The following is a 115,343-nucleotide window of genomic DNA, read 5'->3' on the forward strand; positions in this document are numbered from 1 at the left end:
TCCAAATGTGGAAGAGCTGGCAGAAAAGATTGTGGCTGCTGGCGGTAAAAAGCGCATGAAGGCTCCACGTTATTACTACCCAGGTGAGAAGCCATACCGCATGATCTACATGGAAGACCCATTCGGTAACATCCTTGAAATCTACTCTCACAGCTATGAGCTGCATTACTCAGCGGGTGCTTACAAGTAAGCCATTCAACTCTTTAGGTGTATGAGTGATTAAATGACGATTTACACTTATTGCAAATTTAGCAGTGCATTCGCTTTTTAATTACTGTTATTATCAGCGGGAAATAGTCGGGGAGCCTTAGGGCTGAGATCGCATTACGAGACCCGTAGAACCTGATTCAGTTAGCACTGACGTAGGGAACTATTCGCACCGAGGTTTGAATATGCAGGCTTTGGTGTACTCGCTTTCTATGATTCGATCTTGTACTGATCACTTCATATTTGGCAGAGAGTTCCTGTACGTCTTGTAATAGGAGCCATCATGCCACATTCACAAGACACCCCACCGATTGTATTAACCATTGCAGGCTCAGACAGCGGCGGCGGTGCTGGTATTCAGGCCGACATTAAAGCGATGTCGGCAACGGGCAGTTACGCCTGCTCAGTTATCACTGCTATCACCTCACAAAATACGCTTGGCGTAACTGCGATTCACCCAATTCCTCTTGAGCATATTGAAAGTCAGCTTGACGCTGTGTTTACGGATCTCGATGTTGTTGCCGTTAAAGTAGGAATGTTAGCTGATGCGCGAATCATTAAGGTCGTTGCAGACAAAATCAGGCAGTATCAACCTGCATATTTGGTGGTCGATCCTGTGATGGTTGCAACTAGCGGTGATCTTCTGCTGGAGCAGTCGGCGATTAGCACATTAAAAGAGCAGTTGATCCCGATGGCGGATCTGATCACCCCTAATCTTCCTGAAGGAGCGGCTTTGATCGATAGTGCGGTGCCGGAAAATGAAGATCAGATGGGCAATATGATCGAAGGATTACGTGCTTTGGGTGCCAAAGCGGTATTGCTGAAAGGAGGGCATCTAGAAAAAGATGACAACAGCAATGATTTGCTGATCTTAGCGCAAACGAGTGAGCTTCTGAGTGCCAAACGACTTCCAACGCGAAACACTCATGGAACAGGCTGTACTCTATCGTCGGCGATTGCGTCTTATCTTGCGCAAGGCAATAGACTACATAAAGCCGTGTATTTGGGTAAGCAATACATCTCGCAGGCCATCGCTCATGCTGATGAACTCAACGTTGGCAAGGGACATGGACCCGTTCATCACTTTTTCTGTGGGCATGTCAATGTTCGTTAACGGCAGAGTCGATGTTTAGTAAGGGGATTCGAAACAATGAACTATCAGGATCTTATTGAAGCTTGTCAGCCGGACTGGCAGGCATACACGCAGCACGATTTTGTTCAGCAACTGGCGCACGGCACTCTTGATCAACACTGTTTTCTTCATTACTTGAAGCAGGATTTCTTATTCCTTAAACAGTATGTACGTGCTCATGCTTTAGCCATCTATAAAGCTCGTACATTGGAAGATATGCGCTTTGCATTACCGAGTGTTCAAGTCTTGTTAGAAACTGAAATAGATCATCATGTGACGTACTGTGGTCAGTGGGGGCTGACAGAATCAGATCTGGAACACGAACCAGAAGATGTTGCGACTATCGCCTATACGCGTTATGTGCTTGATACGGGCATGATGGGGGATTTGGTCGCACTGTATGCCGCTCTCGCGCCATGTTCAATAGGCTATGCAGTGATTGGAAGTGCTTTGTTAGACAATAAGGAGACCGTTTTGGAAGGAAATCCTTATGCGAGTTGGATTGAGTTGTATGGTGGTGAGTCGTTTCAAAATGGAGTCGCGCAGAGCGCTTTGCATTTTAATCAGCTCTTAAAAGATATCAATCCGCATAGCCAACGAGGTCAGAGCCTGATTCAGGTGTTCAGAACAGCGACCAGAATGGAGGTGGCGTTTTGGCAACAAGGTCTAGATGCCATCTAGCGTAAATAAAGGCTCGGATGATTGGTTCACGAACTAATAAACTGAATTTTTACTCTAAAAAATAATTAGGTCACTACTCTCTTAGTTGCTATTTTTAACTGAATGAATATTAAAGGCATTATTGCTGTTAACAATAAGTTGGAGAGGATCTATGAAGGACAATATTGTTGCTAATTTTTCGCAGGTGGATGTTATGAAGGCGAAGAAAGGGACATCTGCAGCAGCAACTCATGGTGCTTGTCATAACTTCAGTATCGAGTGGCTGAGTTTTATGTTCGAGAAAAAAGGCAATGCGGATCAGCGTATGAAGCGGTTATCTGTGCGTGATGGGGCTGGTAACCCAGTATTACAAAAAACGTTTGCCAGTCGTTGGTCTGAAGGTGGATCTTCTTACCAAGTAGCCGATAGGATGATGATTTCACTACGCGGTTTGAAAGAAACGGCGCTTTTATACGACTATTCATACTTTAACATCAAAAATATTGTGAAAGCCGTGACCAAACCTCAACACGCAGGTTTTATCTACTCCTTCTGGTTTCCTGGAACCGTTGTTGGAGCTGATGGTGCGCACACTATTGCCTTTTATCGTTCCTTGTCACCAAAGCAAGGCAGCCTAAAAACAGACAATGATACGGTGTACATTTTTGAGCCGAACTTTGGCGAGTTTGAAGTACCTAGCAAAGATTTTGAGAGTTGGTTGACCAAACTGGCGAACTTCTATGCTCCTTTCCAATATCATATGGTAAAGACTGTGGCAACAGCGTAACTTGTATTCGTTCATTTCTTAATAAAGGCGCGGTGAGGTGTAGCTGGTTACCATTTTTCACTACTGCATGCATCCAATCTCTAAGAATCTACTTAGAGTCGCCGAGAGAAGTTAAGCAAGCGAGGAGCCAGTTTTATGAAAAACTGGCTCTTTTTATTGTATTGGTTTGGACTCAAATTGCTAACGCTAAACCTTGATATACGAATTCAACTGATCAGTCTTAATTTTTGGCTGAGAAATGCAGTATGTATCTATGTACAGTTCGGATAATCAGTTAGTTTTGAGGTACACAAAAAATGGATGAGTAAAAGGTAATATTTATACCCGCATCAATCTGTAAACTTATAATTGGCTATATTTGGATGTCCCTAATTCAGTGTCTGTACCAACATTTTGAAACTCAGAACAACACATAAAATACCAACGATCTTTTTGAGTATATTACTTGGAAAATAGTCAGCACATCGCACGCCAAGGCTAGTAGCTAAGTAACTACTGATGGAGAAGCAAACCATTGCAGGAAGGTATATATATCCTAAAATTAAGTTGCTCAAATCTGTATTTTCCCAGCCATTTAGCATGTACCCGAAACTGCCAGACAGTGCGATTGGGAAGCCTATTGCCGCAGATGTACCAATAGCACGTCTTACCTCAAAATTTTGCTGGACAAGATAAGGGATTATTAGACCGGCACCGCTTATAGAGACCAGTGCAGAAATAAAACCAATCACTGAGCCGACAGTGATATTACCGATGCCTCCATGTGGACTTTTATTGTTTTTATGATCTTTGCTTCGAAACATTTTATAAGCAACATACAACATAAATACGCTGAAAAAACCTGCTAAGTGTACGCTTTGTAGATTCGATGCCATTAAGGTCGCGCAAAATGTGCCGATCAGAACTCCGCCCAACATTTTGATTACCATGCTCAAGTCAACGTTCTTTTTTTTGTGGTGAGCACGCATACTACCCAATGTTGTAATGATCATCGAAGCCATCGATGTCCCAAGTGCTAGGTGGATTAGTTCAGAATCTGCTACACCTTGTATGGAAAACAGGAACGCAAAAATAGGTACTGCCATACCACCTCCACCAACTCCAACGAGTCCGGCAAGAAAGCCAACCCCTAATCCAGCTGTGATGTAATAAAAGATAAAGATAGATTCGTTCATCATAGATCCGCCTTCGATAAAACTGGTCGATGCGAAAAGGTTACTCGAACTCTATCATGTCATGATAACGTTATAAGGACAGAAAATAATGAATAATGGACGAAGTTGAACATCTCTAAAGAAATACCAAACTGTGATTACAGTGAATGGCAAAATGGAGCTGCGTTAATTGCTAAGGAATGGCAGCATGAACGGAGTGATTTCAATCAGTTGGAGCAACGGCCGCATAATTGGCACAAGCATTATCGTGGTCAGTTGTTGTGTATAGATGAAGGACTAATACAGGTTAAAACCGATGAAGGAACTTGGATCTTACCGCCTCATCGCGCGGGTTGGATACCTCCAAACGCTATGCATAGCGTGTATTTTTGTGGTTCTTTGAAAGGTCGCTCATTACTGTTTACGCCAGAAGTCTGTGGCCAGTTTCCAATTAGGCCTTGCGTGATCGAAATGAGTGACGTCTTAAAAGTTTTGTCGATTAGGGTATCGACATGGAGCAAAACAGAGGATCTATCATCAAAGTGTACGCGCATTCTTTCGGTGATTTCTGACGAAGTTGGCAATAGCCCCCACGAATCACTTTATTTTCCATTGCCCAAAGATCCAAGGCTACAAAAGATCACTCAAGCGATTCTAATTGATCCAAACAGCAAACACTCTATTGAGTATTGGGCAAGCATAGGAGCGGCTTCATCTCGAACACTAAGACGCTTGATTCGAAGTGAGTTAAACATGAGCTTTAGTGAATGGCGGCAGCAGATATTACTAATTCATTCGCTAGAAATGATGGCACGAGGAGTATCGGTAGGAGAAGTTGCCTATGCTTTAGGTTATTCAACGCCCAGTAACTTTATCGCTATGTTTCGCAGGGTTTATGGTGAGTCACCTACGCGTTACTTTTCGAATCGCAGTATTTAGTTACGAATATTTTATTTGGGTTAGTTTTGTCCAGACTGAGTTTAGATCAATCTAATCAAATTGACTTTGTTACATCGGCTCAAGAATACCTGGGAGTTTTAGCAGCTCTTTCTGTTTGGTGAAGATAAACTCGATAAACATCGATAGCTTTTTTGATTTCGTTCTCGACTCATGGAATACAAGGTAGAAGCTGATCCAATTAGGCCACAGTGCTTTACACACGGGCACAATTTCACCTTTTCTTACTGCTGAATGGGCATCAAAATACGGAACATATATCATACCTAAACCTGCTTTTGCGGCTCGCACTACCTGCTGCGGAGATTCTAGTAACAAGCCAGAGTTCGGAAAAATTGTGAGCGGTTTGTTATCTTGCTGAACGAGCCATGGCAAACCTTTTCCTTTAACTCCAATATTTACTACTTCATGTCCCTGTAGCCACTCCAAATCTTGGATACCATCTTGTTTTTTTAACCAGTTAGGTGATGCATATATACCGTATTGCAATTCAAACAAGCGTCTTTGTTTCAGATCGGAATCTAATAAGGGCCCCTGACGAAATGCAATATCAATTCTATCTTCGTAGAAATCAAGGTTTTCATTACTGCCAACCAGTTCGATGTTGAGTGTTGGATAGATCGATTTAAACTCGATGGCCCAGTCGCTTAGAGGCCAATCAACAAATTGTAATGGGGCGGTGATACGTAACGTACCAGATACCTGTGATTGAGTGTCTTGCCAATCTTTTAATGATTGATAACTTATTTCGAGCTGTTTGGTTAGAGCTAAATATTCTATTCCTGATTGGGTTAATTGCATATTTCGAGTATTTCTAACCAATAACGTAGTCCCTAACTGGCTTTCTAGATTAGCAATACGTCGACTTACGGTGCTGGTGGGTACTTTTAGTTCGATAGCAGCTTTCGAAAAAGAGCCAGTTTTAGCCACAGTTAAAAACCATAAGCTAGCTTCAAGATCCATTGTTATCCCATTTTTGGTAAGCAGGTAATCATTTTATCCTACTAATAATCTTAATCAATGGCGCTTATGATGAATGCTTCATTTATAAGGAGTATATTATGTTCAAGACCATTGCTGTGATCGGCGCTACTGGAATGCTTGGTTCACCTGTAGTGAAAGCATTTGCTAATGATGGTTATACTGTTCGCGTCATTTCAAGAAACCAGTCTAAAGCTCGTGGGTTATTTCAAGGCTCGCAGTTTGAGTTTGTCGAAGCAGACTTATTTGATGACGAGAGTCTAGCTGCTGCGTTGAAGTATGTAGAAGCTGTTCATATCAATCTTAGTGGTTGCAGCCCAGAGTCTTATCTCCAGAATCATGTTGAGGGAACAAAGCAGATCCTCCGAGCCGTTGATCAATCGTCAATACAATTGATAACTATGATTTCAACTGCGACAGCGTATGAACAGAACAGCTTCAGAGTTGATACACAAGCAAAGCTAGAAGCAGAAAGCTTATTAAAAAACAGCGGTATCCCATATATGGCATATCTGCCAAGTTGGTTTTTTGAGACCCTAAACTTATTAGTTGATCAAGAGACAGTGACTACCATGTGCGAGTCAACGAAGCCCATCCGATGGATTAGCGCTGAGGACTACGCCCAAGCTGTTGTGCAGAGTTATAAACTACCTAGGCTATACAATAAGCGATTAACCTTACTTGGGCCGGAATATTTCACAATATCAGAAGCAGCTGATCTCTATGCAAAAACAAAAAACCTATCTCGGCATCACATGACAGAGAGCCAAGCTTGGGCGTATGCCAAAGAATTGGGTGATGACACTTTATTGGATGCTGTCGATTTGCTGTCGTACACTGAGAATGTCGGAGAAGAACCAGACCCCATCACTTTAGAGCACCCATTTAAGGCCTCAACCAAACTATCCGATTGGTTAAAAGTAAACTAATGATAATTGGGTATGACAGCTCCTGTGTATTGGGAGCTGTTATCGCTTGTTATCGAAGCGGTGAACAATAGCAGAGAAGTGTTTTTTATATTTAAAATATTGAAATATATAAAATTTAAGTAAGTGATGCTATAACTGGAAAGTTATACGATATAGTTGAACTGTCAGATTGTACTCAGCTCTGTTGACCCCAATTCACTGCGAGTTACAGAAAGGCCTGTAGTCAAAATCATGCAGCAACTAGTGGAAGCACTCTCGCCAAGATAAGGTGATTTAATCACTGCCATATCTGTTTTTTTGAGTTGAATTTACGGGTGAAATGGCTTTTGTGAATGTGTGTGTTTTTGGTTATTTTCTATAAAAATGATTTACTGTGACTCTTTGAGCAAGCCGGTTCGATCTTTCATCAAATTGACATGGAGTTGATAAATTTTCCACCTTGAGTCGACTAATATTTTGCATCTGACAGATTCGGTGCAGGATATCACGGTGAAGAATTTTCTTATCGAAAAACAGTATGGTACGGGCCTTTTAGTCGCCTTTCTTTTGCTCATTGCGCCTATGAGTTTATTGACCAGCCATATTGATTTACTGAGTACCGTATCGGACCCACTGGGGCTAACCTTTACCCTCTTGACTGACTCTGCAGGCTCGAAAGGCGCCATTATCACTCTGTTTGTTTTGGTCGCTATTTCTTGGCGGTTGCTCCCGAACCGTATCGAGTGGTTGAGTAAAATGGCTCAGCTTGGATTAATTCTCTTAATCGGGTTTGTGTGCAAAACCGGCCTTAAACAAATGACAGAAAGTCCACGACCTTATACTGAACTTCTGACTCATCAACTGCTGATTCCACAACCATCCCACTTCTATAATTTAAGCGCAGTGCAACAGCAAGATGTGATAAACGACATTTCTCACAGTGTGAGTTCGTGGCGTACACGTCATTGGCAGGGGGAGAAAGACTATTCATTCCCATCGGGTCACACCATCTTTGCTGCCATTTGCCTTGCTTTCTTTGGGCAGTTATTTATCCACAATCGACGCTACGCGCTGGCTACGGCATTAGGCGTATGGGCAGTTGGTATGGCGTACAGCCGATTGTGGTTAGGTATGCATCGACCTGTTGATCTTATGGGGTCGGTGCTATTTGTCCTGATGTTGTATATGTTGGCTCCAAAATTCGATCGGATCACTGAAAAGCTGTTCTCTCGCTGGTCCCATTTAACGACCTGATTCAATCACTCATTGATACTGCCTTAGTCCTGCACGTCATGCTCTGACCTGCGGGGCTTCTTTTACTTGTGCGATGATATATTGTACGCATCCCTAATTTTCGTATGCTTTTTTGTAATTAAAGTAGCAAAACAGACCACATAACTGATAAAACTCGCTATTATTTGTCTTGTTTATGTAATTATCACTTTCGATATTGAATTTAACGTGTCGTTACTGTTTGGGCAGAGGTTTGCATGCAGATAAAACTATTAAAACGTCTGATTAAAGACAAAATGTTCGGTAAAACCACTAATACGGCATTAGGTGTTCAGGTTGCACAGATGGCAGATGCTCGTATGGGGGCGATGTACATGTTAGCTAACACTGAAATCACTAAAGTGGCGAAGATTTCGAACGCGCACTTTTTTGAGGCCTTTGTAGTTGGTACTGAGCCCTTTGCTGATTTTAAAGGTGCAGCAATGGGTCTGCTTAATAAAACCGATGCGATGACCAAGCTGAAAAACAGCAAAATAGCTAAGAAAGCCTCTAAGGCGGCGGAGAAAGTTGGTGAAGTTACATCGGCGATAAAAACGAAGCTGATACAGCTGTTTTCTGATTTTTTTCGTTCTTTGCTTGATAAAGTGAAGAACATTTATGGCGACTTGTTGCACGGTGTCGAGTGGTTAGCTGAAGTTGGCACTTGGCTGACTAGTGAATTTGCCGGGACCTTCTCAAATATTATTCCTGGATGGGGCTATGTGCAAAGTGCTTCAGGGCTCTATTCTGCAGCGAAAAAGTCGGTATTAAAATCCAAAGATCTGATTTCACAAATCTATCGTGGTCGTGGTGTCGACTTACTGGGTGGACACCCAAGCATTATCTCGAACGCTCTGGCTCGCCATTCTGCGAAAGGCGCACTGGGTGGCATTAAAGATTTTACTATGGGTGTGGTAGGCATTGGCTTGCAAGCCGCTGGTGATGCGGCAGCAGGGGTTGGCTCATTGATCAGCTTAATCACCAGTATTCTTGAGCGTATTATCAAACTGGTGGACTTCTTTGTTCAACGTAGCCTTCTCGCGAAAGTTGTTAAACGTGCTAAGAAGGAGTGGAACAATCGTACCGCTAAAGGCAGCTTAGTGAATGACCATAAAATGTTCTCTGAATGGTTCCAAAGTGCGGTGATCACTACGCCAATTATCGCGGCTCTGGTGATGGGTAGTGGCTTTGTCGGCCACCCCTATAAGTTTGTCCAGCTTTTGACTCCTAAACTGGAAGTGATATCGCAAGGGGATTTTGATAAGGCGGTGGTCTATATAGACAAACTGAAGTCCCTATCGAGTAAATATGTTCAGGAATACGTTGATAGTTATAAGATTGATTTCACCAGTAAAGATGGTGTGGTCAATGCGCGCTTGAATGAATTGAAGAAAGGTAAAGGCTTGCTTGATGGACACGAGTTTGTAGTGCAGTCTGCGACGCCAGTACCTACTACACCTTAGCTATAACCGATAAAAAACGGGTCATTGATCCGTTTTGCGCGATTTGGATGGGAAAAGTAGCGAGCATCGCCATTGTGGTCGGCCAAATCCGCTAAAAATATCTCGATTGAGGCATTACTCGAGATGATTGGATGAGCAAATACATCAGGAAAAGTGCGCCAGAACATAGCACTTTTCCTGACTAATGAGTTTTATAAATCGCGCATTAAAATCTCATATTCCTCATTGGCTTCTGAGATCAGGTGATGTAATTCAGTGGCATCTTTATCATCCAGATCCAATTGCCATTGGTTCTGTGCTTCCTTTCCTTTAATACGTGTCTTACCGTTAAGTTTCTCAAAACTAATATCACAGAGTTCCGTTTGGTGATGCTCATTTTTTTCTATAATATCAACATCTAACAACCCTACTGGATTGACTTCAATATGAGCATGGAAGTGGTTTTGATCTGGCAATTCGTAATCCCTGAATGTTGAAATCATGCTGTGCTCCTTGTGGTTAGCCAACGCGTTTTACAATTGTAGGACACAGAGTTTGAACAATAGGTGAAATAATCATGAAGCTTGATCTTGGTTAAACGCTTGTTCAAAAATCCGTCACGGATTTCAGTCTTTTTTCGATCGCTTCTATGGCTCGAATGACCGATGTGGGTGGGGATTTAGAATAAGGGTGAAGAGCGTAGACATTATTAGGTATTAGCTGCTTTTGTTTAAAGCAGGGTTGCACGTCCGGATATTGACTGAGCATAAAATCAGGAAGCAAACCAACCCCCATATTTTGCTGAATCAGGCTAGCCACCTGACTGACCGTGTTGACCTTATGATGGGTAATATATTTAAGCTCAGCAGAACGGACGTCTTGGGTATCGTAAAAACGGTGTGTGATGGTTTTGGGCTGCCAGTGGTTAGCGATGTACTTGGCAGTTTCAGGCGTTTGGCCACTATTTACGGATTGGCATAGTACGTCGCGAAATTGACCAATGCGCTTTTGTTTTACATTACTGTCCGGCGACTCGCCAACTCGAATGGCTAAATCAATGTCGTGTTGCATTAAATCCAACTGCTTGTCTTCTGCGACTAAGTTTAGCGATACATCGGGAAAAGGAGCAAAAGCATCACTCAATGCAGGGACGACAATACTCTCCATTAACGCAATGGGCGCGGTGATAGATAGCTTGCCGCTGGGCTCTTTTTGTAATTGACGAATGTCATCCCACGCTGTCGACATAACGTCGTTGATTGTGATGCAATGTTGATAGAACCTTTCGCCCGTAGGAGTGAGTGACTGCTTACGAGTGGTGCGCTTTAACAGATCGGTCGCGAGCTCACTCTCCAGCTGTTTAAGGTGAGTACTCAGGACTGATTTCGACAACTCCAATTTGTCAGCAGCCTTCGAAATAGAACCCGCTTCGACAATCGCTTTGAAGATCATCATTTGTTTGTGCTTGTTCATTATTGTTCTCTTTATCCAAACAGTGGTTTCTAATTTATCTGTTTTTCTTGGTTAATCCTAGACCTAAACTTCTCCCCATCAGACAAGAAGGAGAAACACAATGAGTCAATCAGTATTAGAAGCGTGTCAGGCAGGTATCGAAGCGTGGAAAGCAGCATTTAACCGTCAGGATGCAAAAGGGTGTGCAGAGCAATATGCCGAAGGCACAACCATGATCGCCAAGCCATTTGGTACGTTTGAAGGTCGCGAGCAAATTCAGGTGTTTTGGCAAAACATCATTGACCAAGGCTTTAGCGATGTATCTTACACAGATACGACATGGGAAACAGTCGATGACAATAACTATATCTTGTCGTCAAAGTGGACGATGAACAAAGCATTTGGTGTGGTACATAAAGAAGTGTGGACATTGCAGGAAGATGGTAAAGCTCGCTTGACTTACGATGAATTCGAAGTGCTGGGCGAGCGATAATCTAACAGGGGGATACGCTTAGCGTTTCCCCTTTTCTTCTTAATTAATGTCTGAAGTGAAAGTAGGCGCTCAGGCTTTATGTAGCTCTCCTTGATTTGAAAACACGTTAGGTTCTGCTGCAACAATCGTTTCGATCTCTTTGACTAGCCATTTCAACGCTTGGTTATGCTGATGTCTTCGGTGCCAAGCAATGGAAATGGTGGGGGAAGGAACGGAGATTGGAATCGGCTTTTGAATCAGTCGTCCTGTCTGTATTGCTTTGCTGGCCACAGTGAAAGGCATAACGCTTATGAGGTTGGACTCTTCCAGTAAGTCCATAGCTGATGAAAAGCTATTGACGGTCATGGCGACGCGTCGCTGTCGTCCTTTGAGTGACAAGCAGCTGTCTACCGCGCCGCTTGGGTCACCGGAGAGTGAGACCAATAAATGATCAGCGCCGCAAAACGTATCCAGAGAGAGTGTTTCATCAGCCAGTAGGTGATCGGGGCGCATTACGCAGGTGAAGTGATTGTCATATAAGTGGCGAACTGAAATTTGCTCATGCGCTGTTGGGTAGTAATCCAGCACCAGATCCACCTCAGCTTCCAGTAATAGCTTTTGTCCATCCCCCTTAAATGGAACTGCATACAGATCAATCGCTTGCGCTCTGTCTTCAATAATCGTACGTAACCGTGGCCAGAAAAGACAGCTGATACCATCGGTTAACGCGACCCTAAGCTGAGTTGAAGAAGTCATCGGATCGAACTTAGGGGGAGAGATGGTATGACTTATCTTACTGAGAGGGTCGGCGACATCTCGCCATAGCTTCCTTGCATAAGGGGTAGGGGTGACTCCTCGTCCATGTTTGACAAACAGAGGATCTTTCCATGCATAACGCATTCGTGATACCGCTTTAGACACTGAAGGCTGGGTCATCGCTAATTGCTCTGCTGCAATAGTGATAGACTGCTCGCGCATGATTGCATCAAAAATAACAATCAGATTTAAATCAATTTTGGCCATACAATTCATTCCTAATTGGAATAACTTTTATATCAACTATCAATTAGAAGAAATAGATTATTCGTTGAATACTGAAGCTGTACTCATCACAGATAAGGAAAAAAGTTATGAAAGCAGCATTCATCAAACAATATGGAGACGCGGTAAAACTCAACATTGGTCAGTTGGATCAACCAGAAATTTCAGCGAATCAGGTATTGATAAAAGTCGCGGCTTCTGGAGTCAACCCTGTGGATTTTCATATACGTAACGGCATGATGGCAGACACTGGTGCTCACACCCTTCCACTGATTCTAGGTTGGGATTGTTCTGGGGTTGTTGCGCAGGTTGGGGCAGAGGTTGATGGCTTGGAGCTGGGCGATAAAGTGCTGTCATTTACGCCTATTGCTGAGCAGGGGACTAATGCGGAATACGTCGCTGTGAACGCGGATTTGGTCGTACTAAAGCCTGAGCGGATGAGCTTCATCCAAGCCGCGGCTTTACCATTGGCTTCTGTGACGGCATGGCAAGGTTTGCATACCCATGCTGGCATTAAGCAAGGACAAACGGTTCTCATTCATAATGCTTCAGGAGGTGTCGGATCATTCGCTGTACAAATCGCAAAAGCAGCAGGCGCCCATGTTGTGGCGACAGCCTCCGACATTAAATTGGAATATGTAAAGTCCCTAGGGGCAGATGAAGTGTATAGCGAAGCACAAACGGATTGGCACTCTTCGATGAGATACGATATCGCTTTTGTTGCTAAGGGGGGTATGGATTTGCTTCATCGAACGGTGCCTTGTGTGAAGGCGGGTGGCCGAATTGTTTCAACGTTTGATGAACTCTCTGAAAGTGATGCTGGTACCAATGGTGCAACGTTCACAAGAATGTGGGTTGAAAACAACGCTGATGATCTTAATAAGGTACTTGCTCTGTTCAATGAGCATCAATTAACTATCCCGATAGATACGGTTTATCCACTTGAGGACATTCAGCTTGCTCATAAACGCTCTGAGCAATACAAAGCTGTAGGAAAGATTGTTCTGACGGTGGACTCTAAGCTGAAATATTGACTCGAACGTAAGAAAGCCGACGGTCTCAGTCGGCTTTCCAATCATCGTTTATCTTATTGTTTAACTTCGAGGGGGCGTCCCTTCTCCGTTAGAAACGACGACGTCGATCTGCACATCGGCATTCATCGCGATGTCTGAAACGCCAATGACGGTTCTTGCTGGTAGCTCTCTTTCAAAAAACGACGAGTAAATGTCGTCTATAAGGTGCAGATCTTTGATGTGACGTAACTGAATATTTACTTTTACAATATCATCCATCACATGATCAATACTTTCAATAATGGCTTTAATGTTGGTCAAGCATTGCTGTGTTTGTTCCTCAATACCACCCGCAACCAACTGGTTTGTTGTAGGATTGACAGGCAACTGAGCCGCAATGTGGTTGTAGTGAGAAAACGCCACTGTGTGAGTGTGTAGTGCATTGAAAGGAGCGCCGTCAGTATTGTGTGCTCGAATGACAATACCATGTCTGTCTTCAACTTCTTGCGGTGGGGTGCCGTCTCCATGGGAAACCACCACATCCATCTGAACCATAGCCCCCATTGGTAAAGAAGTTGCAGAAACAATGGTTCTGGCTGGCATATAAGCCACACTACGGGCAATCGCTGAGTCAGGGAAGAAGGTTGTGTAAACGTCATCGATGGCGTCGAGATCGGCCAAGTTGGTCAGATAGACTCGAACATTGACGATATCATCAAACGGCACATCGATGTTTTCCATTACGGCTTTTAGGTTCTTCAAACATTGCTGTGCCTGCGGCTTTACTCCTCCAGACACTAAGCTGCCTGTTGTTGGATCGACAGGTAACTGGGCAGACAAGTTATTGTAATGAGAAAAGGCCACGGTATGAGTCGAATAAGGGTTCAGTGGGGCGACTTCGGTGTTTCTTGATAACTTAACAAGGTCGCATGGGGCTTGCGGAGCGGTACCTTCTCCGTTTGAAATGAGGGCGTCCATCTGAATAAGGGCATCACTCAAGGGCAAGTCTGAAACAGCCAGTGCCGTACGAGCTGGCAGTGATTGCTTAAAGTAACTGGCGTAAACTTCATTGACAACGTCTAGGTCGTCCATGCTTTTGAGGAATATGTTGACTTTGACCACATCTTCCATACTGTGATCGATACTTTCAACGATGGCTTTAATGTTTTCAAGACACTGCTTCGCCTGCTCTTTGATGCTACCTGTAACAACGTCCCCGGTTTCTGGAATGATGGGTAATTGGGCCGATAAGTTGTTGTAGTGGGAAAAGGCCACGGTTTGTGAAGAATGTGCATTGATGGGTGCACGCTCGGTGTTTTTGGAAACTTTAATAATACCGCCAGTCATGTCAATTTTTATCCTTTTAGGTTGTCCATAGATATCTTTGTATCTTTGGCAGGGTTAATGTTGTTGGATGAAAGTGACGAGATAGTAGGTGAATAGTCAGTGGGTAATTGTGATAAAAATCAAAATCCACTTTGTCGACCAGGAAAGTAAAAAATAGGATATTTATTCGCTAATCGATTAATTATCCAGAAATAATTATTCCTGCTGGGAGTGACTCTGGTTTTAACTGAAATGTTTCAACCCCAGTGAATAGCTAATCCGTTTTAAAATTATTTAGGAGTCGATATTTCTCTCTGTTCTGGTAGTGAGCTCACAAGAATCTTGCTTTCGAGCCCCTTTAGCTATTTTGAGGGTGTTGTTTATTCCCAAATAGACGCATAAATACTATTCAAGAGTGCTGAATAAAGCTGTCATGGAATCGCTTGGAGGTTGCGACAATGGAGGGGGGAGGCTCTGTATTTGATGGGGTTCGATAGAAAATCTGAGATAAAAAGATAAACTGGGAGTATATTAACGCTTGGCAGAATAATAAGAAACGACAGAGGTGGGAATGGATTTCAAAAGTCTGATTGGTGTGGTTTTAGTTGTGTTGATTTGGGGGTTAAACTTTTCTGTTATTAAGTTCGGCCTCGAAGAAATCCCACCGATTTTATTTTCTGGACTGCGGTTTCTTGTGGTGGCTATACCTGCGGTATTGTTTATCCCATTCCCTAAAACCTCAATTTGGAATGTACTTGGTGTCGGCGTATTTTTAGGTGTCCTTAAATTTAGCTTTCTATTTGTGGCAATGGAGTCTGATGTTTCTGCGGGGCTTTCCTCGCTATTACTGCAAGCTCAGGTTGTGTTCACCATTTTGCTCAGTGTATTGCTGTGGAAAGAGTCACTAAATCGGTTTCAATTATTCGGTATGATACTCGCTTGTATTGGATTTAGTTTCTTCTTCTACACCGCGGGAGGCAATGCAACGACATTAGGGATAACGCTTATTCTATGTGCTGCTGGATTTTGGTCAGTCTCCAATCTGATCATGAAAAGAATGGGCGATGTGAACTTACTGCATTTCATGGTTTGGGTGAGTTTGATTCCTCCAATTCCGTTGTTCTTAGTTTCTTGGCATTTCGAAACAAACCAACCTGTATCGCTGTTATTAGCAACGACAGAAAAATCTTGGTTGTCTTTGCTGTACGTTAGCTATATCTCAACTTTGGCTGCTTTTGCTTTGTGGGGCTGGCTACTGAAAAACTACCCAACCGCAGTTGTTACACCTTTTGCGTTATTGATACCTGTAGTGGGTATTGTCGGCTCAAGCCTACTTTTGAATGAACAATTGAGTGATTTAGAAATGCTAGGAGGGGCACTGATTTTATGTGGTTTATCAGCTTCAGTGTTAGGTTCTCGGCTTTATACCTTCATATCCCAGCGCATAAAATTAAAGGGAGCGACACAGCGGCTTTAACTCCCCTAGGGCATACCATTTCTATTCTTGTATCAGCCAGTGCCTCTGAGCGCTGGCTTTGAGAAAGGACGTCGATTTACTCTTCAGCGGTGGCTTCGTGAATGGCTTGCTTAGTGTCATCCCATACTTGCGATGAATCCTCTTTGACACCTTGCCATGTGTTAGAACAACCACCAATCAGCAGTACCATCACTGTCGCAATCAATGAAACTCTCATTTTTTATCCCTTAATGAACACATTATTGTATGACTATATCAAAAATGAGCAGAATAAGGGGGAACTCTACATCAGATTTCCTTCCCGAAAACGAAGTGAATGAACGAACTTTGTGCAGGTCGATGAAAGTGTAACCACACAAAAGTAGATTGGCCTTTCTAAGGAGATGGCGAGCGTTGAAAAGTGCATATATTTCGATTATTTTAGAAATATAACTTTTGTGTAGGGGGGAGTAATGAAGCTGGAAGTTGTTGCAAAGGCATTGAAAGAATTGGGCCACCCAACGCGCCTGTCTATCTATAAAAGAGTGGTAAAAGCAGGGTATCAGGGAATTGCTGTTGGCGCTATCCAAGAGGAGTTGGCTATTCCAGGTTCAACGTTATCTCATCATATCTCTAGCTTGGCGTCGGCGAATTTAATTAGTCAGCGTCGTGAAGGTAGAACGCTTTATTGTGTAGCAGAGTATCAGTGCCTTGAAGGTGTGATTGGCTTCTTACAAGATGAGTGCTGTGCTGATGAACGTTGCGAGCCAGGTTTTAATACTTGAGCTCATCTAGCCTATTTATCAGTGCTTTTTAATAGATTTTCTCCATAACTTCTGAAATTATTCTCTACAATAATCAGAGTTACAGGGAGAAATACTTATGATTACAGCGCTTTACGCATCGATATTAGCTGCACTGATGATATGGCTATCGATACAGGTAATCAAGCAGCGTCGCAGTGCTAAGGTTGCTTATGCAGATGGCGGAGTGAGTGCCCTTCAGGTGGCTCGCAGTGCTCAAGGCAATGCGATGGACTATATCCCAATCACTTTGTTTTTAATGGCGATGGTTGAGTTTAACGGTGCTAGCCCTTGGATGATCCACTTGGCTGGGATTGTATTTGTGATTGGCAGGATCATGCACGCTAAGGCGGTATTAGCTGAGAAGCTCAAAGGTCGAATTACTGGTATGAAGCTGACCTTTTTGGTGATGGCCGTGCTTATCATCCTTAACCTCGTTTATTTGCCATTTGGAAAATTATGGTAGTGCCTTTCAAAGTTCCACCAGCATGGTTGTTAGTTCTGGTAGGCCTTATTCTCAACATACTCGCAATAGTTATGTCGAGTGTGGTGTTGGATAGGTTGAGTGCACAGATCGCGGCGCTTGCAGAGCAGAAAGACGACAACCTCTATTCGATTCAACTCGCGTGGAACAGTGTCGAAACTTTGGAGCGTAAACGCGAAGCGATTTTGCTGCACCTCAGTCAGGTTGGCGAAAACAAGATCGATGACGACTTACAAACTGCGCTGCAAGGTCAACTCAGTGCTTGGTTAGGTGGAAGTGTTCCGCCGATCAGCCGCGAAAATCTGAGTCCATTAATGATGCAAATTAATCAGGCTCAAAAGAGCTATCGTAATCAAATAGATGAGTACTATTTGAAAAACCTTGGTCTTTCTGAAGTCATGGCAGAATTAAATGAAAAAATTGCTTGGTACAAAAACATCGGTTTGTTTTTACAAGTCTTTGGCCTGACTTTGATTCTGGCGCGAGACTTGGCCAGAAAACCCTGATTAAACAAAAGCGCCTCCATTATGGCCATCAATCCAGTGATATTTATCATCAAAATTCATAGACGGCTCCTAGGTCAAACAACTTGGGCTTTCACGGGATATTGAGCTAGTAAGGTCTCGGCTCTACATATATTACATTCTTACGGTGAATTTTTGTTTGTGTAGATATTTATAGATTGCAAAAAAGTACGAACGTGCTAAAAATAACAAGAGTGAATAAGTGAGAGCATGATGAGCAAAGGTAAAGTAACCCGAGACAATATCCTGAGTAAGGCATTTGAATTGGCGAGCGAGAACGGGTTGGAAAGCCTTACGATCGGTGAGTTGGCCAAGCAATGCGGTATGTCGAAAAGTGGTTTGTTTGCTCATTTTAACTCCAAAGATAACTTACAGATCGCGGTTTTGGAGCATGCGAATCTGATTTTTACTCAACGGGTGATTGCGCCAGCGAGAGAGCAAAGCAGCGCCCTTCGTCAGGAGCAGAAGGTTCGTACTCTGCTGGATAATTGGCTTGGTTGGAATCATTCATTTCAGGGCAGTTGCATGTTTTTGGATGCATGGAAAGAGACCAATCCAGAAGCGAGCCCAACGCAACAAGCATTGAAAAAAACCATCGCGACTTGGGTCGAGTACTTGAGAATTCAGGTCGCAAAAGGGGTAGAAAATGGTGAGTTTCGCCAAGATCTTGACCCGAAGCAGGCCACGTTTGAGTTGTATGGTTTGTATTTAAGTGCTCACTTGTTCTATTCGATTCACGGAGAGCACGAGAGTTACCAACATTTCTGGCAAGGCGTTGAACGAATGATGACAAGCTGGAAATAAGCATTAGCTGGCTGAGCCATTAGTCCTACCGGAACTAGGTTCAGCCAATAATTTAACTAAAAATAGCACGGTCGTTCGCTTTTTAGTGAGGCGAACCCGAAAAGGATAACGACCATGAGTGAGAAGATTTATTTTAATACCTCGAACAAGTTCAGCGTTAAGAAGAGTTTGGTTAACCTGACGACACGCTTGCATCACACGCTGGCACCGAGTCACGCAAAGCAAACGGCTCGCAAATTGCTGCTGACGCCAGCGAGAACGAAACCAAAGAATGCTCAACCGGAAGGCTTAGTCATAGGCGAAGTTCAATCTAAAGAAGGGCCGCTTAAGACCTATCAACTCGGTCAAGGCCCGGTTTGGGTGCTCACTCATGGTTGGTCTGGTACAGCGAGCCAGTTCTTCCCATTGATGGAGCATATCGCTTCACAGGGCTATACCGCACTGGCGTATGATCATCCCGGGCATGGTGAAAGCGGCGGCTTATATGGGCATATTCCGGCGTTTGTACACGGTTTGGAGGCAATTCTTGATAGCGTTGATGAAGTGGCAGGTTTAGTGGGCCACAGTATGGGAACTGCTTCAGCGATTGAGTGCCATCATCAGAAACTGGCCGACAAGCCATTACTGCTTATCGCTCCGGTGTTGGATTACCTTGATAACCTGTTTGGCAGCGTCGCTCGCTCTGGCTACTCAATGCGTTTGTTTAGTGCGGTAGTCTCTGAAGTGGAGGAGCAATATCGCTACCCGATTCAGTCGATTGACCCATACAACAAACTGAAATTACGCCAGTCGAAAACCATCATAGTGCATGATGAAGGGGATAAATTTACTAAGTTCTCTGTATCGCAGAAGGCGGCACAGGACATGGAAAATGTCACCTTGGTCGCGACTCAGGGACAAGGCCATGGCAGAGTAATGAAATGCCCTCAAGTTATGCAAAGTTTTGATGGGTTGGTTGCATAATAGACAAATTGGTTATAAATAAAACTCCATTTATTTCATTGTGTTAACAGGGTTAACCTCGTTTTTGATATGGTTAACAATTTCGAAATGAAAAATATTTCCTCATGAGCTTATGTGGGACCATTTGCATTGCCATCTGGCCCTCATGAGGAAATATAATAATGAATAGAAATGATAGTGTTCCATTGCCCACAAACACTCGGGAGTGGCTGTTAAACCGCAACAGCCTGATTGTTCTTGCCAATGTCGCCTTATTCGCGACCCTCTACTTTACACTGCCCTTCGAACCTCAGGTCGTTCTTGGTCTGAGCATGTTAACGTTTATCGCCATCCTTTGGCTCACTGAAGCACTGCATGTAACCGTTACCGCTATTTTGGTGCCTGTAATAGCAGTTTTGTTTGGTGTGTTTGATACTCAAACTGCCCTAAATAATTTTGCTAATTCCATCATCTTTCTGTTTCTTGGTGGTTTTGCATTGGCTGCAGCGATGCACCGTCAGGGGTTAGATAAAGTCATTGCTGATAAAGTGCTGATCATCGCTAAAGGCAAGATGAGCGTTGCCGTATTTATGCTGTTTGGTGTGACTGCTGCGCTGTCAATGTGGATCAGTAATACCGCGACCACCGCGATGATGTTGCCGCTAGTGCTCGGTGTCTTGAGCAAAGTGAACTCCGAAAGTGGCCACAAAACTTATGTGTTTGTCCTACTCGGGATCGCTTACAGCGCCAGTATCGGTGGTATCGCGACCATCGTTGGTAGCCCACCAAATGCCATAGCGGCGGCAGAAGTCGGCCTGAGTTTTACAGATTGGATGAGCTTTGGCCTACCGACTGCCATCATCTTGCTGCCTATCGCTGTCGCTGTGTTGTTTATGGTGCTTAAGCCAGACCTGAAAGGTCAGTTTGAACTTAACCATGAACCAGTAAACTGGGACAAAGGCAAAATTGTCACCTTGGGTATTTTTGCCGTAACGGTTTGCCTGTGGATTTTCAGTAAGCCAATCAATGCTTTGATTGGTGGGTATGCTAAGTTCGATACAGTTGTCGCTTTGGGTGCGATTATCGCTGTTAACTTTGCCCGCGTGGTACATTGGAAAGATATCGAGAAGACGGCAGACTGGGGAGTGCTGCTACTGTTTGGTGGTGGTATCTGCCTGAGCAACGTGCTTAAAGCAACCGGTACCAGCGTTTTCTTAGCCAACGGTTTGAGTGAGTTAATTTCACACCTAGGTATCTTCTTCATCGTTGCAGTGATCGCTGTATTTGTAGTCTTCCTGACGGAGTTCGCCAGTAACACCGCTAGTGCGGCGCTGCTTATCCCCGTATTTGCAAGCGTGGCAGAAGCGTTTGGATTATCGCCAGTAGTGCTTTCGGTACTGATCGCAGTGGCGGCATCTTGTGCCTTTATGTTGCCTGTTGCCACCCCGCCTAATGCTATTGTGTTTGGCTCCGGGCATGTTCAGCAAAGTGAAATGATGCGCGTCGGCCTGATCCTCAATATTGCATGTATTGTGGCACTTACCTTGATCGCTATGGCATTCTGGGCGTAATAGAAAAGGGAGCTGTTTAAAGCTCCCTGTTTATCTCTGACTAAGATTTTTGTAATTTAACCTTCTCTCTAAGCCATTACCTCAGTTGAACGGCTCATTCCGTTGCCAATCTACAATGGAACACAATGGTTGCTTATAGCGTGTCGCAGTGTCTGAATTCGCATCAACGATTGATTGTCATCATCAGAAACTGGCCCAAATGCAATGACTATGGAGTGCTTTGGTATTGAATTTTGCTTGGTTGCGAGCCCATTTAAGCTAACCAATACGTTCATATAGCTGGTAGCCTCTTAGGTGGACGAGCAATGTCGTTATCCGACGGTCAATGCTATATAGAGCATCATTCTAATAATGGTGAATAGGATTTAGAGCATATATTGTCTTCTAATTAACTCTTATAAGTATAATTATAATTTAATATCCTCATTAATGTTTGAAGGCTCACATTACATGAAGGTGGGTATGATTTATATTTGTAGTTTATATATATGTAAATATAATTCACCGCCCTGATTAATAAGAATTAAAGATTATGCCTTCAGAAGTTAAATATTTAGTTGATAAGTTCAATTTAAAACCACACCCAGAAGGTGGGTATTTTTCTGAGAATTATCGTTCAGAAGAAATATTAGGCTGCCCACCTGAGAGATTCAGTGGTGAGCATGTTTATAAAACATCTATATATTATCTTTTAGAAAAAGAAAATGTTTCGATGTTCCATCGATTAAAACAGGATGAATTGTGGCACCATTATACTGGTTGTAGTGTTATCCTACATATTCTTGATCCAAATAAAGGCTATCAGAAATTAGATCTGGGTTGTTCTCTTGACCACTCTGATGCTGCTTATCAGGCTTTGGTTCCCAAAAATGTATGGTTTGCTGCTGAGCTAAAAGATAAGTCCAAGTTTTCTTTAGTGGGATGTACAACGTCTCCTGGCTTCGAATTCTCTGACTGGGAGCTAGCGAATAAAGAAGAGCTAATGAATTTTTTTCCTGAGAAAATAGAACTGATATCAAGAATTATGGGGCAAGCATGAGTACATTAAACCATAAAATGGTTTTACCATTATTAATGGTATTTATGGTATTGAATTCAATGCCAATTGATATTTATTTGCCAGCAGTAAAAACAATTTCTGAAGATCTGTCTACTTCTGTAAATAATGTTCAATTAGGGATATTTCTTTACATGATAAGCATGGGGCTTGGGCAGCTAATACTAGGCGCGAAGTCAGACAAATATGGAAGAAAGCCTGTTGCTATATTTTCACTTGTCGTTTATGTAGCTGCATCAGTGTTGGCAAGTGTCTCTACCAGTATTGAAATGTTAATGGTAAGCCGGTTGCTGCAGGGGTTTGGTGCTTGTGGGTGTGCTGTAACCGCACTGGCAGTGGTTAGGGATATTTACGATGAGTCCGAAAGTGCTCGTATATATTCGTTGTTAAATGGAGCGCAAAGCTTAGTACCTGCACTGGCTCCTTTGTTGGGTGGTTTTATTGCTGTTAGTTTTGGCTGGCGATACTGCTTTATTTTACTTTCAGTAATGTCGATTACTACTTTACTATTCTCATGGAGTCGAATGGTAGAGACAAACACCGTATCTGGTAGGGAAGAGTATAATCGAAGTTACGCTAGTATTGTTACTAATAAAAAATTCCTTACTTACGCATTGGCATCAATGTCTTCCATGGCATTCATTGTTCAGTACGTAGTTAAATCTCCAGTATTACTTATTGACAACCTAGGTCTAACACCAACCGTGTTTTCTCTAGTATTTGGCGGAAATGCATTGCTAATTATTTTAGCATCCTATTGTGCGACTAAGGTTATTAGTCGTTATTCACCTAAGGTTACATGTAACTTGGGTTTGACGTTTCTTCTTATCGCTTCAGTGCTATTTTTATTAATAACTAACCCTAAAAATATTTATATTTATTTGGTTATTGTTTCAGTAGGTAGCTTTGGTTTTTCATTTTGTTTAGGAAGTGCTATCGGTTTGGCTCTCTCTCCATTCCCTGATTGTGCAGGAAAAGCTTCAGCAGTACTAGGCTTCATGCAATTTACGCTGACTTCTATTATAGGAATTATCGTTGGTATTTTATTCCCATCTGGAGCTCATTCAATTTCAATTACGGTGGCTTGCTTTGCTATGCTAAGTATTCTAGCAAGCCTATTCTTTAGAAAATCTACATCAAGAGCTACTCAATATAGCTAATAAAATACGACATGAAATATAAAATAAAAAATATTGAACAGGGCATTGAAGGCCAAAATAATATCAATCTAGCTTTTTATGAGATGCCGGGACTTTCTCAAATAGTAGAGGGCTCTTGTACCGAGAAACCGCTTACAGGGGCACGTATTGCTGGGTGTCTTCATATGACTACAGAAACTGCTGTGCTGATTAATGCACTTACTGACTTAGGTGCAGATGTACGTTGGTGTTCGAGCAATCGTTTTTCCACTTGTGATGCAGCAGCTGCCGCTATCGTGGAGAATGGCGTCCCTGTCTTTGCTTGGTACGGCCAGTCAGAGGAAGAGTTTGCTTGGTGTAAAGAACAAGTTTTAAAAGGTGATCCGAACTGGACTCCAAATATGATTTTGGATGATGGTGCAGAACTCACGTCTTATCTTTCAGAGAAACACCCAGAAATGTGGGAGGGGATTCGAGGTATTACAGAAGAAACAACATCCGGCCTTTTTGAGTTGAATAAGCTTGAAAAGATGGGGAAACTGTATTCTCCGGCTATTGTCGTCAATAACTCTATTACTAAATCAAAGTTCGATAATATCTATGGATGTCATGAGTCTCTTGTTGATGCCTTAAAAGCCGCAACAGGAATGCTACTCGCAGGAAAGGTAGCGACGGTTATAGGTTATGGTGATGTTGGTAAAGGTTGTTGCCGAGCACTTCGGGGTAACGGGATGCGCGTTCAGGTTGTAGAAGTAGATCCTATCTCAGCGCTACAAGCTAGTATGGATGGCTTTGAAGTTGTAAATATGGATCATGCCTGTAGTAACTCTCATATATTTGTTACTGCTACTGGTAACAGACATGTTATTGATACTAAACACTTTAAATTGATGAGGGATAGGGCTGTATTATGTAATATGGGCAACTTTAACGATGAAATTGACGTGGAGACACTGAACACTCTCCCTAGAACCGAATTAACTACAACGCTCAGTAGCTACAAGGTTTCCAGAGACAAGTCGATCTTTTTAGTGGGCAACGGGGCTCCAGCAAATTTAGCTTGTGTTGGAGGGCATTCTAGTTTCGTCATGTCAACCTCATTTTCCAATCAACTATTGGCTCAGATAGAACTCTGGTGCAGAGCGGAAGACTATGCACCTGGGGTGCACTCTATTCCGAGGACGCTAGATGAGCAGGTTGCACGTTACCACCTAGAGCACCTTGGAGCCAAGTTAAGTGTTCTTTCTGAAGAGCAAGCTCAGTTTATCGGTGTGTCTACGGATGGTCCCTTCAAGCCAGACTTTTACCGCTATTAGACTTTGGCCACTTCTTGATGAAGTGGCTTTTCCATCCTAAAGCCAAGACTATTAGAGCAGCCTCTCTCAGTTTTAGCTTTTTCGTATTGATTACACTTTTAACCTAACCTCCACCCTCAGCCCACGCTGGTGGTTGAGAGTCGTGTTACTGAACTTAACTTCACCGGACATCTTTTCTATGGCACTGGTGACGAAACTTAGCCCTAGTCCATTGCCTTCCGTTGAGCGGCTGGCTTCTTGTCTGAAGAACTTTTGACCGAGCTTAGTTAAGTTTTGTGCTTCCACGCCGCCGCCCTGATCGGCAATGGTCAATACGTTGCGATCATTGTCGGCATAAGTGTTGATTTCAATCGCTCCTCCTGTTGGGGAGAATTTTGCTGCGTTATCGATCAGGTTACACAACACTTGAAACAGCAGCTCATCGTTGGCCATGACTTGTAAATCATGCCCTAGGTTTAGCGTCAGGTTGAGTTGTTTTTCTTCCATAACCGGTTCATACAGCTCATGAACACTGTTGATGACGGTACTGAGATGATTGGTCTGAAGGTCGAGTGTTTCGCTACCTCGTTCAAGACGGTTGATTCTCAGCAGCGTATTAAAGGTGTGGACCAGTTTTCCGAGTGTGACTTCCAAATCAACCAACTGAGGGTTTTCAGCCGATAGCCTTTGGACTTTGTTGTACACCGCCGTTATCGGAGTGCGTAAATCATGGGCAATGTTATTGGCCTGCTCACGAGTGGTGTTGACCTGCTCCTCAATGCTATCCAACATCAGGTTTATCTGCTGGCTGGTTTCTGCTAATGCCCCACTGAGTTGATTGATTTCAATCCGCTGATTGAGACTGTTGGTCTGCTGAATTTTGTGGCTGGTGGCATTGATGTCGGTAAGGCGCGCTTTGATGTTACGCAGCATCAGCATGGTGATCAGATAACCCACAATCAGGACGGCCCCTATGCTCATCAACAGCAAATTGATCGTGTTAGTAAAGGAGTCGAAGTAGTCCAAATTCAGCGAGATATACATGACCTGCCACTGCGACTGGTTAGGCAGCAGTAGCATGATGGTTGTGTCGTTGTTGATTGGGTGAGCGAGTTCAGGCTGCTCAATTTCAGGGTCGCTTTGCAGTAGTTCGATCATTTTCCTTTCGGCTTCATCATCGTCTAAGCCACTGAAGGTGATACTAAAACGTACATCCGATAATGAGAGCGCGTCGGCGTCTTCATCATCTGGCAGCATACTGAGATCATCGAGGAGAGAGGCTTCACCTTTGGCAACATCCCAACCTTCAGGAATCAATTCTTCACCGAGCGTGCTGCTGAGTTGCTCATTACTGACTTTGGGACCAAGCTGATAATAAAACAGGGGGTTGCTCTCTTGCCGAACCAGTTCTTTGAGCACGATAGACTGCCCTTCGTCATACCATAGGTCTTCGACCATTCTGGCTTCTGATTCCAGTAAAGGGTAGGCACCCACATCCAATACCCAGTTGCTGAGTTCTTTTTTGGCAAACAGAATGATCAGAATTCCGGCCATCACCAGAACGCCATAAAGTGAGAGAAATTTCTTAAACGGATCAGTCAGGAACATCGTTTTTTACCTGAAGAATGTAGCCCGCACCGCGCACGGTGTGGAGAAGAGGAGTGTGGCCACTAAGGTCGATTTTCTTTCTCAGACGACTGATATGAACATCAATGACATTGGTTTGCGGGTCAAAACTGAAGCTCCAGACTTTTTCCAGCAACATGGTTCGGGTGATGACTCGCCCTGCATTGTTCATCAGGTACTGGAGGATCTGAAACTCGCGATTGTTAAAGCTAATTACAGTGTCGCCGCGCTTTGCCTGACGGGACAATAGATCCAACTCCAAATCATCAATCACTAAAATCTGGTTGTCGGTTTTGTCAGAGTTGCTATTCGCTCTTACGGCAAGTAGTTCAACCCTAGCCAGCAGCTCTGAAAAGGCGAACGGCTTGACCAGATAATCGTCACAGCCGTTGCGCAGCCCGTTGACACGTTCTTCGACACTGTCCAAAGCGCTGAGAATTAGAATAGGTGTCTCTTTACCACTGGAACGAATCGCTTTCACCATTTGTAAGCCATCAACTTCTGGCATCATACGGTCGGTGATGATGACGTCGTAGTCAGACTGCATGACACTGATCAGGCCCAGTTTGCCATTCTCGACGACGTCTATCTGATGACCGCTTTGGCTAAAGCTCTGACTCAAAAAGTCAGCCTGCTCCTGATTGTCTTCAACGAGTAATAGTTTCATCTATGGATATACCCACTGCTTTGCCCTGACGATTGCCAGGGCGTTAGATATCATCGACTTAATATACGCTGATGATGAGATAATCTAAAATTATAGTTCTGCCATGTTGTGCATTTCGACATCCTCGTCATACATTTCCATGTCGTCAAAGGACTCTTGGTAAATGGAGGTGACTTTTAGAGTGTTGCCGTCGATCTGCAGCATCGTTGCTTCCTCAGCGTAAGCTTTGTCCATCAGCATCACTTGATAAACGACACCGACCGGCTGATATTCTTTAAACGCTTCGCCAACCTGTCCACGAAAGTTGTTCTCAACAAATGTCAGCACGTCCAAAAGGCTGTATTTGGTTGAGCTGGTGTCGACGACTTGGCTTGCTCCGCCTTGACCGTCGAGTTTGACCAATTGTGGTGGATTGGTTTCTTCGACCTGAGCAACGTATTGATCTTTACCATTTTCATCGACTGCCAAAGCGATGTACTCATATTTGGCTGGGTGTTCACGTTTGATTTGTTGCAGTGCTTCGACCGCGCTGAGGGCTGGACCGCTTTGGCTCTCGCTTGCCATCGCTGGCGTGATAATAGTGAGTGAAAGGCAAATGAAAGCAATGGATGATTTAAACATAGTGTAATCCTCGATCTGGAAGGGATGTTGTGTTGACCCAAATAAGATTAGGTGACGGACCTAAATCCCTTCTGACCTGAACATTACAAATAATTCATCTAACTGTTCATGCGGGCGATGAATGTTTTTTTGGGGTATACAGTGAAAGAAAAGTTGCCTAACTTTTGACCTTGCTCAAAGTCTGTTATGGCGAAAAATAGACGTGTTACCCATACTTAAGAGGTATAACCACGGAGAGCAAGTGATGAAAAACGAACTCGACCCGACCAAAATACTTCACGCGTACGAGACGGTGATGGCAAATGGGACGCCGACTGAATACGGCAAGATGTACGAAGGAGTAGAAGCCTTCTCGGACTACGATGGGTACAGTGTGTATCTGCGTGGTAATGGCGTTGAGCTTAAGATTGGCTTCCACAATACTTATCATTTGGAATACGATCAGGAGCACTTACGGGACACTTTCCTCAAGAAAGTCGCCACACTCGCGAAATAATGTCTTAGTTACAATGAAAGCCCCGAGGAATGGGGCTTTGTCTATTGTTAATCTTCTTCGGCCAAGCTGACCTCTTCAGAATAATCCTCACTAGCATCAGGCTTATTACGACCATTGAGGGTGTGGAAGCGCTTTCGGCCACGTGCTAACTGCACGTACTTCAGCCAGACTCGCTCCAGTTTTGACTTCGCTTTACCTGGGTTTTCTATCACCTTAAGAAAATGCTTTTCTTCCGCATTTTCAGGTTCAAGTATCCCCATTTCCAAACCCTGCATGGTATCCCCATAAAGCGTTAGGATTTCCTCTTCTGCAAGCGTAAAATCTCCAGACTTGGCAAAGCCGCGTGGAAATTTTGTGTTGTCATAAAAACGTTTTTTGCCGTGACGAAATAGAGTGTCAGACATTTTGGTAGCCTCTATAAACCTACTGGGTTGAACTAAAACGAAAAGTAGGCGTAAATTTAACAAAAGAAAAACAAAACCTTTTTATCGTTTCAATTAAACACTTTTATGAACGTTAGGTAACAGTTTGTTTAATGGGAAAATAAGTGAAATCCATTATGGTTAGCCTTTATCGCTCTTAACTGAGGTATTTCGATGGACGTCAAAGTCTTTAAAACATTTTTAGAACTGGCCAATGTACGTCACTTCGGACGTGCGGCCGAGAACCTGTACATCACACAGGCGGCAGTGAGTGCACGCATTAAACAGTTAGAAAACTATTTTGATACCCAGCTGTTTATTCGCGATCGAAACAACATTAAATTAACGTCATCGGGTGAGCGTCTGGTGAGTTATGCAGACGTCATGGTAACGACACTGCAGCAAGCAAAGTTAGAACTATCACTGGAAAATGGAAAAGCATTACAACTGACGATGGGCGGGACGCCAAATATTTGGGATGCCTATTTGCAGAATTGCTTGAGCATTGTGACAGACTCTTTCGGTGGTTACGGCTTTATCGCTGAAGTGATGGGACGAGAAGCTCTCAATCGCAGCTTGCAAGAAAGAACCCTTGATATGGCATTTGCATTTGACCAGATAAAAGCAGATGAGCTGCATTGTAAAAAGGTGGCTGATATCGTTTTGGTATTGGTGTCAACGGAGGAACATACATTACAAAGTGTATTTGAGGATAAATATGCTTATGTTGATTGGGGAACCAAGTTTGCGTCAGAGCATGCTGAGCGACATCCTAAAATTCCTGCGCCTTATCTAAGAACATCAACAGCACGTATTGCAATGGATTTCATCCTTGAAAAGGGAGGAAGTGCTTACTTACCTGTATCGTTAGTTGAGCCGTTTATTATAAGTGGTCAGCTATATAAAGTAGCGGGTGTTGAGGATTGGCACCGACCTATCTACTTAAGTTATCGCAAGGCGAGTTCATCCGTAGAAGCGATCAGACAGGTTGAGGAGTTAGTCAAAGATATCGACCCTATAACAGCCTACTCTTTACAGCAAATGGCTGACTTGCCACTTGATGAATAATAAACAAGGCCTCGGTATACCGAGGCCTTTACCTTTATAGACTCGTTGCAAAGTGAGGATTTACAAATCCATCAAGCTTTCAATCGACTCTTCAACTGATAGGTTGTGATAAGAACGTATGGTTTGGCCATCGGTTGCATCAATCAAAATATTGTTGATGCTGGATGCCCCGTGTTGTTCGATCACGTTGAGGCTTTGCTCGACGCTATCATACGTAAGGGTGAGATTATCTTTTAGCACTATTGTGCATGTGTGCAGGTTCATAGCCAACTTCCTTATTATTTATTTGATCTGCAAATCTAACTCTAGAAGATTTTAAACTGATAGTAAATTCGATTAACTTCCGAAAATGGCTAGTATTAAATTGTGAGCCAATTAGACTCTTGTTAAGGGTTTGAAAGATAGTAGGAATGAGAGTGTGAATGGACTTCCATCAATAACACTGCAAGAGTGTCAAAGTGCTCGTCAGGCAAGGGATGCGCGCTTTGATGGGCGCTTTTATGTTGCAGTCAAAACGACAGGCATTTTCTGTCGCCCTATCTGCCCAGCAAATCTGCCCAAAGAAGAAAATGTCGAGTATTTTGTAGAGAAGGCACAAGCGCTTCAGGCGGGTTATAGACCTTGTTTGCGCTGCCGCCCTGACAGCGCGCCTAGTTCTTGGGCATGGAAAGGGGTAGAGACTACTTTTCTTCGGGCGTTGAAAATGATTGAGCATGGTGAACTGCAAAATCACAGCCTGAGTGAATTGGCGGGGCGGCTTGGTATCAGCGATCGGTACTTGAGGCAGCTTTTCCAAGACCACCTTGGAATGGCGCCTAAGCAATACGCGCTATACCATCAACTGATGTTCGCCAAGCAACTGCTTCACTCCAGCTCTATGTCTGTCACAGATATTGCTTTTGCAAGTGGTTTTAAAAGTGTGCGCCGATTTAATGATGCGTTTAAGCAGGTCATTAAACTAACGCCCACACAAGTGAGAAAAGAGCAAACGGTGATGACCGTGGAAAATAGTTATATTGATTTGGCTTTCAAAGGCCCTTTGGATTGGCAGCATATGTTGGATTTTTACCGTATGAGAGCCATTGAAGGCTTAGAGTGGGTGAGTAATGAAAGCTACCAGAGAAAATTTGATCTCGAAGGTACGAGAGGCTGGTTTTCGATTCGGTATCATAAGCCCGGAGTTATGCGGGTCGAATTTGAGTTATCTGATACCCGTCGCTTGAAGGCGTTAGTTAACCAGTTACGCAGAATGTTTGACTTAGATACGGATATTTTAACCATAGAACAAAAACTGAACTCGATTAGCCCTAACTTGATAATACGGAGTGGAATTCGTATTCCGGGAGTTTGGAGTACTTGGGAAGGTGGAATCAGGGCGATTCTCGGCCAACAGGTATCGATCAAGGCTGCGATTGGGCAGTTGAATTTGCTGGTTCAAACCCTACAGCCTGAAGAGGTGACGCATTTTCCTACTCCACAAGAAGTCGCCTTAGCGGACCTTTCTTTTTTGCGTATGCCGCACAGTCGTAAAGAAACATTAGCGCGCTTTGCACGGTTTATGGTCGAACAACCACAAGCAAACTTAGAACAATGGCTGGATGTCAAAGGGATTGGGCCATGGACAGTCAACTATGCGAGGCTAAGAGGAGAATCAGAGGCCAACTGCTTCCTTGATGGAGACTTAGTTGTGAAAAAAGCCCTGAATCAATTTCCTGAACTGAACGTTGAAAGTGTATCTCCATGGGGGAGTTACGCCACATTCCATTGCTGGAGCCACGCATGAAAAAAAGCTACACCACTTTTAAGACGCCATTAGGACAAATGACTCTTCAGGCGAATGAGCAAGGTTTGTTGGGCGCTTGGTTTGAGACTCAGACCACACAACCTGAAGAGTTAGGCAAAAACGATAAAGATCATCCTATACTTATTAAAGCAATCAAACAGTTACAAGAGTATTTTTCCGGTAGTCGTAAGGAATTTGAGCTACCATTAGCAGCAGAAGGGACTATATTTCAGCAACAGGTGTGGGAAGCATTAACCACAATACCGTTTGGTGAAACATGGAGTTATCAGCAGCTTGCCGATGCGATAGGCAACCCAAAAGCGGTTAGGGCCGTGGGGTTGGCAAACGGTAAGAACCCTATTTCGGTGATTGTGCCTTGCCATAGAGTGATAGGTAAAAGTGGTAAGTTAACGGGCTACGCGGGCGGGCTGGAAAGGAAAGCAGCATTGTTGAAAATAGAGCATTGGGAACCTGAGGAATGCGGTTAAAACAAGGAATAGTCTCCTTGCTAGCAATGTTCATGCTGCAAGGGTGTTTTGAAGAAAAACTTGAACGAATGATTAATCAGCAAACCTATGAGTTTGAAGGAGTATATGAAAATTTATACTCACAAGATTTGCTGTTGTTCAAAGATGCAATGGTCACCATTAGTCGTGTGGGGGCTCCAGAAATTACGAAACCTTTCTCAGTCGAGGATAATTTTCTCACTATTACGATGCGTAATAGCTCAAAGGAAAAGAGAGACGATATCGTTATGCGTATCCATGGGGATAAAGAAGCATTAACGTGCAGTGTATGTGCGAAGTATCAATTGGCGAGTGTCTGGCAGCGCCGGTTAGATTGATCGTTGAGGTGAAACCCCAGAAGGGCAGCATATTTGCTGCCCTTCTTTGGTAAACAGTATCGTTTAAAAGAGTGCTGAGTTGAGCATCAGGTGCAGCGCGATACTTGCAGCATAACCAATACCTATTACGGGAGCCCATTTGAGGTGCCCAAAGAAAGTATATTTACCATGTGCGGCGCCCATCAGAGCGACACCCGCAGCAGAACCAATCGAGAGTAAGCTACCACCGACACCCGCAGTTAGGGTTACCAGTAACCAGTTGCCCATTGACATTTCTGGCTCCATGGTTAAAACAGCGAACATGACGGGAATATTATCGACGATGGCAGACAGGATCCCGACCATTACGTTGGCCCAAATTGGATCCCATTGGCTGTACATGACTTCTGACACTAGGCCTAAATAACCGAGTAAACTTAATCCTCCAACACACATGACGACACCATAGAAGAAAAGTAACGTATCCCACTCTGCATGAGATACTCTTCTGAACACATCAAATGGTACAACAGACCCCAGTCTTTTTAAGGCAAGATCATCTCGGTTTGCAATCGCAAGTGCGGCTTTTTTATGCAGAGAAGCTTTGAGTGTTTTACGTAGGAAGAAGCCAAAGAATTGAAGGTAGGCTAAGCCCATCATCATCCCAATCACTGGTGGGAAGTGCAGTACGGCGTGGAAAGCGACAGCGGTGGCAATAGTTAGAATGAATAATCCCACAATTCGGCGTGCCCCGCGTTTAAGTTCTACGTGCTGGTGGACAACATCCGGTGTGCTGCTCGGCACAAACATCGACATAATAATCGCAGGCACGAGATAATTAGCAACGGAAGGTAAGAATAAGGGCATAAACTCAGAGAAAGAAACATAGCCGGCTTGCCACACCATCAATGTCGTAATGTCTCCAAATGGACTAAATGCTCCACCAGCATTGGCAGCGATAACGATATTGATACACGCTAGGTTGATGAACTTGGGGTTATTGCCCGCGACTTTCATGACCACAGCACACATCAATAAAGCTGTTGTGAGGTTATCGGCAATGGGGGAAATAAAAAATGCCAGAATACCTGTTAGCCAGAATAGCGACTTGTAATTAAAGCCTTTTCCGACCATCCAAGCTTGCAGTGCGTCAAACAGCCGCCTCTCTTCCATAGCGCTGATATAGGTCATGGCGACGAGTAGGAAGAGCAACAGCTCAGCGTATTCCAATAGGTTATGTTCGAGTGCTGATTTGGCAACTTCGATTTGCCCGTGTTGCGAGTACACATAGCCAATCATGGCCCATATCAAACCAGCGGCAAGCAGGACAGGTTTAGATTTCCTCAATGACAGGTATTCTTCTAACATTACCAATGCATATGCACAGGTGAAAATCAGAATAGCCACATAGCCAATGGTTGATTGAGTTAATGGTAAGGTTTCATGTGTGTTGTTGGCTGCAAAAGTCGAAAAGGGAAGCAATAAAAGGGCGACAAAAGCGGACCACTGCAATTTCATACTTTCATTCCTTGAAAAGAAGTGCGTTGTTATGGTTGCTCTATTCTAAAGAGGTTTTGATTATTGGTATGTGAGATAGGTTTGATCTGCTTGAATTATCGCCAGTTTCTCTCAAAAAGGCACTCTAGTCATTGAGTTGGCAAAGCTCTTAGAGCCCCTCAACACGTATGTTGAGGGGGATTAGTATTTACTTTTGAACTACGACTAACTGATACACAGCAGCGCCTTCATAGTAGCCTCCGCTTTTCGGACGTAGCGATGTTGCCATCAACAAACTTGTGTTAATACCAAACCAGCCTGCCAAGTAATTTTCAGGATCATTGAATTCATCATTAAGGTCATAAATGTTACCTTTACTGTCCCAAAGTACCGGTCTTAGGAATAAGTCGTCCCCACCTGGGAAGTTGGATGAAGTTGCCCCTGCAATGTAGTCATTTTCTAGTACGTGTGTGGCTCTTGTTCCACCATAGGTCGACTCTTCCATAGGCAGTCTTTGCTGTGAGTTGATGCTATATCTCCAAGGGCTTGCATAGCTGACACGATCAACGCCTGCAATAAGACCGGAGTTGTTTACTGCGGTTGCAAGTGTGCCCCAAGGGTAATCACTTTGCTCGAGTATGATTTGGTTTTTTTGACCTTTTTTATCCCAGTAAGTGGCGGTTTCATTGTTGATTTCATCGCTATAACTACTACCAACCACTGTACCTTTGTTGTTATTATCAGTGGCTTCAGAAATGACATTCTCAGACGCATTTTCTAGGATCTCTAAACCTGATTTCTTATCCCAACGCCAAGCCAGTGTGGCACGCTCCCCTGCTGGACCAGGAAAGACTGCTGTTCCTACAAGCTGCCCATTCTCGTTTATATTAATGTTATCCTGCCCCATTTGTTGCGCTGACCCCAGTTCATTTTCTTCAATAAACTGTTGGATTGGTAGATCAACTTCATCTTGTAAACTTTGGATGTCGCCTTTGTTTGTCCAAATTGCAGAGTAGCAAGAGTTGGCATCACAGACTTTAGCGGTGGCGTCACCATTATTGTTAATATCCTTTGGATCTGAGCTAATGATGTCTTCTGTAATAAGCCATTCGACGCCTTTACTTTCACTCCAGCGATACATCGCTCGTGAGGAAAAGTCAGGTAAATCTGGCCAAGTGGAATTTGAGTCTACAAAACCAATAACCTGATTACTCTCACTCACGACTCTTGGGAAGTCGGGAATCTCTGCGACTTTTTTAAATTCAAAAGAGATGCGGTTTGGCTCTGTCGTTTGAACCTGATAATTCGCCATAGCGAATGAAGAGATAAAAGGTGCAATAGCGATAGCAACACCGAGCATTTTCATTGTGTTCTTCCTTGTGTTTTATATGAACTTCATTGGTTAGTTAACCTCCATCATCGTTAAATACTCATGTTTGTTTCTCAAATATTAAATTATGATTAATGTTTTGTTGCGTATATTCTTATTTATAATTAATGATTGCTTAATCAAATATAATTTTTGAATGCCTTGCCTTTACTGGACTCTCAACCATGTACAGGCGTTTCTACTTTTAGTCTATAAAAAGCAGTGAGTTTTATGGATTTTATCTTGGCTTATTTTCTTTTATCTTTGTAACTTAAGTTGAATCTTTATCTGTTATTTTTGGGTTAAAATTCAATTTCAGGTTTCCGTCATTGGTGATATTTACAATTGTTATTAATTCTCATTTTCATGTTTGTTAAAGTAAGCAGAATTCCTATCATTTTAATTGAGATACAGCATGACGACAGGCAAATCCATAGAACAGCCTTCTAACGCGTTTAGCCGGATAAGCAAGGTACTGTCGTTTATTCATCAGCACATCAGTGAACCGCTATCACTGGATGATATTGCCCGCCAAAGCTGTTGGTCACGCTGGCAACTGCAGCGCGTATTTCAGACAGAAACAGGCATGGCTGTGGCCACTTATGTTCGAGAGCTCAAACTCAGTCAGGCAGCTGAAAGGTTGATAGACACTTCTGATAGGGTGATTGATATCGCTCTGGAGCTTGGCTTTAGCTCAGAAATCAGCTTCAGTCGCTCGTTCAAGCAAGTGTTTGGCCTCAGTCCCAGAGCTTATCGTAAACAAGGTCTCAGAACGGGGTTACGTAAACCCATTCAGGTCTCTCAACGCACGGCTGAAGAGGCCTGTCCTCTTTTCGTTGAAGTGAAAGTGGAATTCAAAAGTGAGTTTTTCCTAAAAGGGCTTCATGGTGAAATTAATGGCTTATTCGCAATCAATCCTGACTTTCAGCAAAAAGTCCCTGAACTGTGGCGCCGGTTAGAGCAAACCATCCCAGACGAAACTGAGCGGCAGCTTGCTTTGACAGGCGTTATTGACGTCACCCAAAGCCATTTTGACGGCAGTAATATGGAATATTGGGCAGGGGTGGAGTTAACCGATGACCTGCTTCTGCCTCAATTGCCTTCTGTCATCTCTTCTGAACTGAGTACCTTGGTGGTGCATGCACAAACGTATGCGGTTGTCAAACATTGTGGTCCAGTGGTGCATTTGCCAGAAACACTGGAGTGGTTTCTGCTTAATTGGCTACCTAATTCTGGCTATCGCGGCATAGATGGTTATGAACTCGAATGCTATCCCGCCAATTACAATCAACATGATATCGATGCTGTTATGGAATATTGGATTCCTGTTGAACGCTTGTCTCAATGATCAAATGAATGAACTACTGATAGTTAACTAAATTATTCGAATAAGATGCACCAAATTGTTAACTTTCCTGTTTCTCAGGTTTGTAGAATGCAAATGATATTTATTCTTAATAATAAAAAGCATTGGTACTTGAGGGATACATGACAACTCCAACAAATTTTAAGCGCTCAACACTTACTTTAGCGCTGCTTACCGCCTTTTCAGCCCCCGTAATGGCTGCGGATGAAGTCAGTCAAGATACAACTGAACTAGAAACCATTACGGTGATGGGCAAAGCCTATCGCAATACGGCAACCAAGACATCGCTAGAACCTGAAGAAACACCACAAAGTATCTCGATTATTGAAGGAGAGCAGCTTGAACAGCGTGGTGTCACTTCTATCAATCAAGCATTGCGATACGTACCGGGTGTCGCGACTGAGAACCGAGGTAGCGCAGTAACCATGTTTGATGATTTCACCATACGTGGTTTCCAGACAAAAAACCTCAATTACTATGACGGTCTGTCGATGCTCCACCTAACAGGCTGGAACTTGCAACCTCAGGTAGATCCTATTGCGCTCCAGCAAGTGGAGATCTTTAAAGGTCCCACCTCTGTACTGTATGGTGCGATGCCTCCTAGTGGTATGGTCAATATGATAGCCAAAACACCTCAAGAAGAAGCGTCAACCAAAGTGGGTGTTGCCACCGGCTCAAGAAATCTGATGCGAGCCTCTATTGATACGACAGGTCAAATTGGTGACAGTGACTTTTCATATCGCTTAATTGCGCTGGCACGTAAACAAGACAGCCAAGTTGATAATGCCGAAGAAGAGCGTTATGTGTTGGCTCCGAGCTTGGATTGGCAGGCAACAGACAAAACTTTGGTTAACTTTAATGTTTACTATCAGAATGACCCTTCAATGGGCATTAACTCTTCTATGCCATTAGAGGTGTTAGAAAAGAGCGCTCCTTCCGTGTCGATGGGGGATGTGAACTGGAGTAAGTTTGAACGTGAAGTTTTAATGGTGGGTTACAAAATCAACCACGAATTCAATTCAAACTGGACGTTGCTACAAAACGCCCGTTTCATTGATGCAAGTTTGTATCAAGAGAACACCTACCACACAGCGGGACTGAATTCTGATGGAACGCTCACTCGCACTCCTTACTCGACAGATGAAGAGCTAAAAGGGTTTGTTATTGATAATCAAGTGTCTGGTATCGTTGACATAGCGGGCATTGAAAATAATCTGTTATTTGGCATTGATTACCAGTCTATGGACGGGAACACGGTTTATTCCGAGTATGGTGTTGATGCTTCAAGTGGGTTCGGGAAGTTTGAACCGCTCAATCCAAACAATAATTTGTTGGATCGCGATGATCTGACTAAAACAAGTGAATATTTAGATGATAGCGAATCGAAACAGCTAGGTATTTACTTCCAAGATCAGGTTCGACTTGATCAACTGGTACTGATTGGTGGTGGTCGCTTCGATCAGTATGAATCAGAAAGCGTGTACTACTCGACAAAGTCTGATCACAATCATTTCACGTATCGTGTCGGCGCGCTGTATGAGTTAGAGAGTGGCCTGTCACCGTTTGCAAGCTACGCGACCAGTTTTGAACCCGCGCCCGGTGTAGACAAAAACAATAGAGCTTTTGACCCTGAAACGGGCGAACAAGTGGAAGTCGGTGTGAAATACATGTCAGCGGATATGTCCAAAACAGCAACGGCCTCGTTTTTCCATATCACAAAGAAGAACATGTTGATGACGGATCCAAGCAACGTATATGGTCCTCGTATTCAAGTCGGTGAAGCGGTGTCTCAAGGAATAGAGTTAGAAGGTCGTTGGTTTGCATCCGAGAGTCTAGATATTGCAGCATCCTATACCTATCTTGATATGGAAATTATCAAAGACTCAGGTAATGACCTAGAAGGTACCACACCAATCTATGCACCGGAGCACAGTGCGAATATCTGGGCCAACTACAAGGTGTTTACTGGTCTATTTGCGGGTACTCGTATCAGTGGCGGTGCCCGTTATGTGGGAGAAATGGAAATGAATGCGGCCAACACTCAGGGCAAAGTTCCATCTTACACTGCGGTAGATATGTCAGTTGGGTATGATTTAGGTCATGTGAGTGAATCTCTTAACGGAGCAACGGCCAATTTAATCGTGAACAACGTATTTGATAAAGAATACTACTCTTGCTACAACCAATATAACTGTTGGTTTGGTGCAGAGCAGTCTGTTGAAGTGAACGTCAAATACGAGTTCTAATCACCTGATAGGAAGAGTAGAAAAGCAGTCAAGCTGGCTGCTTTTTAGTCTTAACATTATTTATAGGTTGATGCCTTAAAGACAAGCTACTGGACTGTTTTTTATGTCTGACCTAACTCGAAATAAATACGTCCGTTTTCTTTACAAGAAAACGGACGAAGAGAAACGAACTCAAATTGTTAAAGGTGGATGATAGGATCTGGGTGTCCGTCTGGATCATTACGGGCAGTACCATCGCTGCTAGGAGAACCCATCAAAAGTACCCCACAGGCATGGGGAGCGGCCATAGAAGTGCCGCTTGCAGTTGTCGTACCTCCGCCAGCTCGTAATGATAAGATACCAACCCCAGGTGCGGCATAATCAACAGGGCGCCCATCTTCAGTGCTTCCGTAGTTGGAAAATGAAGCGAAGTTATCGTTGGAATCAATCGCAGAGATGGTGTAGATGTTGCCTCCCTCTGCACTAGCTGGAGAAACATTGCTTGCATCTTGTGACTCATTCCCTGCTGCTAGAGACACGTGAATTGTAGCTGGGTTTGAGCCAGCAGGTTCGTTTGGAGTTGCAAGACGCTCTACTGCATCATTGAGGCTTTGGCTAAAGCCCCCGCCTAGACTCATATTGGCACAATCGCCATCGGACGCATTCGCAGCGACGTGATCTACACCCGCAATCACGCCAGATGTGGTGCCTGAGCCTCTTCTATTGAGTACTTTTACTGGTACTACTGTTGCACCTGCAGCGACACCGACAGCGTCTATACTATTGTCGAGTGCGGCAATCGTACCTGCTACATGCGTTCCGTGCCCGTGCCGATCATTAAAGTTACTATCTGGACCACTTGAAAAGGCAGTGAAGCCTTTGGATTCGTCGACATTCAAATCCGGATGATCGAGGTCGATACCTGTATCAATCACCCAAGCAGTTAAGCCTCTACCATCGCCAGCTCCTCCGACACGTGTAACTCCCCAAGGTGTGGTTTGAGGCGCTGGTGGCTCATTTGGCTCCTCATCTTTGTTTTTACCTTTTCCTGGTGGTGGGGCGATGGCAAACACCAAGCTGTCTTGCTCAAAACTAATAACATCAGAATCTGATGCAAAAGCCGACTTGGCTTTATCACAAGACATATTGACTGCAAACCCTTTGATCGTGTGTTTGTAAATGTGTTTTGCTTGCGCATTTGCTGCCACCAGCATGCCACGCGTACGACCTTCAACATCAAATTTGCTGACTGAATCATCAAATCGAACGATACAGGTATTTTGTGCGTCAAACATGAGCTGGCTCATTTCAAATGTAGGCTTCTCTGCAAAAGCGGTGAAGGATATTGAGGGGAGAGACAGCGCAATAAATGTTGCAATTTTTGTTCTGATTACCATGGTCATATCCCCTATTTGCGTTGGTTTTTTTGCACGTAAAGATACTATTGATAATAGTATAAATTACAGGTTAAGAATGGAGCGTGGAGGCGAAATTTTAATCGGGAAGCACTCTATTTTTGCAGTGTGTTGATAACAAAGAAAAAGTGTATTAACGCTAAATTAGGGATAATTAGAGGAGCTCGCATCTTCCTGATTGTTGAACCCCTTTAAACCTTCTCATTGAAATCGTGGCGATGCAGCAAACATTTTTCTTACACTGTTTGTCTCGATATTTATCTTTTGTCGCTACTTCAAAGGCTTGAAGAGGCATTTAATCAATCCTTGTCTATACTGAACCTGAATAATGATAAATAGTATGAATGGTTTCAAAGATAGTTAAGGGGGCTCTATGCGCAAGGCAACACGGTTCAGCATTTTGGTTATTGGAGTGGTGTTAGCCAGTACGGTTTATGCGCTACCCGTGCCGGAAGGTGACCCTATACTTTGGGTCTCTGGAGATATAACTCAGTCCAATAGTGCTGATGGTGTGGAATTTGATTCTACAATGATAAAGCAACTTGAGCATGGGGTGATTAAGACCAGTAACCATGTTGTGTCTAATGTCGTTGAATACCAAGGGCCAACATTGAGCGCCTTACTGGATTATGTCGGAGCGCAAGGCTCGACAGTAAAAGTGATAGCTTGGGATGAATACGTTGTCAGTATTCCAGTATCAGACATCAAGAAGTATGGTGTCTTGCTCGCGACACACGAAGATGGTATTAAAATGACCATCGATGACAAAGGCCCATTTTTTGTTGTTTTTCCCTTCACCGACCATCCTGAAATACAAACGGATCTGTTTTACAGTTTATCCGTGTGGCAGGTTCGAGAGATTGTTATTGAGTGACCCATATGGAGAGGTTTTGGAATAGAGGGCGCCATTTTGTTGTGGTTGTTGCAGCGCTGTGCGCTGTGCTTATCGTGGTTATCGGCTACGTTTTCTATTCTGTTTCAGAGATCAAAAACATTGCCTCTGAACCTTATGTCACCATCATTAATAACAACATCTCTGCTAAAACAAAGCTATTATTTGTCAAATCTGAAGTACTGTCTTTCTCGGCACTAAAAAATAAGAAAAACCTGTCAAAGCTCAAGTTTACATCCCGAGTTTATAAGTCGAGTATCCTACAGGATCTTCTCGCGGAGAGAACACAGAGAGTGCATGCCAAATTTGGTAACTTAGAGGAGCTTCAGCAAGTCATTGCTGAGATTACATCTGTCTTTGATGCTATCGACAAACTAACGCAGGCAAGCGGCGAGGGTACGGATCAAGTCGTGGAACAAATTGATAGTACCTATTCACGCTTGAACATTTACCTAGCAGATTTTGTTGCTGAGGTACAACGTCAGCAGATTGAGTTTCTCGATTTCAAAGAGTCTTTCTATAACAAACAATATGTCTACTTAGGCATCATTTTCTTATGCTCTATGCTGATAATTGGTGTTATTTCTAGGATGTATTTGAGTCAGATTCAGCTAGCTAAAGATTTAGAGGAAAGAACTAAGGTTATGGAAGAAGCGAAGCGCAATGCTGAGCAGAGTTCTATGGCTAAAGCACGATTTCTTGCCAACATGTCACATGAAATGCGCACTCCCTTGAATGCGATTATCGGTTTGAGTCAGAAAGAATACTACCAAGCTTCTGATGAGCAAACCCAACACTTTCTCTCAATGATTAATAGCTCGGGAGAGCACCTCCTCAAGCTGATTAATAACGTTCTAGACCTGAGCAAGATAGAGCAAGGAAAGTCCAAGCTAGAAAGCGATGAGTTCTTTATTAGTGAACTGATAGATGTGTCCAAAACGGTATTCATTAACTTCGATAAGCAGCAAGGTGTGGATGTATTCTTCTCAGCATTTTCAGAGCGAAACTACAAAATAAGATCGGATAAAACCAAGCTTGTACAAATCATCAACAACCTCGGCTACAACGCGCTCAAATTTACGGAGTCAGGCCATGTTGATATTCAAATATCCCTTAATTCGCAAGCTGAGAAATTGAATATTGTTGTTAGAGATACTGGGATTGGTATGAACCAAGAGCAGTTAGACAAAGTGTTTCAAGAGTTTACTCAAGCTGATGACTCTATTACCCGAAAGTACGGAGGCACGGGGCTTGGGTTGCCAATATGCCAGTCCCTAATTTCTTTATTAGGGGGTGAAATCAGTGTAGAGAGTTCGTTAGGGAAAGGCAGTGAGTTTAAGGTGGAAATACCCGTTGATGTCATTGAGTCAACTCCACTATTAGAAGATAACCGAGCAACGGGGGCAGTGAGAGTGATTGCGGATAACGATGATGCGGCTGATTTTATTATCGAAGAGTTAAATAGGGCAGGGTTGTACGATCCTCAAGGGTCGACGGTGTTGTGTTATCTGAGCTCAAATGACACGCTGGAAACAACATTGAAGCACGCGAATTGCCCTGATGAAGCAAAGCTCATTGTGTACGGCAACATTGATATAACGTTGCCCACGAGAAAAAATATGACCCTATTAAGTAAACCTTATGACTTGTTCAGTTTGCTTCATTGTCTCCCTGTACTTGATCAAGCGGATTTGCTACCACAAAAGAATACGATACCTGAGGAAGACGCTTCGGGGGTATCCGTCATGTTGGTTGAAGATATTCGCATGAACCAAATTGTTGCTCAAAAAATGTTGGCGACCTTGCAAGCCGATGTAACAACAGTTAATAACGGCCAAGAGTGCATCGATTTATTGAGCCGAGAGCGGTTTGACATAATATTCATGGACATACAAATGCCGATAATGGATGGGTTAGAAGCCCTTAAACAGATAAAGCAGGATAACCTAGCTCCAGATACTGCGATTATTGCTTTGACCGCCAATACATTTGATAGTGATGTACAAAACTATTTAGAGCAAGGGTTTGATAATGTGCTTTCTAAACCATTTAAGTTGGAATGGTTGAAGGGGATGTTAGAGATATACGCATAAGGAATGGTAAGCGCCTCTTGCACAGAGGCGCTTAAGGCTAACTAGCAAACTTTTTTGCGTCGATGCGTCCTTCTGCATCATAGGCTTTCTCGCCATAGATGTATGTCTTAGAAACAGTGCGGTCATCGCCAAGGCTCATCAGCACAAACAGCTTTTCTTCCAAGGTTTTGGCCTGTTCCATACGGAAGCGCATCAGTTGCGTTGCGTGTAAATCCAGTACGACAAAATCCGCTTCTTTACCGACTTCAAGGTTACCAATTTTGTCTTCAAGGTGGAGTGAACGTGCGCCGCCCAGTGTTGCTAAGAACAGCGATTTCAATGGATGCAGTTTCTCCTGTTGAAGCTGCATGATCTTATACGCTTCACTCATCGTCTCAAGAATCGAGAAGCTGGTGCCGGCGCCGACATCGGTGCCCATACCGACGCGAACCCCATGCTCTTCCAGCTTAGGCAGTTTGAACAGACCAGAACCGAGGAACAGATTCGATGTTGGACAGAAGGCAATTGCCGATTCAGTTTCCGCCAAACGCTGACATTCACAATCAGAAAGATGAATGCCGTGAGCAAACACAGAGCGTTTATGCAGCAGACCGTAATGGTCGTAGACATCCAGATAAGAGTCGCGCTCTGGGAACAGCTCAAGTACCCATTCAATCTCTTTCTTGTTCTCTGAAAGGTGGGTATGCATGTACACATCTGGGTATTCTTCCAGAAGTTTACCTACAGTCGCCAGCTGTTCAGGTGTGCTAGTTGGAGCGAAACGAGGCGTAACCGCATAAAGCAGTCGGCCTTTGTTATGCCATTTTTCAATCAGCTCTTTAGACGCTTCATAACCAGATTCTGGCGTATCGGTCAGGTAGTCTGGCGCGTTGCGGTCCATTAGAACTTTACCTGCGATCATACGCAAGTTGCGGCGCTCTGCCTCTTCAAAGAACACGTCGACCGACTCTTTATGTACTGTACCAAACACGAGTGCTGTGGTGGTGCCGTTACTCGCTAGCTCATTGAAGAACAGCTTCGCGACTTTATGCGCGTAAACCGGGTTTTTGAAGCGTCTTTCTTCTGGGAAGGTGTAGTTTTCTAACCAGTCGAGCAGTTGCTCACCGTAAGAGGCGATCATGCCGGTTTGCGGATAGTGAATATGGGTGTCAATGAAACCCGATGTGATCAGTTTGTCTTCATATTCGGTGATGTTGAGATCGTTTGGCTGCCTTTTAAGCACCTCTTCTGTCTCACCGATATCGATGACGTGGCCATCTTCCACTACGAGAAGACCGTCGTCAAAAAACTGATACGAGTTTTCCAGTCCGACGTCTTTTGGGTCAGCAATACTGTGCAGAAGGCTTGCACGATAAGCTTTGCGTTGAGTTGTCATGTTTACTTCCTTTAAAGGCCCTCTTTCGGGGCTAGGCGATTTTCTCTTCCAATGATGAATCGCTCAGTTGTTCTTCTTTACTGTGTGGCGTAGGGCGCTTCTCTTCAAGCTCCATTCCCTGATAGTGTGCGATGAGTTCACCCGCAACCGATACCGCAATTTCAGCAGGATGTTTTCCATTCACCATGCTGATGCCAATTGGGCAAATCATCGTATTGATCTGTTGCTGGTTATAGCCGCGCTGCGCCAAACGCATGTCGAATTTTTTGCGTTTGGTTAGCGAACCTATCATGCCGAAATACACACTGTCGTCGCGATCAATGATGGCCTTGGCCAACTCAAAATCGAGCTGATGATTGTGCGTCATGACCAGATAGTAGCTGTTTGGTGACATGTCACGCACTTCAGCGACCGGATCATCGCTCACCAGTTTGGTTACGTTACGAGGGAGTTCGTCAGGGAATACGTCTTCACGCTCATCAATCCAAGTGACACGGAAAGGGAGAGTCGAGACGATATGCAAAAGGGCTTTGGCAACATGGCCAGCACCGAATACCACTAGATGTTTTTGCGCGGTTCCAATTGGCTCGAAGCTCAGTGTTGCCATTCCGCCACAACACTGACCTAAACGAGCCCCGAGATTAAAGCGCTCCACTTTCAGTGAACGTTCGCCCGCGAGTAGCATTTCACGCGCCATTTTGGTGGCGATGTGCTCCAGATGGCCGCCACCAATGGTGGCGATCAAACGGTCGCGAGTGACCAACATTTTTGTGCCCGCATCCCGTGGCACTGAGCCACGGTCTTCCAATACGGTCACCATCACGCAAGGTTCACTGTTTTTCTCTAGCTGTGCCAGTTCATGAATCCAATTGTCCTTAAACATACGTCTCTCCTTGAACGGTAAACCCTTGAATAACCGCTTAAACCTCTTGCGTGTTCTGTTTTGCCACTTGTTGTTGCGTTTGCGTTACCTCGTTGATTGCCATCAACACACGCTCTGGTGTTGCTGGTGTATCTAATTTAGGTATAGCACCTTCAACGGCAACTGAGGCAATGGCATCTTTCAGTGCACTCCACACTGACATGCCGAGCATGAATGGCGGCTCACCGACAGCCTTGGAGTTAAACACGGTATCTTCTGGGTTGGCTCGATTTTCCAGAAGGTGAGTGTGGAACTCGATAGGCATATCGGCGATCGCCGGAATCTTGTAGCTGGCAGGCCCGTTGGTCATCAGACGACCTTGTTCGTTCCAGATCAGCTCTTCTGTGGTCAGCCAGCCTACACCTTGCAGGAAGCCACCCTCGACCTGACCAATATCAATTGCCGGGTTAAGAGAAGCGCCTACATCGTGCAGGATGTCTGCGCGAAGAATTTTGTATTCGCCTGTCAGGGTATCCACAATGACTTCTGAACAAGAGGCACCGTACGCGAAGTAGTAGAACGGACGGCCACGCGCTTTCTCATGGTCATAGTAGATTTTTGGTGTGCGGTAGAAACCTGTGCTCGATAGCGACACTTGGTTGAAATAGGCCAGCTGAACAAAGGCTTCGAAGGTCAGGATTTCATCACGAATCACGACCATACCGTTTTTGAACACCACTTCTTCTGCTGACACTTTGTAGTGACTGGCAGCGAAGTCGATCAGACGCTGTTTAATGGTCAGTGCGGCGTTCTGGGCGGCCTTACCGTTGAGGTCGGCGCCCGATGAGGCCGCGGTTGGTGATGTGTTCGGTACTTTGTCTGTGTTGGTAGCGGTGATTTGGATACGTTCAACATCTACTTGGAACTCCTCAGCAACGATTTGCGCCACCTTAATGTTCAGACCCTGACCCATCTCCGTACCACCGTGATTCAAATGAATACTGCCATCGGTGTATATATGGATGAGCGCACCAGCCTGATTCAGGAAAGTCGCAGTGAAAGAAATACCAAATTTCACTGGTGTGATCGCCAGACCTTTTTTAAGGATCGGGCTTTGCTTGTTGAATTCAGCGATGGCTTTACGGCGAGCGTGATAGTCACTGCTTTGTTCAAGTTGCTCAGTGATTTCTGGCAGGAAGTTATCTTCAACTGTCTGGTAGTAATGAGTGACGTTACGTCCCTCACCACCGTAGTAATTCGCTTTACGGACTTCGAGTGGATCTTTACCCAGATAGCGGGCAATTTCATCCATGATATGCTCAATGGTCATCATCCCCTGCGGGCCACCAAATCCACGGTAAGCCGTATTCGACGCCGTGTTGGTTTTGCAGCGGTGACCTGTCACTGTAGCATCACCCAGATAATACGCGTTGTCTGAGTGGAACATGGCACGGTCAACAATCGAGCTTGACAGATCCGGAGAGTAACCACAGTTACCCGCTACGATGATGTCAGCCCCTTCAATGACGCCATCATCGTTAAATCCGATTTTGTACTGGTTGTAAAATGGGTGACGCTTGCCCGTCATGGTCATGTCTTCCATGCGAGGCAGACGCATCTTAGTTGGGCGTTTAGTCAGGTGCGCAATGACCGCAGCCATACACGCTGGCGCTGCGGCTTGCGTTTCTTTACCCCCGAAACCGCCGCCCATACGACGCATGTCGATCACGACTTTGTGCATCGAAACCCCAAGTACTTCGGCGACCAGCTTTTGTACTTCAGTTGGGTTTTGTGTCGAGGTATAAACTATCATGCCACCATCTTCAGTTGGCATCACGCTGCTGACCTGAGTCTCAAGGTAGAAGTGTTCCTGACCACCAATCTCCAGATCGCCTTCAATCACGTGTTTTGCTTTGGCGAGTGCAGCCGCTGAGTCACCGCGTTTTTGCTGGTGGCTTTCAGTGACAAACAGCTCTTTCTCAAGCGCTTCTTTTACGTCGAGTACTGGCGGTAGCGCTTCGTATTCAACAATGGCGGCTTGCGCGGCTTTGCGCGCCGTTTCCATATCATCGGCGGCAACGGCAAGTACTGGCTGACCGTAATATTGAACCAGACCGTCAGCAAGTAGTGGATCACCCGGCAGAATGGCACCGATATCCAACTGGCCCGGTACGTCTTCGTGGGTGATGGCAATCGCAACGCCTTCAAATTCGTAACACGGCGAAACGTCCAGTTTGGTGATTTTTGCGTGAGCTTGGGTGCTCAGGCGTGCATACACATGCAACTGGTTAGGGAATTCTAAGCGGTCATCAATGTAAACCGCTTCACCTGTGACCTGCTTCGGGGCGCTGTCGTGTTTTACGCTTTTACCAACGCCGGTTTTCAGATCCTGCTTTACGATGGCGACCATCTCTTCTTGAGTCATGGTCTGATGATGTGCGTTAGACATAAGACGTTACCCTTGTTTCGATCTGGTTGTTGTGATGAGTCTGCTCGATGTAGAAGCGACGCAGCATGTTCGCTGCTGTCATTGAGCGGTACTCCTTGCTGGCACGGAAGTCACTCAGTGGCTCAAAATCGTTATGGATTTCAGCCATCGCGGCATCAATGGTCGCTTGTGTCCATTCTTTGCCTAATAGCGCATTTTCACAGTGCGTTGCACGTTTTGGCGTTGCCGCCATACCACCGAAAGCGATGCGGGCATTGATAACTTTATTGTCTTCAATCTCAATATTGAATGCGCCACAAACCGCAGAAATATCGTCGTCTAGACGCTTGGAAAGCTTGTAAGCACGGAAGGTTTCGTTCGCTTTTGATTTAGGAATAATCACTTGCTCGATAAATTCACTTTCCTGCTGAGCGGTGACTTTATAGCTGATGAAGTAGTCTTCAATCGGCAAGATTCTGGTCTGCTTACCACGGCGCAATTTCACTTGTGCATTCAGTGCAATCAAAAGCGGCGGCGCATCACCGATAGGAGAAGCATTACCAATGTTGCCACCCAGTGTGCCCTGGTTACGAACCTGAAGAGAAGCAAAGCGATGCAGCAGCTCACCAAAATCAGAGAAATGTTGAGTCAGAAGTTGGTAGGCATCGCTGATCGCAACGTTAGCTCCAATGTGCAGAGCATCGTCACTTTCTTCACACACTTTCATGTCTTCAACCAGATTTACGCTGATCAACGTTTCAATCTCGCGGTGGAATTGGGTGACTTCAAGAGCCAAATCAGTACCGCCAGCAACCAGCTTGGCCTTTGGATTTGCAGTGTAAATTTGAGCCAGTTCGTCAATGCTACGAGGGATATATGCTGTTAGGTTGCCTTGGCTCAGACTGGCTGGTTGTCCCTGAAGAGCTTCTAGTCGAGTAATGGTCTCTTTTTCCAGCTCAACAAACTGGTCCATCAAAGGTTCATCAGAAGCCAGAGACAAAGCGGCGTCAACAATAGGGCGGTACCCGGTACAGCGGCATAAGTTACCCGCCAGAGACTCCATGACATCTTCCTTGTTCGCCGCAGGTTTGTTCTTGCTCAGAGCAAACATCGACATGATAAAACCTGGAGTACAGTAACCACATTGAGAACCGTGGAAATCGACCATCGCTTGCTGAGTCGGGTGAAGCTTGTTTTTGTTCTGCAAGTCTTCAACGGTAATCAGCTGCTTACCATGTAGTGCGGATACGAACGTCAGACAGGAATTCACCGAGCGATACTGAAGTTGGCCTTCGACCGCTTCACCGAGTACCACGGTACAGGCACCACAGTCGCCCGAGCCACAGCCTTCTTTAGTACCTGTTTTTTGTACGTGTGTTCTCAGGTACTGCAGCACTGTCATATTTGGTGACAGCTCACTCTCTTGTCTGAGTTCTTGATTGAGTAGGAAAGTAATCAAGAGACCTCCTTGTGCATTGACACTATTGTTCCAATAATAATTTTCTGACCTTTGGGTCAATAATTGGATAATTTGACTGTAAGGTCAACTTTAATTTTACAATATTGCAACATAAAATGACCGGTAAAGGTGTCATTAACAAGAGTGGTGGCAAAGTAAGTCTATGAATTTAATGATGTTAAAGTTTGTTTTGACGTGAAAAACTTTAACGTAAAGAAATTTAATGTTGTATTTTATTTTGTGTACAATCTTGATGGTGAGAAACAAAAAGTCCGGCAAGGCGCCGGACTTAGGTAATGCAAAATCAGCTGCTTATTTGTTCTTCAATAGATCCGAAAAGACGACATGTAGGTCGTTTGAAGCAGCATTACTATCAAGGTTTAACTTGGAACGGATATGAGATAAGTGCTCTTCCATTAGGCTAATAGCTTGCTCGGCATCGCCAGATTCAATCGTATCTAGCAACTGAGTATGCTCATCCTGAGAACAGTTTGAATGGTTGCCAGTTTCATACTGAGCAATCAGCAATGACGTTTGCGACACTAAGCTTCTCTGGAACGCGAGCAGTGGGGCGTTGCTTGCCATCTCGGCCAGCTTAATATGGAATTCCCCAGACAGTCGAAGTCCTTTACCGTAATCACCGTTATCGAAAGCCTCGTTTTCTTTCTCTACTAAACGTCGGCATTCCTCTATCTTTGGTGCGGTTGCATGTTCAACGGCAAGCTCAATAATGGCAAGCTCCATGACTTCACGCGCTTTGATTATTTGTTTCGCTTCTTCTTTGGTCGGTGCTGATACCATCGCGCCGCGATTCGGCCTGATACTGACCACCTGTTCCATCGACAATCGGAGCAAAGCTCGGCGTATGATGGTTCGACTCACGCTGAAGATCTCTGCTAAAGCTTCTTCATTCAGTTTGGTTGCTGGTGGCAACCTTTGTTCAAGTATCGCATCGAAGATGTGGCAATAGACCACGTCATCCTGCGTTTGACCGGCGACTTTTGTTTTAATGTTTTTCGCCACAGAATTTTTTAGATTTGCCATAGGCGGCTTGTCACCCTCAACCTATTTATTTCCCTAATAAAACAATGATACTGCACTTTGTATACACGTGGCTAGCATTGTCAAGGTCGATAACCACAGAAGTGAAGTATAAGGCGCAAAATTCTCACCATTTTTCTTGCGCGATTGTTAATAAAGTGTTTTACTCGCGCCCCTTTTTGAAACTGATATTCAGGGAGTTGCTATGCACAAGATAAATGTTGTGGGAACCAGTGGCAGCGGCAAGTCAACTTTCAGCCGTCAACTAGCACAAACACTGAATTATCCGTACATCGAAATGGATCGATTATTTTGGAAAGCTGACTGGCAAGAGTCGAGTGATGATGAGTTTTTTGCTCAGATAGAGGAGGCCACTCAGCAGCCGTATTGGGTGCTGGACGGTAATTACAATCGTAGCCGTGAAATAAAGTGGAAAGAGGTGGACACGGTTATCTGGGTTGATTACTCAAGGTTAAGAACGCTGTATCAAGCAGTGACACGAGCAGTGTATCGCTGCTTGACGCAAAAAGAGCTGTGGCCAGGGACAGGGAATACCGAGAGTATTGTGAAATCCTTTTTCAGCCGTGATTCAATCATTCTATGGACATTGAAAACGTACCATTCTAATCGCCAACGCTATCTAGCAGATATGACAAACCAGCGTTACCAGCATATTCGTTTTATTCGTCTGACTAGCCCTCGACACGCAAAACGGTTTTTGCAGCAATTAAGTTGAGCATCGAAAGGAATCAATTCATTTCGATTTGGGCAGGGCTTACGCAAACCCCTGCCAGTACATTTAGTCCATCAGACTTTTTGATTTAATCGCTTTCTTGGCCAGTTCTTTAGCAAATTCACTGATATCGGCTTCGAAGGCTTCAACGCTCTGGCGAATGTCGTCCAACTGTACGGTCTCCATTTCACCTTCATGCATGATGACCTGCCCGTTGACGATGGTGGTTGCAACATTGCTTGGGTTAGCTTGGTATACCAAGGTCGCGTACGGGTCATAGTTTGGCATCATGTTCGCAGACTGTGTTTCTACAATAATAATGTCCGCTTTTTTGCCAGTCTCCAATGAACCGATCTGGTCTTCCATATGCAGGGCTCTTGCGCCGCCGATGGTAGCCAGCTCAATGGTTTGTTGGGGAATCATGATGGTACGGTCGTTATGCTTCAGCCTTTGCATGTTGGCGGAATAGCTGAGCGTACGCCAGAGATCGACTTGATTGGAGCTCATTGGCCCGTCTGTACCCAGCCCCATACGTATACCAGATCGATACATCTCCCATGCTGGGGCAATACCTGTTGCACCTTTGGCGTTGGCCATTGGGTTGTATGACACACCTGCATCAGCCTGTTTGATCAACTGTTGATCTTGTTCTGATAGGTGGACGGCGTGAGCCAGAACGGTGCGTTCATCCAGTGCGCCAATTTGTGCTAGGTAATCAACCGGAGACTTGGCGTTGGCTCCTCTTTGATACGCTCCTGCTCATTCGGGAACTCGGCAACATGGATCAGTACAGGTACATCATGTTGTCTTGACAGCTGATTGATCTGCTGAAGCTTTTCTTTACTAACGGTATAAACGGCATGTGGTGCGTAAGCTGGAGTGATCAGAGGATCATTTTTATAGGTATTGATAAAGTGTTCCGAGTATTCAATGCCACCATAGGGTTCTTTCGCATCGACTACGGGAAACTTAATTACTGTCTCACCTAATACCGCGCGCAGCCCCACTTCTTTGGTCGCTTTGGCCATTTCATCCATATGGTAATACATGTCGGCATAGGTCGTTACGCCACTTTGAGCGAGATCGATAGTGCCAAGTTTTGTGGCGTTATAAATCAATTCACGGCTGAGTTTTTCGCCTTCTAATGGGAAGAAGTAGGCAAACAGACGATTGGAAATCCCTTCTTCGCCAAGGCCACGAAAGGCTATCATTGGCAAATGGTTATGAGCATTAATAAAACCAGGTAGTACAATACCGTCGTCTGCATCAATAGTTTGTTTTGCTTGGTATTGTTCAATTAGTTCCTGCCCACCAATCGCCACAATGGTGTCATCTTTAATGACAACGACACCATTGTCGATCACGTCCATATCGGCGTTAATGGTCAGAACTTGACCGTTGGTGATCATCAGATCAACTTGGTTTTCTGGTGTTAATTGAGCACAGCCAGAGAGAAGAGTTGCTGCAACAGCAATCGAGAGTGTTTGCTTTTTCATGGATGCCCTGAAACCTCTTTTCGAAACGTATCGATAGTAAGAGAAAAAATTATCTGTGTGTAAAAAAGCGCGTCAGCCTAACACTGAAATATGACAGTTTTAGGTCAGCGCGGTTACCGAATTGAGTAAAGTATCATTGCTTAAAAATAACAGGCTTGTCCATGTGTCGGATCAAAAAATGCCAGTCAGCAAACACTGACTGGCATTTATGTGTTGAGGTGCTGAATTAGTAGTTAGCTTGGACACTGACGCTGCTAAAGCTAGTGTAGCCATTAAGCATCACGTAGTAGCGACCGTTTTGAGTGCTAGACACTGTACACGTCTCACTGTTGCCGTAGCGATATGGGCGGCAGTCCCAAGAACTAGTCGTTGGTTTGGCGCCAAAGCGAACGTAGAGATCGGCATCACCTGTGCCACCGCTAGTGGTGACAGTCAATGTCTGACCGGCAGTCACGTCGATGTAGTAATGCTTCTGCTCACCGCGGCTACCGCTGATACCAGTCACTGGTGTGCCGTTAGTCAGTTCACCATCTGGAGAAGGCGTACCACAATCTGGTTCACAACCACTGTCAGTTTGGCTGTATAGCAGCTTATTCACGGTACCTTTAGTATCACTGACTTTGTTTACGCTCGCACGTTCGCTGATCAGTGTTGATACTTGAGCAGGTGACAGTGAGTTGTTTTCTTGTAGATACAGAGCTGCGACACCTGCTACGTGAGGCGTTGCCATGGATGTACCACTGATGGTGCGGTATCCGCCATCGTACCATGCGGATTTAATGTTTGAACCCGGTGCAAATACGTCGACACAGCTCCCCCAGTTGGAGAAACTCGAACGACTATCGCTGCTGGTGGTTGAGCCTACAGTCACACCGCTAGGTTCGCGAGCCGGTGAGGAGTTACAAGCGTCAGCGTTGGAGTTACCTGCTGCGAGCATAAAGCTGATGCCTGATTGAACAGCGCTGGCAACTGCTTGATCAAGCGCTGTTGAGAGACCACCACCTAAGCTCATGTTAGCGACCGATGGGCCAGAAGCGTTTGCCGCTACCCAATCCACACCGCCAATGACGCCTGAAGTCGTACCTGAGCCACTACAACTCAGTACGCGCACACCTACGATATTGACGTTTTTCGCCACACCGTATTGTGAACCACCAATCGTTCCCGCTACATGAGTACCGTGGCCGTTACAGTCGGTGGCATCATTGTCATTGTCAACGAAGTCATAACCAGAACTCGCGCGGCCACCGAACTCGACATGAGTGTTGGTCACGCCGGTATCGATCACATAAGCGGTCACACCTGAACCATCGTAGTTGTAGGTGTAGCTGTTGCTGAGTGGCAAATCACGCTGATCGATTCGGTCTAATCCCCAAACTGGATTGGTTTGAGTTGCATTGGCAGAGACAACTGGGTCAAGTGAGATGACTTGGTCTTGCTCAATAAAATCAACTTGTTGATCAGCACGAAGGGCTTTCAATTGCTCAGCTGAAAGGGTTGCAACAAAACCGCTTAAAGAACGATCATAGACTTTATCGATCTTTAAAGCGTGTTGGCTGGCTAAACCAGAAACGGTTTGCTGAGTGAACTGTTGAAGTGCTTGGGCGTCATTGCTGAGCGTCATCGGCTGCTTGAGAACGACGATGTATTGGTTTTTAATTGCGGTCTTTGCTGACGCTGTGACTAAAGGCGCGAGCATGTGGTTGTCTGATGTGATGGCTCCTCCCTCGTTTTGTTGTGCTAGCCCCGAGGTTGAGATCACTGTAAGAGTCGAGGCGATACAACAACTTAATAATTTCTTAAACATATTGTCTTCCTTTGAATTGTAAAAGAGAGTGTTGAACATGGCCTACTACAAACTACAAGCATGCAAAATGGGTTCTCATGGTTCGAAGAGAACCTGATTACAATTTTCAAACTATGCAAGTATTCATGTTGTTGCATATTGTTGTTTTAGTTAATCTAGAAATCTGCGTGTGGTTTATAAAATTATTGAAATTGACTTATTACTATTTCTTGAATGATGGGATAGGAGTCATAAATGAGAGCTTTTGCTCTATTCGGTGGAATCTACGTGCTAAGGCAATAGTGATTTATTTTGGATGACGGGTTTGCAGAAGGCCTCTGTTAGATAAGAGGCCTTACTGAGGCTTAAATCAATTGCTCAGTGTTTATCAATGGAACACGTATAGAGATAGCATGAAGGGCGATATTATGAATCATTTCATCAGTGGTGGTGCAACAATCGGCTAGCACAGATACTTCATATTGCTCTGCTGCTTTGGAAATCGCAGTATGAGTCACGCAGTTTTGCGTCATCATGCCGCAAACAATCACTTCAGTTACCCCATGCTTTTTGAGCACATTGTCTAGCTCTGTTTGTTCAAAGCTGTCCGCGAAAGATTTAACGACAATATCCCCTTCCGGCGCGCTCGCGAGGATCTCTGAGTGGATATCTGCACCTGTACTACCTTGGTTGAAAAAGGGTGAGATACCCATAGCAGGGTCTGCAATATGCTGAATGTGAATCACAGGAATCTGTTTATATTGGGCTTTTTTAATCGCCGCTTTGATATTGGTTAACGTGTTCTCTGTGTTCCAAAGAGGGAATTTCCCGTTTGGAAAATAGTCGTTTTGTAGATCGATGACGAGTAGTGCTTTCTGGCTCATTTTGCCTCTCCTGTTTGGTATCGCTCAAAGTAGAGTCATTATGGCGCTTTATTTTTTGGCTTTTTAGAGTCTAAAATGACACAAATAATGCTAAAAACGACATTGTATGCCTAAGATTAATATTGCCGTATTTAACTATCCTTTTGCTCTCAAATCGGCCGTGTTTGGTTTTGAAGAGCTTTTTCAGTTAGCCAACCGAGCATGCCGTGAGAGTGAACTTGAGACGGAGTTCAAAGCGCACATTATTGACGCGTGTAATATGCCTCCCAGGCAATTTGATGTCGTGCTACTCCCGCCTAGCATTGACGATCAGTTCTACCGAAAACCAGACGCACCAGTACTCGAATGGCTGGTTGAGCAACACCGACGTGGCAGTGTGATTGCGTCGGCGTGTGCTGGCGCGTTTATCTTGGCGGCGTCAAGGATTGGTGGACAAAGGGCTCTGACTACCCATTGGGGGTTAGCTGAGACCTTTAAGTCACAGTATCCATTGCAGCCCATGGAGATAAATCAAATTTTAATTGATCATGGCGATGTGATTACAGCTGGCGGCATGATGTCTTGGTTGGATCTCGGACTGGAGTTGGTATCCAGGTATGCTTCACCACAAATCATGCGACAGCTGGGTAAGATGTTGGTCATAGATACTGCGCCAAGAGAACAGAGGTTTTATCAGCAATTCACGCCATCATTCTCTCATGGTGATATAGCAATTGTTGAAAGTCAGCACAGAATTAGTGCCTGCTTTTCTAGGACAGTGTCGGTAAAACAATTGGCTGTTGAAGCAAACTTGACCGAAAGAACGTTTCAACGTCGATTTGTGAAAGCCACTGGCATGAATCCAAACCAGTATTTGCAGCGAGTACGGGTGCAGAAGGCTTGTGACTACTTGGAAGGTTCAACTCATTCTTTTGAGTGGATAAGCCATCAGGTAGGTTATGAAAACGCGAGTGCATGTCGCAGGGTATTCAGTCAGATAATGGGGCTGACCCCGGGGGAGTTTCGTCGGCGCTTTAGACGATAAATAAAAAGCCCGCAATGATTGCGGGCTTCTGGGAGCTGGAGGGTTACACCTTAAATCTGTCTACCAATTCGTACAGCTCATTGGCGCGTTGATTCAACTCTTGGCTGCCTGAGCGGTTTTCGTTGGCCAGTTCAGCCGATTGTGAGCTCTGGTCGGAAATCACCACTATGCGCTGTGAAATTTCCTGACCAACCAAGCTTTGCTCTTCGGTTGCGGTTGCGATCAAAGAGTTCATATCCATGATGGTTCCAATGGACTCCTGAATTTGAACCAGTGCTCGTGCCGCAGCGTTCGCTTCTTCAACGGTGCTTGCCCCTCTTTTCTGGCTTGACTCCATCGCTCTGACTGCGTCATCTGATGCCGCTTTCAATTGCTCAATCATTTGGTGGATCTCACCAGTACTGTCTTGGGTACGACTGGCTAACTTACGCACTTCATCAGCGACGACGGCAAAGCCACGACCTTGCTCACCAGCACGTGCGGCTTCAATTGCAGCATTGAGTGCCAATAGGTTGGTTTGCTCGGCAATATCTTGAATCACCTCAAGAGATGAGGAAATATTCTGCACATCGCCTTCAAGACGTGAAATGACACCATTCGCCTGAGACACTTCTTCGGCAAGGGCTTCAACAGATTGCGCGGCAGAGTTCACTATTCCCTGAGCTTCTTTCGCGTTGTCATCGGCCTCTTTAGCAGAGTGTGCCGCTTGGCTAGCATTGTTTGAGATTTCGGATGCCGTTGTCGTCATTTCAGTCATTGCGGTGGCGACTTGCTCGGTTTCTTCACGTTGGCCTGATGCTAACTCGTCCACTTTAGCGGCCCGGCTAGACATGTTGCTTGTTTCTGCAACGACTTGCTGGCCGACATCACTCACGCTGCGAATGATGGTTTGTAAGCTGGCAACAAATGCATTGAAGTTGTTACTAAGCTGGGAAAACTCTGGTGCTTTAAAGTCTTCCATGCGGGCGGTGAGGTCAGCGTCTCCGCTGGCAAAAGAACTGATCGAAGCATCGAACAGTTCTAGTGGTTTCAGGATGGTTCGGTTCACGGCCACGGCGAAGGCGGCAACGATACCCGCGATCACGATACAGAACAAAATGATGGCAGAAAGGGTTTCCTGTAGCGCTTCCGTGGTCGCATTCTCCATTTCAGCCACAATGGCATCGATGTCGTCGGTATAGAAACCTGTACCTAGCATCAAATCCCATTCAGGAATAAATATAGAGTAACTCAGCTTAGGTAATGCTTCGGTTTCTCCCGGTTTAGGGAAGTAGTAAGTGGTGAACTCACCTGTTTTAGCGTTACGGATAAGATCTTGAATTAGGTAATTACCTTGCTTGTCCTGTAGGTTCCAGAAGCTATCACCAATACCTTTAGAACTTTGACCTTGTACTCTACGGATACCTTTAGAGTCATAACCAAATACATAGCCAGTTTTACCGTATTCTAATGTTTTTAGAGTCGGGTACGCTTCTTCTAAGCTGGCACCTCTGTCGAGAAAAGGTTGAACGGCAGATTTCGCCATTTGGAGATAGTTTCTCAGTTCCGCTTTCTTCATGTTCATCATGTTGGTGCGGGTAACTTCGATTTGCTGATCATTGAGTTCACTGGTTTTTACGTAAGTAAATCCAAGCATGCCTATTGCGATGACCAGTAAAGGAATAAGCGCCAAAATATATAGGCGACTTCTAATCGTTAGACTCATACAAACATCCTGTCTCTGAAAGGTCTTTGGCGTTTTTACATTGTCAGAGCTGCATCTGGCATGAAACGCCTGTTGTTATTAATTTGGGCTATACACGCTAAATCACTCTTTTAACAAGCAGAAGAAGCGTATTCGCCCAAACGTTTATACTTTAAGACTAGCCAATTTATCGACGCAGGACTGTGAATCTTGATAGGTTAATTAGTGTTTAATGCTTGGTATTCGTTGTGTTTTATCTGAAACATTGACCGGAATCGCATTTCCGCTTTCCAGTCAGCAACTTAGAAATGGTGTATCGGTTGTCAGCAAATTTGATATAGCACCAATCAGCAACTGGACGGATGAGTCTCCAACGCAATGGTGCGTACAACCAGCCTTTGCCAACCAGTTTCCATGCACGATAAGTTACGTCTAAGCCAAGCAATAGCCTTCCATTATTATCCAGTGCGTGAAGAATTTTAGCCGCACGTTGAGCGTCAATATCTGGATAATGTAGAAAGTTGTCGGAGTGAATATCAACCAGCATCAAATGCTGCTGGTTGTCGTAGTGTGCAAGGCGTTCCATTTCTTTCACACACAGTGGGCAGGTACCATCGTAGAAAATCGTAAGTTGAGTCATAGGTTTATCCTTTTTTCATCTTCTACGTATACGCGACTTCATTGATCAGCCACAGGCTCTTTTAGATAAGTGTGCCAGTTATCGCTGAGCGACTGGTACTGGAAAACACAAAAATCTTTTCGATCAGCCAAGTAATCATTTTCTACTTCATCGAGCAAGTTGCTGTGCTTTTCAGGGTTACTGCCGTAAACCAAACATAAAGTTGAGAAGTAGCGTTGCAAGTCAAAACTATGTTCATCGATGTATTCACCAAAGTCGTAGTAATCTGGCCTGTCATCGGACTCAAAAGCAAACATATCGGCAGCGCTGATAGCGGCTTCATCACCATCGTCTAAATATTCGATCATTAAAATCGCAGCAAAATTGTCTACGGCATCCTCTTCTTTACCGAGAATAGGAATGTTCTGATCGGCGATATAAGCGTGCCCGGCCTCATGGAGTAGAGTATGCAAAACCGTGTCCATCGCTCCAAATTTTGCCTCTTTACCGTACTTTTCGTCGTACTTGTTCTTGATAAAGTAATTCAACGCTTCCTGATAGAATTGATAAGGCATATGCACCGTGTGCTGTTCTGGATCATAAAGTGGCCCGTCTTTACTACCATATTGAATGGTTAACGTCTTGTTGAATGGAAACAGCGTATCTGACAGCTCTATTACGGTATCGTTGACTCCGCTTGCTTCAAGGTCTGCCTTCATTTGCCCTTCGGCTTGGTTAACGGGCGGCAGATATTGGATCTGAATGTTCTTCTTAGCGGCATATGTCGCCGGCGTGCTCGCTGTCGTCATAACAATAATAGCCAGTGGGAAAAAATGTTTAAACATAGGCAAGCTCAATCTGTCTGTGTGTTTAATACGCTGAGTCAATATTGACATAAAAAACGTTCCTTTGCGTTGAATCGCGCTTCGAAAGGAGACTTGTCTATGAAAATGATCGTTAAATGTAGTATTGAGGTATTTTACTCAAACTGATTCTGAGTGACTGCAGAAAGTCAGTAAAGATTACGACCAAAAACTCTCCTAACGACTAAAATTAGGGCAGCGAGTCAGCTTGTGCTACACTCGCCGCCCTTTTCTGTTTCAATGAGATCAATACCATGAGCACTAAGCAAGAACTTCAAAACCTTCACAATCGTCTGGACAAGTGTCAGCGTAAGCTGGATGCGGCGAAAGCTCGTGGTGATCAGGAAATGGTGACTAAGTTCACTGACGAAGCAGACAAGCTAAGCAAAAAAATTCACGTGATGAAAAGCAAACAAAAATATGACATGAACAAAGAGCGTAAGAGCTTGATTGACATGCCATTCTCACGCGCAATTACGAAAGAAGAACAAGCAGACATGGGCAAACTGAAAAGGTCAGTCAAAGGTCTAATCGTGGTTCATCCAATGACTAAACTGGGTAAAGAACTGAGACTTGAAGTCATGACAGGCTACGCACCGAAAAAATTCTGATTTCCAGATATTCCAGATAACTGAAAAAGCGCCGTAAGGCGCTTTTTTGTTATTGCTTTCCGTTATTGAAGGAGGCTTAGTGAATATCGAGTTTGCTAAGCAATGATGGATATCCCCAACCATTTTCTCCGACTTTAACGTCATCTCCGGTCAGATATTGATACAGAGTCGGAGCCAGAGAGCCGTTCTCCTCACTACTCAGTGGCGTAGCTTGTTTGCCAATTGGAGCGCCCCAAAATCCGATAAAGGCGTCCTTCTCCAAATAGCTTTCGCCCGCATGGCGCCCCGGCACTTTGGTGTTGTAACCAATCCCTTCCCGAGGGAACAAATTTACTGTACCTGCTCGCGGTTCGGCGTAAAGCTTGGCGAGTTGTACCACTGAATCAGGCCGAGGCGTAAATTGGGTCAGCTCGCGCCATTGCTTTTCGTCACACCAGCTCTGTGGGTTGGTGATATCTGCACGATTGACACATTTAGCGACTAACTGAGCAAACGTCTCAAGCTGTGCCTGATCTGGCGAAGGCAGGTAAGGATTGAGTTTATTGACTTCCAGTAACGCCGTTTTGCTATTGGCTTTGTAAAAATAGCGCTCGCCTTGTTTGATGATGAGTTCATCAACTCGTGTGCCGTCACGCTGAGCGACCAAACGTACCTGACACTCTGTCTCATCGCAGGTTGATTCTCTGACGACTAAATAGTCGAGGCTATCTGCCAGTTTTTCGATTGACTCGGTAATGATATCCAATTTCTCTCCTTGCGGAGCATTCACGGGTGCCCAGTCGGTCAGCTCTGAATAGACTGGTTGTGTTTGCCAGCCCGATTGCGAATTAAACATATCCATCATGAAGTTACCGCCAGCGGTAGAGGCTACCACCACATCAACACCTTGGTTACTCGGATAATTTAATGCATTGGTGATCTTTGGTCCTTCGCCTTCATCAGATGAGATTTTCTTGATCACTAGAGGGTAGTCGAGTGATGCAGAAAGCGGCTCAAAGATCGCTTTCTCCGGATTTAAGGTGTAGTAGACCGGAGATAAACCATGGTCCCCCGCCATTCCCCACAGTGTCTGCTGATAAATGCCGGCGTTCTTGTACGCTTGTTCAATTTGACGTATCCAATAATCGAGGCGGTTGAGTTCACCTGTTGGCATAATGATTTCATCGCTAAAAGGGCCAACAAAGTGGGCAAAGTGATCCGGCCATGGATTGTATATCAGGGCGTAATCTGGCATCCCTTGTCCATCAAGTTCTGCATAAGTAGTGATGTCTTGTTCAATCTTCCATTTACGGGTCAACTTGGTGTAGAAGTCCCACAGCGGTATCTCTTGATAGCTTTGAATGTTATCGATGAGGGACTGACGCTGCTTGGTTAGCACGTTTTCTACTTCGGCTCTTTCATTCAGCTCTCTCAAACAACGTTTCTCACCAAAGTCACGCAGTGCTTCGCCTGCGCCAAGGTTAACCAGACCGTCGTAACTGGTGTGAGCATTCCAGTCATATTGGGCGTTACAGTTAAGCGTTTTCAAGTGAACCAGTCGGTCAAACATGGTCTGAACCTGATTGGCCTGCATTAAGCGATCAAGTTGAAGGGCATCATTACCAAAGAAGTAATAGGCTCTGTCTTCGTTTCGGTCGACAAAGTGGAAATTCGGGATTCCTGTTCCTTGTTCGCCAGAGACCTTTGCCCCTGTTTTGATGATAGGCAGGTTTCTTACGCTAATCGTCGGTGTGGAAGAGATACCTACCCGAGCAATCGAGTCGATATGGTTTTGGTAAAGTCGCTTGAAGAACGGTAAGTAATATGGGTCACGATACGTTTGTTCTGATAGAACCTGAAGAAAACGCATAGATTGAACGTGCTCTGGGCTGCTTGTTGCGACAGGGCTGCCGAGCTCAGTACTCTTGGTATGTTGCTGGTAAGCGTGGGAAAGAAAAGGCTTATCTGGATCAACCAACCCTTCGATTAACCCTTGTTGCAACCCGTCGACCGTTACCTGAACAGCAAAGCGGCGGTTCTGCTGGGACTCAAGAAACTCAACTGCTTGTTGAGGGTGATCGTCAAACGCGTTTTGTAGCCAGTCATTGAGGCGTTCTTGTCTCTCATCCTGATAGACAAACTGACGATAGGCTTTCAGCACATTGAGACGCACAAAATCAATTAAGGTAATGGTCAGCGCTTGTGCTTTGTTATTCGGTTCGCTGGCTCTGTCAGCTGCACCATCGGCCACAATGCCGAGTATGGCCTGTTTCATGTCGCCCTCTTCCATCCCCGAGGCGGCTTGTTGCATGATGCCAACCACGATAGGTTGAATTTTGGCGACCAGTGCTAAATCCTCAGGTGATTGGGTTAGATATGTGTATTGCTCAGGCAGGCGGTCCATATCTTTCCATTCACCAATCTGCACCAAAGCGTCATATACGGTTACCATGGCTGCCATAAACTGACCATTAATTTGGATACCTTCTTGGTGAGCTTGATCCTTGGCGTGTTGCTTAGGCTGTTTTTTGACCTTCTTTTCTAGAGTAAAGAGCGAGTGCTCAAAGCCTTTCAGAGCTTGCTCGTCATACACAGTTTGTAGGTAGGCTTTAAACTCATCGTCACTGCTGATTCCCGTGTAGCGATCATAAAACTGATAAAGAAAATAGCCGAGAGGAATGGAATAAGTCGGATCAGCGATCTGTGCCATGACTCGACCTTTCGTTCTTGCATCAAGTGGCAATGTCAGTAGGTAGGTTTCTAGAGTCAGTCCGCCAATGGTAAACAGAGTCGTATCACGAGCAAAGCGCGTCGAGTAGGACAATGAAGAGGTGATTTGATTTTTCAGTACTTCTGTTGAGTTAAATAGCCCACCGATCACTGGGGTATCACCGATGTCGGCGTAAGCCGAGCTCATAGGGGTAAGGGCTACCACAATTGCAGCAGGAAGAAGCCGTTTTCTCAACCAAGCCATTGTTTATATCTCATTCATTATACTGATGATTTTCATTCTGGCAGGCTTATGGGAGAGTGCAAGAATAGGCTGACCAAAGCTTTGAGTTTATAGCGTCAGAATGTGACTTGGTTCCAGTTGTCGTAGCTGTCAGGTATTTAATCCTAGTGAGAAAATGTAATTCAGATGAATTTACAATGTAAACCCTAAGGAATAGGAAGGGAGTATCTAACTTTGATTGATGACTTTTTATCATTATTGGTATTATTTAAAATGATTTTAATTCATTCTTTAATGGATTTACATTTATAGCTGTCCAAGATGATATTGAAGAGAGATGACTATGAGCCAAGAAAACCTTCGTATAGTGCCTATCACAGCGCAACACGACGCAGCGATCTGCCAGATAATCAAGCAGGTCGGCAAAGAGTACGGTGCTGTGGGAGAAGGGTTTGGGCCGTCTGATGTTGAGGTCGACAATATGAGTCAGCATTATCACGAGCAGAACCGCAGCTTGTACTTGGTTGCGCTCTTAGATGACAAGGTAGTTGGTGGATGTGGCGTTGCGCCTTTTGGGCAAGATGAGAAAACGTGTGAATTGAAGAAGCTCTTTTTACTTAAAGAGAGTAGAGGGCTTGGCTTGGGAAAAACCTTGTCGTTGGCCTGTTTAGACTTTGCTAAGCAACAAGGTTTTGAACGTTGCTATCTGGACACTTTGTCCAATATGTCTGTAGCAGTGCGACTCTACGAAAGCTTGGGATTCGAACACCTCACTGCGCCTCTTGAGGGTACTTTGCACAACGGCTGTGATGTATGGATGCTTAAGTCTTTGTGATTCTAAGAAGGTAATATGAATAACTACAAACTGCTACGCCCATTGTTGGTGCTGCTCCAAACTCGTAGCTTGACCGAGGCTGCACTGCAGCTCAACGTCACTCAGTCAGCGATGAGCCGAACCTTGAGTCAGATAAGAACGGCCTTTGATGACCCGATTTTGATTCGGGAAGGCAAACAGTTTGTAGTCAGTGCCAGAGGCCAGCAGTTACTCGCTCAACTGCCTGAGTTGATTGGGTCATTGGATGAGCTTTATGCGGTGGAAGCATTTTTGCCTCATGCTTGTCAAAGAGAGTTCAGACTGGCCTACACGGCATTTTTGTCTGAATCGAGTGTGCCTCTGGTGTCTGCTGAACTGCTTAGATTGGCTCCAAACGCAGGGGTAAATGGAGAGCTGTGGCAAGATCAGCATGTCAGCGTTCTCGGTGACAGCCCGATTGATGTACTGGCGACCACACTCGACTACTTTCCTGAGAATATCTACGGCAAAAAATTGCTTGAAGATGAATATGTAGTACTGATGTCTGGTAATCATTCATTGGCTGACGCTAGCCTTGAAATGGATGATTATTTTAGTGCTTCCCATGTGATGGTGCATGGTATGCGAGAGATGCGTCAGTATGTGGGCGAGCAGTTTGAACAGCGCAAGGTTCAGCGTAAGGTGATCGCCAGAGTGCCATCGTTCACTGCGGCAATGGAATTAGTCTGTCAGAGTGACGCACTGGTTACCGCGCCTTTGCATTTGGCGGGCTATTTTTCTAATCGGTTTGACTACGTTGTAAAACCATTGCCCTTTGATTTGCCCAAGCATAGCTACTATCTACTGTGGCACAGTCGGCATCAAAAAGATCCTGCCCATCGATGGCTTCGGGAGCAGAGCTTTGCGGCATTACAGCGGCATTTGAAGCTGATGCACGTTGTTGGCGTTGAGCAGATGTAAAAAAGCCCTGATAGTCAGGGCTTTTTGCTGAGATTGAGGGCCTAGTATCAGTAACCCATTAATTGTAGGAGGTTTTCTGCTGTTTTTATCGCCTCTTTTCGATTCGCGATATTGAGTTTCTGGTATAGGTTACGAATATGAGTTTTGATTGTGGTTCCCGCTACATCCAACTCCTGAGCAATTTGCTCGTTACTAAAGCCAGAATAGATCAGGCCAAGTACCTGCCATTCACGTTGAGTTAGTGGGCTGGTGCGAACCAGCTCTGGAATATTCGGATGGTTAACCAGCTTCTCAACAAATTCTTCATCAAAGTGAACCGAGCGGCTACGTTGAGTCGTCGATATGTCCTTAAGCAACTGTTGAGCGCGATGGCGTTCAAGATCACCCAACTCATTTTTGTTGACCAGCTTTTCGAGAATATGGCCGATTTTGCCACCTTCAACGAGGAAGTTACCCAAAATACCCGTCTGATTCGTCAGTTCCAGTGCTTGTTTGAGTAGTAACTTGGCGCGCTCTTCATCTTGTTGTGTGGTCGCCAGTACCGCTTCAACAATCAGGTTACGGTTATTGTCGGTGACCAGACTGTTGTGATTCGCTTGTTCTTGAAGGAATTTAAGCGTTTCAGCCGCTTCATCAAACATACCCAGATTGATTTGTGCACGGGAGATGTTGCGCCACTGGAGTTGAGTAAAATGGTTACACGCTTTTTCTGGGCGAGGTGTGGTTTCTAGCCAATGTTGAATGGCTTCCATATCGCCTCGCGCCTGCCAGAATAGAATCAGAGACAACGAAGCGTTCGCCGTCCAGTCAACATGGTAGGTGGACTGCTTCAGCAGGTGAACAATTTGCTCAATGAACTTGTTGGCTTTGTCTAACTCACCACGCCCAATAGCGATTCGCGCCAGCATAGAGTAGCTATGTAAGTGCTTACTTGGACTGTGATTGCCCAGTACATCTAAGCCTTTATATGCGCATTCCTCGGCCTCGTCGAGACGATTCCAACACCAGAAAATCTGTGCACGAATACGTAGCAGGAACTCATGCATTGGAACTTGCTGCAGTTGCTGCTCCTCGATTAGCTTGAAGGCGTTTTCCTGTACTTCAAAGGCTGCCTGTACATAGCCCTGAGCAATGAGAATTTCACTTTGCTGAAGCATCGCCCATAACGCTTGATGGTAAACCTGATACTGGCGAGCCAGTTTCTCGGTTTGCTGCATCATAGGTAGTGCGCGACTCAGATGGCCTAACACGTGGTTCACTTCACCAACAACGGACGTTGCGACAATGCGACTGCGATACACTGTGCTGTCGAGCTGTCCAAGAGACAGTTCAGCCAGCTCCAGTGCCTTTTCTGGTTCGTTCTGGTTAATCGCGACCTGAGCACGTAAGGCGTTAAACTCTCCCTGCTCTTTGGTGCTTAATGTGACGTTGAAGGCTTTCATTTGCTCATCCGCTTTGGATAGCAGGTCACCAACATCGTTATACCTGTGCTGACTTTGCGCTAACCAGGCCTGCAACATGCACAATTTCGGTTCACTATAGAGTTGTTCTGGGGCGAGGGTGTTAATCGCTTTTTCGACAGTTTGAAGCTCGCCGCTGTTGAACATTTTCCAGCCATATTGGCTCAAGATGCCGGCAGTCAGTTGGCGGTTTCCTGCTTTTTGAGCATGACGAAGTGCTTGGTGAGGAGAAGAAAGCTTTAACCATGCTTGAGCCGCAGTCTGATGCAGTTCTTGCTCTTGCTGAGGTATACGAGCAGAGCGCTCATGAGCTAGAAATTCAGCAAACAAGTTGTGGAAGCGATACCAGTTTTGTTCGCCTTCAAGTGGGTGGATAAATAAGCCGTAGCGGTTGAGTGACTCAATCATGCTGAGAGCGTCATCACGTTTGGTCAAAGTCGATACCAGAGCATCATTAAAGTGATCAAGTACAGAACATTGCAGTAGAAATAAACGTGTTTCTGTATCCAAGAGATCGAACACTTCTTCAACCAGATAGTCCCACAGGTGAGCGTGATTAAATTGAGAAAAGGATTCAGCAGACTGAGCTAAGGTTTTGTGTTGATGCTGCGCCTGCAGTGCGATTAATTGCAGCGCTGACGGCCAACCTTCTACATAATTTCGTAAATTGTCGGCAGTCGCGTCGTCAATGCCATCAGCCACTCGTTGATTAAAAAAGCGAGTGGTTTCTTCGGTATCAAATGCCAAAAGGTCATCGCCAATCTCGATCATGAGGTCGCGAACACGCAGGTTTGCAGTCCCTAACGGTGGTGTTGCGCGACTGGTGACGACCAGCGTCAGATTATCCGGCATGTGCTTGAGGAAAAAACGGATCGCTTCATGGATGTCATCATTAGAGATAAGGTGGTAATCATCCAAGACCAGATAGCACTCTTGGTGAAAATTGGCGATTTCAGCGAACACTTCACTAAATAGTGAGTGAAGAGAAGAAAACTGGCGCTTTTCAGCCAGTTTCTGAGAATTCGGACAAGCGTTGTGCGTGGCCTTGTTCAATGCTTGGATCAGATAGTTGATAAAGCGGAATGAGTCGTTGTCACTCTCATCTATACTGTACCAGCCCGTGTTGGTTTTGTCGGCTAACCACTGTGATGCCATGGTTGTTTTGCCATACCCTGCGGGCGAACGGAAAAGAATGAGTTTATAGCAGGGGGCTTGCTGTAATAAATCGAGAACTCTTGGGCGGACAATTGCGTTGTGTAAACGCCCTGGACGGGTTAATTTCGAAGGAATCCACATCTTCTTTTCCCTGTTCTGAAATACTCACAAATACCAATCTTTATTCGGAGTATGTTGATTAAAACTTAGTCAATTAGACCTAATGACAGGGATGTTACTTGAGAACAATAGCGACAGTTATTGATCAACCGCCAGATTTTCGCGTATTTCACACTTTCCTCTTATCTACGCCCTTGTTTTGTGATCTAAATCTATTTTAGTCGGATTTATAAGTGCGACTTATACCTGTTTCTGCACCAAAAACTATGTAACTTGCGTGAATTTAGCGCTCAATATGTGACCAGGTGAGCATATTGTTCAAATTATTGAGAATATGGACACCTAAGGTTCATACACCAAGGCTAAGGTGAATTTCGTTGATGGTGTGATCTTTATCACCAGAGCGAAGGTTTGAGCCCAATTGATTTGGGAGTTAGATCACTGAGCTTCTGGTCATACGCCCTCTACGCCCTGCATCCTCCTCCTAATGAGCTGTCGATATGGGAGGATGTTTTGGTTGTCATGTCAATGCACGATATGTCTCAGATGGATTAAAACCGATAAGTGAGATTTCTCTAATGAAACCTACGCAACAGAAAAAATTTGATAAAGCTTTGTTCCAAGAAAGCGTGAAGCAGCATCTATCGACTACTTACGCAAAGACGGAAGCGACTGCGACTCCGCGTGATTGGTACCTCGCGATGGGTCGAGCTTTGGCTGAGCTAACGACATTGGATCTACTAAAAACTGAACAAGACCCAAAGATTCAAAGCGCGAAAAGCGTTAACTACCTTTCTCTAGAATTCCTAATCGGTCGTCTTACAGGTAACAACCTAATCAGCATGGGTCTATACGAGCAGATCACGGAGGCGATGGCTGACCTAGGTCATAACTTAACTGACCTACTTGAAGAAGAGCGCGACCCATCACTAGGCAACGGCGGTCTAGGTCGTCTTGCGGCATGTTTTATGGATTCCTGTGCGGCACAAGAATTCCCAACGGTGGGCTACGGTCTGCACTACGAGTACGGTTTGTTTAAACAATCTTTTGAAGAAGGCCGTCAAAAAGAAGCACCAGACGCATGGCGTGGTGTTGAAGGCTACCCATGGGAAGTCGCTCGTCCAGAATTGGCACAAGAAATTGGTTTCTACGGTCACGTAGAAGTAAGCCACGAGAATGGCAAAGAAGTTCGCAAGTGGGTTCCTGGCATGACAGTAAAAGCAATGCCTTGGGATCTGCCAATCGTTGGTTACGAATCAGATACAGTATACCCGCTACGTCTTTGGGAATGTCAGGCGATTGCACCATTCTCACTAGCAAGCTTTAACAACGGTGATTACTTTGAAGCGCAGCACTCGTTAATTGATGCTGGCAACATCACCAAAGTTCTTTACCCGAACGATAACCACGAGAAGGGTAAGACTCTACGCCTAATGCAGCAGTACTTCCACTCAGCGGCATCGGTACGCGATATTCTACGTCGCCATGAAGCCGCAGGTTTTGCACTGGCCGATCTTCCTAAGCAAGAAACTATCCAGCTAAACGATACGCACCCAACCATCGCTATCCCAGAGCTGATGCGCATTTTGATTGATGAGAAAGGTCTATCTTGGGACAAAGCGTGGGAAATCAGTGCAAGCACGTTTGCCTACACCAACCATACGCTACTTCCAGAAGCTCTAGAGACATGGCCAGAGTCGCTCATTCAGCGTCTACTGCCTCGTCACATGGAAATCATTTTCGAAATTAACCACCATTTTCTACAAGACGTACGTAAAATGTGGCCTGGTGATGGTGAGAAACAAGCTAAGTTGTCTATCATCCAAGAAGGTTTCAACCGCATGGTTCGCATGGCAAACCTATGTGTGATTGGTTCTTACAAAGTCAACGGTGTAGCAGCACTTCACTCTGAACTGGTTAAGAAAGATCTGTTCCCTGAGTTTAATGAAATCTTCCCAGGTAAACTGACTAACGTAACAAACGGTATTACGCCACGTCGCTGGTTGAAGTTCTGTAACCCAGGTCTATCTAACTTAATCTCAGACAAGATTGGTACTGAGTGGCCAGCTAAACTTGAACAGCTTGAGGTTATTGCTCAGTTTGCGACTGATGCAAAATTCCAAAAAGAGTTCATGGCCGTTAAGAAGCAAAACAAACAGCGTCTTGCGGATTGGGTTAAAGAGAACATGGGTATCGAGCTAGATACTAATGCTATCTTTGACGTGCAAATCAAGCGTCTGCACGAGTACAAACGTCAGCACTTAGATCTGCTGCACATCTTGTCTCTATACCACCGTATCATCAACGAACCTGAGTTCGAATGTACGCCACGTGTTTGTTTCTTCGCAGCTAAAGCGGCGCCGGGTTACCACCTAGCGAAAGAGATCATCTTCGCGGTGAACAAGGTTGCTGAGAAGATCAACAACGACCCTCGTATCGGTAACAAACTGAAAGTGGTATTCATTCCAGATTACCGCGTAAGCATGGCGGAAATCATCATTCCAGCGGCTGACGTTTCTCAACAAATCTCGCTAGCAGGTAAAGAAGCATCAGGTACGGGTAACATGAAAATGGCGCTTAATGGTGCATTGACTATCGGTACTATGGACGGTGCGAACGTTGAAATTCGTGAAGAAGTGGGTGATGAGAACATCTATATCTTTGGTCTAGACGTTGACGGTGTACAAGCGCTTAAAGCACAAGGTTACAACCCTTATGACTACTACCACGCGGACCCACTACTAAAAGCGTCACTTGACCTACTGCTGGGCGAAGAGTTCACCCCAGGTCAACCTGGTCTGTTACGTGCAACGTTTGACAGCTTGCTTGATGGCGGTGACCCGTACTTATGTTTGGCTGACTTTGCTTCTTACGTGCAAGCGCATGAAGACATGGGCAAACAATATAAAGATCAAGCGGGTTGGGCTCAGAAAGCCATTCTTAACACGGCCTTGGTTGGTAAGTTTACGTCAGACCGTTCAATTCGAGATTATGTAAACAATATCTGGAAATTAGAAGCGGTTAAGCGCTAATTCCACCTAAATAAGCCAAGGCTATTAAGCCTTGGCTCTCTTAATTACAAATAAATAAAAACCCTACATTTGAAGGTTACTGAATCCTTCGGAGAGAGCGATGAAAGAACAAAACGCATTACAACAAGTCGCTGAAATGGCAAGAATTGCCGACAGCTACGTTAGCGCGTGGGGAGATGAGGCAAAAGTAGACGAAGAAACGATTCGCTACTTATTGACGTCTTTAGGCTACGACACGACGAATGATGATACTCTTCTGCTATCGGCAGAGAAAAAACACAAGAAAGATGTGCTGGATTCAGTGCTGGTGGTCCGTGATGGTGAGCCAGTTGAAGTGGCACTTAATCTTGGCGAAAGTGCTCGTGAAAGCGAGTTCAGCTGGCGTTTAGATACCGAGCAGGGAGAGGTACTTGAAGGCTATCTTCAGTCTCAAATCGTTCGCGATGAACGTAAAGAGGGTGGCCCTTTAGTGTTTACATTACCGAGTGATTTGGCTTGGGGTTACCACAAGCTGACGATCACTCGCAAACGTCGGAAGTCCCCTTATGAGATGACTCTGATTGTCACACCGAGAGCTTGTTACAAACAAGATGACATCGAAAGTGGCAAAAAAATGTGGGGCCCGAGCATTCAGCTTTACACTTTGCGCACACAACATAACTGGGGAATGGGTGACTTTGGTGACCTGAAACAGCTGGTGGCTGATATTGCTTCCCGGGGAGGTGATTTTGTTGGCCTAAACCCAATTCATTCATTATTCCCGGCAAACCCTGAAGGCGCCAGCCCATATAGCCCGTCCTCACGCCGTTGGTTGAACATCATGTACATTGATGTCAGCTCTGTTCCTGAGTTTGCATTGAGTATCGAAGCGCAACAGCGTGTTGGCAGTGCTGAATTCCAGCAGCGCTTGCAAAAAGCGCGTGACTCGCATTGGGTCAATTACACCGAAGTGGCGGATCTCAAGCTGAGCGTCCTTCCGCTACTGTTTGATGAGTTCAAGAAGCGCCACTTAGACAAGAACACCGAGCGCGCTCAAACTTTCCTAGCGTTTGTTGAAGAGGGGGGCGATAGCCTGATGCATCAGGCCGCATTTGATGCTCTACATGCCTCTTTGCATGCTGAAAATGCTAATGTTTGGGGCTGGCCAGTTTTCCCAGATGAATTCCGCCGTTTTGAAAATACCGCTGTCCAAAAGTTTATTGAACAGAATCTCGATCAGGTTCATCTGTACATGTACCTGCAATGGATTGCGGATATCCAAATTAATGAAGCTCAGGCATTAGCTGAAGAGAAAGGTATGTCTGTCGGCCTATACCGTGATTTAGCGGTTGGTGTAGCTGATTCAGGCGCTGAAACCTGGGCTGATGACGGCAATCTTGTGATGGACGCCAGCATCGGTGCTCCGCCAGATATTTTGGGTCCTCTGGGTCAAAACTGGGGCTTACCACCGCTTAACCCGCAAGTGCTTCAGGAAACCAGTTACGATGCCTACATCAAACTGCTGCGTGCCAATATGAAGCATTGTGGAGCACTGCGTATTGACCATGTCTTGGGCTTGTTGCGTCTGTGGTGGATCCCTAAAGGTGAAAATGCGACCAAAGGTGCGTACATCTACTACCCCGTGGAAGATATGCTAGCGATTCTTGCGCTGGAATCTCATCGTCATCAATGCAGCGTTATTGGTGAAGATTTAGGTACAGTGCCAGATGAAATCGTGGAGATTTTGCGTGATGCAGGTGTTCATTCATACAAAGTGTTCTTCTTCGAAACGTCAGAAGACGACGGTGGTTACATTTCACCAGCTCATTATGCTGAGCAGTCTATGTCTGCGCTATGTACGCATGATATGCCGACTTTACGTGGCTTCTGGCACTGTGACGACTTAAAGATGGGCGAAGAGCTGGGTTTGTACCCAGATCCAGAGCAATTAAAGAACCTGTTCGCAGACCGTTTGGAAAGTAAACAAGGTATTTTGGATTCTGTGGCTTGGCACGGCTACCTTCCGGAAGGTGTGGGCCGAGATGCGCAGTACGTTCCTATGGACTCGTATCTGGCTGAGGCTTTGCAATTGCACGTAGCTGCAGGCTCATCAACATTGCTCAGTGTTCAGTTAGAAGATTGGTTGGAAATGGATAAGCCGGTCAACATTCCAGGCACGGTTGATGAGTATCCAAACTGGCGTCGTAAACTGTCAATGAATTTGGATGAAGTGTTTGCTCGTGAAGAGGTAAATCGCATTGCCCATAAGTTGACGGAAGTTCGCGCAAAAGCGAGTAATTAACAGGCTCTTATCACAGATAACATAGAAAAATATCGACTCTATCACTCTATGTTAAACCGGAATGCGGTAAACTTTTAGATGCTATATTAAGCCCGCATTTTTAGCGGGCTTTTGTTTATAAAAACCAGAAGCTGTTTACGTTGCGCTTCGATTTAAACGCCTGTTAGCCAGCGTTGCCGTCCGCAATGATCCACCTCAAAGATGTAAGCAGACTTTCGGCTATTTTCAGAAAGTTAGGTTAGGGAGAGAATAACTTGAAAGCGGCAACATTAGATAAGAAAACCAGATTGTATAACCAACTTTCGCATGCTTCGTTTGCGGATCCATTTTCTTTTATTGGTCCATATCTTGAACCTAAGCAAGGTGGGTTACGGGTGTGGATGCCCGGTGCGGACAAGGTTGAATTAGTGATTGACGGCGAAGATAGAATCGAGCTTGAACGCGAAGATGCGTCCGGTTTTATCTTGACTCAAGAAAGAGATTTAACTCAAACGCATTATCAGCTTGCTGTTCATTGGTCAGGTTCAGAGCAGATCGTCGATGATCCCTACCAATATCATACTATCTATGCAGAGTATGATGATCTGCATACGCCTAAAGACATGTACCATCACATGGGATCACAGTTTGTGACTTTAGAGCGTGGTGGTAAACAAATCTCGGGCGTTCGTTTTCTAGTATACGCCCCTCATGCCTCGGCATGTAGTTTGGTGGGTGAGTTTAACCAATGGGATGGTCGACGCACACCTATGCAGCGCCTCGATTATGGTATTTGGGGCATCTTTATTCCGAACTTGAAAGAAGGGACTCAGTATAAATTTGAGTTGAAAGGGCCAAATGGTGAAGGACTGCCGCATAAGGCTGACCCTTGGGGAGCGTATGCGGAACAGTATCCTTCCTTTGCATCGGTAACTTATGATCACTCACGCTACGACTGGCAAGATACTCAGTGGCAAAGCCGACCGGTTACTGAAAAGCGTAAGGAAGCGTTGTCTTTTTACGAGCTTCACGCGGGTTCATGGCGTCGTAATGCTAATGGCGATTTCTTGAACTACCGTGAACTGGCTGATCAGCTTATTCCTTATCTGGTCGATATGGGTTATACCCATGTTGAGTTAATGCCTGTCTCTGAGCATCCATTCTACGGTTCTTGGGGTTATCAGCCTGTGGGGCTATTTGCTCCTACCAGCCGATTTGGTTCGCCGGATGACTTTAAATATTTCGTCGACCAGTGTCACCAAGCTGAAATTGGTGTGGTGCTAGACTGGGTTCCAGCTCATTTCCCTTCCGACGATCACGGACTGGCCAATTTCGACGGTACACCGCTTTTCCATGATCCGGATCCACGCCGAGGTTGGCATCAGGATTGGAATTCCTACATTTACGACTTAGGCCGTGAGCACGTGCGTCGCTTCTTAGTATCTAATGCTCTGTACTGGTTTGAGCAATTCCATATTGATGGCATCCGAGTGGATGCTGTCGCCTCGATGCTTTACCTTGATTACTCGCGAAGCCATGATCAGTGGATCCCAAATGTCGATGGTGGCAATGAAAATTATGATGCCATTGCAACGCTAAAATGGATGAATGAGGAAGTGTATAAGTACTTCCCGAATGCGATGACTATTGCCGAAGAATCGACGGCATTCCCAGGGGTTTCTGCTCCAACCTTTATGGGTGGTTTGGGTTTCGGCTTTAAGTGGAATATGGGCTGGATGCATGACTCGCTTTCCTACATCAAAGAAGATCCTGTTCATCGAAAATACCACCACGATACCATCACGTTTCCGCTAGTTTATGCACATAGCGAAAACTATGTTCTTTCTTTGTCACATGATGAAGTGGTGTATGGCAAAGGGTCGATTCACAACAAAATGCCAGGTGACGAATGGCAACAGACGGCGAATTTGCGCGCTTATCTTAGTTACATGTACGGCCAACCGGGTAAGAAGCTCAACTTTATGGGAGCAGAGATTGGTCAGACGGCTGAATGGAATCACGACGATCAACTGCAATGGTTCCTGCTGGAATTCGAACGCCACCAAGGTGTGCAAGCGCTAACTCGAGATCTTAATAAGCTCTACACCTCTGAACGTGCGATGCATGAACTGGATTGTGAACCACGTGGTTTCGAATGGCGTTTGCAGGATGCGGCTGAGTCTTCCATTCTTGCCCACGAACGTTTAAGCGATAATGGGGAGCGCATTTTGGTTATTACCAACTTTACCCCTGTTCCTCACGATAAGTTCCGACTGGGTGTGCCATTGGCGGGTGAGTATGAACTGCTGCTTAATACCGATGACCAGTGCTATAACGGTAGTGGTTATGAGGTGAAACAGTGTGTGGTGACAGAAATGGTTGAGAGTGAAAGCCAGCCACAGTCGTTATCTCTCAGATTACCACCATTAGCGACGGTGTTTTACAAGTTGAAGTAAGCTTTGGAAGATGAGCGCAAATACTAGATTTGCGCTCTAAATACTCGGGTGATGGTTTCTTACCTAATAGATTAGTGAGTAACTGGTATTTTCACTAAAACGAAAAATTGACATTAGGCGGATTGAAACTTGGTAAAACTCATCATTTCCTGACAGAGGCAGAATACTCTTACAGTATGTCGTATCAGGAAGTGCGTTATGAATTATTATCCAAACGAGCAGATCCTTGCAGAACAAAGATTTGGGTTTGGTCCTCAATTAGGAAGACCGATCTCACCACTGGTGCATCAGCTAGAGGGTGTGAGTTATCTTCACCCTAGCATTCAAGCCTTACCAAGTACCAAAGAGATTCTGACTCAACTTGGTGAAAGCCAAGCGCAACGCGCCAAAGTTAAAAATGATGAGGTGAAAAAGCGTGAGCTGCAAGAGCAACTTCAGGCTTTTTATCGTCAGCACTATCGCCAGCAGATCGAAGCTCGGCATCAACAAAGCATTCATACTCCATACGGATTTCAAGAACGCTTAATCCAGTTTTGGAGCAATCATTTCGCCATATCCGTCGACAATCGACGCTTGATGCCACTGGCTTCCAAAATTGAGAACGATGTTGTTCGTCAACACTGGAGTGGTAACTTCAGCGATATGCTCATGGGCGTATCAAAGCACCCTGCGATGTTAATGTATTTGGATAATCAGGCATCGACCGGCCCTAACTCCAAGCTTGGCAAACGACGTGGTAAAGGGTTGAATGAGAATCTGGCTCGTGAAATCCTTGAACTTCATACCCTAGGCGTCGATAGCTCTTATACGCAGCAGGACGTGATTGAACTAGCAAAGGCGATTTCTGGTTGGAGCATCAAACTCAAATCACCTGATGTCGGTTTTCGCTTTGTACCGAGCATGCATGAGCCAGAGGCGGTGAAAGTTATGGGCCGCACTTATGCGCAAAAAGGAATAGAACAAGGCGAAGCTTGCCTCCAAGCGTTAGCGCTGCATCCTGATACCGCGCAGCACCTAGCGACTAAATTATGCCAACATTTCTTTGGTCGCTCCTACCCTGAACTTGAGGCGGCAATGGCTAATGCTTATTTAAAATCTGCAGGAGAGCTGCGTCCTGTATACCAAGTGTTGATCGAAAGTGAGCCAGCAGGTTCCGCCGAGCCGATGCGATTTCGTACGCCTAAAGAATGGTTGTTTGCTGTTCTGCGCAGCGCGCAAATTAGTATCAGTGATAAGCAAGCGATGAATGTGTTGAATGTGCTAGGGCAGCCAGCATTCAATCCAGGCTCCCCCGCAGGTTGGCCAGACCGAGACAAAGACTACAATAGTCCTTCTGCTCTAACACAGAGGTTACAAGTCGCTAATATGTTGGCGGCCAAAGCGGTCAATCAGGCTAAAGCGAGTAACATCCAACCGCAAAAAATGGTCGATGACGTGATCTCTCAGCTCTATGGCGCCTACCTGGATGAACATACTCAGCTGGTACTGAGTAAAACCAAGAACCCAATGATGCAGCTATCGCTATTTTGGCTCAGTCCGCAGTTTCAGTATCGCTAAGGAGAATCATGATGTCATCCACCTTGCCTAATAGACGCCGCTTCTTGCAAAGTGCTGCCGCACTGAGTATGAGTTCATTGCTACCCATGCCTGTGTTTGCCAAATCACGTTCCGACAACCTGTTTATCTGGATATCTCTGCGTGGTGCGATGGATGGTCTAAATGTGGTGGTGCCTTATGGTGATAAAGCATATGCGTCGCTTAGGCCAACCATTGGGCTCCATGAGGGGCAGTTACTGAACTTAGATGGCTTTTTTGGTCTTCACCCTGCTCTTAAAGCTTGTCACCAGTGGTATCAGGCACGGGAGATCAATTTTGTTCATGCATGTGCCACTCCTTATCGAGAGCGTTCTCACTTTGATGGTCAGAAGATACTTGAAAATGGCACATTAGATCCCTTCTATGCGGAAGGTTGGCTCAACCGATTGCTAAGTATTGAAAGCCGGAATCAGGCCATTGCCATTGACTCTGGCCTTCCACTTATCATGCAGGGAGAAGCTAGAGTCGACAGTTGGTATCCAAACCGACTGAAAACACGAGAGCGTCAAATGGAGCTACTTGAACAACTGCTTCAATCTGACGCCACCTTGTCGTCTAACTTTGAAAGTATGATGAAAATCGACAAACTGGTGGGGGACGGAGGTGTGGGTAAGCAGTTTCAATCCCTAACGCAGAAGACTGGAGAAATTTTGGCGGATCCAGCAGGGCCGAATATTGCAGCTTTGGAGTTGGGAGGGTGGGATACCCATGCTAATCAAGGCAGTGTTAACGGTAGATTGAGTAATCAGTTGAAGCTATTGGATGCTGGTCTAGCATCTCTAAAACAAGCGCTAGGCAAGCAATGGCAACGGACAGTTGTGATAGCCGCGAGCGAATTTGGCCGTACTGCGCGTGAAAACGGCACCAAGGGGACGGATCATGGTACGGCTAATGTAATGTTCGTGGCTGGTGGGGCGATTAAAGGCGGAGAAGTACTAGGCCATTGGCCTGGCTTGGCGGAAGCTGACTTATATCAAGGGCGAGATCTCAAACCGACCACAGATACACGCTCAGTGATCAAAGGGGTACTGGGCCCACATTTATCGGTTACCTCGAAGAAACTCGAAACCATCTTTCCAGACAGCCAGCAAGCGAAAGCACTGCGATTTGAGTTTGTAGGGATGAGTTAGGAGCGAGTTATTCTAAAGCCTAGTTCACCTGTGTTAAGCATCAGTCTAGGGCTTTTGTTGTGAGTGGATCCAACTTCAAATTCAGATTGATTGTCTTGATCGACTAGATCACCGACAGCGATCACGATATTTACGCCATTCTCTAGGTGCTTATTTGACGATTCAACCATCACCAGCAGCGTGACTGGTGAAGAAATACTGGTACCAGCCACGCTGTCTTACAAAATTCAAACTGAGCTACAACACGAAGAACTAAACTACTAGGGTCCAACCATTACCGGCGCACTGGAGATGGCAGGTATTGCTGATTACTTTGGCGAAGCTGAAGCGGTTCAATACTACCCAACCTTGGAATTGTTTGAAGCTACCACCATTATCGTCGGTCGTGGTACCGATACTCCCTTTGAAGTCATTGGTTACCCAGCTCCAGATCTGTACATAAACTACGAATTTCAAATTGAGGATGACCCTCAGCTTGGCCACAACAAGGTGAATATGTATGGGGAGAAAGCTACCGTATCGCCCCACCGGAAGACACCAAATTCACCCTAGAGCCATTATTATCGTTGGTATTGGAAAATGCGTGACTTGGGTTATCTGAGTGCTTGTCCTACAGAAGGTGATTTTTTCACACTATAAAGTTATCGAAGTAAGCTGGGAGCCCGCATTAGACGAATATCGCGATATGCGTGAAAAATACCGTTTATACCCTGAGTAAAATAGGTTACCTCTGCCGCCTAGTTGACTCGATTAGGCGGCAAATTGAGCTTTCTCACCTCACTATTCTTGCCACATCCGCGCAATTACTTAGGTCATAATAAAGTCGAACCATGTTAGCCAATGACGGTTATGTCGGGTTAGGCAAAACACAAACTCGATATTGAATTAAGCACAGTGATTCTATTTGCACTACTATGGATGAAACCAATAAAGGAGTCTCTGTAATGGAACCTAGAATCAGCATTATTACGCTTGGCGTCAGCCAGCTTAAAACCTCGTTTGACTTTTATACCAAGCTTGGTTTTGAATCGGCTCAAACACCGGAAGAAGGCATCGTATTTTTCAAAACTCGCGGGACTTGTTTAGCGCTATATCCCTTTGAAGCATTAGCAGATGATGTCTCGCCCGACTTTACCGCAAAACGGGCAGGTTTTAGTGGTATTACGTTGGCGCATAACACGCGAAGTAAAGATGAAGTGGATGATATTCTACGTGTCGCTGTCGAGGCAGGAGGCAAGCTTGTCAAACCAGCACAAGACGTATTCTGGGGAGGATATAGCGGTTACTTCTCCGATCCAGATGGTTATCTATGGGAAGTCGCTTATGGCGACTGTTGGGAGTTTAATGACGATGGCAGTCTCGTTATCTGATGAAAACTCAAGCTCAGATTTCTGGCTCAGAGCCTTTCATGTAAGCATGTGGGAAAGAACAAGATAGCAGTGGATACAGGACAAGCCGACAGGCTAGTGGAATTCATGGCTACATTGGGTATGACCACGGTTTGATATAGATTTTATCGATAGGGGGTGACTTGTATCATAGTGCAAGTCGACCCCATAAATTATGGTCAGCTAATGGCCCAGATAGGTATGGGGAAGCCGATCAGTTATAGGGTTTTCGGTAACCATTACTTTTCAGCCAGCACAACAAAAACTCAGGTTCATCAGTTTGAAACATGGTGACTCCTTGGTTTATCCAAAAGCCGTAAACTTCACTAGGAAGGTTTGCATAAACTGCCATTTCATCTCCGCGTCCACCTGAGCGCATACCGGCTTGTTCCCTATACGTATAAAGCGTGTTTATCCACATATGAGAATTATTTCATGGCTAAAATTAACATGGTTATAAAGGAACCCACGTATTGCTCTCCGGCAAATTTTTAATTAATCATAATTAATCACAGCCTCTTTGTTTAAGTTGTTGTAACTAAAGTCTCTTATCTTTGTGGGTAATGATGAGCCTGTTTAAAACCGAAAACGTTTATGCCATTAAGGTGTTCGCAAACTACACATAGCTCATAACCTGCAGTAGTTGTTGGTTGCAAACTAAGTCTTGATGCATTGCAGAAGCTACTGAATGTGGATACGAAAATGCTGAGCGACCGCTTGAGTGGCTTTCTCTACATATCTTGGCGCATCATAAAATCTAATTGTGATATACCCTCCAGCCAAATCGCACTTGCGTTATCTTTGGCATTTTCTAGCTTAGCCCATCAGCTTAGCGCGTTAGTGGTACGAATTACGGAAAACTCAGTGGTTTCTTCCCCTTAGCGGATTTTTTTCAACTAAATTGTAGGTATGTGAAATTTTCTTATTGATTTCCCTATCTTGTTAACCATGGCGCAGCAATAAACGCCATGGATAGTTAGCCGGCCTATGCGAGTAGCGCTGAACATTTGAAGAAGTATTGCTGAGGTTAGAGATGGAGTTAGCAAATCAGATACAGGCATGGTTGTACGCTGGGCATACATCAGTCGTAATGCTGTTTGTTGGCATCATCCTGCTTTCTTATTTACTGGAAGACTTAGCCATCGTGACTGCGGCAACGCTCGCAGTACAAGAGTTAATGCCAATGAGTATGGCGCTAGCGGCTATCTTCGTTGGGATTGCCTCAGGAGATCTTGGCCTCTATCTGATGGGAAAAAGTGCGCAACGTGTGCGCTTGCTACGATATCGAATTTTCCAATATCAACGTGTCCGTCAAGTGAAGAAGAAACTTCACCAGAGCGCGTTTATTACCCTGTTTATTGTTCGGTTCATTCCTGGCCTGCGCACGGTGGGCTTCACGCTAAGCGGTTTTCTTGATGTGCCTATGATGCGATTTTTTGTCGCGGTGATTGGTGCAACAGGGCTTTGGACTGCTTTGATTTTTGGTTCTTTCTACCAGTTAGGCAGTGTGGCCTGGCTGAAAGAGAGTCACGTAAGCTGGGTGCTGATTCCGGCAGGACTATGCTTAATGTGGATGCTCAATAAAATTATTACAAAAACATTCTTAAGAGGCTCTTATGACACAGCTCGCTAATGTCGAAATGATTCCACAAGGAAAGGTCAATGCGGGAATGCCAGTTCTCCATGAACCGAAAAGAGTCATCTCGCCATTTGAATTTTTACCAGCTTGGTTCGTTTATGCCCCTGTGGTTGTCCAAAGTGCAGCATTAAGCCTGTATCACAGAGATTGGGCACTGCCGCTGATTGCTAACCCTGCGATCAAACTTAGCGGTATGGTTGGAGAATCCAAACACGACATTTTCAGCGCGGCTGGAGATATTACTCGCCAGTGGATTTTGCCTTTCATTACGTTGGAGAAATCTGACACCAACGAAGAGCAATTGTTTACACAAGCAAAAGAACAACTCAAACAGCAAGGAATTACTTACCCTCTTGTGGCAAAGCCTGATTTGGGTTGCCGAGGGGTTGGGGTCAAGTTGGTGAATGGCGACCAACAACTCAAAGACTATATCGCTCAGTTTCCTTCTCAAGGACGCTTTCTGTTGCAAGTTCGCTCGGACTACAGTGCTGAAGCGGGAATATTCTATGTCAGACAACCGGGAGAGGAGCGAGGCAAGGTTATTTCCATCACTCTCAAATACTCCCCACGTGTGACGGGTGATGGTCGCTCTTCGCTCAAGCAGCTGATTGAGCACTGCCCACGTGCAGGCAAACTTCAGCATTTGTATTTGCCTCGTCATAGCGAACATCTCGATGTAGTTATTCCGGAAGGGGACGAGTTTCAGTTGGCATTTTCGGGTAGCCATTCACGTGGTTGTATCTTCCGCGATGGCAATCAATTTATCACAGAGGCTCTCGAGCAAAAGCTGGACGAAGTTCTCGGTGATTTTGATGGCTTTAACTACGGTCGCCTTGATGTGAAATTTAAAGATATCAATGCGCTAATGCGTGGTGAAGCGTTCGATATTCTCGAGATCAATGGCGCGAGTAGTGAAGCCGCGCATATCTGGGACAGCGACACATCACTGTCGCATATCTTCAGTACGCTGCTTAAACAGTACCGTTTGCTTTATCAAATTGGTTCCAAACACAAACAGCAAGGCCATCAGACGCCTTCTCTGGGTGCGCTACTACGGGCGTGGCGAGAAGAAAAATTGCTGACTCAGCTTTATCCCATGACCGATTAATAGCTCTGCGCAGGAAAAATGTTTATGAAGAATACTTCGACGCTTTCAGCCATGCTTGCTAAATCTCAGACTTCTCAGGCCGTTGTCGGCTGTATTGAGACGCTCAATCAGGGCTACGAGTTTTTAGAAACGCTGCAACCGGAAGATTATACCTATATCGCCCAGCCTCATGTGAGCAGCTCGATTGGAGAGCACTACCGCCATTGGCTCGACCTATTTCATGCTATTCGTTTGGACCGTGACAAAATTGATTACAACGTTCGCCGCCGCGGTCATAACGTCGAGCGAGATATTAATGTCGCCAAGCAGGAGATAGCTGAGTTGATTGAGTGGCTGTTTGGTTTACCAGCCAATGAACTGAATCAACCCGTTCAGGTTGAAACAGAAGTGATGCTCTCTCAAACGCACGTTGAAGAAGTGACTTCGACCTTTGTCCGCGAAATTACCTTCGCCGCGCTGCACGCTACTCATCACTTTGCGATGGCGAAAGTCGTGGCATCGTTAAGAGGCGTGGCATCAGATAGCCATTTTGGCGTCGCACCAACGACGGCAACTTACCAAAGGGCGCAGTAATCTATGTGTACATTATCTTGGATTTACCATGGCAATAACCACTACGAAGTCTATTTCAATCGCGACGAGCAGCGTTCTCGCCTGCCAGCGCTTGAGCCACAAAGTTTGGTCATTGATGGTGTGCATTGTGTGATGCCGGTTGACCCTGTGGGTGGGGGCAGTTGGATTTCCGCCAATGAGCACGGTGTCACGGTTTGCCTGCTTAACTTCTACCAAGGGAAAACACCGCAAGGTCCGCTAACCAGTCGGGGTATGATCATTAAACGTCTTGCTAGCAGTTGTTCCAGTCAGACTGTCGATGCTCGATTGTTGGAAATGGAATTGACACATTTTGCACCTTTCACTGTGGTTTCTTTCGATACGCGCAGAACAACGAATGAAACCGTGTTATGGACTTGGGATGGTGAGCAGCTTACGCGTTCACATGCGTTTGCGCCGATAGTCTCGGCGGCTTTGCATTACAAAGAGGCCAGACAATATCGCCTAAGTTTGTTTAATGAATTAGTGTTGACGACGCCAGATGAAGAGATAGGTAAACGCTTTCATCAGACGTTTGATGAAAGCTATCCGCACCTTTCTCCTCTTATGGAAAGAAATGACGCTCGCACTGTAAGTTTTACCTCAGTTGTCGTGTCTTCTACTAAGCAAGAGATGAATTACCAATCAATCGACAATCACCGCAATGTTGATTTTCGAACGACACAAAGTTGTTTGAAGGCTGACGTTGTAGAACAAGGAGTCTTCAAATGAAGAAGTTATTTGCCCTTTTAATCATGTTAGTCAGTTTCCCATCTTGGTCAGCAGATAAAATTTACACCGGAATATTCAGCAGCAAAGCAGTGAGCGGTTATGACACGGTAGCCTATTTTACCGAAGGCAAACCTGTCAAAGGAGATAGCAAGTGGCAAGTCGAGTATCAGGGCGCTGACTGGTATTTCTCTTCTCAGGAAAATTTAGACAAATTTAAAGCAGACCCTAAAGCTTACGCTCCTCAATACGGTGGTTACTGTGCGTGGGCGATTTCAGCTAAAAACGATTTTGCTTCAGCGGATCCAAAACAGTGGGCGATTGTCGATGGCAAGCTTTACCTGAACTACGATGCGGATGTGAAAAGTTGGTGGGATGACGATCGAGTCGGCCATATCAAACAAGCTGATATCAACTGGCCATCTCTGGTTAACGAATAAGGAATGCTTTGTATGAAATTTTCTCCGATTAAGCATATTCCTTCAGCGTTCATTGCCTTTGTTTTTATTCAATCGTTGTTCTTCAAGTTTTCTGGTTCTTACGAGACGGACCATATCTTTGGCACGTTGGGAGAATGGTCAGGGATTGAATGGTTTGGTGTTTACGGTGGTTACTTAATTGGTTTTTCCGAGCTGATTGCCTCAATCCTGCTGTTTACTCGCTTGCACGGTGTTGGTGCGGCAATGAGTGCAGGCATCATGACAGGTGCGATTTTCTTCCACCTATTCACTCCACTAGGCATTGTTATGCCCGAGTTCAACGCTATGGGTGAGATTGTTGGTGACGATGGTGGTTTGCTATTCGGTATGGCATGTATTGTTTGGTCGTGCGGTGTATTCCTCTTCATCCGTGATGTGAAAACGGAAGGAACGTTTACGCATAACTTGCTAGCAAAAGGAGCTTAATATGTTGGATAGTCCTTTCAGATTGCCGCGAAAAACGCCGTTTGGTATTGGTGAGTCAATGGTAGAGTGGGCAACGGGTTTATCAACGCTCGACGCCCTCTACAAGCAAGATATCTTGCCTGAAGACAGCTTTGAGTTTATGCAAGAAGCGCTCAACCGAATTGGCACCCAGTACGAAGTCGACCATGGCAGTCTGGAAAATATCCCCGCCGAAGGTTCGGTGTTGATTGTTGCTAACCATCCGTTTGGTGGCATTGAAGGGATAATTCTCGCGTCTCTGATTTCTAAGGCGCGAAAGGACGTAAAAGTACTGGCGAATGAGCTGCTTAAACGCATTCCTGAACTGGATGACCTGTTCATTGGAGTTAATGTCTTTGGTGGAGAACAAGCCAGACAGACCAACAGAAAAGCGATCAAAGAAGCCAATCAACACCTCAAAGAGGGTGGGGTGTTGATTATCTTCCCTGCTGGCGAAGTCTCTGCTTGGCAGGCGAATGAAAATAAAATCACCGATAAAGCGTGGAGTAAGTCCGTCGCCAAGTTTGTCAAGCATGCCGAAGCGACAACGGTGCCGGTTTTTATCAATGGTATGAACAGCAAGCTCTTCTATCAAGCGGGACGAATTCACCCTTTGCTGAGAACAGCGCTACTTGGACGTGAACTGCTCAACAAATCAGGGCAGACGATATCTGTCTCAATCGGTAATGCTATCCCATTCTCTGAAATCAAAGGTTTTGAGGATGAAGAAGATATTACTCAGTACTTCCGTCTTAATACGTATTTAATGGGCAGCATGGGAAAGCCACAGACGTCTGCAACGCAGGCGGATGATGCCGAGCCAATCATTGCTCCTGTAGGTGTTGCCACATTGGAGAATGAGTTGTCGAAGATTGAACAATACAAGCTCCTCGAACAAGGTGACTTTGATGTTTACTGCGCTCCAACGGATGTGATTCCACACATGATGGAGGAGATTGGCCGTGTGCGTGAAGAGAGCTTCCGTGAAGTCGGTGAAGGCAGCGGTTTATCGTGCGATATCGACAGATTCGACCCGCACTACCATCAGTTGTTTGTCTGGAACCGTGCAAACCAAGATTTAGTGGGTGCTTATCGCTTAGGTCTTGTGGATGAACTGCTCGCTAAAGGTGGGATAGAGCAGCTATATTCCACCAGCCTGTTCAACTATGATGAAGCGTTTGTTGGTACTTTGGGTCAGTCGATTGAGCTTGGGCGTTCCGTGGTGTCGAAACAATACCAACGCAATATGCACTCCTTACTCCTGTTATGGAAAGGCATCGCCAAGTTTGTTGAGCGCCATCCGAAATACACACATTTATTTGGTCCAGTCAGTATCAGCAATGATTACAGCCCGGTCGCGAGACAGCTGATTGCATCGGTAATGTCTGTCCATTATTACGATGAAGAGAAGGCAAAGCTTGTGTCGCCAACCACACCATTAGAGAAAAGTGGTCAGGAATTCTGGCGTCCGGATATGTTGAGTTCATTGGCTGATTTACCCTTGCTCTCTAAAGTGCTGAGTCGCCTTGAGCAAGGCATGGGGTTACCTGTGTTACTGAGACAATACCTCGGAATGAACGGTAAACTGGTTTGCTTTAATGTTGACCCTGCCTTTAACTTTGCGCTGGATGGCTTGATTGTCGTCGACCTGACTTCGGTACCAGTCAGAACATTAGGTAAATATATGGGGCGGGAGGCCGCTGCTGCATACCAGGAGACTCATTCTGCGCCAGTAAGCAACAAACCATCAGATCAAATCCTCCGATAGGGGGAATGGAAACAATGAGAGTAAAGATATGAGGATCTGGATTGGATTGTGGTTAGCGCTGATATCTATCGATGTGGCAGCAGAACAACAGGGTGAAAAGGATAGTGCTTTTATTGACGTTAATGTGACGCTGGAGTTGGAAGGGATAGAGAAGTCCATCGATCAAACTCGTGCATCGTTAGACAACATTGCTGGCGCTCTCGATGGTATTGCGCACAGTGATAATCTGACCGAACAACAAAAGCAGACGTTGAGTGAGACTATTTCCAACCTCAATCAGCTGGTATCCATCTCCAGAGAGTCTGTTGCTAGCTTCCCTGCCGCCATTCAGCACTCGCAACAAGTGGTGAGTGAAAAAAGTCAGCGGTTTTTCGACGATTTGCAGTTTAAGATTGTGCTGATCGTTGCTTTGGTTGGTGTTATCTTGATCGCTGTTATCGGCGCCGTGTATTGGTTATTGCTAAGACCACTTCAGAGTACGGTATTCAGTGCAACAACTAATGTGTCTCAGATGGCCAAAGCTCTTAAGGTGACCGCAGAGGCAGTTGAACGCTGCTCCAAGAGGCAAGAAGAAATCACGCAGCAACTCGCAGACCTGTCGGAGAAAGAAAAAGCCCGAGAACGGCGGTGACGGGCTTTAAATTGATGCGCTTTAAAGCAGCTTTTCTTTGATGACCTGAAGGACGCCATTCTCTCGATTACTTGGTGCGCGGAATCGAGCGGTCTGCTTGATGGTGTTGTGAGCATTCTCCATCGCGTAGGAGTGGTAGCTCTCTTTGAGCATTTCTAAGTCATTTAGGTAGTCGCCAAAGCTCATGGTTTGTTCATGACTAAAGCCAAGCGTTTGTTGTAGATGTTTAATGGCTGCGCCTTTTGAAGCCTCTGCATTCATCACATCCAGCCAGATCTTAGCGCTCACCACCACTTGATGACTGTCGCCAAAGTGCTCGTTCATAGTAGGGAACACGAGCTCTTCAGTTCCATCGAAGTGGCAAATGGCGATTTTAATGAACTTTTCTTCAACGTTGAGTAGATCTTCAACATACTCGCAACGGTGGTAATACTTGGCAAACTCTTCCAACGCGCGAGGATCTTGCGTTTCGATGTAAGCCGAGTTTTTACCGCAAAGCACAATGTGTGTTCCACTAATTGTTCTTGCCTGCTGAATGATGGCTTCAATGGCACTGCCATCAATAGTGCAGCTGTAAAGCTCTTTACCTTGGTGCATGACCAGCGTGCCATTTTCAGCGACAAACATCATACGATCTTTAATTGGAGAGAAAGTCTCCATCAGGCTGTAATACTGACGCCCCGATGCCGCTGCAAAAATGATCTGTTTCTGTTCAAGCTGTTCGTATAGTTCGAAGAACTCAGGATTTAACTGGCTGTTTTCATCCAGCAGAGTGCCGTCCATATCGGCGGCGACGAATTTGATATCTGAAGGCGACATGTTTGTTTACCTAAAAATGCAGAAAGCGAAAGGCTCGAAAAGCGCTCAAGCAAATATCAGGTAAAGTACAGGAAAATGTGACGATCTCAAGCAGAAATGCAGGGCAGGAGCCAGTCAGATTGTGGCCTGAGGTAGTCAGGCCACACCGTTGGAGAGTATTGACGCTGTGAAATGAAGAGAAGTCGCACGCTTAACCTTGTGATAGAGTTGACTTGAGTGGGGTTACGTATAATTTGAGTCAATGTATTAGTTGCTTATGTATTTAATAAGTCGTTACACAACTCGACATTTTAGCGCTTTACATCTTGCGCTAAGCAATGAACACTTCCCCCAAAGTAAATAACAGCGACATAATAGAGTTAGTAGGAAATTATGAGCAACACGACGACGAAAAAGTCGAATCCATTATTTGAGATCCTTTTTAACGTATTCATCCCTTCATTCATATTGATGAAGTTTAGCGGTGAAGAGCACCTAGGCACAGCAATGGCTCTTGTGGTCGCTTTGCTTTTCCCTATTGGCTACGGCGGTATGGATCTTATCCGTAATAAGAAGTTCAACTTCATTTCCGCACTTGGTTTTGTCAGTGTGTTACTGACTGGCGGTATCGGTTTGTTGGAGCTTGATACGCGTTGGTTGGCTCTAAAAGAAGCACTGATCCCTGGCCTGATCGGCTTAGCGGTATTAGGCTCTACTTTCACTCGTTACCCGCTAATGCAAAAGATGCTCTTGAATGACACGGTGTTAAACCTTTCTTTGATCACCAAACGCCTTGAAGAAAACGGTAAATCTCAAGAGTTTGAGCGATGCCTGATGTCATCAAACTATCTATTTGCCAGTACCTTTGCGTTTTCTTCTGCGATGAACTATTTCCTCGCAACTTGGATTGTCACCAGCCCTGCTGGCACGCCTGAATTCAACGAAGAGCTGGGCAAGCTCACTTTGTACAGCTACCCAGCTATTGCGATTCCAAGCATGCTAATGATGTTCGGTATTTTCTATTACCTATGGCGTCAAATCAGAGCTATGACGTCCTTAGAGACAGAGCAAATATTCCATACCAAATAAGTATATAGAATCCGCCTGACTTGATTACGACTCAGGCGGACGAACATCTGCTAAAAGAGTAATATTCTCTATTCTTTCAAGCCCCTGCATTTCTTCTTTTTCGATCCCCTCTCAATTTTCTAGCGCTTCCTTTGAAGCATGCTCATTGAGCAGAACAATTCGTAATTAAGTTATTTTAACCTGTTAACTAACTGAGCCATTTTCATTCTTTTCTGCGTGATATTTGCCGCATAACAATATAAATCCTAACGTTTGGTCTGATATTGCTATCAAGAACTGCTAACTTATTTTTAGAAGATTATTTTATAAGTAAGTAAACACTTCACTCCTATAAAACGTGAAATAAGATAATGAACTGAAAGGTAAAATTATGTTTAGGATTAATAAGATAGCGACCTCATTGGCGTGTGTGCTTCTAAGTGGGCACTTATTTGCAGCAGAGCCGTATGATGCGACTAAAACCTATTCTGGTGGAACGCAAGTAACGGTGGATGGGCAAATTTATGAGGCCAAATGGTGGGTTAATGCAGGGCAGAGCCCAACTGATGACTATGCTAATGAGTGGGACTCACCTTGGAAGTTGATTAGTGATACAACCCCAGAGCCTGACCCAGAGCCGACCCCTGACCCAACGCCAGAACCTGATCCCACACCGGATCCAGAACCAACACCGGAGCCGACGCCAGATCCGACACCGGGGCCCGTTGATGGCTTATGTTCAGAGTTCAATATCTATCCAGACTGGACGCAAGGTGACCACGCAAATGGTGGTGATGTCATGGTTAAAGACAACATTGCTTATGAAGCAAACTGGTGGACATCGTCAATTCCCGGAAGTGATGGCAGTTGGTCTCATCACCTAAATTGTGACAATACGCCTCCTGGTACTGCGCCATTACTGTCTTTGCCAAACCCTATGGATCCAGTAAGGCTTGAAGTGAATGGTTGGCCGAGCCACTTTGTGGTGACCAGCCCCGCAACACTGAATGCACCTGCTACATTAGTTGTCGATACAATCAATAGCCAAGACTTGTCGGATATCACTAAGTTAACCAACGCGTTTGTTTCACTTATCCAAGACGTTGAGGTTGCAGGCACAACGTCAATCATCATCAACAGCGATGTGTTGGATGTGGCAACAGTAGATAAAGGAAAGGGTCTGGGTGTGATTGCTGTTAAGCAGGCTTTAACGTCAGCGGTTGACACGACGGGCAGTCAAATCGACATCAATGATATTAATGCGCTTACCGATGACGCTCAAGGCTGGGCGCAAGCGTACAACCTTGTTATCTCTACATTGGCGCCACAAGCCACCTTCGGTTGGGTACTCAACATTGGAGACTTTGCTTACGATACTCATTCGGGTCGCAGGGCGGTTTGGAATGCAGCGTCTGGTGCGACATCAGATTTACTATCTAGCTTTGAACTGTACAAAGCGGATTCGTTAACAAAAGCAGACTTTGTTGCGTTCACTAAATCCAGCTCATCCCCTTCATTATCAGACAACCAATGGCATTACGCGTTGGAGTATGTCAAGCAAGTCACGGATTACCTACAAACACCGGCTTTGCTCTCCTCTCTCCCCATATCACAGGCTTCAGCTTATTTCCTCGGCAACACTGCAGGAGAAAGCCATATTCGCAAAGCGGCTCACAGTAATATTTTTGCTATTTCTTTTGATTCTGATTCTGCTGATCTTAGCGCTAAAATTGCTCGTTACCAGAATGCACCTGTCCCGCTTTATTATGTTGGTGAAAGTGTCACCAGTGGGCCTTTAACGCGAATTGAGTCACTCAATAACGAGTTAGCCAGTGCAGAAACGGCAATGAATAACCAAGCTTTCCTATTTGAAACGCCTCAGTCTCAATGGATTCCGTCGACTGTGTATAAATGGGCAGACTTCTTAGCTGGGCTTAACTCAATGCACAACGTTGGAGTTGCGGGTAATACTTTCTGGCTGCTGGATGATGCAGCGGATGACGCTACCAATACGATCTACGCTAAAGTCGCCATTGCCGCTTTCTTATCACAAAGTATGCAGGAGACGATTCGCTATAATGCTTGTGATGAAAACAACTGGTCTGAAGTGCGATACGGTGCTCCCGTCGACTACCCAATGACTGCAAGTTGCGGTCAACTTGGTCAGAAGTATGCGGATTATGGTATGGATCCAGTGACTGGGCAGGATCATCCTTATTCTTGTCCTCGTGACCCTAAAATGGAAGTCAGTGCATTAACGAATGCTAAGTGGTACGGTGCTCCAGCGCCTATCTTTGCAGCGCCAGATTCTGTATTGGAAGAACAAGGTCTGTTGGTCAATGGTAATGTCGGTCGATGGACAAACAACGGTCATTGTAATGAGGTTCCTAGCGTTGTTGATACCTCTAAACAGGTTTGGGAACGTGATGAATGTAAAGTCTACGCTGAGCAAAAAGCGGGTAAGTTTATCTGGGATGGTTCAGATACTAACGGCACAGTCCAAGGCTGTGGTTGGTGGGGCCGTGGTGTTATTCAAACGACGGGGCGTCAGAACTTTGGTACGTTGAATCACTTCATGGGCCGCTCACATGTTGACCCTGATACTATTGGCACCACTGTCAATGGTGTAACCGTTGAAGCGCCTCCAGCGAATCCTCTCTATGCGGATCTAGACTTCTGTTCTAACCCTGGGCTGATTTGTAGCTCTGAGGAAAACCGCGAGATCAAATGGATTGCAGGCTTGTTTTACTGGGTAACATCAGTGCAGGCATACAATGATGAAGGTGGCCCTTACGCTGACTGGAACTACTACACAGAACTGAAAAAATACGTTGATGGAGGCTTAAAAGGTACTGAGTTTATCGATGCGGTATCCGGCATCGTTAACAGAGGTTGTCCAGACCATACTTGTCCGGTCAGTGGCGAAGTACATGCAGTGAAAGAGCGTCAAGATAACTTCAAGCTGGTTCTGCAAACACTTGGTTTAAACCCCCAGTAATGGCAAGGCACGACTCGTTGCACATTGTCTAATACAACAAGGCTCCTGAGTTACTTGCTTCAATAGGTAACCTTCAAAGGAGATGAACATCAAAGCCGCCTTCGAAGAGGGCGGCTTTGTATATTAGGTTTAGGCTAAGTTTCTTGGCACTGGTTTCAAGGCCGTCATTGCTACCCCAAACAGAACCACAGCCAACAATGCCATACCCATTGGTCCTTCAGTGTAGGCAAAGCCAGCGACACCAGACCACATGGCCACACCTAAGTGCATCATGGTCATTGCTAGCGACATCAACACACCGCGATGCTGAGTAGACAGCTCTGCTATATAGCTCTGTAAAGCGGGAGAGCCTATGCCACCTGCCAGTGCCCATAAGGCCAGCGGAAATAACAGAACGTATAGGCTTTGTGTTGGCAGCAGATAAAACCATACACTGACGATCACGCAAACTCCTAAGGCGATTCTCATGAGTTGGCGTCCGTTTCCTAGGCGCTTAGCCAGTCTAGGCATGAGTAAGTTTCCTATCACGCTGATGCAACCCAAAATCGTATACAAACTGCCAATGACCCACATCGAAACTCCCTGCGTATCTTTTAGGTGTTGACCAATCAAGTTAAATAGCCCAATACCACCGCCTAAGCCGAAACACATGGCAAGTAGTGCCCCGGCAGCCCCAGGTATCTGCCAGACCTTGCCAACGTGATGGGCATTTTTAGCTTCTATCGCTTGCTGGCTAGGTATTTGCCTCTGCATGGATATATAGGCCAATGCTGCTGCAACAAACCATGCGCAGAAACCGAGCAGTAAAAACGCCGCTCGCCAAGATAATACTTCAGCTAAAACAGCACCCAGGGCTGGGCTGGATATCATTCCCAGTGTCAGACCAGATTGCACCCAAGCAATTTGTTTCATCGCGTCCTCACCGCTGGAGTCAGCTGCTAACGCAAAGGCAAGTGGTAACATGCCAGCACTTGCCAGCCCAGTGGCTATTCGCGTTATCAGCCCTGCTTCAAAGTTGTCCACAAGGCCAGTGGCAATAGACGCCAAACCAAATAGTAGGCAGGCTGGAATCATGATCTTAAGTCGCCCATAACGATCGGAATATGCCCCTAGATATGGAGCAATCGATGCAAGTGCAAGGCTATAGGCTGTGATGTATAAAGTGACGCGCTCAGGAGCGACACCGAGATCTTTTCCTATTGGAGTCAGAATTGGTCCTAGCATCAGCTCATCTGCACCGACTAAAAATGCAATAAAAAACAATAAAATTTTCATTTTTATTCCTTAAGTTAACGCAGAGTCAGTGACTGTGCATCGTTTGGATATTGATCACTTTATCTGGCCATCCGGCGACAAACTCTCGTTCATGAGACACTAAAATCAACGTGCCTTTGTAATCTATTAGTGCTTGTTGCAAAGTCTGTTTCACACTTGCATCTAGGTGTGTGGTGGGCTCATCCAGCACCAATAGATTTGTTGGCTGTAAAGCTAAGCGGCACAGCTTCACTTTGGTTTGCTCCCCTCCACTGAGTGAGTGAATTGGCTGTAATGCCAGTTTTCCAGATAGGCCAAATCGAGCTAAGTGCTGTCGTGCTGCTTTGTCATCTAAGCCATAGCAGGCTGATCTGACCAAACTTATCGGTGTTGCCTGCGGGTCGTACCAATGCAACTCTTGCTCGAAATAGCCCAGTTTCACCCCTTGTGATATGTCAATATTCCCAGCAATAGGCGTAATCTCGCTGATCAGTGTTTTGATAAGCGTGGATTTGCCAATACCGTTAAAACCAGCAATGACCACCTTTTCTCCCTGCAAAATATTGAAATCCATTTTAGGTAGTAACGGCTTGCTATAACCAATTTCCAGATCTGTGGCAGCTAAGACTTGATGTACACTGTGCGAAGTTGACTGGAATCTTATTGAGACAGATTTCTTCTGCTCCGGAGCGCTCAGCCGAGTCATTTTGGCCAACTGCTTTTTCCGACCATTGGCAATGCTCGCATTTACCCCAGCGCCATTTTTGGCGATAAACCGCTCCAGCTTGTCGATATGTTTTTTTTGTGCCAGATATTGCTTTGTATGAGTGGCGTCATCATTGGCTTTTTGTTCCATGGCCTTGTCGATGTTGCCGCGATATTTGCGAATTTGATGATGATCAATATCGCAAATCCCGGTCGTGATCCGGTTCAGAAAAGCTCGGTCATGCGATACCACCATAAATGCACCATCGAAGCTGCTCAGGAACTCGGCCAACCAGTCAACGTGGATGGTATCGAGATAGTTGGTTGGTTCATCGAGCAACAATACATCAGGTGAAATCAGCAGCAGTGAAGCCAGCATTACTTTGTGTCGTTGGCCACCGCTTAACTCTCCTAGCGGAGTTTCCATCCCAAACTGAATAATGCCAAGCCCGTCGGCAACCGCCTCAATCCGATTGTTTATGGTATAAAATGCTTGGCTTTCCAGAGCTGCCTGAATTTCGGCGGCTCGGGCTAGAGAGCTCTTCTGCATACATTTCTCAGGGCAGGCGTAGATCGCCATCATCTCAGATTCAAGGTTGAATAAATCGGCAAATGCTGTTTGCAGGTAGTCACGAACAGTCATAGTTGAGCTCATTACAGCATGCTGATCTAAATAGCCTATTCGCACAGCCGGCTGCCACGTGATATCACCGCCATCAGGTAATAAGTCCGACTGCAACAGTTTCAATAGTGTGCTCTTACCGACACCATTTTTCCCGGTTACCCCGATATGTTCGCCCGGAAAAAGCGTAAAACTGGCATTCTGGTAGAGTGTTTTTTCGCCAATATGATACGTAAGATTTTGAATTTTAAGTATACTCATGGTTTTATATCCATAAAAAACGGGGTCGGTATTGTTCATACCGACCCCGTCACAAGAATTTGCTTCAAGAAATAATGCTTCTGAATCTCAGAAACAATAAGGGCCGGCGATGAAGGTCATCGTCGGCCCGCTCTCTACTTTTTAATCAGATACACCTGAAGCTCCTGAAAAAAAAACAGGAACGTCATAGTCGGTAATATCTGATGAAGATTTAAAAGAGTTTCAGCTCCGAGCAACACTTCATCGTGTTAATGCGCGGAGCTCACTCGTCTGACAAAATTCTTGAATAGGATATAAAGCATAGTAGAGAAGTCAAAATTCGTTATCCGACGCAAGATACCCAAATGTAGATCAGGTGTCAATCCTTCACTCAATGATGATATACACTCGTTCTATCCGTTCACTATGACTAGAAGAGTGAATTGAAGAACATGAAGTTACCAAATAACCAATGGTTTGTGGCTAGATAACGATAATTTCAACCACCGGCTATTTAAGATAACAGCTCTTTTCTGACCAGCTCAGCACCTGCACTTAGGGCAATAAGTTTACCGCGTGCGACTTCGCGAGGTAATGGAGCCATACCGCAGTTGGTGCAAGGGTAGAGCTTGTCTGCATCAACGTATTTGAGTGCCTCTCTCAGTGTTTCTGCGACCTGTTCAGGCGTTTCAATACTATCCGTCGCAACGTCAATCGCGCCTACCATTACTTTCTTGCCTCGAATCAATTCTAATAACTCAATCGGTACACGAGAGTTATGGCACTCCAGTGAAATAATATCAATATTGGACTGTTGCAGTTTAGGGAAGATTTCCTCATATTGCCTCCATTCATTCCCTAAAGTTTTTTTCCAATCTGTATTGGCTTTGATGCCATAACCGTAGCAAATGTGAACGGCGGTTTCGCATTTAAGTCCTTCGATAGCACGTTCTAAGCAAGCGATGCCCCAATCGTTGACATCATCAAAGAAAACATTAAATGCTGGCTCATCAAATTGGATGATATCGACACCTGCAGCTTCAAGTTCTTTAGCTTCTTGATTGAGGATTTTGGCAAACTCCCAAGCGAGTTTTTCGCGACTTTTGTAATGATCGTCATACAGAGTATCGATCATGGTCATTGGGCCTGGTAACGCCCATTTGATGGGTTGATCCGTTTGCTGACGTAAAAATTTAGCGTCTTCGACAAAGACGGACTTTTGGCGGCTGACTGGGCCGACAACCGTTGGAACGCTGGCCTCGTAGCGGTTGCGAATTGTTACGGTTTTACGGTTTTCGAAATCAACACCACTCAAGTGCTCGATGAAGGTTGTCACAAAGTGTTGACGAGTTTGTTCGCCGTCACTAACAATATCCACACCCGCATCTTGTTGCTCTTGCAACGACAATCGTAGCGCGTCTTGCTTGCCATTGATAAGTTCGTCACCTTGTAGTTTCCAAGGTGACCAAAGCTTTTCCGGTTCTGCCAACCAAGAAGGTTTGGGTAGGCTGCCTGCTGTAGAAGTTGGTAATAGTGTTTTCATAGTAAGCCTTTCTGTATTCTTATCAGTTATTACGCGTAATTTGCAGACCATTGCTCAAGCACAGCTTGATATGGCTTGATGAAGTGCTCTTGAGCAAATTTTCCCTGCTCAATTGCTAAGCGGCTGCGCTCTTCACGGTCATAGACAATCTGTGTTAGTGAATGGTCACTATTTTTTAAACTTGGTTGATAAGCTTTACCGGCTACGGCATTGGCATTGTAAATCTCTGGGCGATAGATTTTCTGGAAAGTTTCCATCGTACTGATGGTACTGATCAACTCCAAGTTGGTGTAATCATTCAACAGGTCGCCAAAGAAATAGAAGGCGAAAGGAGCCACACTGTTCGGCGGCATGAAATAACGCACTTGTAGCCCCATTTTCTGGAAATATAGCTCTGTTAGGGACGATTCATTTGGCTCATATTCGTAGCCTAATACAGGGTGCTGATTGTCGGTGCGATGATAAGTCTTATTGTCAGAAACACTTAAGCAAATCACAGGGAGCTTTGTGAAATTCTGCTTGTATATATCTGAATTAACAAAATGCTTAAACAACTTGCCATGCAGTTCACCAAAGTTGTCTGGGATGCTGAACTTCGGTTTGTCTTTATTATGGTCAAGGAGAAGAACACTAAAATCATAATCTCGAACGTAGGAAGAGAAGTTATTCCCCACAATGCCTTCGATACGTTCCTCTGTTTTGTGGTCGACAATATACGTTTTGAGTACTTCAATCGAAGGGAAGCTTTCGCCGTTAGCTTCAATATCCATATCCACAGAAACGATTTCAAGTTCAACTGAGTAACGATCGCCATTTGGGTTATCCCAATGAGCTAGTGCATTAAAATTATTGTCAATCATCTTCAATGCATTGCGTAAATTCTCCTGGCGACTTTCGCCTCTTGCCAAATTAGCAAAGTTAGTTGTTATGCGTGTGCTATCAGATGGTCGGTAATTTTCATCGAGGCTAAGGCTCTTGATAGTAAAGGTGAAGTCTGTATTCATGGTGATCGTTATCCTATTCCTTAGATGAAAGCTGAAGTCATTTCTTACTCTTTGCATTGCTGAATGCTCTAGACAGCTATTTATTCATTTTTTAATTCTGTCTGGGTATAAGAGTAGATTCCTTTATAACTTTGTTCTGGACTTGAATAACAATGGTATTACTTCAAATTCATTGTGAAAGAAATTCATGTTCCCTTGTCTTTCTGGGTCATCGAACGTCCACTCCATTTCAAACCCTGTAATCATGCTCTCTTGACCTTCACTATGAGTTTTAAGATCCAGCCAAGAGTTTGGGTGTGCTTGCAGCAAGGTTGAAACCTAAGGTCAGAAAACAACTATTGGTAAATTTAATTGTTATGTTATAACGTTTCTTTTTTTGGTTTTGTACAACACAGGAGAGAGATAATGAATGTGGTTTTAGCCGAGCCCATTGTAGCGGGTGATGCAGTTCAGACGATTGGTGGATCTCATGCTCGCTTAGATAGACAGCCAATTGTGTTAAGTGATATCTATCAAGAGGGGGTCAATATAGCGGTCTGGCAACGACGTTTCGATGAAGACTTTACCAACTTGATCAGCCAATATATCGCTGCGAATCCGACCATTAGTAAGTCTTTAACTGTCTCCCCTTCAAATGCATTTGAGACTCTTGACTGTGCGACTAATGGGCAAGCGCCGGAATCCTTGTTGAAAGACATGGCTCAGCTTGTTGATATGTTCTGCTATTTATTTGATTTGGAAGAGGTAGGAGTGCGATTTGCAACATTAAGTACTGCGATGTGCCCGCGATTCCATGTTGACCAAGTGCCATGTCGCCTTGTGACTACCTATTACGGTGCAGCAACTGAGTGGCTACCTAACTCTGCTTTAGATCGTTCAAAACTGGGCCGTGGCAGTAATGGTCAACCTGATTCTCTTTCTGGTTTGTATCAACACGAATCCGATATACAGCAACTGCATTGTGGTGATGTTGCCTTACTTAAAGGTGGTCGCTGGGAAGGTAATGAAGAGACAGCGTTAGTTCACCGTTCACCTGCCATTCACCCTGAACAACCACGCTTTATAATGACACTCGACTTTGGCTAGATAACGAGCATTAGACAAGTAACCCAAGGGGCGAAGAACGCCCCATTTAGGCTGTGTAACTGGATAACTGGGTAACTGGGTAACTGGCCAATTAGAATACGCCATTTGAGTTTTGGATATCCCCTCCGCTAATCAGTGAGTAGACCCTCATTGAAAAATCCAGAGCTTGGATTGAGTCCCAATGTTCGACGATTCTGCCATCTTCAAGTCGCCAAGTATCAATAATATTCATACCTTTCTCATCATTACCTCTATCTTCTTTGTTGAGTGTGGCATGAGAGTGGAAAATGACATAATTGCCATCCACATAGATATGTTTTACGTCATAGGTATAGTCAGGGTATTCCTCAACAAACTCACGTAAGAAATCGACTAAGCCGGTGACTTTATCCGGAAGGTTGCGGTTATGCTGAACATAAGTGCTGTCGTTGTAGTGCTCAAGAACATAATCAAAATTATGATTGTTCATTAAGTTTTGCACAAAATCAGTAATCAGTTCGGCATTTGCACGTTCTTGCTCTGTCCAATTTGGCTTTTGCAAGCTCGTTATATCAATCGTTATTTTATCTGATGACTGTGCATAACTTATTGTACTTATTAGTAAAATAATAATAGATGTCATTGCTTTTAACATGGGGACTCCTGATGTTGATGTCTTATTTTGGTATACATTGATTACCATAGTAATTAATAGTAACCTGCATGACAAGAAGGTACTAAAAGCTACGCTAGGCACATTTTGGTAACCTATGAAGTATTCTGAAAAGACAAGGAGTGAGAAATTGTCAGCTCAAGCTAAACCAGAAAGAAGAGTTTTCTACAACAATCAAGAGTGTGCTGTTCGTAACGTTGTGTCCCAAATTGGCGACAAATGGTCACTACTCATCCTGTTTGCTCTGGTAGATGGGGCGGATAGGTTCAACTCTTTGAAATCTAGGATAGAAGGCATATCTCAAAGAATGTTGACTCAAACTTTGAGAGATTTAGAGCGTGAAGGCTACGTCAATAGAACCGTCTATCCTGAAGTGCCAGTAAAGGTAGAATATTGTTTAACGGATATGGGGAGAGAACTGGTGAAGCCTCTATATCAATTAGTCTGTTGGGCAGATGATCACAGGCAGGAGATAGAGTGTGCTCGTCAAGCTTATGATGAGAGAGCAAATAAGCGTTAGCGTGTTGCATTGCTCTGCTATCAATCTCGTTGAGCAGCCCCTTTCTGTATGTGGGCGATGTTAGGTAAACTTTTCGTTAGGAGGATATCTGTCTAGGAGGGCGATATCTTCCACTGTTGTGAGTTTAACGTAATGGATTGCTCAAGGTTGGTCTATTTAGTGTTAATCGCCGAAATGGATTAAAATTCATATAATTCAATTGGTTATATTATTTCTATACCTCTCTTTATCAGCTGACGTTTTGGTTTTTCAACGTCCAAAACGATTATTTTATTATTTCGCCCTCTAAGTAAGTTTTATCCTCTATTATCGACTGGCTTATGAAGAGTCAATCGTATTTCGTTTTTCTATTATTAATTTTTTATTAATTTTTAATGTCTTAAGTCTAAACTTGATGAAAAGCTTCATCGTGCTCATTTTTATTTTCATACATAATCCTACTCTTTCTTTGGTTACGTATCATTTTTAATGTTTAAAATTCTAAACATTAGATTTCTAATCTATTTTCCAGTTGTGCTCTTGTTTTGTCGTGTGATCTTTGTCACATAAATTAAGTTTTTTAGGCTGTTTTCTTGCTTTGGTCGCTATTTGGTGCACGATAATAAGCAGTGAAATTGTTTAGAGTACAAAGTAAATGCATATTCCTATGATCGCAGTGGCTCCTTGGGTAGCTTTCCCAGAGATTGACGAAGAGTGCCAGCACTTCGGATCATTCAGTGTACCTAGCGCTGAAGATGGTCATGATATTTTCAAGCTTATTGCTCAGTGTCCGCCATTGGATACCAATTCTTCTTATTGCAACTTTTTGCAATCTACCCACTTTCGCCAAACTTGCCTTTTAGCACGCTACAAAGGTGAGATCTCAGGTTTTGTTTCTGGCTATCGCAAGCCGGAAGAGCCCAGCACATTGTTCATTTGGCAGGTGGCTGTTGCGCCTAATTTTCGTGGGAAGGGCCTAGCGCTAAGAATGATCGATGCCCTGTTAGCGAGAGATGCTCTACAAAATATTACGGCAATTGAAACGACCATTACCCAAGGTAATGGCTCTTCTTGGGCACTGTTCAAGAAGGTCGATGCTCGGAATGGCCTTCAGGGAAGCATTTCAACATTTCTCGACCAAAACACACATTTTAAAGGGGAGCACGATACTGAATATTTGTATCGAATTCCGCTCAAAAACACTCAAACCACAGGATAGATAAACGGTCTAATCATGGATATTTTTGATAAACAAGAATCACAAGTACGTTCTTACTGCAACAGCTTTCCGGTCGTTTTTACCAAAGCAAAAGGGTGCTGGTTGGAGACGCAATCCGGTGAAAAATACCTAGATTTTCTTGCTGGTGCAGGGTCACTCAACTACGGTCACAACAACCCGATATTTAAACAAGCTTTGCTTGACTATATTGAAGCTGATGGAATTACACATGGGCTTGATATGCACTCAACGGCCAAGTCAGATTTTCTTAATGCATTGAAGCAGAATATATTTGAGCCACGAGGCCTTAACTACAAAGTCCAATTTACGGGTCCTACAGGCACTAATGCTGTTGAGGCTGCTCTTAAACTAGCGAGAAAGGCAAAAGGGCGGAGCTCAATTGTTGCGTTTACTAATGGTTTTCACGGTTGTACGTCTGGTGCGTTAGCAGCAACTGGTAATCAGCATCATCGTCAGGGGGCGGGAGTCAGTTTAAACAATGTCACGCGTATCCCTTTTGAAGGCTATGCGGATATCGATGGCTTAAAACTGTTTGAAACGATGTTAAATGATAACTCTTCCGGTCTTGATAAACCTGCCGCAGTGCTTATAGAAACGGTTCAAGGCGAGGGGGGGCTTAACGCAGCTTCTGACAAATGGCTACAGCGCCTGAGTAAAATCTGCTCGCAGCACGATATTTTATTAATCGTCGATGATATCCAAGCGGGATGTGGACGTACCGGCACCTTCTTTAGTTTTGAATCCGCAGGTATTAAGCCAGATATGGTCACGCTATCAAAGTCCATTGGTGGTTATGGCCTACCAATGGCTATTGTACTGATGAAGCCTGAATTAGATGTTTGGAAGCCTGGGGAACATAACGGAACTTTCCGTGGTAATAATCATGCCTTTGTTACCGCAACCGCTGCTCTCAAGGCTTATTGGTCGGATAGCGAACCATTTGAAAAGCATATTGAAAGTTGCTCTGCCCTCGTGTCAGAGGTTATTGACTCCACTCTAGCTCGTTATCCTAGCATGTTTGTTAAACAGAAGGGGCGAGGAATGATGATTGGTATTGAGTGTAGCAATGGTCAATTAGCCAGCGATATCGTCAAGACCTGTTTTGATAATGGATTAGTGATTGAAACCGCTGGGCCTGACGACGAAGTGGTGAAATTTTTCTCCCCACTCACCATCACGGAGTCTGAACTCAAACAAGGGCTAGATATTTTTGAGCGTTCTGTTGAGTTTGTTATCCAGCAACAATTTAAGAAAGCATCGTAATTAGGGAGAAAAAGATGATTGTTCGTACACTTGAAGAATGTCGAGATAGTGAGCGCAGAGTAGCTTCAGAGACATGGGAAAGCGTCCGTATGTTGTTAAAAGATGACAACATGGGGTTTTCTTTTCACATCACAACGATTTTTGAAAATACAGAAACGCATATCCACTATCAGAACCATTTAGAATCGGTGTATTGCATGAGCGGCGAAGGAGAGATTGAAGTCGTTGGTGGTAAAACTTATGCAATAAAGCCCGGCACTCTTTACATCTTAGATCAACACGATGAGCACTATCTTCGTGCCTATGAGGGAAAAGAGATGGTGATGGCATGTGTATTCAACCCTCCTATTACAGGTAAAGAGACTCATGATGAAAATGGCGTATACCCTCTCATCGATTAGAAGCTCTAATAGCTAGGCTTGTGGGCCTAGCTATTACCCACTCCTCCAGTTTAAAAAGGCCCTAACATGACCTATACCGTAGAGAAAATCGGCGGTACTTCAATGACCGCGTTTGATGCTGTTTTAGATAATATTTTGATTAAGAAAAGCGAAGAGGAAATGTACAACCGTGTATTTGTTGTTTCCGCTTACGCAGGTATCACTGATGCTTTACTCGAATGCAAAAAAACCAGCAAAGCAGGTGTGTACCAATTGATTGCTAAAAGAGACGATGCTTGGCAACAAGCTCTTGATGGTGTTGAACAAAGAATGTTACTCACCAATGAGAATATTTTTGCTGATCCTATGAATCGCTTACGCTCAGATAAGTTCATTCGTTCTCGGATATCGGAAGCTAAGATATGTATTTCTAACATACTGGAAACGTGCCAATACGGTCAGTTTTCACTTCGTCATTACCTCCCTCAAATTCGTGAGTTTCTTTCTTCAATCGGTGAAGCCCACAGTGCCTACAATACGGCACTCAAGCTGAAAAACATGGGGGTGAATGCAAAGTTTGTTGACTTATCGGGTTGGGATACACAGGCTCCCATTAGTTTGGATGAAAGTATTCTTGAAGCATTTTCAGACATTGATGTCACTCAGGAGCTACCTATCGTCACAGGTTATGCGTCTTGCAAAGAAGGCTTGATGTCTACCTATGATCGCGGCTACAGCGAAATGACGTTTAGCCGAATTGCGTCATTAACTGGAGCAGATCTTGCGGTTATTCATAAAGAATACCACCTAAGCTCAGCTGATCCTCGTGTTGTTGGCTCAGATAAAGTGCTCCCACTAGGGGAAACAAACTACGATGTGGCTGATCAACTTGCGAACTTGGGTATGGAAGCTATTCATCCCAATGCTGCCGCTGGTCTTCGCGAAAGTGGTATAGAGCTTCAAATTAAGAATACATTTGAGCCTCACCACCCGGGCACTCTGATCTCTGGTGTTTTCCGTCCAACCATGGATAAAGTCGAAATTATTGCAGGTAAAGAGAAAGTTTTTGCTTTACACCTTTTCGATCAAACCATGGTGGGATGCGTTGATAATGTCAGCTATGACTTAATGCAGATCATTACAGATGCTCGTGTGAGATTGGTAGGTAAAGAGATGAATGCGAATTCAATGACTTATTATCTGACGGGTAGCACAGATGCATTGAATACCGTGTTATACAAGACAGAGAAACGTTTCCCAGATGCCAATATTAAAGGTCGAATGGTGGCCTTGATATCAACTATTGGCTCCCAGTTTGATACAAATGAAGCATTAACGAAAGGGCTGTTGGCGTTGATGGAAAAAGGCATAACCCCGATTGCTGTCCACTCATCGATGAGAAATGTGAATGTACAATTCGTTGTTAATGATGATGAATACCATACCTCTATATGTGCTTTGCACTCTGTATTCTTTGAGCCGAGCTCTATTAAGAAAGCGCTAATTGCCTAGTGAGTGTCCTCTTATTTGACATTAAATATGGGGATGATGTGTTGAAGCCGCGCAAAGCGGCTTTTCTATATTGATAGCATAGTTAGGCAATATGCGTCATGCGGTTGATCGTGAATGTTTCTACCGCGCCATCAACAGCTGCGACGTAGTCAGCGATATGTGAGCTGGCGAGATGAGTATCTAGCGCGGCTTCAGAAGCCCAGTTTTCATGGAAAACGAAATGCGCTGGGTTGTCGTTGTCTTGATGCAAATCGTAGTTGATGCAGCCATCTTCAACGCGTGTTTTGTCGATCAGTTTGATCAGTTCAGCTTTAACCAATTCAATTTGGCCTTCTTTGGCAATGATATTGGCGATAATCGTTAACTTGCTCATGTGCTTACCTTTTCGTCAATTTTCTGATGCTTTATAGTGTCGTAATGACGTCTTCTAGAGGCAGACGCGCTTTTGGCAGACCGTGGTTATAATCCTCACCGTCTTTGTGATAGCCCAGTGCTAGAGCAAAATCACACACAAAGCCTTCTAACTCTTCTTTGAATTCTTCACCGATCAGCTCTGGGTCTACCCCTTCCATAGGTGTTGAAGCGATGCCCATGCGCGCTAACGTGTGGAGCGTGTTACCCAGTGCGATATAGGTCTGAGCTTTTGTCCAATTACCGTTGAAACCTGTCTCATCTGTGTTGAGTTCCGCAAAGCCGAACGCACCGTTTAACATGTCATTGTATCGCTCCGCTGGGAGGTGGCCTGAGGTCACTTCTGCATCGACCACTTTTTTGTAGTTGTCTTTGGTAAAGCGAGGGTTGTGAGCAAACAAAATCGTATGAGACGCTTCTTTGGCATGCGGTTGGTTGAACTGGTGCATGTTGGCAAAGGTGTTGTGGAAACGTTGTTTTGCTTCGTCACTTTCAAGAACGATGAACTTCCAAGGTTGTGAGTTGATAGAAGAAGCAGATAAACGAATCGCTTCTTTAATGACTTCCATATCTTCAGCAGAGATACGCTTACTTGCGTCGTATTTTTTGGCTGTGTAACGAGTGTTTAGATCTTTGATGATTGGGTGAGTCATGTTGGCTCCTAGTTGAATTTAGATAATTGCATTAGGTCTCACGAACCGCTCGGACGATGTTGAACCCTTATTTCAAGTAAACGAACAAGCTCAAAAACTCGAAGACTTCGATATGAACAATGTCGATGTGCGTAGATTAACGACATTGAAGCAGGGGAAAAATAGCGAAAACTTCCAATCATTATGGAGATAATTGTCCATAATTAAACGGTGTCCTCGACAAGAGATGGAGCAAGATGTGCGGACGCTTGAATGTAACGGATGATCCATTGGCAAGAGTAGTTTCCCAACTGGTAGGGATCGACTTCTTTCCTCAGATGAACCTTGACTTGAAACCAACTGAAAATGTCTCTGTGGTGGCGTTTGAAGCACAGGCGTATTGTCAGAAAGATATCAAGTGGGGAACTCGGCCTGAATGGGCTAAGCGACTGATTATTAACGCTCAGTCAGAAACGGTGGCCAGTAAGCCCACATTTCGTAACGGATTTATCCGCAGGCGTGTCATTGTGCCTTGTAACGGCTGGTATGAGTGGTGTGAGAGTGGAGGAAAAAAGAACAAGTTCTTGTTTACCAATCCAGATGGCATGCCTCTGTATATGGCTGGAATTCTGGCGGATGATGGCAATTTGGTCATCCTGACTACAAGCCCGAACACACAATGCTTACCATACCATCATCGTATGCCATTTCTTGTCCCTGATATTGGTGTTGAGCAGTGGATCACGGCAACAGCGCAACAGACACAAAGCTACCTTGAGTTAGGTTGGAGCGATGAACTTTTAATTACTGCAGCCTAGTGCGTCAGTAGCTCGCGGCCAATGGCATCGACCAATTCTAGAATATGGATTTGCGATTCGCGGCTATATGGTGAGATACCATCGACTTGCTCGGCAAGACCTAAGTTGGTGCTGGCAATCCCCGCGAGCGTTGACCCTGTATGGCTGATCGCAAATACCTTCAAGCCTTTGCGTTTCGCATTGTGGGCCATATCCACCACAGACTGCGTTTCTCCCGACTTGCTGATCAGCATAACGGTACCACTTTCGGCGCGGGCCAGTTGATGGATATCTGTGATCACTAAGTGGGGAACATTCGCCAAGGATAGAAATCGTGAAAGGTAAGAGACACTGACAATCGAGGCACCACGGGAATAGAGATACACCACAGGCGAACGATTTAATGAGTGAGCGATTTTTTCGATGCGTTGAATTTGGTCATCTTCTTCAATAACAGATTGCGTCTGCTTTTTCAGATCAGCGGCGAGCTTGTACCTGAGCTCAGTGTAACTGGCGTAGCCCATCTTTTTACACACACGATTGACTGAGGTCGTCGTCGTGAGTGCTTTGTTCGCAATGGTTTTCGCAGAGATCTCGGCCAGCTCACTTGCGTGGCTGATCAAGTACTCATAGATGACACGCTCAATGCCCTTAAATGTATTCATCGCATACAATTTTAGTAATGAAATTGTCATTATTAGGCGCTAACTGGCAAATATTTTCCTTGATTGCTATCACAAAAGTATCGTCATACGTGGGTTGTATCAGGAAACTGTACCTTGGTACGTGGACGCTAAATATACTTGGCGGAGTTGATAAGAATACGGTGAACAACCATGAGTAAGAAAAAACTCGTTGCAGTGACCGCTTGCCCTACCGGCATTGCACACACATTTATGGCAGCGAAAAAAATTCAGGCATGGGCTGAGAAGCAGGGCTACGAAGTCAAAGTGGAAACCCAGGGCAGTGATGGTGTTAAGAACAAGCTGACGGCGCATGACATTGCGACAGCAGACGGCGTTGTTCTGGCTGTCGATGTACCTATCATGGACATGGAACGTTTTGATAATGCCAATCCGCTGAAAGTTCGCACTCAAGAATTGATTAAGCGCGTAGATGAACTGCTGCCAACTGTCTTCCTGCGTGGTAAAGAGAAGTCTGACGCGGATATTGAAGTAGCAGACGAAAAACGCTCCGCGTATCAGGTGGCAATCGGCCACATCATGGCGGGTATCAGCTACATGTTGCCAGTGGTGGTACTTGGCGGCCTGTTAATGGCAGTGGCGAAGATCACGGGTGAATTTGTCGATATCTCCGGCACGCCAATTGAAACGCTCGATAAGCTTGGTTTTATGACCATCAAGTTTATGTACCCAATCTTTGCTGCGTATCTGGCGTATTCGATTGCGGGTAAACCGGCTCTGATTCCAGCCTTTATCGGCGGCATCATGAGTGATGAGGTCTACAAGCGCTTCTTTGACCTTGAAGGCTGGGCGCCATCGGGCTTCTTTGGCGCGATTGCGATTGGTTTCCTTGTCGGTTATCTGGTTCGTTACCTCAATGATGTGATCAAGGTGAAGTCAGAGCTGACCACGCTCAAGACTATGCTGTTGGTTCCAGCCGTCACGGGTGTGGTGATGGTGCTGACCATGGAATACGTGATCAACCCATTCTTCGGCGCTTTGAACATTGCGATGATTGAACTGTTCACTCAGGCAGGTGATGCAGGTCGCGGTATCTACTCAATGGTGATTGCTGCGGGTACCGCGTTTGACCTTGGCGGCCCGATCAATAAAGCTGCTGGCTCGGTTGCACTTGGCCTGAACGGTATGGGCGAAGGCTTTGACTTGATTGCTCGCGAGCTGGGTATCGTTATTCCGCCGATTGGTGTTGGTCTGGCAGCGATTCTGGATGGCAAGTTCCGCAAACGTGTCTTTACTCCGGAAGAGCAGACGGTGGGTAAAACCTCACTGATGCTAGGTATGATCGGTATTTCAGAAGGCGCAATCCCATTCATTCTGAAGAATCCGAAGATGATTCCAATCATGATTCTGGGTTCTATCATCGGCACACAGCTCGCTGTTGTACTCGATGTATGGCAAAGCCTGCCACTACCAGCTGTATGGGGTTGGTTCCTATCTTCAGACCCAATCAGCTACACCATTTCCGTCTTCGCTGGCTCACTATTTATCGCAGTAGCACTACTGCTGTGTACTAAGCCACAAAGCGCTAACGCCTAACACGTCACTTACCAGAGGCTCTGCTCTCCAAAATTGAGCCTCTGGTAACAAGAATCAGTATTTAGATTAGAGAAACTCCCATGACTAAAGTACATGTCATTCCACATACTCACTGGGATCGTGAGTGGTATTTTACTCAGCAAGACAGTGACGTTTTAGCGACTTACAACTTCACCAAAGTGATTGAAACTTTGGAAAGTCAGGCGGATTACAGCTGCTATCACCTTGATGGTCAGTCTGCGATTGTTGAAGATTACCTGAAGGTTCTGCCGCATATGCGTGAGCGTATGGCACAGCTGGTGGCAGACAAAAAGCTCTTCATTGGCCCTTGGTACACCCAGACCGATACCTACAACGTAGCGGGTGAGTCCATCATCCGTAACCTGAAATACGGCATGCACATCGCAGAAGAGTTGGGCCACAGCATGAAAGTCGGCTACCTGCCTGACACATTTGGTCATAACGCGCAAATGCCAACGCTATTCCGCGGTATGGGTATCGACAACATCGTCTTCTGGCGCGGTATTGATTATGACCAACATGTCAGCAAATCCCATTTCATGTGGCAATCTCACGGTGGCGATGAGATATACGCTTACAATCTAGTTCATGGTTACGGTGCAGCGAAGAACATCGTGCCGGATGCTGAGCATCTGGATAAGAAAATCTTCCCAATGATTGAGAAGATTAAGTCGTTGTCAGGCCTTGATGAAGTATTGATTCCATCGGGTGGCGACCAAGTCAATATCGACCCGAATTTGCCAGCCACGTTAGCGGCAGCGTCTGAGCGTTCTCCATCTGGCGATGTGTATTCTATCTCTTCGATGGAAAACTTCGTCGATTTCCTACGCCGCAATAGTGAAGGGTTTGAGACTTACTATGGTGAGTTCAAAACACCGCGCTACACACGTATTCACAAGACTATAGGTTCTGTGCGCTACGACATCAAAAAGCTTAACTTTGAGATCGAGCAGTTCTTGCTCAAGAAGCTGGAAGTGGTGATTGCGATTGCCAAAGCACAGGGCATGACGGTGCACACAGAGCTGGTGGACTTGGCATGGAAGAAGATCCTTGAGTGTCATGCGCACGACAGCATAGGTGGTTGTAATAGTGATGCGACCAACGCTGATATCATGCATCGCCTTAAGCAGGCGGAAGAAATCTGTCATGGGTTATACAACTTGGTTGTCAAAGAAATTGCCACCAATGCCTGTGATGATTCGGAAGTGATGATCTTCAACGGTCAGACGACGCCATTTAGCGGCATTGCCCGTGTTGTTGCGTTTTCCAAGCATGAAGCCATTGCGCTAAGTGATGGCGAGAAAATCCTTCGCAGTGAAGTAGTCACTCGTGAAACACTGGATGGCGGTAAGGTCATCGAAGTGACTAAGGATGGCGAAAAAGAAGTGCCTGTTCCTCCTTACTACCGATTTGAGCTCAATGTCGATGTGGCAGATCTGCCAGCAATGGGTTATCAGGTATTTCAGGTAGTGGAAGCAGATTGCGTTAATCAAGTACAGGCTTATTCTGCAACTCAGATTGAAAACAGCCAACTGGCGCTTTGGCTGGAGAATGGTCAGCTTAAGCTTAAAGATAAACGTTCAGAGCGCATCATTGAGCAGCTTATCCGCTTTGAAGAGCAGGCCGATGACGGCGATTCTTATGACTTCTCACCGCTGAAAGGCGATACGCCGCTGTACACTAGCGAACTAAGCTGGGTTGAATCTCATGTGGGTGAAAGCCAGCAGTCGATGATCCTGAAAGCAAGTCTTGAGCTTCCGGAGAACCTTGAAGCTCGCCTGAACGGTGAAAAATCTGTTCAAGCGGAATTTATTGTTCGCCTGACGCTTATTGAAGGCAAACAATCGCTGGAAGTCGAAATCGATACGCTCAATCAGGTTGATGATCACCGTGTACGCGTTTTGATCAATTCAGATGTTCAGACCGATACGTCTATCAGCACTCAGCCGTTTGCGTTGATGACTCGTCCGGTGGCTCCAAATGTTGAAGGCTGGCGTGACCGCTTCCGCGAATGTCCGGTAGATATTGAAACCACTGATGGCGCGGTTGCGGTAGCGGCAGAGGATCGAGCCCTGATTGTTAATGGCCGTGGTTTGAAAGAGTTCCAGATCCTGAAAGGTGACGCCAGTGACTTGATTGCTCTGACCTTGTTTAAGGCAACAGGCAAGCTCGGTAAAGATGACCTGTTATGGCGACCTGGTCGCGCCTCTGGCATCAACAACACCGTGGTATACACGCCGGATGCTCAGTTGCAAAAATCCATGCAGTTCAGCTTTGCTATTGCTTTGGCGGACAACGCTGGGCATCAGACAATCCGAGAGCTGGAAAGTGAATATCTTGATAGTCCATTCAGCTACCAGAAACAGTCGCTCAACAGCTTTGAGAATCGTCTTGAACGCTTTCAGGTTCGATTCGATAGCCGCGAAGCCGAGAAAAAATTCAGCCTGTTTGAACTGAACCAGCCGTTGGTTCTATCCAGCGTTGGTCATTCATTCTATCAAGACAATGCGGTCATTGTGCGCCTATTTAATGCGACGGACAGTGAACAGCAACTCGATGTCACCGCGTTCGCTCATTTCGCTGATGTTGAGCGTGTCAATCACCGAGAGCAGAGTGTCGAGCAGAATTGGACAGTCAAACCAAACAATGCCATTGACCTGCGGGTTAGTTTCAAGATTTAACAGGTTGGAATCACAATGAAAGAGAAGATTTATAATAAAGTTGCCAAGCTGTATGGTGAAGAGCTGGCACCATCACTGACACAGGACATTTTGGCACTGGTTGATAAGTGGCGTGGTCATGCGCCGTCTTATCAGGATTGGGTCGACGAGTCGACGGCGTACCTCATCACATACGGCGACAGTATTCGCCGCGAGGGAGAGCCGACGCTGAATACCATGAAGTACTTTGCCGATAAGTACTTGCGTGGCGCGATCAGCAATATCCATATTCTACCTATGTTCCCATACACTTCGGATGACGGCTTCAGCGTAGTGGATTACCGCAAGGTTGACCCGAACTTGGGTGACTGGAAAGAGCTGAATGAGCTGGCGGAACATTTTGACCTGATGTACGACTGCGTGATTAACCACATCTCCAAGAGCAGCGACTGGTTCCAGCGCTATCTCGCGGGCGATGAGCCTTATCAGGATTATTTTGTAGAGTCTGACCCGAGCCTTGATTATTCGAGCGTTACGCGTCCCCGCGCACTACCGCTCCTGACGCCGTTTACCAAGGCCTCGGGTGAGACGACACATGTCTGGACAACGTTCTCAGACGATCAGATCGACATTAACTTTAAAAGCCCGAAAGTGCTGTTGGAAAGCATCGATATTCTGCTGATGTACGCAGCGAATGGTGGTCGTTCTATTCGTCTTGATGCCATCGGCTTTATCTGGAAAGTGCTTAATACAACTTGTATTCACCTTGAGGAAGCCCATGAAATCATCAAGCTATGGCGTATCGTTCTTGATGACGTTATGCCGGGCTCTTTGTTGATTACAGAAACCAATGTGCCGCATAAAGAGAATATCTCTTACTTTGGCCAGGGCGATGAAGCACATATGGTTTACCAGTTCCCACTGCCACCTTTAACGCTGCATGCTTTCCTAAGCCAGGACAGCAGTGTGTTGACCGAATGGGCGAAGGGACTAACAAGCGAAGCCATGGCATCGTTGCAAGCTGGAAGCAAAACGACTTACTTTAACTTCCTTGCCAGCCATGATGGTATTGGTGTACGTCCGACGGAAGGTATTCTTAGCGACGACGATCGCCACATGATGTGTCAGCAGGTTGAGCGTAAGGGTGGTCGAGTCAACTACAAGAACAATGGGGATGGTACTCAGTCACCGTACGAGCTCAACATTAACTATTTGAGTGCCATTACTGAGCCTGAAGATGACACACAGACGAAAGCGGCGAAGTTTTTGGCGGCCCAGTCAATTTTGCTCTCTTTCATTGGTGTGCCTGCGGTCTACTACCACAGCCTCCTTGGCAGTGAGAACGATGTGGCCGGAATGGAAGAGTCTGGCATCAATCGTCGTATCAACCGCAAAAAGTTCTCGGTCGAATCGCTCGAAGCCGAGTTGGTTGAGCAAGGCTCACTGCGCAATAACGTCTACAGTGAAATGGTACGCTTGCTAAACGTACGCCAGCAGCAATCTGCTTTCTCACCAAGTTCATCTCAGCAGGTATTAGAGCTGGGTGATGGCCTGTTTGGCTTACAGCGTGGCGAAGGTCACAAGGCGATTCGCTTCGTCGTCAACTTGTCTCAGCAGACACAATCCGTCACTCTGAGCTCTGGTGGTAAGGATCTGGTCAGCGACCAGAGCTTTGATAAACAGTTTACTCTTAATCCGTATCAATTTGTCTGGCTGACAGAGCAATAGGAGCCACACTATGAAACTTGCGAACCTCACCTCTGAAAATCTGATCATGCTTGATGCGGCGTTTGATGACCGAATTGCTGCTATTCATGCTCTGACAGACAAAATCGAGCAAGAAGGAAAACTGACGGATAAGAGTCAGTTTCTAGAAGCGGTATTGAAGCGTGAAGACGAGGGACCGACAGCACTGGGTGAATATCTTGCTGTGCCGCATGGTAAATCTGCTGCGGTCACGGAACCTGTATTTGCCTGTGCATTCGTTAAAGATGAAATGATGTGGAAAGGTCTGGATGGTGATGAGCCTGTGACCATGATCTTTTTGCTCGCTATTCCACCAGCCGACGCTGGTTCAACACATATGGAAGTGCTGACTACGCTCACTTCCTCTTTGGTGGATGACGATTTCCGTGACCAGTTGGTGGCAGCGAAATCGAGTAAAGAAGTCATGCAGCTGTTTGGCGCTGAAGAAGAAGTGTCAACAGAAGCAGCCACTGAACCGGAAGTAGAAGAAGAGCAACCCGAAATGGCAAAGGATATCAGTCGTCATGCGTATCCACTTGTCTTGGGGGCGGGTGTTCTGATTTCTGCTTTCTTGTTCTTATTGCTTTAAGACGATGAGTCTTAGGGATTTTTCTCTCTGTTTTGCCCGGTATGGCCGCAATGTAGATCAGATAAGGATCGGTTGACCGATCCTTCTGATGAGAGACAATAGGAAATCTGTTTATAGGTTTCCTATTTTTTATGTCTATTCAAAACTTCTTTGCCGACTTCCTTGAAGAAAACCCTGTTGATGTCGCCCAACTCACCACCTTTTCTGAACACATTCCCGATAAGTGGATAGCCAAAGCCGCTGTGCTGAGGGACTAGCGGACGAGGAACTGTTAGCTAAAAGTGCATTAACACAAGCAAGGCAGCGCTTGGGTAAAGCAGCACCAGAATTTCTGTTTAAGCAATGCGGGAAAACATGGCGGCTCATCAAAATGCGTTCGAACCCCTGTTGATCTTTGCCATCGCTATCCTGCTCGCTGTTAGTACATCGACCGTTCACGACACGGTTCAACTGTTGGCGATGATGCACATCGGGTTTCGAGTGGTGTACCATATCCTGTACTTGCTCAATATCGGAGTGTGGTGCTCCGTTGCTTGGGCGATCGCCATCGGATGTTCATTTACCATTATGGGGTTATGTCTGGACTACTAACCTTCGGCGTTTCGACGTCATGGCATGAGATAAGATAAGAGGGCGTCCACACGGTACCTGTCAGTGGCCGCTGGGTCAATGAATCTCGATCAGCACACGACACCAATGCGAAGAGGAGTGTATGGAACATATCATCAGTCAGGCGGTTGAGCTTCGTCAAAGTGAGAAATACCGGGAATCAAGAGCGTTGCTTGGCACCTTGTTATGCGATGAGCGTTACGCCGCTAAAGCGCACCTGCAGATCGCCTGGGCCTACGACAATGAAGGCAAAGAGCAAGACGCCATTACGCATTACCTGGCGTCGCTGTCCGGACCACTGTCCGGTCGTGAGCGACTGGACGCCCTGTTTGGTTTGGCCAGTACTTACCGAAGCCTAGGTGAATACGACCAGGCCTTGACGTATTTTGAACAAACGCTGACGGAATACCCCGATGCGATAGAGGTACAGCCGTTTTATGCGATGTGTTTGTACAATGTGGGTCGCCCTAAAGAAGCCATTGCACTGTTATTGGAGTTGCTCGTCACGACCACCAATAGTGATGCCATTGCGGCTTATCAGCGCGCGATTCTGCTGTACAGCGAAGACTTGGACAGAACGTGGTGACAGCGAGTGCAGGCAACGGCCAATAGCGCAAAATCAGTAAATCTGGTGAATCAGAATAAGGAAGATTGACCTGAACCAAGAGGGGGCGCGTATACAGTAAAAAACCACTAAGGACGCGACCGATGCTTTCGTTTTTTAAACGTAATCCAATGAAAAAGCTCAAGAAACGCCATTCAATATTGCTCGAACAAGCGATGCAAGCGCAGCGGCGAGGTGACATCCGCACCTACTCTCGTCTGACCGAAGAGGCGGAAGCGCTGTATGGTGAGATCCAAGCCTTGCGTTCAGAGCGCTAACCTTTCAAATGCCCTGCCCATCAGGGTTTAACGCGCGAGTAAGCTCGCAATCCCACAGCGTCAATGTCAACCCGAGACGCACCGCGGCTTTTGCTTAACATTCCCTGTCTTGAGGGGCATAATTAGCCGCGGTGGATGACATGGAGTACGTGATCGTGCAAACCCTCTTAATGATACTGGCTTTACTGACAAGTGTGTGGAGCGGCGCTCTTCTGGCAAACCCTCAGATGAGTGAGGAAGTCACGACCTCATACCAACCCAAAGGCGCTGCCTGCGTGATTCGGGATGACGGTGAGCGCATCGTGTTGGTTCAAGACTATTTAACGCGAAAGCTCTCTTTACCTGGGGGCTACATTGGCGATCACGAAGCGTTTCACGTCGCGGCGAAGCGCGAAACATGGGAAGAAACAGGCATTGATGTCGATGTTGGCCCACAGCTTGCGATCAACGCCTATCGAGTGGTGTTTGCCTGCCAAGCAAAGGCACCCGTCGGCGTCATGGTGCCAGCCTGGGCAAACGCGTTTGACGCACCCATTATTCCAGCCTTCAACGCTCCGCATTTCGGCAAAGAGATCCGCCAAGTCTATCTGAGCGCACTCGCCCCTTCGGTGAAGACGGCGTATCGTTATCCTGACGACTGGGAGGCGCTGAAAGTCTGGGGGCGTGACAGCTCAGCCAGCCCGTTTTATCACCGTGATCTTCGACAGGAGCACGCGGATACGCGCCAGGCCTCTGAGCTGGCGATGATGACGGCGTTTCAATCGTGGGTGAAGTCTCATTCACCGATGACAGGACTGTTGGCGTTTGGCAACGGATTGGGAGAGGGCGCGTTAGCAGTGGGAGTCTTGATCGTTTGTTTGCTGCTGTTTCCGCTGCGCGTTGGGTTGACACTGGCGTTTGTGCTGCTGGCGACGGCGTACTCGGTGAATTTACTCAAGATGGCGTGGGCGATCCCAAGGCCTTTTTATCTGCTGCCGGCCCTACAGCAGGTCGCCGCCAGTGGTTTTAGTTTCCCCAGTGGGCACACCACACAAGCCGCTGCCCTCGTGGGAACGCTGCTCGGATGGCTGGTCAGTCGGGGTCAAACCCGATC

General features: G+C 45.2%; 105 protein-coding genes, 2 pseudogenes and 1 riboswitch (2 of these 108 only partly in view). Of the genes and pseudogenes, 67 read left to right on the forward strand and 40 right to left on the reverse strand.

The window, feature by feature from the left end; translation table 11 throughout:
• The 4 genes from L1D31_RS03870 to L1D31_RS03885 all read left to right on the forward strand — a co-directional run.
• Positions 1–190: the end of a lactoylglutathione lyase family protein gene (locus tag L1D31_RS03870; RefSeq protein WP_239835743.1), read on the forward strand. It extends 314 nt beyond the left edge of the window; the window shows 190 of its 504 coding nt (coding positions 315–504); the start codon falls outside the window, past its left edge; the stop codon is at positions 188–190.
• 98 nt (positions 191–288) lie between these two features.
• Positions 289–386: riboswitch (TPP riboswitch) on the forward strand.
• Between the two features lie 104 nt (positions 387–490).
• A complete protein-coding gene (thiD, locus tag L1D31_RS03875) occupies positions 491–1,321 on the forward strand; it encodes a bifunctional hydroxymethylpyrimidine kinase/phosphomethylpyrimidine kinase (protein WP_239835744.1) in 831 nt (276 codons plus the stop codon).
• Positions 1,322–1,357: 36 nt separating this feature from the next.
• Positions 1,358–2,020, forward strand: a complete 663-nt coding sequence (tenA, locus tag L1D31_RS03880) for a thiaminase II (protein WP_239835745.1) — start codon at positions 1,358–1,360, stop codon at positions 2,018–2,020.
• A gap of 151 nt (positions 2,021–2,171) precedes the next feature.
• Positions 2,172–2,786: a YopT-type cysteine protease domain-containing protein gene (locus L1D31_RS03885; protein WP_239835746.1), complete on the forward strand. Its 615-nt coding sequence runs from the start codon at positions 2,172–2,174 to the stop codon at positions 2,784–2,786.
• A gap of 368 nt (positions 2,787–3,154) precedes the next feature.
• Here the strand turns inward: L1D31_RS03885 and L1D31_RS03890 are convergent, their stop codons facing one another.
• A complete protein-coding gene (locus tag L1D31_RS03890) occupies positions 3,155–3,961 on the reverse strand; it encodes a sulfite exporter TauE/SafE family protein (RefSeq protein WP_239836370.1) in 807 nt (268 codons plus the stop codon).
• A 105-nt stretch (positions 3,962–4,066) separates the two neighbouring features.
• Here L1D31_RS03890 and L1D31_RS03895 point away from each other — a divergent pair, with 105 nt between their 5' ends.
• Entirely contained in the window at positions 4,067–4,879 is an 813-nt protein-coding gene (locus tag L1D31_RS03895) for a helix-turn-helix transcriptional regulator (RefSeq protein ID WP_239835747.1), read from the forward strand.
• 69 nt (positions 4,880–4,948) lie between these two features.
• Here L1D31_RS03895 and L1D31_RS03900 read toward each other — a convergent pair whose 3' ends face one another.
• Complete coding sequence (locus tag L1D31_RS03900) at positions 4,949–5,860, reverse strand: LysR family transcriptional regulator (protein ID WP_239835748.1); 912 nt, start codon at positions 5,858–5,860, stop codon at positions 4,949–4,951.
• A 98-nt stretch (positions 5,861–5,958) separates the two neighbouring features.
• On the opposite strand from L1D31_RS03900, the gene L1D31_RS03905 reads away from it, so the two are divergent.
• The 3 genes from L1D31_RS03905 to L1D31_RS03915 all read left to right on the forward strand — a co-directional run bounded on the left by L1D31_RS03905 (position 5,959) and on the right by L1D31_RS03915 (position 9,521).
• Positions 5,959–6,807 carry an NAD(P)H-binding protein gene (locus tag L1D31_RS03905; RefSeq protein WP_239835749.1) on the forward strand — a complete coding sequence of 283 codons (849 nt, stop codon included), beginning with the start codon at positions 5,959–5,961 and terminating at the stop codon, positions 6,805–6,807.
• Between the two features lie 489 nt (positions 6,808–7,296).
• Positions 7,297–8,040 carry a phosphatase PAP2 family protein gene (locus L1D31_RS03910; protein ID WP_239835750.1) on the forward strand — a complete coding sequence of 248 codons (744 nt, stop codon included), beginning with the start codon at positions 7,297–7,299 and terminating at the stop codon, positions 8,038–8,040.
• Positions 8,041–8,276: 236 nt separating this feature from the next.
• On the forward strand, positions 8,277–9,521 hold the full coding sequence (locus L1D31_RS03915; protein WP_239835751.1) for a hypothetical protein: 1,245 nt from the start codon (positions 8,277–8,279) through the stop codon (positions 9,519–9,521).
• Here the strand turns inward: L1D31_RS03915 and L1D31_RS03920 are convergent.
• The 3 genes from L1D31_RS03920 to L1D31_RS03930 form a co-directional block, all read right to left on the reverse strand.
• A complete protein-coding gene (locus L1D31_RS03920) occupies positions 9,518–9,688 on the reverse strand; it encodes a hypothetical protein (RefSeq protein WP_239835752.1) in 171 nt (56 codons plus the stop codon). The two genes, L1D31_RS03915 and L1D31_RS03920, sit on opposite strands and share 4 nt — an antisense overlap.
• A gap of 24 nt (positions 9,689–9,712) precedes the next feature.
• Positions 9,713–10,003 (reverse strand): hypothetical protein, encoded by a 291-nt coding sequence (locus L1D31_RS03925; RefSeq protein ID WP_239835753.1) that lies wholly within the window; start codon positions 10,001–10,003, stop codon positions 9,713–9,715.
• Positions 10,004–10,106: 103 nt separating this feature from the next.
• The gene (locus tag L1D31_RS03930; RefSeq protein WP_239835754.1) at positions 10,107–10,973 is read right to left on the reverse strand and encodes a LysR family transcriptional regulator; all 867 of its coding nucleotides are present in this window, start codon (positions 10,971–10,973) and stop codon (positions 10,107–10,109) included.
• A gap of 100 nt (positions 10,974–11,073) precedes the next feature.
• Between L1D31_RS03930 and L1D31_RS03935 the strand changes: the two genes are divergently transcribed.
• The gene (locus L1D31_RS03935; RefSeq protein WP_239835755.1) at positions 11,074–11,445 is read left to right on the forward strand and encodes a nuclear transport factor 2 family protein; all 372 of its coding nucleotides are present in this window, start codon (positions 11,074–11,076) and stop codon (positions 11,443–11,445) included.
• 69 nt (positions 11,446–11,514) lie between these two features.
• Here L1D31_RS03935 and L1D31_RS03940 read toward each other — a convergent pair whose 3' ends face one another.
• Positions 11,515–12,447 carry a LysR family transcriptional regulator gene (locus L1D31_RS03940; RefSeq protein WP_239835756.1) on the reverse strand — a complete coding sequence of 311 codons (933 nt, stop codon included), beginning with the start codon at positions 12,445–12,447 and terminating at the stop codon, positions 11,515–11,517.
• 107 nt (positions 12,448–12,554) lie between these two features.
• Here L1D31_RS03940 and L1D31_RS03945 point away from each other — a divergent pair, with 107 nt between their 5' ends.
• Positions 12,555–13,499 carry an NADP-dependent oxidoreductase gene (locus L1D31_RS03945; protein WP_239835757.1) on the forward strand — a complete coding sequence of 315 codons (945 nt, stop codon included), beginning with the start codon at positions 12,555–12,557 and terminating at the stop codon, positions 13,497–13,499.
• 60 nt (positions 13,500–13,559) lie between these two features.
• Here L1D31_RS03945 and L1D31_RS03950 read toward each other — a convergent pair whose 3' ends face one another.
• Complete coding sequence (locus L1D31_RS03950) at positions 13,560–14,825, reverse strand: RidA family protein (protein ID WP_239835758.1); 1,266 nt, start codon at positions 14,823–14,825, stop codon at positions 13,560–13,562.
• A gap of 550 nt (positions 14,826–15,375) precedes the next feature.
• Between L1D31_RS03950 and L1D31_RS03955 the strand changes: the two genes are divergently transcribed.
• Positions 15,376–16,281, forward strand: a complete 906-nt coding sequence (locus L1D31_RS03955) for an EamA family transporter (RefSeq protein ID WP_239835759.1) — start codon at positions 15,376–15,378, stop codon at positions 16,279–16,281.
• Positions 16,282–16,357: 76 nt separating this feature from the next.
• Here L1D31_RS03955 and L1D31_RS03960 read toward each other — a convergent pair whose 3' ends face one another.
• Positions 16,358–16,498, reverse strand: coding sequence for an entericidin EcnAB (locus L1D31_RS03960; protein WP_239835760.1), 141 nt, complete (start codon positions 16,496–16,498; stop codon positions 16,358–16,360).
• A 235-nt stretch (positions 16,499–16,733) separates the two neighbouring features.
• Here L1D31_RS03960 and L1D31_RS03965 point away from each other — a divergent pair, with 235 nt between their 5' ends.
• The 9 genes from L1D31_RS03965 to ahcY all read left to right on the forward strand — a co-directional run bounded on the left by L1D31_RS03965 (position 16,734) and on the right by ahcY (position 24,900).
• Positions 16,734–17,045, forward strand: a complete 312-nt coding sequence (locus tag L1D31_RS03965) for a metalloregulator ArsR/SmtB family transcription factor (protein WP_239835761.1) — start codon at positions 16,734–16,736, stop codon at positions 17,043–17,045.
• Positions 17,046–17,142: 97 nt separating this feature from the next.
• Complete coding sequence (locus L1D31_RS03970; RefSeq protein WP_239835762.1) at positions 17,143–17,529, forward strand: MAPEG family protein; 387 nt, start codon at positions 17,143–17,145, stop codon at positions 17,527–17,529.
• Entirely contained in the window at positions 17,523–18,053 is a 531-nt protein-coding gene (locus L1D31_RS03975) for a DNA mismatch repair protein (RefSeq protein WP_239835763.1), read from the forward strand. Before L1D31_RS03970 ends, L1D31_RS03975 begins: the two co-directional genes overlap by 7 nt.
• Before the next feature lie 231 nt (positions 18,054–18,284).
• Positions 18,285–18,875 carry a TetR/AcrR family transcriptional regulator gene (locus tag L1D31_RS03980; RefSeq protein WP_239836371.1) on the forward strand — a complete coding sequence of 197 codons (591 nt, stop codon included), beginning with the start codon at positions 18,285–18,287 and terminating at the stop codon, positions 18,873–18,875.
• 114 nt (positions 18,876–18,989) lie between these two features.
• Positions 18,990–19,838 carry an alpha/beta hydrolase gene (locus tag L1D31_RS03985; RefSeq protein WP_239835764.1) on the forward strand — a complete coding sequence of 283 codons (849 nt, stop codon included), beginning with the start codon at positions 18,990–18,992 and terminating at the stop codon, positions 19,836–19,838.
• A 161-nt stretch (positions 19,839–19,999) separates the two neighbouring features.
• Complete coding sequence (locus tag L1D31_RS03990; RefSeq protein WP_239835765.1) at positions 20,000–21,388, forward strand: DASS family sodium-coupled anion symporter; 1,389 nt, start codon at positions 20,000–20,002, stop codon at positions 21,386–21,388.
• A gap of 532 nt (positions 21,389–21,920) precedes the next feature.
• Positions 21,921–22,427 carry a cupin domain-containing protein gene (locus L1D31_RS03995; protein ID WP_239835766.1) on the forward strand — a complete coding sequence of 169 codons (507 nt, stop codon included), beginning with the start codon at positions 21,921–21,923 and terminating at the stop codon, positions 22,425–22,427.
• Entirely contained in the window at positions 22,424–23,605 is a 1,182-nt protein-coding gene (locus L1D31_RS04000) for a multidrug effflux MFS transporter (RefSeq protein WP_239835767.1), read from the forward strand. Before L1D31_RS03995 ends, L1D31_RS04000 begins: the two co-directional genes overlap by 4 nt.
• 11 nt (positions 23,606–23,616) lie before the next feature.
• On the forward strand, positions 23,617–24,900 hold the full coding sequence (gene ahcY, locus L1D31_RS04005) for an adenosylhomocysteinase (protein ID WP_239835768.1): 1,284 nt from the start codon (positions 23,617–23,619) through the stop codon (positions 24,898–24,900).
• Positions 24,901–24,990: 90 nt separating this feature from the next.
• Here the strand turns inward: ahcY and L1D31_RS04010 are convergent, their stop codons facing one another.
• The 3 genes from L1D31_RS04010 to L1D31_RS04020 form a co-directional block, all read right to left on the reverse strand.
• The gene (locus L1D31_RS04010) at positions 24,991–26,487 is read right to left on the reverse strand and encodes a HAMP domain-containing sensor histidine kinase (RefSeq protein ID WP_239835769.1); all 1,497 of its coding nucleotides are present in this window, start codon (positions 26,485–26,487) and stop codon (positions 24,991–24,993) included.
• The gene (locus tag L1D31_RS04015) at positions 26,474–27,172 is read right to left on the reverse strand and encodes a response regulator transcription factor (protein WP_239835770.1); all 699 of its coding nucleotides are present in this window, start codon (positions 27,170–27,172) and stop codon (positions 26,474–26,476) included. Before L1D31_RS04015 ends, L1D31_RS04010 begins: the two co-directional genes overlap by 14 nt.
• A gap of 90 nt (positions 27,173–27,262) precedes the next feature.
• Positions 27,263–27,793 (reverse strand): hypothetical protein, encoded by a 531-nt coding sequence (locus L1D31_RS04020; protein WP_239835771.1) that lies wholly within the window; start codon positions 27,791–27,793, stop codon positions 27,263–27,265.
• Between the two features lie 244 nt (positions 27,794–28,037).
• Between L1D31_RS04020 and L1D31_RS04025 the strand changes: the two genes are divergently transcribed.
• Positions 28,038–28,289: a DUF3081 domain-containing protein gene (locus tag L1D31_RS04025; protein ID WP_019277322.1), complete on the forward strand. Its 252-nt coding sequence runs from the start codon at positions 28,038–28,040 to the stop codon at positions 28,287–28,289.
• Between the two features lie 47 nt (positions 28,290–28,336).
• On the opposite strand, the gene L1D31_RS04030 is transcribed toward L1D31_RS04025, so the two are convergent.
• A complete protein-coding gene (locus L1D31_RS04030; RefSeq protein WP_239835772.1) occupies positions 28,337–28,693 on the reverse strand; it encodes a DUF413 domain-containing protein in 357 nt (118 codons plus the stop codon).
• A gap of 192 nt (positions 28,694–28,885) precedes the next feature.
• Here L1D31_RS04030 and L1D31_RS04035 point away from each other — a divergent pair, with 192 nt between their 5' ends.
• Positions 28,886–29,779 carry a LysR family transcriptional regulator gene (locus tag L1D31_RS04035; protein WP_239835773.1) on the forward strand — a complete coding sequence of 298 codons (894 nt, stop codon included), beginning with the start codon at positions 28,886–28,888 and terminating at the stop codon, positions 29,777–29,779.
• A 60-nt stretch (positions 29,780–29,839) separates the two neighbouring features.
• On the opposite strand, the gene L1D31_RS04040 is transcribed toward L1D31_RS04035, so the two are convergent.
• Complete coding sequence (locus L1D31_RS04040; protein WP_239835774.1) at positions 29,840–30,043, reverse strand: hypothetical protein; 204 nt, start codon at positions 30,041–30,043, stop codon at positions 29,840–29,842.
• A gap of 154 nt (positions 30,044–30,197) precedes the next feature.
• Here L1D31_RS04040 and L1D31_RS04045 point away from each other — a divergent pair, with 154 nt between their 5' ends.
• From L1D31_RS04045 to L1D31_RS04055, 3 genes are read left to right on the forward strand one after another with little or no spacing between them, the layout of a single operon-like run.
• Complete coding sequence (locus tag L1D31_RS04045) at positions 30,198–31,562, forward strand: AlkA N-terminal domain-containing protein (protein WP_239835775.1); 1,365 nt, start codon at positions 30,198–30,200, stop codon at positions 31,560–31,562.
• Positions 31,559–32,050, forward strand: a complete 492-nt coding sequence (locus tag L1D31_RS04050; protein WP_239835776.1) for a methylated-DNA--[protein]-cysteine S-methyltransferase — start codon at positions 31,559–31,561, stop codon at positions 32,048–32,050. Before L1D31_RS04045 ends, L1D31_RS04050 begins: the two co-directional genes overlap by 4 nt.
• On the forward strand, positions 32,041–32,406 hold the full coding sequence (locus L1D31_RS04055; protein ID WP_239835777.1) for a hypothetical protein: 366 nt from the start codon (positions 32,041–32,043) through the stop codon (positions 32,404–32,406). The genes L1D31_RS04050 and L1D31_RS04055 overlap by 10 nt, the downstream gene beginning before the upstream one ends.
• 63 nt (positions 32,407–32,469) lie before the next feature.
• On the opposite strand, the gene nhaD is transcribed toward L1D31_RS04055, so the two are convergent.
• Entirely contained in the window at positions 32,470–33,903 is a 1,434-nt protein-coding gene (gene nhaD, locus L1D31_RS04060) for a sodium:proton antiporter NhaD (RefSeq protein ID WP_239835778.1), read from the reverse strand.
• 187 nt (positions 33,904–34,090) lie between these two features.
• The gene (locus L1D31_RS04065) at positions 34,091–35,248 is read right to left on the reverse strand and encodes a hypothetical protein (protein ID WP_239835779.1); all 1,158 of its coding nucleotides are present in this window, start codon (positions 35,246–35,248) and stop codon (positions 34,091–34,093) included.
• A 418-nt stretch (positions 35,249–35,666) separates the two neighbouring features.
• Between L1D31_RS04065 and L1D31_RS04070 the strand changes: the two genes are divergently transcribed.
• Complete coding sequence (locus L1D31_RS04070; RefSeq protein ID WP_239835780.1) at positions 35,667–36,599, forward strand: AraC family transcriptional regulator; 933 nt, start codon at positions 35,667–35,669, stop codon at positions 36,597–36,599.
• 140 nt (positions 36,600–36,739) lie between these two features.
• Entirely contained in the window at positions 36,740–38,863 is a 2,124-nt protein-coding gene (locus L1D31_RS04075) for a TonB-dependent siderophore receptor (protein WP_239835781.1), read from the forward strand.
• Positions 38,864–39,042: 179 nt separating this feature from the next.
• On the opposite strand, the gene L1D31_RS04080 is transcribed toward L1D31_RS04075, so the two are convergent.
• Positions 39,043–40,239 (reverse strand): S8 family serine peptidase, encoded by a 1,197-nt coding sequence (locus L1D31_RS04080; protein ID WP_239835782.1) that lies wholly within the window; start codon positions 40,237–40,239, stop codon positions 39,043–39,045.
• Between the two features lie 391 nt (positions 40,240–40,630).
• Here L1D31_RS04080 and L1D31_RS04085 point away from each other — a divergent pair, with 391 nt between their 5' ends.
• Both L1D31_RS04085 and L1D31_RS04090 read left to right on the forward strand, forming a co-directional pair.
• Entirely contained in the window at positions 40,631–41,131 is a 501-nt protein-coding gene (locus L1D31_RS04085; protein ID WP_239835783.1) for a hypothetical protein, read from the forward strand.
• 5 nt (positions 41,132–41,136) lie between these two features.
• Positions 41,137–43,242 carry an ATP-binding protein gene (locus L1D31_RS04090; protein WP_239835784.1) on the forward strand — a complete coding sequence of 702 codons (2,106 nt, stop codon included), beginning with the start codon at positions 41,137–41,139 and terminating at the stop codon, positions 43,240–43,242.
• A 37-nt stretch (positions 43,243–43,279) separates the two neighbouring features.
• On the opposite strand, the gene guaD is transcribed toward L1D31_RS04090, so the two are convergent.
• The 5 genes from guaD to L1D31_RS04115 all read right to left on the reverse strand — a co-directional run bounded on the left by guaD (position 43,280) and on the right by L1D31_RS04115 (position 50,410).
• Positions 43,280–44,617, reverse strand: coding sequence for a guanine deaminase (guaD, locus tag L1D31_RS04095; protein WP_038156756.1), 1,338 nt, complete (start codon positions 44,615–44,617; stop codon positions 43,280–43,282).
• A 31-nt stretch (positions 44,618–44,648) separates the two neighbouring features.
• Complete coding sequence (gene xdhC / locus L1D31_RS04100; protein ID WP_171747545.1) at positions 44,649–45,500, reverse strand: xanthine dehydrogenase accessory protein XdhC; 852 nt, start codon at positions 45,498–45,500, stop codon at positions 44,649–44,651.
• A gap of 37 nt (positions 45,501–45,537) precedes the next feature.
• A complete protein-coding gene (gene xdhB / locus L1D31_RS04105; RefSeq protein WP_021455261.1) occupies positions 45,538–47,928 on the reverse strand; it encodes a xanthine dehydrogenase molybdopterin binding subunit in 2,391 nt (796 codons plus the stop codon).
• Positions 47,921–49,366 (reverse strand): xanthine dehydrogenase small subunit, encoded by a 1,446-nt coding sequence (gene xdhA / locus L1D31_RS04110; protein WP_275666048.1) that lies wholly within the window; start codon positions 49,364–49,366, stop codon positions 47,921–47,923. Before xdhA ends, xdhB begins: the two co-directional genes overlap by 8 nt.
• A 312-nt stretch (positions 49,367–49,678) precedes the next feature.
• Positions 49,679–50,410, reverse strand: a complete 732-nt coding sequence (locus L1D31_RS04115) for a GntR family transcriptional regulator (protein WP_239835785.1) — start codon at positions 50,408–50,410, stop codon at positions 49,679–49,681.
• A 202-nt stretch (positions 50,411–50,612) separates the two neighbouring features.
• On the opposite strand from L1D31_RS04115, the gene L1D31_RS04120 reads away from it, so the two are divergent.
• On the forward strand, positions 50,613–51,143 hold the full coding sequence (locus tag L1D31_RS04120) for an AAA family ATPase (RefSeq protein ID WP_239835786.1): 531 nt from the start codon (positions 50,613–50,615) through the stop codon (positions 51,141–51,143).
• Between the two features lie 63 nt (positions 51,144–51,206).
• Here the strand turns inward: L1D31_RS04120 and L1D31_RS04125 are convergent.
• The 3 genes and pseudogenes from L1D31_RS04125 to L1D31_RS04135 form a co-directional block, all read right to left on the reverse strand.
• Positions 51,207–52,636: pseudogene (locus L1D31_RS04125) on the reverse strand (amidohydrolase).
• 226 nt (positions 52,637–52,862) lie between these two features.
• Positions 52,863–54,443, reverse strand: coding sequence for a S8 family peptidase (locus L1D31_RS04130; RefSeq protein WP_239835787.1), 1,581 nt, complete (start codon positions 54,441–54,443; stop codon positions 52,863–52,865).
• Between the two features lie 344 nt (positions 54,444–54,787).
• Complete coding sequence (locus L1D31_RS04135; RefSeq protein WP_239835788.1) at positions 54,788–55,306, reverse strand: cysteine hydrolase family protein; 519 nt, start codon at positions 55,304–55,306, stop codon at positions 54,788–54,790.
• Positions 55,307–55,412: 106 nt separating this feature from the next.
• Between L1D31_RS04135 and L1D31_RS04140 the strand changes: the two genes are divergently transcribed.
• Complete coding sequence (locus tag L1D31_RS04140; RefSeq protein WP_239835789.1) at positions 55,413–56,330, forward strand: helix-turn-helix domain-containing protein; 918 nt, start codon at positions 55,413–55,415, stop codon at positions 56,328–56,330.
• A 43-nt stretch (positions 56,331–56,373) separates the two neighbouring features.
• On the opposite strand, the gene L1D31_RS04145 is transcribed toward L1D31_RS04140, so the two are convergent.
• The 3 genes from L1D31_RS04145 to L1D31_RS04155 form a co-directional block, all read right to left on the reverse strand.
• Positions 56,374–58,035: a methyl-accepting chemotaxis protein gene (locus L1D31_RS04145; protein WP_239835790.1), complete on the reverse strand. Its 1,662-nt coding sequence runs from the start codon at positions 58,033–58,035 to the stop codon at positions 56,374–56,376.
• 232 nt (positions 58,036–58,267) lie between these two features.
• The gene (locus L1D31_RS04150; protein ID WP_239835791.1) at positions 58,268–58,654 is read right to left on the reverse strand and encodes a DCC1-like thiol-disulfide oxidoreductase family protein; all 387 of its coding nucleotides are present in this window, start codon (positions 58,652–58,654) and stop codon (positions 58,268–58,270) included.
• Positions 58,655–58,692: 38 nt separating this feature from the next.
• Positions 58,693–59,478: a DUF4344 domain-containing metallopeptidase gene (locus L1D31_RS04155; RefSeq protein WP_239836373.1), complete on the reverse strand. Its 786-nt coding sequence runs from the start codon at positions 59,476–59,478 to the stop codon at positions 58,693–58,695.
• A gap of 272 nt (positions 59,479–59,750) precedes the next feature.
• On the opposite strand from L1D31_RS04155, the gene L1D31_RS04160 reads away from it, so the two are divergent.
• A complete protein-coding gene (locus L1D31_RS04160) occupies positions 59,751–60,107 on the forward strand; it encodes a YibL family ribosome-associated protein (protein ID WP_239835792.1) in 357 nt (118 codons plus the stop codon).
• Between the two features lie 76 nt (positions 60,108–60,183).
• Here L1D31_RS04160 and L1D31_RS04165 read toward each other — a convergent pair whose 3' ends face one another.
• Positions 60,184–63,060: an alkaline phosphatase family protein gene (locus tag L1D31_RS04165; protein ID WP_239835793.1), complete on the reverse strand. Its 2,877-nt coding sequence runs from the start codon at positions 63,058–63,060 to the stop codon at positions 60,184–60,186.
• Positions 63,061–63,382: 322 nt separating this feature from the next.
• Here L1D31_RS04165 and L1D31_RS04170 point away from each other — a divergent pair, with 322 nt between their 5' ends.
• The gene (locus L1D31_RS04170; protein WP_239835794.1) at positions 63,383–63,874 is read left to right on the forward strand and encodes a GNAT family N-acetyltransferase; all 492 of its coding nucleotides are present in this window, start codon (positions 63,383–63,385) and stop codon (positions 63,872–63,874) included.
• Between the two features lie 15 nt (positions 63,875–63,889).
• Complete coding sequence (locus tag L1D31_RS04175; protein WP_239835795.1) at positions 63,890–64,813, forward strand: LysR family transcriptional regulator; 924 nt, start codon at positions 63,890–63,892, stop codon at positions 64,811–64,813.
• A gap of 47 nt (positions 64,814–64,860) precedes the next feature.
• On the opposite strand, the gene malT is transcribed toward L1D31_RS04175, so the two are convergent.
• Complete coding sequence (gene malT / locus L1D31_RS04180) at positions 64,861–67,569, reverse strand: HTH-type transcriptional regulator MalT (RefSeq protein ID WP_239835796.1); 2,709 nt, start codon at positions 67,567–67,569, stop codon at positions 64,861–64,863.
• Positions 67,570–68,126: 557 nt separating this feature from the next.
• On the opposite strand from malT, the gene L1D31_RS04185 reads away from it, so the two are divergent.
• The 5 genes from L1D31_RS04185 to L1D31_RS04205 all read left to right on the forward strand — a co-directional run bounded on the left by L1D31_RS04185 (position 68,127) and on the right by L1D31_RS04205 (position 78,022).
• Complete coding sequence (locus tag L1D31_RS04185; protein ID WP_239835797.1) at positions 68,127–70,580, forward strand: glycogen/starch/alpha-glucan phosphorylase; 2,454 nt, start codon at positions 68,127–68,129, stop codon at positions 70,578–70,580.
• Between the two features lie 100 nt (positions 70,581–70,680).
• Entirely contained in the window at positions 70,681–72,861 is a 2,181-nt protein-coding gene (gene malQ / locus L1D31_RS04190) for a 4-alpha-glucanotransferase (protein ID WP_239835798.1), read from the forward strand.
• A gap of 254 nt (positions 72,862–73,115) precedes the next feature.
• Positions 73,116–75,296, forward strand: coding sequence for a 1,4-alpha-glucan branching protein GlgB (gene glgB, locus L1D31_RS04195; protein WP_239835799.1), 2,181 nt, complete (start codon positions 73,116–73,118; stop codon positions 75,294–75,296).
• A gap of 198 nt (positions 75,297–75,494) precedes the next feature.
• On the forward strand, positions 75,495–76,853 hold the full coding sequence (locus tag L1D31_RS04200; RefSeq protein WP_239835800.1) for a DUF1800 domain-containing protein: 1,359 nt from the start codon (positions 75,495–75,497) through the stop codon (positions 76,851–76,853).
• An 11-nt stretch (positions 76,854–76,864) separates the two neighbouring features.
• Complete coding sequence (locus L1D31_RS04205; protein WP_239836374.1) at positions 76,865–78,022, forward strand: DUF1501 domain-containing protein; 1,158 nt, start codon at positions 76,865–76,867, stop codon at positions 78,020–78,022.
• Here the strand turns inward: L1D31_RS04205 and L1D31_RS04210 are convergent.
• Positions 78,019–78,234, reverse strand: a complete 216-nt coding sequence (locus tag L1D31_RS04210; protein WP_239835801.1) for a hypothetical protein — start codon at positions 78,232–78,234, stop codon at positions 78,019–78,021. The two genes, L1D31_RS04205 and L1D31_RS04210, sit on opposite strands and share 4 nt — an antisense overlap.
• Before the next feature lie 79 nt (positions 78,235–78,313).
• Between L1D31_RS04210 and L1D31_RS04215 the strand changes: the two genes are divergently transcribed.
• From L1D31_RS04215 to L1D31_RS04260, 10 genes are all read left to right on the forward strand, one after another.
• Positions 78,314–78,574: an exo-beta-N-acetylmuramidase NamZ domain-containing protein gene (locus L1D31_RS04215; protein ID WP_239835802.1), complete on the forward strand. Its 261-nt coding sequence runs from the start codon at positions 78,314–78,316 to the stop codon at positions 78,572–78,574.
• Positions 78,575–78,966: 392 nt separating this feature from the next.
• Positions 78,967–79,392, forward strand: coding sequence for a VOC family protein (locus tag L1D31_RS04220; RefSeq protein WP_239835803.1), 426 nt, complete (start codon positions 78,967–78,969; stop codon positions 79,390–79,392).
• Positions 79,393–80,443: 1,051 nt separating this feature from the next.
• Positions 80,444–81,043: a VTT domain-containing protein gene (locus tag L1D31_RS04225; protein WP_239835809.1), complete on the forward strand. Its 600-nt coding sequence runs from the start codon at positions 80,444–80,446 to the stop codon at positions 81,041–81,043.
• Complete coding sequence (locus tag L1D31_RS04230; protein WP_239835810.1) at positions 81,027–82,157, forward strand: D-alanine--D-alanine ligase; 1,131 nt, start codon at positions 81,027–81,029, stop codon at positions 82,155–82,157. The genes L1D31_RS04225 and L1D31_RS04230 overlap by 17 nt, the downstream gene beginning before the upstream one ends.
• A gap of 51 nt (positions 82,158–82,208) precedes the next feature.
• Complete coding sequence (locus L1D31_RS04235) at positions 82,209–82,730, forward strand: hypothetical protein (RefSeq protein WP_029236169.1); 522 nt, start codon at positions 82,209–82,211, stop codon at positions 82,728–82,730.
• 3 nt (positions 82,731–82,733) lie between these two features.
• The gene (locus L1D31_RS04240; RefSeq protein ID WP_239835812.1) at positions 82,734–83,480 is read left to right on the forward strand and encodes an NRDE family protein; all 747 of its coding nucleotides are present in this window, start codon (positions 82,734–82,736) and stop codon (positions 83,478–83,480) included.
• Complete coding sequence (locus L1D31_RS04245) at positions 83,477–83,917, forward strand: YHS domain-containing (seleno)protein (protein WP_239835813.1); 441 nt, start codon at positions 83,477–83,479, stop codon at positions 83,915–83,917. The genes L1D31_RS04240 and L1D31_RS04245 overlap by 4 nt, the downstream gene beginning before the upstream one ends.
• Before the next feature lie 12 nt (positions 83,918–83,929).
• A complete protein-coding gene (locus L1D31_RS04250; protein WP_006961775.1) occupies positions 83,930–84,382 on the forward strand; it encodes a hypothetical protein in 453 nt (150 codons plus the stop codon).
• 1 nt (position 84,383) lies between these two features.
• Positions 84,384–86,168 carry a GNAT family N-acyltransferase gene (locus tag L1D31_RS04255; RefSeq protein ID WP_239835815.1) on the forward strand — a complete coding sequence of 595 codons (1,785 nt, stop codon included), beginning with the start codon at positions 84,384–84,386 and terminating at the stop codon, positions 86,166–86,168.
• Positions 86,169–86,196: 28 nt separating this feature from the next.
• The gene (locus tag L1D31_RS04260) at positions 86,197–86,799 is read left to right on the forward strand and encodes a hypothetical protein (RefSeq protein WP_239835818.1); all 603 of its coding nucleotides are present in this window, start codon (positions 86,197–86,199) and stop codon (positions 86,797–86,799) included.
• 21 nt (positions 86,800–86,820) lie between these two features.
• Here L1D31_RS04260 and L1D31_RS04265 read toward each other — a convergent pair whose 3' ends face one another.
• Positions 86,821–87,618 (reverse strand): Cof-type HAD-IIB family hydrolase, encoded by a 798-nt coding sequence (locus L1D31_RS04265; RefSeq protein ID WP_239835820.1) that lies wholly within the window; start codon positions 87,616–87,618, stop codon positions 86,821–86,823.
• Between the two features lie 372 nt (positions 87,619–87,990).
• On the opposite strand from L1D31_RS04265, the gene L1D31_RS04270 reads away from it, so the two are divergent.
• Together L1D31_RS04270 and L1D31_RS04275 are read left to right on the forward strand one after the other, a co-directional pair.
• Complete coding sequence (locus tag L1D31_RS04270) at positions 87,991–88,686, forward strand: VC0807 family protein (protein WP_239835821.1); 696 nt, start codon at positions 87,991–87,993, stop codon at positions 88,684–88,686.
• 370 nt (positions 88,687–89,056) lie between these two features.
• Entirely contained in the window at positions 89,057–91,663 is a 2,607-nt protein-coding gene (locus L1D31_RS04275; protein WP_239835822.1) for a cellulose-binding domain-containing protein, read from the forward strand.
• Positions 91,664–91,792: 129 nt separating this feature from the next.
• Here L1D31_RS04275 and L1D31_RS04280 read toward each other — a convergent pair whose 3' ends face one another.
• From L1D31_RS04280 to L1D31_RS04300, 5 genes are all read right to left on the reverse strand, one after another.
• Entirely contained in the window at positions 91,793–92,938 is a 1,146-nt protein-coding gene (locus tag L1D31_RS04280; RefSeq protein ID WP_275666049.1) for an MFS transporter, read from the reverse strand.
• Positions 92,939–92,963: 25 nt separating this feature from the next.
• A complete protein-coding gene (locus L1D31_RS04285; protein WP_239836376.1) occupies positions 92,964–94,505 on the reverse strand; it encodes an ABC-F family ATP-binding cassette domain-containing protein in 1,542 nt (513 codons plus the stop codon).
• 493 nt (positions 94,506–94,998) lie between these two features.
• Positions 94,999–96,027, reverse strand: coding sequence for a methionine synthase (locus tag L1D31_RS04290; protein ID WP_239835823.1), 1,029 nt, complete (start codon positions 96,025–96,027; stop codon positions 94,999–95,001).
• A 29-nt stretch (positions 96,028–96,056) separates the two neighbouring features.
• Positions 96,057–97,031 (reverse strand): DUF1852 domain-containing protein, encoded by a 975-nt coding sequence (locus L1D31_RS04295; RefSeq protein WP_239835826.1) that lies wholly within the window; start codon positions 97,029–97,031, stop codon positions 96,057–96,059.
• Positions 97,032–97,154: 123 nt separating this feature from the next.
• A complete protein-coding gene (locus tag L1D31_RS04300; protein WP_239835828.1) occupies positions 97,155–97,340 on the reverse strand; it encodes a DUF1007 family protein in 186 nt (61 codons plus the stop codon).
• A gap of 96 nt (positions 97,341–97,436) precedes the next feature.
• Here L1D31_RS04300 and L1D31_RS04305 point away from each other — a divergent pair, with 96 nt between their 5' ends.
• A complete protein-coding gene (locus L1D31_RS04305) occupies positions 97,437–98,117 on the forward strand; it encodes a DUF1826 domain-containing protein (RefSeq protein ID WP_239835829.1) in 681 nt (226 codons plus the stop codon).
• Positions 98,118–98,208: 91 nt separating this feature from the next.
• On the opposite strand, the gene L1D31_RS04310 is transcribed toward L1D31_RS04305, so the two are convergent.
• Positions 98,209–98,751: a nuclear transport factor 2 family protein gene (locus L1D31_RS04310; protein ID WP_239835831.1), complete on the reverse strand. Its 543-nt coding sequence runs from the start codon at positions 98,749–98,751 to the stop codon at positions 98,209–98,211.
• A gap of 148 nt (positions 98,752–98,899) precedes the next feature.
• On the opposite strand from L1D31_RS04310, the gene L1D31_RS04315 reads away from it, so the two are divergent.
• The 5 genes from L1D31_RS04315 to L1D31_RS04335 all read left to right on the forward strand — a co-directional run bounded on the left by L1D31_RS04315 (position 98,900) and on the right by L1D31_RS04335 (position 103,663).
• Complete coding sequence (locus L1D31_RS04315; protein ID WP_239835833.1) at positions 98,900–99,289, forward strand: helix-turn-helix domain-containing protein; 390 nt, start codon at positions 98,900–98,902, stop codon at positions 99,287–99,289.
• Between the two features lie 646 nt (positions 99,290–99,935).
• Positions 99,936–100,487 (forward strand): diaminobutyrate acetyltransferase, encoded by a 552-nt coding sequence (ectA, locus tag L1D31_RS04320; RefSeq protein WP_239836377.1) that lies wholly within the window; start codon positions 99,936–99,938, stop codon positions 100,485–100,487.
• A gap of 15 nt (positions 100,488–100,502) precedes the next feature.
• A complete protein-coding gene (gene ectB, locus L1D31_RS04325; RefSeq protein WP_239835835.1) occupies positions 100,503–101,771 on the forward strand; it encodes a diaminobutyrate--2-oxoglutarate transaminase in 1,269 nt (422 codons plus the stop codon).
• Between the two features lie 14 nt (positions 101,772–101,785).
• Complete coding sequence (locus L1D31_RS04330; protein WP_239835838.1) at positions 101,786–102,172, forward strand: ectoine synthase; 387 nt, start codon at positions 101,786–101,788, stop codon at positions 102,170–102,172.
• Positions 102,173–102,238: 66 nt separating this feature from the next.
• The gene (locus L1D31_RS04335; protein ID WP_239835839.1) at positions 102,239–103,663 is read left to right on the forward strand and encodes an aspartate kinase; all 1,425 of its coding nucleotides are present in this window, start codon (positions 102,239–102,241) and stop codon (positions 103,661–103,663) included.
• An 82-nt stretch (positions 103,664–103,745) separates the two neighbouring features.
• Here L1D31_RS04335 and L1D31_RS04340 read toward each other — a convergent pair whose 3' ends face one another.
• Together L1D31_RS04340 and L1D31_RS04345 are read right to left on the reverse strand one after the other, a co-directional pair.
• Positions 103,746–104,036 carry a putative quinol monooxygenase gene (locus L1D31_RS04340; RefSeq protein ID WP_239835841.1) on the reverse strand — a complete coding sequence of 97 codons (291 nt, stop codon included), beginning with the start codon at positions 104,034–104,036 and terminating at the stop codon, positions 103,746–103,748.
• Positions 104,037–104,067: 31 nt separating this feature from the next.
• Entirely contained in the window at positions 104,068–104,727 is a 660-nt protein-coding gene (locus L1D31_RS04345) for a nitroreductase family protein (RefSeq protein WP_006961689.1), read from the reverse strand.
• Between the two features lie 236 nt (positions 104,728–104,963).
• Between L1D31_RS04345 and L1D31_RS04350 the strand changes: the two genes are divergently transcribed.
• Positions 104,964–105,524 carry an SOS response-associated peptidase family protein gene (locus L1D31_RS04350; RefSeq protein ID WP_239835843.1) on the forward strand — a complete coding sequence of 187 codons (561 nt, stop codon included), beginning with the start codon at positions 104,964–104,966 and terminating at the stop codon, positions 105,522–105,524.
• On the opposite strand, the gene L1D31_RS04355 is transcribed toward L1D31_RS04350, so the two are convergent.
• Positions 105,521–106,168: a MurR/RpiR family transcriptional regulator gene (locus L1D31_RS04355; RefSeq protein ID WP_239835845.1), complete on the reverse strand. Its 648-nt coding sequence runs from the start codon at positions 106,166–106,168 to the stop codon at positions 105,521–105,523. The genes L1D31_RS04350 and L1D31_RS04355 overlap by 4 nt on opposite strands.
• Positions 106,169–106,339: 171 nt before the next feature.
• On the opposite strand from L1D31_RS04355, the gene L1D31_RS04360 reads away from it, so the two are divergent.
• The 9 genes and pseudogenes from L1D31_RS04360 to L1D31_RS04400 all read left to right on the forward strand — a co-directional run.
• Entirely contained in the window at positions 106,340–107,743 is a 1,404-nt protein-coding gene (locus L1D31_RS04360) for a fructose-specific PTS transporter subunit EIIC (protein WP_239835847.1), read from the forward strand.
• Positions 107,744–107,823: 80 nt separating this feature from the next.
• A complete protein-coding gene (locus L1D31_RS04365) occupies positions 107,824–110,445 on the forward strand; it encodes a glycoside hydrolase family 38 C-terminal domain-containing protein (protein ID WP_239835849.1) in 2,622 nt (873 codons plus the stop codon).
• A gap of 15 nt (positions 110,446–110,460) precedes the next feature.
• The gene (locus L1D31_RS04370; protein ID WP_239835850.1) at positions 110,461–112,152 is read left to right on the forward strand and encodes an alpha-amylase family glycosyl hydrolase; all 1,692 of its coding nucleotides are present in this window, start codon (positions 110,461–110,463) and stop codon (positions 112,150–112,152) included.
• A gap of 10 nt (positions 112,153–112,162) precedes the next feature.
• Positions 112,163–112,759, forward strand: a complete 597-nt coding sequence (locus L1D31_RS04375; RefSeq protein ID WP_239835851.1) for a fructose PTS transporter subunit IIA — start codon at positions 112,163–112,165, stop codon at positions 112,757–112,759.
• Between the two features lie 131 nt (positions 112,760–112,890).
• Positions 112,891–113,161 (forward strand): annotated as a pseudogene (locus tag L1D31_RS04380) (IS4 family transposase); the annotation flags it as partial.
• Positions 113,147–113,350, forward strand: a complete 204-nt coding sequence (locus tag L1D31_RS04385) for an MAPEG family protein (RefSeq protein WP_239836378.1) — start codon at positions 113,147–113,149, stop codon at positions 113,348–113,350. The pseudogene L1D31_RS04380 and the gene L1D31_RS04385, both read left to right, overlap by 15 nt.
• A gap of 121 nt (positions 113,351–113,471) precedes the next feature.
• Entirely contained in the window at positions 113,472–113,954 is a 483-nt protein-coding gene (locus L1D31_RS04390; RefSeq protein ID WP_239835854.1) for a tetratricopeptide repeat protein, read from the forward strand.
• Between the two features lie 122 nt (positions 113,955–114,076).
• Positions 114,077–114,250, forward strand: a complete 174-nt coding sequence (locus L1D31_RS04395; protein ID WP_143695814.1) for a DUF6435 family protein — start codon at positions 114,077–114,079, stop codon at positions 114,248–114,250.
• Positions 114,251–114,390: 140 nt separating this feature from the next.
• Positions 114,391–115,343: the 5' portion of a phosphatase PAP2 family protein gene (locus L1D31_RS04400; protein ID WP_239835856.1), read on the forward strand. It continues 547 nt past the right edge of the window; only the first 953 of its 1,500 coding nucleotides appear in the window; it begins with the start codon at positions 114,391–114,393; its stop codon lies off the right edge, out of view.

It is taken from the genome of Vibrio sp. Isolate23, from assembly GCF_022398095.1.
GTDB classification, from domain to species: Bacteria; Pseudomonadota; Gammaproteobacteria; order Enterobacterales; family Vibrionaceae; genus Vibrio; species Vibrio coralliilyticus_A.

Coding starts and splice junctions, on each gene's coding strand:
- thiD (WP_239835744.1), top strand. CDS start 491: ATGCCACATTCACAAGACACCCCACCGATTGTATTAACCATTGCAGGC.
- tenA (WP_239835745.1), top strand. CDS start 1,358: ATGAACTATCAGGATCTTATTGAAGCTTGTCAGCCGGACTGGCAGGCA.
- L1D31_RS03885 (WP_239835746.1), top strand. CDS start 2,172: ATGAAGGACAATATTGTTGCTAATTTTTCGCAGGTGGATGTTATGAAG.
- L1D31_RS03890 (WP_239836370.1), bottom strand. CDS start 3,961: ATGAACGAATCTATCTTTATCTTTTATTACATCACAGCTGGATTAGGG.
- L1D31_RS03900 (WP_239835748.1), bottom strand. CDS start 5,860: ATGGATCTTGAAGCTAGCTTATGGTTTTTAACTGTGGCTAAAACTGGC.
- L1D31_RS03905 (WP_239835749.1), top strand. CDS start 5,959: ATGTTCAAGACCATTGCTGTGATCGGCGCTACTGGAATGCTTGGTTCA.
- L1D31_RS03915 (WP_239835751.1), top strand. CDS start 8,277: ATGCAGATAAAACTATTAAAACGTCTGATTAAAGACAAAATGTTCGGT.
- L1D31_RS03920 (WP_239835752.1), bottom strand. CDS start 9,688: ATGTTCTGGCGCACTTTTCCTGATGTATTTGCTCATCCAATCATCTCG.
- L1D31_RS03925 (WP_239835753.1), bottom strand. CDS start 10,003: ATGATTTCAACATTCAGGGATTACGAATTGCCAGATCAAAACCACTTC.
- L1D31_RS03930 (WP_239835754.1), bottom strand. CDS start 10,973: ATGAACAAGCACAAACAAATGATGATCTTCAAAGCGATTGTCGAAGCG.
- L1D31_RS03935 (WP_239835755.1), top strand. CDS start 11,074: ATGAGTCAATCAGTATTAGAAGCGTGTCAGGCAGGTATCGAAGCGTGG.
- L1D31_RS03940 (WP_239835756.1), bottom strand. CDS start 12,447: ATGGCCAAAATTGATTTAAATCTGATTGTTATTTTTGATGCAATCATG.
- L1D31_RS03945 (WP_239835757.1), top strand. CDS start 12,555: ATGAAAGCAGCATTCATCAAACAATATGGAGACGCGGTAAAACTCAAC.
- L1D31_RS03950 (WP_239835758.1), bottom strand. CDS start 14,825: ATGACTGGCGGTATTATTAAAGTTTCCAAAAACACCGAGCGTGCACCC.
- L1D31_RS03955 (WP_239835759.1), top strand. CDS start 15,376: ATGGATTTCAAAAGTCTGATTGGTGTGGTTTTAGTTGTGTTGATTTGG.
- L1D31_RS03960 (WP_239835760.1), bottom strand. CDS start 16,498: ATGAGAGTTTCATTGATTGCGACAGTGATGGTACTGCTGATTGGTGGT.
- L1D31_RS03965 (WP_239835761.1), top strand. CDS start 16,734: ATGAAGCTGGAAGTTGTTGCAAAGGCATTGAAAGAATTGGGCCACCCA.
- L1D31_RS03970 (WP_239835762.1), top strand. CDS start 17,143: ATGATTACAGCGCTTTACGCATCGATATTAGCTGCACTGATGATATGG.
- L1D31_RS03975 (WP_239835763.1), top strand. CDS start 17,523: ATGGTAGTGCCTTTCAAAGTTCCACCAGCATGGTTGTTAGTTCTGGTA.
- L1D31_RS03980 (WP_239836371.1), top strand. CDS start 18,285: ATGAGCAAAGGTAAAGTAACCCGAGACAATATCCTGAGTAAGGCATTT.
- L1D31_RS03985 (WP_239835764.1), top strand. CDS start 18,990: ATGAGTGAGAAGATTTATTTTAATACCTCGAACAAGTTCAGCGTTAAG.
- L1D31_RS03990 (WP_239835765.1), top strand. CDS start 20,000: ATGAATAGAAATGATAGTGTTCCATTGCCCACAAACACTCGGGAGTGG.
- L1D31_RS03995 (WP_239835766.1), top strand. CDS start 21,921: ATGCCTTCAGAAGTTAAATATTTAGTTGATAAGTTCAATTTAAAACCA.
- L1D31_RS04000 (WP_239835767.1), top strand. CDS start 22,424: ATGAGTACATTAAACCATAAAATGGTTTTACCATTATTAATGGTATTT.
- ahcY (WP_239835768.1), top strand. CDS start 23,617: ATGAAATATAAAATAAAAAATATTGAACAGGGCATTGAAGGCCAAAAT.
- L1D31_RS04010 (WP_239835769.1), bottom strand. CDS start 26,487: ATGTTCCTGACTGATCCGTTTAAGAAATTTCTCTCACTTTATGGCGTT.
- L1D31_RS04015 (WP_239835770.1), bottom strand. CDS start 27,172: ATGAAACTATTACTCGTTGAAGACAATCAGGAGCAGGCTGACTTTTTG.
- L1D31_RS04020 (WP_239835771.1), bottom strand. CDS start 27,793: ATGTTTAAATCATCCATTGCTTTCATTTGCCTTTCACTCACTATTATC.
- L1D31_RS04025 (WP_019277322.1), top strand. CDS start 28,038: ATGAAAAACGAACTCGACCCGACCAAAATACTTCACGCGTACGAGACG.
- L1D31_RS04030 (WP_239835772.1), bottom strand. CDS start 28,693: ATGTCTGACACTCTATTTCGTCACGGCAAAAAACGTTTTTATGACAAC.
- L1D31_RS04035 (WP_239835773.1), top strand. CDS start 28,886: ATGGACGTCAAAGTCTTTAAAACATTTTTAGAACTGGCCAATGTACGT.
- L1D31_RS04040 (WP_239835774.1), bottom strand. CDS start 30,043: ATGAACCTGCACACATGCACAATAGTGCTAAAAGATAATCTCACCCTT.
- L1D31_RS04050 (WP_239835776.1), top strand. CDS start 31,559: ATGAAAAAAAGCTACACCACTTTTAAGACGCCATTAGGACAAATGACT.
- L1D31_RS04055 (WP_239835777.1), top strand. CDS start 32,041: ATGCGGTTAAAACAAGGAATAGTCTCCTTGCTAGCAATGTTCATGCTG.
- nhaD (WP_239835778.1), bottom strand. CDS start 33,903: ATGAAATTGCAGTGGTCCGCTTTTGTCGCCCTTTTATTGCTTCCCTTT.
- L1D31_RS04065 (WP_239835779.1), bottom strand. CDS start 35,248: ATGAAAATGCTCGGTGTTGCTATCGCTATTGCACCTTTTATCTCTTCA.
- L1D31_RS04070 (WP_239835780.1), top strand. CDS start 35,667: ATGACGACAGGCAAATCCATAGAACAGCCTTCTAACGCGTTTAGCCGG.
- L1D31_RS04075 (WP_239835781.1), top strand. CDS start 36,740: ATGACAACTCCAACAAATTTTAAGCGCTCAACACTTACTTTAGCGCTG.
- L1D31_RS04080 (WP_239835782.1), bottom strand. CDS start 40,239: ATGGTAATCAGAACAAAAATTGCAACATTTATTGCGCTGTCTCTCCCC.
- L1D31_RS04085 (WP_239835783.1), top strand. CDS start 40,631: ATGCGCAAGGCAACACGGTTCAGCATTTTGGTTATTGGAGTGGTGTTA.
- L1D31_RS04090 (WP_239835784.1), top strand. CDS start 41,137: ATGGAGAGGTTTTGGAATAGAGGGCGCCATTTTGTTGTGGTTGTTGCA.
- guaD (WP_038156756.1), bottom strand. CDS start 44,617: ATGACAACTCAACGCAAAGCTTATCGTGCAAGCCTTCTGCACAGTATT.
- xdhC (WP_171747545.1), bottom strand. CDS start 45,500: ATGTTTAAGGACAATTGGATTCATGAACTGGCACAGCTAGAGAAAAAC.
- xdhB (WP_021455261.1), bottom strand. CDS start 47,928: ATGTCTAACGCACATCATCAGACCATGACTCAAGAAGAGATGGTCGCC.
- L1D31_RS04115 (WP_239835785.1), bottom strand. CDS start 50,410: ATGGCAAATCTAAAAAATTCTGTGGCGAAAAACATTAAAACAAAAGTC.
- L1D31_RS04120 (WP_239835786.1), top strand. CDS start 50,613: ATGCACAAGATAAATGTTGTGGGAACCAGTGGCAGCGGCAAGTCAACT.
- L1D31_RS04130 (WP_239835787.1), bottom strand. CDS start 54,443: ATGTTTAAGAAATTATTAAGTTGTTGTATCGCCTCGACTCTTACAGTG.
- L1D31_RS04135 (WP_239835788.1), bottom strand. CDS start 55,306: ATGAGCCAGAAAGCACTACTCGTCATCGATCTACAAAACGACTATTTT.
- L1D31_RS04140 (WP_239835789.1), top strand. CDS start 55,413: ATGCCTAAGATTAATATTGCCGTATTTAACTATCCTTTTGCTCTCAAA.
- L1D31_RS04145 (WP_239835790.1), bottom strand. CDS start 58,035: ATGAGTCTAACGATTAGAAGTCGCCTATATATTTTGGCGCTTATTCCT.
- L1D31_RS04150 (WP_239835791.1), bottom strand. CDS start 58,654: ATGACTCAACTTACGATTTTCTACGATGGTACCTGCCCACTGTGTGTG.
- L1D31_RS04155 (WP_239836373.1), bottom strand. CDS start 59,478: ATGTTTAAACATTTTTTCCCACTGGCTATTATTGTTATGACGACAGCG.
- L1D31_RS04160 (WP_239835792.1), top strand. CDS start 59,751: ATGAGCACTAAGCAAGAACTTCAAAACCTTCACAATCGTCTGGACAAG.
- L1D31_RS04165 (WP_239835793.1), bottom strand. CDS start 63,060: ATGGCTTGGTTGAGAAAACGGCTTCTTCCTGCTGCAATTGTGGTAGCC.
- L1D31_RS04170 (WP_239835794.1), top strand. CDS start 63,383: ATGAGCCAAGAAAACCTTCGTATAGTGCCTATCACAGCGCAACACGAC.
- L1D31_RS04175 (WP_239835795.1), top strand. CDS start 63,890: ATGAATAACTACAAACTGCTACGCCCATTGTTGGTGCTGCTCCAAACT.
- malT (WP_239835796.1), bottom strand. CDS start 67,569: ATGTGGATTCCTTCGAAATTAACCCGTCCAGGGCGTTTACACAACGCA.
- L1D31_RS04185 (WP_239835797.1), top strand. CDS start 68,127: ATGAAACCTACGCAACAGAAAAAATTTGATAAAGCTTTGTTCCAAGAA.
- malQ (WP_239835798.1), top strand. CDS start 70,681: ATGAAAGAACAAAACGCATTACAACAAGTCGCTGAAATGGCAAGAATT.
- L1D31_RS04200 (WP_239835800.1), top strand. CDS start 75,495: ATGAATTATTATCCAAACGAGCAGATCCTTGCAGAACAAAGATTTGGG.
- L1D31_RS04205 (WP_239836374.1), top strand. CDS start 76,865: ATGTCATCCACCTTGCCTAATAGACGCCGCTTCTTGCAAAGTGCTGCC.
- L1D31_RS04215 (WP_239835802.1), top strand. CDS start 78,314: ATGGCAGGTATTGCTGATTACTTTGGCGAAGCTGAAGCGGTTCAATAC.
- L1D31_RS04220 (WP_239835803.1), top strand. CDS start 78,967: ATGGAACCTAGAATCAGCATTATTACGCTTGGCGTCAGCCAGCTTAAA.
- L1D31_RS04225 (WP_239835809.1), top strand. CDS start 80,444: ATGGAGTTAGCAAATCAGATACAGGCATGGTTGTACGCTGGGCATACA.
- L1D31_RS04230 (WP_239835810.1), top strand. CDS start 81,027: ATGACACAGCTCGCTAATGTCGAAATGATTCCACAAGGAAAGGTCAAT.
- L1D31_RS04235 (WP_029236169.1), top strand. CDS start 82,209: ATGCTTGCTAAATCTCAGACTTCTCAGGCCGTTGTCGGCTGTATTGAG.
- L1D31_RS04240 (WP_239835812.1), top strand. CDS start 82,734: ATGTGTACATTATCTTGGATTTACCATGGCAATAACCACTACGAAGTC.
- L1D31_RS04245 (WP_239835813.1), top strand. CDS start 83,477: ATGAAGAAGTTATTTGCCCTTTTAATCATGTTAGTCAGTTTCCCATCT.
- L1D31_RS04250 (WP_006961775.1), top strand. CDS start 83,930: ATGAAATTTTCTCCGATTAAGCATATTCCTTCAGCGTTCATTGCCTTT.
- L1D31_RS04255 (WP_239835815.1), top strand. CDS start 84,384: ATGTTGGATAGTCCTTTCAGATTGCCGCGAAAAACGCCGTTTGGTATT.
- L1D31_RS04260 (WP_239835818.1), top strand. CDS start 86,197: ATGAGGATCTGGATTGGATTGTGGTTAGCGCTGATATCTATCGATGTG.
- L1D31_RS04265 (WP_239835820.1), bottom strand. CDS start 87,618: ATGTCGCCTTCAGATATCAAATTCGTCGCCGCCGATATGGACGGCACT.
- L1D31_RS04270 (WP_239835821.1), top strand. CDS start 87,991: ATGAGCAACACGACGACGAAAAAGTCGAATCCATTATTTGAGATCCTT.
- L1D31_RS04275 (WP_239835822.1), top strand. CDS start 89,057: ATGTTTAGGATTAATAAGATAGCGACCTCATTGGCGTGTGTGCTTCTA.
- L1D31_RS04280 (WP_275666049.1), bottom strand. CDS start 92,938: ATGAAAATTTTATTGTTTTTTATTGCATTTTTAGTCGGTGCAGATGAG.
- L1D31_RS04285 (WP_239836376.1), bottom strand. CDS start 94,505: ATGAGTATACTTAAAATTCAAAATCTTACGTATCATATTGGCGAAAAA.
- L1D31_RS04290 (WP_239835823.1), bottom strand. CDS start 96,027: ATGAAAACACTATTACCAACTTCTACAGCAGGCAGCCTACCCAAACCT.
- L1D31_RS04295 (WP_239835826.1), bottom strand. CDS start 97,031: ATGAATACAGACTTCACCTTTACTATCAAGAGCCTTAGCCTCGATGAA.
- L1D31_RS04305 (WP_239835829.1), top strand. CDS start 97,437: ATGAATGTGGTTTTAGCCGAGCCCATTGTAGCGGGTGATGCAGTTCAG.
- L1D31_RS04310 (WP_239835831.1), bottom strand. CDS start 98,751: ATGTTAAAAGCAATGACATCTATTATTATTTTACTAATAAGTACAATA.
- ectA (WP_239836377.1), top strand. CDS start 99,936: ATGATCGCAGTGGCTCCTTGGGTAGCTTTCCCAGAGATTGACGAAGAG.
- ectB (WP_239835835.1), top strand. CDS start 100,503: ATGGATATTTTTGATAAACAAGAATCACAAGTACGTTCTTACTGCAAC.
- L1D31_RS04330 (WP_239835838.1), top strand. CDS start 101,786: ATGATTGTTCGTACACTTGAAGAATGTCGAGATAGTGAGCGCAGAGTA.
- L1D31_RS04335 (WP_239835839.1), top strand. CDS start 102,239: ATGACCTATACCGTAGAGAAAATCGGCGGTACTTCAATGACCGCGTTT.
- L1D31_RS04340 (WP_239835841.1), bottom strand. CDS start 104,036: ATGAGCAAGTTAACGATTATCGCCAATATCATTGCCAAAGAAGGCCAA.
- L1D31_RS04345 (WP_006961689.1), bottom strand. CDS start 104,727: ATGACTCACCCAATCATCAAAGATCTAAACACTCGTTACACAGCCAAA.
- L1D31_RS04350 (WP_239835843.1), top strand. CDS start 104,964: ATGTGCGGACGCTTGAATGTAACGGATGATCCATTGGCAAGAGTAGTT.
- L1D31_RS04355 (WP_239835845.1), bottom strand. CDS start 106,168: ATGAATACATTTAAGGGCATTGAGCGTGTCATCTATGAGTACTTGATC.
- L1D31_RS04360 (WP_239835847.1), top strand. CDS start 106,340: ATGAGTAAGAAAAAACTCGTTGCAGTGACCGCTTGCCCTACCGGCATT.
- L1D31_RS04365 (WP_239835849.1), top strand. CDS start 107,824: ATGACTAAAGTACATGTCATTCCACATACTCACTGGGATCGTGAGTGG.
- L1D31_RS04370 (WP_239835850.1), top strand. CDS start 110,461: ATGAAAGAGAAGATTTATAATAAAGTTGCCAAGCTGTATGGTGAAGAG.
- L1D31_RS04375 (WP_239835851.1), top strand. CDS start 112,163: ATGAAACTTGCGAACCTCACCTCTGAAAATCTGATCATGCTTGATGCG.
- L1D31_RS04390 (WP_239835854.1), top strand. CDS start 113,472: ATGGAACATATCATCAGTCAGGCGGTTGAGCTTCGTCAAAGTGAGAAA.
- L1D31_RS04395 (WP_143695814.1), top strand. CDS start 114,077: ATGCTTTCGTTTTTTAAACGTAATCCAATGAAAAAGCTCAAGAAACGC.